Genomic DNA, 112159 nt, shown 5'->3' on the forward strand with positions numbered 1-112159 from the left:
GGGGCGGCTGGCGGCCCACGACATGTCGCGGGTGCGCAGCGTGCTCCAGTTCAAGAGCCGCGCATCCGCGCCGACGAAGTCGCTCGACGACGTCATCGCGACCCGCGCGGAATTTCTGACGGGCTATCAGGACAAGGCCTACTCGGATCGCTATCGCTCGGCGGTTACCAAGGTGCGCAAGGCGGAAACGGCCGCCTCGCCCGCGTCCACGGAGCTGACTGAGGCCGTGGCGAAAAACCTGTTCAAGTTGATGTCCTACAAGGATGAGTACGAGGTCGCGCGTCTCTACACCGACGGTAGCTTTGCCAGGAAAGTCTCGGAGAAGTTCGACGGCGACTTCACGCTGAAGTACCACTTGGCGCCACCGATCTTCGCGAAGCGCGACAAGACGACGGGACATCTTCAGAAGAAGGAGTTCGGCAGTTGGATGATCCACGCGTTCCGCGTGCTGGCCAAGCTGAAATTCCTGCGCGGCGGCGCGCTTGACCCGTTCGGCCGCACCGACGAGCGCCGGACGGAGCGGAAGCTGGTTGAGGATTATCTCGCGATGATCGACCAGCGGACGGCCGCGCTGAAAGCGGAGCAGATTCCGCTGCTGGCGAGGATCGCCCGCGTGCCAGAAACGATCCGTGGCTTCGGCCACGTCAAGGAAGCCAACATCAAGCTGGCGGCGGCGGAGAAGGCGCGGTTGGAAGCGGAGCTGGAGAACAGCCGCTTTGCAGCGGCTGCGGAGTAAGCAGTTCGTCATTGCGAGGAGCGAAGCGACGAAGCAAATCCAGACTGCCATCGCAGACGGATTTCTGGATTGCTTCGCTGCGCTCGCAATGACGGAGGTTGTGGATCCTGCGCCGATGACAATGACGTCGTAGGTCTCGTGCGCCGGCATCATGCGGCAAGGGTCCCGAGGCAAGGCATGACACCGTCATACTCCGCCCGCGGGCTCGCAGCTAGCGCTGCGGCTTGCGCTCGATCGGATCGATATCGACCGCCCGCAGGCGGCCGAGCCGCAGCACGTCCATGGCCAGCCGCCGGCCGATCCGATCGCGGTCGAGCACGCGGATCAGATCGTCGACACCGTTGATGTCGACGCCATCGAGCTTGATCACGACGTCGCCGGGCAACAGCCCCGCCTTCGCCGCTGGTCCATCAGGCTCGATCTGCGCGAGCAGCGCGCCCATCTTGTTCTCGACCCCGGCCAGCACCGCGTGCCGCCGCGGGATGGGCGCAGTCTGTCCGGCAACGCCGATAAAGGCGCGGCGGACGTAGCCGTGGCGGATGATCTCCGACAGCACGAACTGCGCGGTGTTGCTGGCGACCGCGAAGCAGATGCCTTGCGCACCATTGATGATGGCGGTGTTGATGCCGATCACCTCCGCATTCGACGACACCAGCGGCCCGCCGGAATTGCCGGGATTGAGCGCGGCATCGGTCTGGATCACGTCCTCGATGGTGCGCCCGCTAACGGAGCGGATCGAACGCCCGAGCGCCGAGACCACGCCGGCCGTCACGGTCGATTCAAAGCCGAGCGGATTGCCGATCGCGATCACGAGCTGGCCGCGGCGCAGCGTCTTGGAGTTACCGAGCGCGGCATAAGGCAGGTCGCGCACGCCATTGGCGCGCAGCAGTGCCAGATCAGTGTCGGGATCGACGCCGAGCACGCGGGCATCGCCGACATGGCCCTCGACGTCCCGCAGCCGGATCTCCTTGGAGGCGCCGACCACGTGGCTGTTGGTCAACACGAGCCCGTCCGGCGAAATCACGATGCCGGAGCCGAGCCCGCCGCGCTCGCGACCATTCGGCACTTTTGGTCCGGTCTCGACGCGGACAACGGCAGGGCCGACGCGGTCGGTCACGTCGATCACGGCATTGGAATAGGCGTCCAGCAATGCCCGGTCATCGACCGGAACAGGCGCTATCGTTCGCGATGACGATGCGTCATCGACGATATCCGAGGTGAAATCCAACATGGCAAGAGTCCTTGAGGCTCACACAGATGGTGGCCTGTTCCCTCTCGTGCAAGTGGCCCGCCCGGGGAGCAAGGCTGGACTGCCTAGGTGGCTAGGGTGCCCGCCGCAGCGTGCCTGCCCTCGCCTTGACCGGGTCGAGCAACGACCAATCACCGTCCGGGAGTACATAGCCTTTGGGGAACGGCGCGCGCAGCTCGAGCCCGAGCGAGCGCAGCACGCGGTCGTCGCGGTAGTAGCATTGCAGGACCACGCGAACGAGCGTTGCCGCGGCCGCACCGCCGTCCTTACGAAACTCCTGCGCCACAGCATCGCGCCTCGCGGCATCGAGCTCTGCGAGCGGCTGGCCTGCCAGCCGCGCCAGATGGTCCAGCGCCGCCGTCACCAATTTGGTGTCGCGGCCGAGCGTCGCAAGGATATCGGCCTGGATCGCGGCATCGTCGGCGCCGGGCACGTTGTACTCATCGCTGGCGGGCACGATCATGCCGGCAACGGCGCGGAGGTCGTCGCGTTGGGTGCGCGTGAGTTGATTGTCTGCGGACATGGCGGCCTCAGTCGAACAAGTTGGCGAGGCGCTGCTTCATCTGGTCGGCGATGTAGAGCGCGAGGGCCTGGATGGTGGAGGTCGGATTCACGCCGCCCGAAGTGACGAAGATGCTGCCATCGACGATGAAAAGATTCTTCACGTCGTGCGTGCGCCCCCATTCGTTGACGACGGATTTCTTGGGATCGGTACCGATGCGCGCGGTGCCGAGCAGATGCCAGCCGCCCCACGGAATCGGCGAGTTGACGCAGATGTCGGTTGCCCCCGCTGCCTCGAGAATCTCCCGGCCGCGGGCGAGCGCATGGTCCATCATCTTCTGGCTGTTCTCGCTGATCGTGTAATTGATCTTCGGCGCGGGAATGCCGTGGCTGTCCTTCAGCACCGGATCGAGCGTGACCTGGTTGTGCTCCTCCGGCAGGTCTTCGCAGATCGCGGAGAAACCGAGCCGATGGCCGTTGAGCTTGCGGAAGACGCGGTGATGATCCGCGCCCCACGGCAGAATGCCCTTCTGCTCGCTGACGACGGCCTCGAACACCGGCCCTGCCCCGCGCACGAACTGGACGCCGTAGCCGCGCACGAAGCCGCGCGACAGGTCCGTGTCATACCACTCCTTGCTCCACAGGCAGGTCGGCGGCGCGCGGTTGCTGTCGGTCGGCTCCTTCACGTAGCCGTAAATCTGCGCATAAGGGTGGAACATCAAATTCTTGCCGACGAGGCCGGACGAATTGGCGAGGCCGTTCGGGTAGTGGTCAGATTTCGAGTTGAGCAGCAGCCGCGGCGTGCCGACGCCGTTGCAGGCGACGATCACGACATGCGCCGGCTGGACCTGTTCGATGCCGTCCTGGTCGTAATAGACCACGCCCGTGGCCATGCCGTTCTCGTCGGTCGTGATCTCGCGCACCCGGCAATGCGTGCGCAGCTCGACCCCGGCGCGGACCGCATGCGGCCAATAGGTGATGTCGGTCGAGGATTTCGCACCTTGCGCGCAGGCCGGCGTGCAATGGCCGAGATTGATGCAACGCGCGCGGCCCTCATAATCCATGGTCGCGACCGTCGTATCCGACGGCCACCAGTGCCAGCCGAGCTTGTTCATGGTCTTGCCGATGATCGCGCCGGACAGACCGAGCGGCTGTTGCGGCATCGGCGGATGGGTCAGCGGCGAGAGCGGATCGCCCGACAGACCGGACGTGCCCATCATCCGGTCGTTCTCTTCGAAGAACGGCGTCAGCGCGTCGTAATCGATCGGCCAGTCGTCGGCGACGCCGTCGAGCGTCCTGACCTTGAAATCGGAGGGATGCAGCCGCGGCCAATGCGCGGTGTACATCACCGTCGAGCCGCCGACCGCGTTGTAGTTGACGACCTTGATCGGCGAATCGTCATCGTTGATCGGATAATCCTCGGGCCGGCCGCGGACATTGGGGCTCGACGACCACTCGCCGTAGAACTTGGCCTCCCAGTCGCGGCCCGTGCTGGGATATTCCGCCGGGTTCATCCAGCCGCCCTGCTCCAGGCAGAGAATGTGCATCTTGGTCTCGGCCAGCGACCACGCCACCGCGGCGCCCGAAGCGCCGGCGCCGATGATGAGGACGTCCACGGGGTCTTTCATCGAAACGTCTTCCTCCCGCCCTCGCCGCTTCAAGGGCGATTCGGCCTTGCTGCCTTGATCTACAACTCGGAACGATAGGGGCAGACCGGCCGGCGAGTAAAGGCTGGCGCGCGAATGTCGCACTTCGCGCAGCGCAGACCATTGGTCTCGCGACGCCCGGATGCTAGGAACGAGGGGCAAGAGCAATCGATAGCGAGAAGTTATGTCCCTCGAGAATTTATTTGCCGCCGCCCGCGCCTTCGCGCTTGTCTCATTTCTCGCTCTGTCAGGATTTCTGGGGACCTCCAGCCCCGCCACCGCGCTGACCGCGGCTGCGACGGTCCGGGACGCCAATTCGATCCAACTCGGCGACGTCACCTACCGGCTCGACGGCGTCGACGCGCCCGAGCTCGACCAGGTCTGCATCGACGACCACGCCGATCCCTGGACCTGCGGCATCGAGGCCCGCGATCAGCTCACCAAGCTGATCGGCGGAAAGCCCGTGCGCTGCGACGATGTCGGTCCCGAGAAGAACTTTGGCAAGCGCCATCGCGCGATCTGTACGGTCGAGGGCGGCAAGGTCTCGTTGAACGAGCAGCTGCTGAAGCTGGGCTTTGCCATCGCGCGCGAGCCCATCAAGGCCAACGTCAAGGCGGCGGCTGCCGAGGCCAAGACGGCGTCAGCCGGCATATGGAAGGGCTGCTTTGTTGCACCGCAAGAATTCCGCACCGGCAAGAAGGACGGCGCCCTGCTCGGCGCCGCCTGCCGCGCCGACCGCGACAAGGAAATTCGCGCGGTGCTGTTTCCGGAGGAGCTGACGGCGCCGCCGAGCTGCGCCATCAAGGGCAAGCTCGCGGTACGCGCGCGCGTCACCGGCAATATCGGTATCTATCATCTGCGGGGCTGCCCGAGCTACGCCGCGACCACCAAGCCGGACCGCTGGTTCTGCTCGGAGGACGACGCGCAGGCCTCGGGCTTCCGCAAGGCCTACAACTGCCGCCGGCCAAAGTGAACAAATAGTTCACGCAGCCGTGAGTGGTATCCTGAGACGGTATTGACCCGGAATTGAACTCCTATCGCGAGTTGCTGCACCAATATGTGTACGCAAGCGCTTCGCGCGAGCGTTTCCTTGGCGGCGATCCGGCTTCCGTCCGATTGCTTGGCTCGGGCGTTTCCTCCCTAGACTTGGGCCGCTTGTCACCAACAAGCGGCCTTTCTTTTTGGCACAATGCATCGGAATCGATTCCAGCCATTCGGCTGTCGTAACTCAAGCCCGACCGCGGATGAAGCGGAATGCGAGAGCGAACATGACCTCGACAACAACAATGCCGATGATGGCAGTGGAGGCCGCAGTCGACGGATCGACATGACTTTCTCGCAAACCGTAGCCCAGCACGAGAAATGGCGCATTCCAGGCAAGAGCCCCGACGAAGGTCGCCGTCGTAAAGCACGTCAGTGGAATGGCCACGACCCCGGCGGGAAAAGCCATATAGACGCGGACCAGGGGAATGACCTGGGAGCTCACGGTGATCCAGAACTGGTTGCGGTGGTATGAGCCCGTCAACTGGCGATATTTTTCAACCCGAAGGCTCAGATAGCGTCCCGCGCGTTGCACCAATGCCTCACCGCGCTGAGGGCCGAACCACCGCCCCGCGGCGTACCAGATCAGCGAGCCGAGCGTCGACCCGGCCGTAGTTGCCGCGAGGGCCCAGGGCAAAGCGGCAAAATCCGGGACGACGAACATGCCGAGCACGATCAGCACTCCATAGGACGGCACGATCGGAACAAGCTTTTCCGCGGCCGCGCACAACATCAAGCCAAGCAACCCCCAACCGGCCAGATCGGAGACGAAGGCCGGCAAATCAGACAGGCCGGTCATCTTCCGCCCTCGCGCGATGTCAGTCGTTTGCGCCGGACAATCTTGTAGACCTGGGCGGGCGGAAAATTCCGCAGCACCCGGCCATGAAGACTCGCCTTGAGGCCGAGACGGTCGAGCAGGCGGCGCGACACCGGGCAGCGAACGCCATAGGTGAACTGGTAAAGTGCGCCGCCGTTGCGCAGAAGAGAAAACACGCCGATCAGGATGGCCGTGACCTTTCTGGCCGACATGTTCAGCAAGGGCAGTCCGCTGATAGCGCTGCCCAGAGGCGCGCTGCCAAGGAGGCGACAGACGCCGAGCCGCGCCGCATCCATCCGGAGCACGCGAGCTTCGGGGAAGCGCAGTCGGAGAACGCGGGCAAAATCGGAGCCGGATTCGACGAGAGTCAAATCCGTCTGACGGACACCGCGCGCGAGAAGGGCCTCGGTAAAGACCCCTGTGCCGGGACCGAGTTCAAGGACAGGTCCATCCGACGGATCGACCTCCCTCGTGATGAGATCTGCGAGCACCGGCCCCGAGGGAGCGATGGCACCGACCATCAACGGATTGGACGCGAGCGCCCTGAAGAAGAGGAAAGTATTGGACATGGAACTCCATCCGCGCGCGCCGATCGATTCGGCAGCCTCAGCCAATGAGCGTTAAGGTGAGCGGATTGTGAGAACATTGCGCCTCAGCGCCACTTCGCCAGCCGGCGTCTCCAGCGTGCGGATCCGAATTGTCGAACCGGTCCGTGCTCTCGCCGCTTGTCACAGGCTAGAGAGACGACATTCCGGATCGCCGCGGCTTAAATTTCAGCGCCGCATCTGCATAATCTGATCCATCGGCGGCATGTTCTGGTTGAGATGCCCCATGATCCAGACCGTGCCACCGACCACCAGGAAGACAACCAGCAGGCCGAAGGCCAGCGCCAGCACATTGTTGGTGTTGTCAGGCCCCGTGGTGATGTGCAGGAAGAACACCAGGTGCACACCCATCTGCGCGATCGCGAGCACGATCAGCGCAACGGGGATCGAAGGCTGCCAGACCAGATCAGTGCCGGCGATGAAGAACGAGGTCGCGGTGAGCAGCAACGCGAGGACGAGACCGACGACATAGCCGACGATACGCTCGCCCACGCTGTGTTGTTCTTCATCGCCAGGGGCGATGTCGTGCTCGACATGCATGTGGGTCTGATCGCTCATACGCCACTCCCAAGCAAATACACGACGGAAAAGACGCCGACCCAGATGATGTCGAGCGCGTGCCAGAACAGCGCAAAGCACATCATCCGGCGCAGGACGTCGGCGCGAAAGCCTTTTGCGAAGACCTGGGCCATCATGGTGAGCAGCCAGAGCACGCCGGCCGAGACATGCAGGCCATGACATCCGACCAGCGAGAAGAACGCGGTCAGGAAGGCGCTCCGCGAAGGGCCATAGCCGCGGGCGACGAGATCGGCGAATTCCTTGAACTCGATGGCCAGGAAGATCAGCCCGAGTACGCAGGTCACGGCCATGCCGAGATAGAACCAGAACCGGTTGCGCACGTCGGCTGCAATGCTCGCCATGCCGCAGGTAAAACTCGAGAGCAGCAGGCAGACGGTCTCGATCGCGACGTTCCGCTGCTCAAAAATCTCCGAGCCCTTGGGGCCGTCGGCGGTCTGGCTGACCAGCACCGCATAGGCCGCAAAGAAGCAGGAGAACATCACGATGTCGGAGAGCAGGAACACCCAGAATCCGTAGGCGGTCACAGTGCGCTTCGGCGCCGGCCCGGGATGCTCGACGACAAAGCCGATGTGATGGGGATCGGCATGCGCGTGGCCAACGGTCGCGGTCATCGCCATCAGATCGCTCCCGCCAGGCTGACGAGGCTGCGCCGCTCCTCGAGATTGACGCGGTCGATCGCGGCGACCTCCGCGGCGGGAATGACGTATTCGTCATGGTCGCGCCAGGCAAAGACGACGAAGGTCGCGAACGCGCCGATACCGCCCAAAATCACCATCCACCAGATATGCCAGATCAGCGCAAATCCCATGATGGTGGCGAAGAACGCGCAGACGAAGCCGGTCGGCGAGTTCCTGGGCATCTCGATGTCTTGATACTCAGGCACTTCGTGTTCGAGCAGTTGCTGCTTGGCATGGGTCTTCATATCCCAATAGGCATCCTCGCCGCGCACATCGGGATTGAAGGCGAAATTGAACACCGGCGGCGGCGACGACGTCGCCCATTCCAGCGAGCGGCCGTCCCAGGGATCGCCGGTACGATCCCGCAAGGCCTCACGATTGCGGATGCTGACCACGAGCTGCATGATCTGGCAGATGACGCCGATCGACAGCACGGCCATGCCGACAGCCGCCACGATCATCCAGGGCCGCCACGCCGCGACATTATAGTGCTGCAAGCGCCGCGTCATGCCAAGCATGCCGGCGACATAGAGCGGCACGAAGGTGACGTAGAAGCCTGTGAAGGTAAACCAGAACGCCAGCTTCCCCCAGCGCTCGTCGAGGCGGAAACCGAACGCCTTGGGAAACCAGTACTCGAAGCCGGCAAAGGCGCCGAACAGCACACCGCCGATGATGACGTTGTGGAAGTGCGCCACCAGGAACATGCTGTTATGGAGTATGAAATCGGCCGGCGGCACCGCGACCAGCACGCCGGTCAGGCCGCCGATGATGAAGGTGACCATGAAGCCGACCGCCCACAGCATCGGCGTCGCAAAGCGGATGCGCCCGCCATACATCGTGAACAGCCAGTTGTAGATCTTCACGCCTGTCGGCACCGCGATGATCATGCTGGCGATGCCGAAGATGGCATTGACATCAGGGCCCGCCCCCATCGTGAAGAAATGGTGCAGCCAGACCATGAAGGAGATGACGCAGATCGCCATGGTCGCGAGCACCATCGAGCGATAGCCGAACAGCGCCTTGCCGGAGAAGGTCGACACCACTTCGGAGAAGATTCCGAAGGCCGGCAGCACCAGGATATAGACCTCCGGATGCCCCCAGGCCCAGATCAGATTCATGAACATCATGACGTTGCCGCCGGCTTCATTGGTGAAGAAGTGGAAGCCGAGGTAACGGTCGAGCAGCAGCATCGCCAGCGTCGCGGTGAGGATCGGAAACGCCGCGACGATCAGAAGGCTGGAGGCCAGCGTGGTCCAGCAGAACATCGGCATGCGCAGATAGTTCATGCCCTTGGTGCGCAGCTTCAGCACGGTCGTGACGAGATTGATGCCGGCGACGAGCGTGCCGACCCCGGAGATCTGCAGCGACCAGGCGTAATAGTCGACGCCGACGCCGGGCGAATAGGACAGCCCCGACAGCGGCGGAAAGGCGAGCCAGCCGGTGCGCGCGAATTCGCCGATCACGAGCGACAGATTGACCAGCAGCGCGCCTGTCGCAGTCAGCCAGAAGCCGACCGAATTCAGCGTCGGGAAAGCCACGTCGCGCACGCCGAGCTGGAGCGGCACGACCAGATTCATCAGCCCGATCACGAACGGCATCGCCACGAAGAAGATCATGATGGTGCCGTGCGCCGAGAAAATCTGGTTGTAATGTTCCGGCGGAAGATAACCCTGCGACTGATAGGCGATCGCCTGCTGGATGCGCATCATGATGGCGTCGCTGCCGCCGCGCAGCAGCATCACCGAGGCGAGCAGGATGTACATGGCACCGATGCGCTTGTGATCGACGCTGGTGATCCACTCGTGCCAGAGATAAGGCAGATGTCCCTTCACCACGACCCAAGTGAGCACGGCGAGTATGCCGACCAGCACGATCGCTCCGGCGATGAGCGGGATGGGCTGATCGAACGGGATGGCCGACCAGTCGAGCTTACCGAGCATCGTGGCCTCCACTATGGGGACGGCCGGCATCGGAGATCAACTCCGGCCCCGGTCCTGGCGGAATGTGCTGGGTCGCGATCAGGTCGAACAGGCGCGGGTCTTCGAGCCGGTAGGTCGGCCTGCCCGTCTCGATACCCTGCTGCATCAGCTTCTTGTAGCTGTCCTCGTTCAGCACCGCGTCGGTCTTCGCCGTGGTCGCCACCCAATCCGGAAAGGCGAGCGGCGAGATCACGTTGACGTCGAACATCATGTCGGGAAAGCCGTCGCCGGAGAAATGCGCCGACATCCCCTTGAGCTTACCCTCATTGTCGGCGCGCAAGTTCAGCCGCGTCACCATGCCGTTCATGGTGTAGATCATGCTGCCGAGTTGCGGGATGAAGAACGTGTTCATCACGCTTGACGATGTCAGCTGGAAATTCAGCTCGGCACCGGCCGGCACCGTCAGCGTGTTGACGGTGGCGACGCGCTGGTCCGGATAGATGAAGAGCCACTTCCAGTCGAGCGAGACGGCCTGAATCCTCACAGGGCTGCCGGTGCCCGGAACAGGTGCTGCGGGATCGAGCTGGTGCGAGCCGATCCAGGCGACACCGCCGAGCAGGATCACTGTCAGCGCGGGGATCGCCCACACCACCATCTCGACGCGACCGGAATAGACGAAATCGGGCTGAAAGCGGGCCTTCGGATTGGACGCACGAAACCAGAACGCAAAAGCCAGGATCGCGAAAATGGTCGGCACCACGATCGCGAGCATGATGAAGACGGAATCGACCAGGATGGTGCTGTTGGCGGTAGCCACCGGCCCTTGTGGATCGAGCAGATTCATCGGCAAGCCACTGGCGATTGGAAAACCCCGAGGGCAAGCCTAACGCGAAAGTGCCCCTGCCACAAACGCAGTTGCGTGAAGTCGGTTCCGCAACAAGCTTGCTCGCGCCCGGGCCGCACCGCGCGGCGGCATGCAATTCCATGCGATGTCAATGACATCCGCGCGGGACAGCCGGCCTTCTCACCTCTGCGCTCCATTGCTAGTTTGCACGAAAATATCGGGATGAGACGACATGCACGGCCCTGAGGACGGTGCCGGCCTCGCCGGTAAGGAGTGAACTGACATGCGCTTGAAGGACAAGGTTGCGATCGTCGTCGGCGCCGGGCAGAGCCCCGGCGAAGGCATGGGCAATGGCCGCGCCACCGCGCTGACCTTCGCGCGTGAGGGCGCGAAGGTGCTGTGCGTCGATCATCATCTGGAATCGGCGCAGGAGACCGTCGACCTGATCGCGGCGAAGCAAGGCATCGCCGCAGCCTTCAAGGCCGACGTGACCAAGTCTGCCGACATCAAGGCGATGGTCGCCGACGCCAAATCGCGCTGGGGCCGCATCGACGTCCTGCACAACAATGTCGGCGTGAGTCTCTCCGGCGGCGATGCCGAGCTGCTTCAGATCACCGAGGAGGCGTTCGACCGCGTCGTCGCCATCAATTTGAAGAGCTGCATTCTGGCGGCGAAGGAAGTGATCCCGATCATGCGCGCGCAGGAGAGCGGCGCCATCATCAACATCTCCTCGATGGCAGCGATCACCGCCTATCCTTACGTCGCCTACAAGGCGACGAAGTCGGCGATGATCGCCTTCACCGAGCAACTCGCCTACCAGAACGCCGAATACGGCATCCGCGCCAACGTCATCCTGCCCGGCCTGATGAACACGCCGATGGCCGTCGACACCCGCGCCCGCGAATGGCACAAGACCCGCGCCGAGATCGAAGCCGAGCGCGACAGCAAAGTGCCGCTGCGCAAGAAGATGGGCACGGGATGGGACGTCGCCAACGCCGCGCTGTTTTTGGCCTCGGACGAGGCGAATTTTATCACCGGCGTAACGCTGCCGGTGGACGGCGGCGCGAGCGTGCGGCGGGGGTAAGGCCTCTCTCTCCGCAAGCGGGGACAGGGAAAGCCATCAGTGCGTCACCCGCCAGATCGTGCCGCCCGTGTCCTCCGAGATCAGCAGCGATCCATCCTTCGCCACCGCGATTCCGACCGGCCGTCCCCACACCTGGCTGTCGTTGACGACAAAGCCCGTGACGAAATCCTCGTACTCCCCGGTCGGCTTGCCGTCCTTCATCTTGATGCGGATCACCTTGTAGCCGGTGCGCTTCGAGCGGTTCCAGGAGCCGTGCTCGGCGGCGAAGGCGTCGCCCTGGTATTCGGATGGAAACTGCGTGCCCTGGTAGAAGGTCATGCCGAGCGAGGCCGAATGCGGCTGCACCAGCACATCAGGGATCGTCACCTTGTCCTTGAGGTCCGGCCGCGCGCCGGCATGGCGCGGATCTTCGTTGTTGCCGATATAAAACCACGGCCAGCCATAGAAGGCGCCCTCCTTCACGCTGGTGACATAGTCGGGCACGAGATCGTCGCCGAGACCGTCGCGCTCATTGGTCGAGCACCAGGGCAGGCCGGTCTGCGGCTGGATCGCGAGACCGACACAGTTGCGGATGCCGGTGGCGTAGAGCTTGCGGTCCTTGCCTTCGGGGTCGAAGGAGAGCACCGCCGCGCGCTCGGCCTCATAGCCCCAGGACGCGCCGACGGCTTGCGTGCGCGACCAGGCCTCGAGCCCGCCGGGCGGGCTCCCCATGCCCTCGGCGACATTGCTGGCGGAGCCAACCGACACCAGCATGCGCTTGCCGTCAGGCGTGAACACGATGTCGCGGGTAGAATGCCCCGACCTTTGCGCCAGGTCCGCCACCACGATTTCGGCCTTGCCCGACGCCTTCAGGTCGCCGGCGTGATAGGGAAAGCGGACGACGTTGCCGGCATTGGCGACATAAACCCATTGCGGATTCTCACCGCTCGGGAAGAAGGCAATGCCGAAAGGACGGGCGAGCCCGCTGGCAAACACCTCGTTGGTCGCAAGCTTGGCGCCGCCCTCGCCAAGACGCAGCACGCGAATGCGCCCGGGCCCGGTCTCGGCAACGAAAATGTCGCCATTCGGTGCGACCCGCAGCACGCGTGGATCGGACAGGCCGTCAGCCAAAAGCTCGATCTTGAATCCGTCCGGCACGAGCGGCGTCGCGCTACCGCGCGCCGTCACGCGCGTGGGGTTGGCGACCGACCGCGAGGCGCCCGGCTGCGGCAGATCCTGCGGGCGGATCAGCCTGACGGTGCCGGGCTTGTCGGCCTGCCAGCTGCCATAGGCATCCTTGCCTTGCAGCACGGACTCGGCTTCCGCGCCGGCGCAGGCAACCAATAGCCAAGCGGGCACCATCATGTGCGAAACACGAATTGTCACGTCGCCTTCCTCCCGCACTTTTTCTGCCAAATCCCACGTCAGCTCATGCCCGCACGATGTGCATTTGGTGTGACCCACCCTACTGGAAAATGGCGCGGATCGGTGCGACAGATTGTAAGGGCACGGCCGCCGGTTGCGGTCATCAAAGCTGCGGCATCGACGTCGCGATTGATGGGGTGATCATGTGGGGATCGATCGTATCGGAATGGGCGAGCCTGCTGCTGCGCTGGCTGCACGTGGTGGCCGCGATCGCCTGGATCGGCAGCTCCTTCTATTTCATCGCCCTCGACCTCAGCCTCAAGACCAAGAGCGATCTGCCGGAAGGCGTGCTAGGTGAGGCCTGGCAGGTCCATGGCGGTGGCTTCTACCGGATCATGAAATATCTGGTGGCGCCGACCCAGATGCCCGACGAGCTCACCTGGTTCAAATGGGAGGCCTACACCACCTGGCTGTCCGGCTTCGCGCTGATGGTGGTGGTGTACTATCTCGACGCGGATCTGTTCCTGGTCGACAAGTCGATCCTCGACCTCACGCCATTCCAGGCCGGGTTGTTCAGCTTCTGTAGTCTTGCGCTGGCCTGGCTGCTTTACGAGGCCGCGTGTCGCACCGGGCTCGCGCAGCGCGAGATGCCCTTTGCCATCGGCGGCTATCTGTTCCTGGTCGCGCTGACCTACGCCTTCACCCACGTGCTGAGCGGGCGCGGCGCCTTCAACCAGATCGCGGCGATCATCGGCACCATCATGGTCGCCAACGTCTTTGCGGTGATCATTCCGAACCAGAAGAAGATCGTCGCCAGCCTGATCGCGGGTCGGGCGCCCGACCCGAAGCTCGGCAAGACCAGCAAGGCGCGCTCGGTCCACAACAACTATCTGACCCTGCCGGTCGTCGTGCTGATGATCAGCAACCACTATCCCCTGCTCTACGCCACGCGCTTCAACTGGATCATCGTCGCAATCGTGCTGGCGCTGGGGCCGGTGATCCGCCACTTCTTCAACGAGCGTCATGCCGGACGCAAATCGCCGTGGTGGGTGTGGGGCGTCGCAGCATCGGGTGCGATCGCCACCCTCTTCCTGTCCGCGGCCGGCCCGCGCGAGGTCAAGACGGGCGCGCTGTCAGCGCAGCCGACACTCGCCAATGTCGAGGAGATCGTGATGTCCCGCTGCAGCATGTGCCACGCGGCCGAACCGGTGTGGGCCGGCATCGTGACCGCGCCGAAGGGCATTTTGCTCGACGCGCCCGAGCACATCCACCGCAACATCCGCCTGATCGGGCGCGTAGCCGCATGGTCCAATGCGATGCCGCCGGGCAACATCACCGAGATGACCAGCGAGGAGCGCGCCATCCTTGCCGCCTATATCAGCGACCAGGATCGCTGACGCCATAACGCGTCGATGCCGCATTTCGCGGAATGAAATTCCGCTTCTCCCGCCGATTTGAAAATGACTTGCGCCTCCATCCGGCGTAGACAGGGACAGCGGCCGGTCGCGCCGTTCAAAGCCAGTTTTCATTCAGGGAAATTACAGTGGCCCTCAAGAACGTCATCGGTATCGACCACGCCGTGGTCATGGTGCAGGACCTCGACAAGGCCGCCGAAAACTACAGGCAGCTCGGCTTTACCCTCTCGCCGCGCGGCACTCACAGCGCGCATATGGGCACCGGCAACTACACCATCATGTTCGATCCTGACTACATGGAGCTGCTCGGCGTGCTCGCTGCGACCGAGCACAATGCGCCGGCCCGCGCCTTCCTCGACAAGCGCGGCGAAGGCATCGAGCGCATCGCCTTCACCGCGGTCGATGCCGCGGCCGGCGCCGAGGAGATCCGCGCGCGTGGCCTCACGCCGATCGGTCCGACCGATTTCGAACGGCCGGTCACGTTGCCGAACGGCACGGTCTCGGCCGCCAAATTCCGTACCTTCATGTGGCCGACCGCAGAAGCCCCCGGCGGCGTGCGCATCTTCGCCTGCCAGCACAAGACCCGCGAGACGGTGTGGATTCCCGAGCTGATGAGGCACGCCAATGCGGCGAAGCGGATCAGCCAAGTGCTGATCGCAACGCCCGAGCCTGCCAGGGAAGCAGCCCATCTGGCGAAGCTGATCGATCGCGAACAGAAGGCGGAGGCCGACGGCGCGGTGACGGTGACCTCCGGCGGCGACCGCGCCGATTTCGTCTATCTGACGCTCGACCAGCTCCGCAAGCGCTATCCCGGCGTACCGCTCGCAGGCCTCTCCGAGCGCGGCGGCGCGGCGTTGGTACTCGTCAGCGGCGATCTCGCGGCGACCGAGAAGGCCCTCGGCTCGGCAGGTGTCCGCAGCGGTTCTGCGATCGTCGTGCCCCCGGCCAAAGCCAACGGCACCCTGCTCGCCTTCATTCCCGGCTGATTTGAACCAATTCTTTAACGCGTGTTTACCCGGGCGGCTCTAGGATTCCGCGCACTCCAAGCCGCCCGGGACCACGCGCATGTTCAAGAGGGATCGCCGATCGCATACGACGCGCCGGCCGAACTGAAGAAGTGTCGCCGCCTGCACGGAACCTTGCGATGCCATCCAGAAGTGCCGGAATCCTTGCCTATCGAAAACGCCACACATGCGAGGTTCTCCTCGTCCATCCCGGAGGACCTTTCTGGCGCAACAGGGATCTCGGCGCGTGGTCGATTCCGAAGGGCGAATATCCCGACGACGAGGACGCAGAGCTGGCCGCACGACGGGAGTTTGCCGAGGAGCTCGGACTTGAATTGGTGGTCCCGCTGATCGCGCTCGGTCAGGTCAAGCAGCGCGGCGGCAAGATCGTCACCGCGTTCGCGGCCGAGCTCGATATCGAGGCAACCAGCATCCGCAGCAACACCTTCGAGATCGAATGGCCGCCGCGCAGCGGCAAGCGGCAACGGTTCCCGGAGGTCGACCGCGCCGAATGGTTCACACTCGAGCAGGCGGACGAGAAGATCAACGAAGGTCAGCGCCCGCTGCTGGCGCGGCTCGCTCTCCAAATAAAAGCGCGAAAACAACCCCATGCACAGTAGCCGCCCCCGTCAGAACAAGAACCTGCGCGGATACGAATTACGTAATCCCGAAAATTCCTTTTGACACGTCGGGCAAAACAGGAGCATGATGGCATCATCGCGACAATCGCCACTGTCCCCCGATCATGGGCGCCTTGACCTGGCTGCGCGAAACTCCTCATCGATATCTGAAAAATCTCAACCGCCGCGGTAGCAGACGCGCGATCGGCTTCGCTCGCGGCGAGCCCTCGTGCCTGCGCCGGCAAAGGACACCTCGCATGACGACACTCCCGACACATAGCGAAACGATGCCCATCGCAGCGAGCGATTGCGCTCCAATCATCGCAACCCCCAAAGTAAAGCTCCGCCGCAGGCGCATCGTGATCGACTATCCCGATCCGCGCACCGGGGAGAAGCTGCTGGCCGAGGCGCTCGGCGCCGTCGACCGCGAGGCGCTGCACGGCCTGTTGAGCCAGCTCGTCAAGGCTAGCGCGGTTGCACGCAAGCCGGACCAGGGCAATCTCGCTTTCATGGTCTCGATGCTGAAGAGCATCGCACCGAAGGATTCGCTCGAGGCCATGCTGGCAGCGCAGATGGTGGGCATTCACGTCGCATCGATGCGCTGCGCCTGCCGCCTCGCATGCACGGACGACGTGCCGCAGCAGGAAAGCCTCACGCGCGCGCTGACCCGGCTGTCGCGCACCTTCGCAGCCGAGATGGAGGCCTTGAACCGTCATCGCAGCAATGGCGCGTGCGCGATCACGGTGCAGAATTTGTCAGTGCAGGATGGCGGCAAGGCCGTCGTCGGCCATTTCACACAGCACGCGAACCTGATCGCTGCGCAGCCGGATCTGACGGACGCCGTCATCGCATGAGCCACGCCCGCAACACCGGCCCGATGCAGGCGAGCCCACGCTGCGGAGCCCGGACACGCAACGGTGAAACCTGCCGCGCGCCGGCGCTGCGCCAGAAGACGCGGTGCCGGATGCACGGCGGCACGGCGGGATCGGGAGCCCCATTTGGGAACGGCAATGCCGTCAAGCACGGCTTCTTCACCAGCGAGGCCATTGAGGAACGGAAGTTTGTTCGTACCGTGCTGACCGAGGCTGAAAATCTTCTGCGCAAACTGCCGGCGGGGTCGCCGACAATCTGCAACCCCGACGAGAGCGGAACACGGCGCACCGTACCGGGAACAGATTCACCTCCTCCACACTTAACGAATGATAGCAAGTGAGGTGCAACCATGGGCCAATCAAAGCCGATCCGGCCGATCGCAATCGTCGTCGAGGATGACGACATTCAGCGCGAGATGCTGGCGATACTGCTCGAGGACAACAACTTCGACGTGCTCCAGTGCGAGGACGCGGAGACCGCCGCTCTGGCGGTGAAGGCACGGCACCCGTCCCTGATCGTCACCGACATCAGTTTGGTCGGGAAGATGAATGGCGTCGATCTCGCTCACTTTGCCCAACAGCAGAACGCCGATGTGCGGATCATCGTCATTTCAGGGCGTCCGCTGCCCCGGCCTCTGCCGCCCGGGGCAAAATTCTTCACCAAGCCGATCTACCCGACGGCGCTGCTCGCCGAGGCGGCATAATCGCGCGACACGCAGGATGAGCTGAGCTCTTCGCGGAAAACTCATCGTCGCCGAAAGGCACCGATGGGTTTGCTTGACGCATCCTCCGGGATGGGCCGCTCACTCTGTCACGCCACCTGCTCAGTCCGACGCCGTCCTCGCCGAAACATCCTGGCTTGTCCGCGCGCCTTCGCCGGTGTCGAGGCGATAAAGCGCGGCCGCACCGCCGGCGAGGACAAGCACGATGACGGAGATCGCGATGATGTTCGTTGTGCTCACGGGGGCCTCCTCTGATCGAGATCTCGTTCTCAATCGACCGCGGACGAGCCGAGTTCCGTGAAATTTCCATGATGTCGGCACCGCCGCGAACGTCCGGATCGGAAATGCCAGCTGCGCACGGAACTTCCCGCGATCGCATCACTTCTAAACGACAACGGGAGTCCTCGGATGAACGCAGAAACGGAACTCAAATTCCGGCTTTCGCCGCGCAAATTGTCATCCGTCGTGCCCAACGGCACTTCGCGCGGAAGGCGGCGCGACACATCCCGGCAGACGCTTGTGTCGACCTATTTCGACACGCGTAAGCACAAGCTCGAACGACATGGCCTGACGCTTCGGGTCCGCGAGGTCGAGGGCCGCTTTGTGCAAACCGTGAAGGCGGGCGGCTCCGGCAGCGTGACGCGCGGCGAATGGGAAAGCGAGGTCGCCGGCGCGAGGCCTGATCTCGCAAAAGCGAAGAATTCACCGCTCGATGAGCTCGCCTCCAAAAGACTTGCGCGCAAGCTGAAACCGGTTTTTCGGACCGACGTGCATCGCACGGCCCAGGCAAGACGGGTCCGAAACAGCCGGATCGAGCTCGCGGTCGACCACGGCCGGATTGAAGTTGGGCGCCGCACGCGACCCGTTTCCGAGCTGGAGCTGGAATTGAAGTCCGGACAGGTCGCGGATTTGTTCCGTCTGGCGCGGACTCTCGAACGCACCACGGACGCCGAACTCGACCTGCGCTCGAAGGCCGATCGAGGCTTCCAGCTTGCGGCAGGAACCGGCGGAGGCGCGGAGCGTGCCGAGCCAATCGCCCTGAACCATGCACTGTCTCCTCGCAAGGCATTTTCCGTCATCGCGCATTCGACGCTGCGGCAGATCACGGCGAACGCCGATCCGGTGCGCGCGATGGATTCCGAGGGGGTCCACCAGATGCGTGTCGGCTTGCGGCGGTTGCGGGCCGCCATCTCCCTGTTCAAGGATGTGCTGCCGCGCGCGAGCACCGCGCGGATCAAGTCCGAGCTCAAATGGCTTACGAACGAGCTGGCGCCGGCGCGCGAGACCGACGTGTTTCTGAAGGAGAGCATCGAGCCGGTTGCCGGCCAGGGCGTTCCGAAACGGGGCGTCCGCGCGATCCGCAGGAAGTTCGCCAGGCAGAGAGCGGTGGCCTTTGAGCGCGCCCGCAACGCGGCGGCATCGGCCCGGTACCGCCGCATGTTGATCGACGTGATGGAGTGGATCGAAGCCGGACGCCCTCGCGCGGGCGATGACCGATCGATCGGCGCCTATGCGGCCGAGGTGCTTGATCGGCGGATCAGGAAGGCGCGGAAGCAGGGCAAGCAATTGAGCGATCTCGACCCGCGACAGCGCCACAAGCTGCGCATCCGGATCAAGAAAATCCGCTACGCCGTCGATTTCTTCGAGAGCCTCTATCGCGATCGCGATCAGAACAGGCTGGCTTCTCTCTCGGATGGCCTGAAGCGGATCCAATCCGCGCTGGGATCGCTCAACGACTTCATGGCGCATCGCGAGCTGGCGACGGAGGCGGCCCTGGCAGCGCCGCCGGCGAACCGGCGCGCGCAGGCCTTTACGGCAGGCTTCATCGTCGGCCAGGAACGCGAGGCGGCTCGTGGCCTGATGAAGGATGCCGCAAAGGAGCTGCATCGATTGCACCGGCTGCGCATCGCGCCGGGCAGATGACCTCGGAGAACCGGCATGGCATGGGTCGGCACCTGGCGAAATCAATTCGGCTCGATCTTGCGCATCATCAGCGATGCGGAGGGCCGCATCGAGGGCAATTTCGAGACCGCGCTCGAGGACAGCGGCTTTTATGGACAAACGGTGCAGGTCACCGGATTTCACAGGGGCAATTGCATCGGCTTTGTCGCCGTAGGCTCGTCGGTCGCAGGCGACCGCGTCGTGTCCTACGCGGGATTGTTGCGTGATGGGAAAATGGAGACCGCCTGGTTCGTGGTCGCCGACCAGGCGCTGAGCGCCGCCAATGAAGGCGATCCCGCAAAACTCAAGCCGTTGAACTGGTGGCGCGCCGTGACAACCAACGTCGACACTTTCGAACGGGCTTAGAGCTCAACGGACATCCCGCTCCGATCCGCAAACGCCATCGCCGTCCATCTGCCCAACGAGCAATCCATATGTCCGATTTTGCACTGAACGACGCTGGCCTGAACCCACAAGCCACCGCCAAACCCGATCTGCACAAGAAGCCGCATGTGAGCATGGTCGCGGTCTTCCTGCTCTTCCTCGTCAGCGGGATCGGCTATGCCGCCTACGGCATCTTCACCGATACGCACAGCGTCGGCGAACCGCTTGCGATCAGCGCGCTGCTTCTTCTGGGCATCGCCCTCATGATCGCACTCGGCTTCGAATTCGTGAATGGTTTTCATGATACGGCGAACGCCGTGGCGACGGTCATCTACACACACAGCCTTCCGCCGCTGACCGCGGTGATCTGGTCGGGCGTGTTCAATTTCCTCGGCGTGCTCGTGTCCACCGGCGCGGTTGCCTACAGCGTCATCACGCTGCTGCCGGTCGACCTGATCCTGCAGGTCGGCAGCACCGCGGGCTACGCCATGATCTTCGCCCTGCTGATTGCCGCCATCGTCTGGAATCTGGCAACGTGGTCGATGGGCATTCCCAACAGCTCCTCGCACTGCCTGATCGGTTCGATCATGGGCGTCGGGCTCGCCAACCAGCTCGTCGCGCCCGCAGGGCAAGCCACGTCGGGCGTCGACTGGTCCCAGGCGATCAGCGTCGGCAAGGCATTGCTGGTCAGCCCGGCGGTCGGCTTCGTGCTGTCCGCCTTGCTGCTGTTGCTGCTGAAAGTGATCGTTCCCGTGCGCAAGCTCTACGAGGAGCCGAAGGGCAGGACGCCATGGTGGATTCGCAGCATCCTGATCCTGACCTGCACCGGCGTCTCCTTTGCGCATGGCGGCAATGACGGGCAGAAGGGCATGGGCCTGATCATGCTGATCCTGATCGGCGTGGCACCGACCGCTTATGCGCTGAACCGGACCATGCCGGACTCGAGCACGCCGGCATTTATTGAGGTCACCGGCAAGGCCAGGTCCGTCTTCGCAAGCCATGCGCAGGGGGCGTCGCCCGGCAACCCCGACGAAGCACGAAGCCTGATCGGCGACGCGCTCAAGACGCGCAGCCTGAACCGCCCGGAGGTGTTCGCCGCGCTGGCCACGCTGTCCGATGACATCGCGAACGGGGTGAAGAACTATGGCTCGATCAGCCGCATCCCAGCTGCAGCCACGCCGAACATGCGCAACGACATGTATCTGGTGTCCGACGCGGTCCGCCTGCTGCCGGAAGCCGGCGCCAATTTCAACGCGGCGGACGGCGCGATCCTGAAGCAGTATCGCACCGACCTCGAACATGGCACGCGTTTCATTCCCAACTGGGTCAAGGTCTCGGTTGCGATCGCGCTCGGGCTCGGCACCATGGTCGGTTGGCGGCGGATCGTCGTGACGGTCGGCGAGCGCATCGGCAAGCAGCACCTGACCTACGCGCAAGGTGCATCCGCAGAACTGGTGGCGGCCGGGACGATTCTGGGAGCCGAGTTCTATGGGATGCCGGTCTCCACCACGCACATCCTGTCGAGCGCCGTCGCCGGCACCATGGCGGCCAACGGCTCCGGACTGCAGACGGGGACGATCAGGAACATCGTTCTCGCCTGGATCCTGACATTGCCGGCGGCCATGCTGATCGCCGGATGCCTGTACCTGATGTTTCGCGCGGTGATCTAGCGCGGTTGCGAGTCATGTTGAGGACGAGGGCATCTGGCCTGATCGGAATTGTCGAGCCGACCAAGACGTTCCGCAAGGCAGGCTTATTTGCCGCCTGATCCTCGCGCCATTGTTGCCGCCCCTCGAACCGTTTCGATATTGGCACGTTGCAACGTGGCCCGCCTCTCGGCAATGGCGTTGCTCAACAGCTCGAGCACCAGCCCGAATGCCGCGAGCTCCTCTTCCTCGATTGCGCCGTCGTCGTAGCACGCGAGTGTTTCACGGATGATCCCGTCGGCCTCTTGCTGGAGGGTCAGAAGCTGCTGGTTGGACTCCGCGGTCCGCGCACTGGAAACCATGGCCAGGATTCTCTTGCGATGGCTGGTATTTTCCTCCCTTTCGTCGCGGTTCAGATAGCGACGCAACCACGCGGCGGCCGAGCCGACGCCGGAGAGAAGCAGCAGCCCGAACCAGAAGTAATCGCCGTAGCGGTCGAGAAAGGTGCGTTCGTTGCCGTCGATGACGGCCGCCGCTCCTCGATGGACCGGCAGCTCGGTGTCCTTATCGAGGTCCGGCTTGGTGATGTGAGCGGCCCCAGGGACCTGCTTCGCGATCGCCTGACGAACGGCAAAGAGCTGCCGAAAGAAAGCGGCCACGGTCGTTTCGGACAGGGTCTTTCTCGCCACGATGAGGTGGCTGACGCTGACCGTTTCAACCTTGTCATCCGGCCAAGCCGGGTCCGCATTGAAGACGCTGGGCGGGATTTCCTCGGACTCATACCGGGGATGCTTCAAGGCGATCGCTTCCGATGTCTCGACGGCGAGAAACTTCGGCTCGCCACGTAGGCGCGCCGTCGCTGCGATGGCGTCCGATGTGATTTTGCTATCGAGCGGCCCGACCGCCATGAATGCATCGAGGTGGGGGTCGCGCGCCAGCTCCTCGACGTGGTCCGTGCCAAAGTGCGTCACCGTGACCTTGTCTGCCTCCACCCCGGAGGCGCTCAGGATGACCCGCAGCAACGCGGCATTCGCCGGGGTCTTCCCGATGATGCCGACATGACGCCCTGCGAGATCGGCAACCTCCTTTATCTTCGGCGTCTGCTTTCTTTTCGAGGTCCTGGTCGCAAGTCCGGAAGGTGCCCACAGCACAACGAAGTTCTTGCGCACGACCGCGACGGCCTGCGCTTCCGCGGGCATGTCCAGGTCGCCGCGGCCAACGGCCAGGTCGGCCTTGCCAGCTCCAAGCAGGGCAAGGGACTGCACCGCCCCCTCGGTCTTGATCGGCAACAGCCTGACAGTTCGGCTCTCGGTACCAAAGGCATCGGCCATCGCCTGAATGACCTTGTCATCGTCGCTGCCCGTCGGTCCAACCGCGATCCGAAGCGTCTCCGGCCGCAACGCGTAATAGAGCGCACCCGATGCGGCACCAAAAACAAGAAATCCAACCGCGAGAACCAACAACAAGGAATTGCTTCTTCTCCGCTCTCGGCGGGCCGCGTCGCTGGTCGTCTGGCTTGTACTCTCGGACAAAGACATCGCCGCTGCCAATTGTAGATCACTTGCTTCCCGTCATACCACGTTTTCCCGAGAACAACGTCTTGATGGCCGAGCCGGTTCATCGGCCTGAAGCCTGAAATGGGCCAACCTCGGGGGATCCCGGCAGGTCGGCAGTCGTGCGGCTCTCAAGCCCTTGCTGGCGTGATCTGTCCCCAGGTCTGGTCCGCCCTGCGCCAGCGCCTCCCCTCCAGCTGTTGGCACGGGCCGTCCGATCGTGTAACCGCACGAAAAAACCTCGCTGGGGCAGGACGCTGATGAGTGCGGTTGCCAATGATGAAGCGGGACATGGCACCCGTACACTGATCTTTGCGCTGGTGGCGCTGGCCTGCGGGCACATGCTGTCGACCTTGCTGCGCACCATCCCGGCTCTCAGCCTCGATCTGATGGCGGCGGATTTCCACGTGCAGCCGCAGGCGCTGGCAAGTCTCACCTCGGTCTATCATTTCGCCTTCGCCGCCTCGCAGATTCCGGTTGGGGCCGCGATGGATCGCTTTGGCGTGCGGCCGGTGTCGCTGAGCCTGCTTGCAGGAACGATCATCGGCGCGATCGCATCGGGCTTTGCGACGGGGCCTTCGAGCTTTGCCTTGGGGCAATTGCTGCTCGGCATCGCGACATCGGGCATGCTGATGTGCCCGATGACATTGGCGGCCAAGCAATTGTCGGCGGCGCGCTTCGGGCTGTGGTCGGGCGCGATCCTGTCGATCGGCAATATCGGCATGCTGTTGTCGTCGAGTCCGCTTGCGTTTGTGGTCGATCAGTACGGCTGGCGCGCCGGGTTCTGGATCGCAGCAGCCGGCGGCGTCGCGGTCGCGCTCGCCGTGTTCGCGCTGGTGCCGAACCAGCCGGCCGAGCACAAGGACGAATCCTCACCGCTGTCGCAGATGATCGAGGTGCTCAGGCTCGGCCTGGCGCGGCCGCTGCGCGGGCTGATCGCGCTAGCCATGGTGTCGCTGGCGACCTCGCTGGTGCTGCGCGGATTGTGGGGCGGGCCGTGGTTGATGGAAGTCAAGGGCCTGTCGCGGGTCGAGGCCGGCAACCAGCTCGGCGCCTACACGCTGGCGATGATCGCCGGCCCGCTGTGCATCGGCATGATCGACCGGAGAATCGGCCGTCGTCGGGAGCTCGTGGCCGGCACGCACACGCTTGCAGCGCTGCTGGTCGTGCTGATGGCGCTCGGCGCGCCGCATTTTGCCGTTGCATGGCTGTTCTGCGTGCCGGTCATGCCGCCGCAATACGATCTCGTGCTGTTCGTGCTGATTGGGTTTGCGACCTCGGCCCAGCCGCTGCTGTTCGGCATGTGCCGGCAACTGGTCGACGAGCAGGTCGTGGGCAAGGCGCTGGCGGCGGTGAACCTCGCCTTCTTCCTCGGCACGGCCTTGATGCAGTCGATCACCGGCGCGGTCGCAGCCTTCGCGGGGCTACCGGCGGTGCTGCTGTTCATGGCGGCCGCGATGCTCGTGGGGGTGCTGATCTTTTTGACTTACACGTCGCCGCGTTCGTAGGATGGGCGGTTCGAGCATCAAGGGAATTCAGTCCATGCCTGTCGACACCAAAGCCGCCACCGACCGTCTCCTGCGCTTCCTCGCCGTGGAAGGCGTGACAGGACAGGAGGCGGCGATCGGGCGTGAGCTCACCGCCGCCTTGAAGGAGAGCGGCGTGCCGGCCAAGGCGATCCGGCTCGACGACGCCAACACCCGAATTCCAGTGCCGACCGAGACCGGCAACCTGATCGTCGACCTGCCCGGCCGCGGCGCGCTGCACAACCAGCCGCGCATCATGTTCATGACCCACATGGATACCGTGCCGCTCTGCGCCGGCGCCAGGCCGAAGAAATCTGGCCGCAAGATCCTCAACGAGGCCAGGACCGCGCTCGGCGGCGACAATCGCTGCGGCTGCGGCGTGCTGGTGACGCTGGCGGCCGAGCTCGAAAAGCAGAAGCTCGACCATCCGCCGATCACGCTGCTGTTCTGCGTGCGCGAGGAGAGCGGGCTCTACGGCGCGCGCCACGTCAAGCTGGACGAGCTCGGCTCGCCGGTGATGGCCTTCAACTATGACGGCGGCTCGGCCTCCAACGTCGTGATCGGCGCGGTCGGTGCCGATCGCTGGACCGTCGAGATTTTTGGCCGCGCCTCGCATGCCGGCGTGGCGCCGGAGCGCGGCATCTCCTCGACCATGATCATGGCGCTGGCGCTTGCCGACGTGAAGGCCGGCGGCTGGTTCGGCAAGGTGGTGAAGGGCAAGCGGCAAGACAGAAGGGAAGGCACCAGCAATGTCGGCCCCGTCACCGGCGGCGAAGGCCGCCCCGCCGGCGATGCCACCAATGTCGTCACCGACTACGTGCATGTGCGCGGCGAAAGCCGCAGCCATGACGGAAAGTTCTTCAAGGAGATCACCAAGGCCTACAAGGCCGCGTTCGAGAAGGCCGCCAAGAAGGTCACCAACGCGCAAGGCAAGTCCGGCAAGGTTAAGTTCAAGGCCGAGACCGACTATTATCCGTTCCGGATGAAGGAGAACCTGCCAGTCGTCAAACGCGCGATCGAGGCCGTGTCCGCAATCGGCGGCACCCCGAACGTCCGCGCTGCCAATGGCGGCCTCGATGCCAACTGGATGGTCCGCCACGGCGTTCCGACCGTGACCTTCGGTGCGGGACAAAACGAGGCGCACACCATCGACGAGTGGATCAATCTCGACGAATACGACCGCGCCTGCGCGCTTGCCGTGCAGCTCGCGACGATGCGGTGAGCTGCCTTGCGTTGACGTAAGAACAGGCATGCACATCGGGCCTGCTCGAATGCGCGAGCGCGCAATCGATACGCCGCACATTCGATAACCGGAACGAAGGAAATCGCGCGACGTTTGGATGCAACGAAATGGAAAATCAGCAGCCAAATTCAAGGTGCCCGCCGGGCTTTCGGCAGGTTCCGCCTTGATGCTCCGGAGAATCGCGATGGACAGACTGGATATCGGCCGGAGTGCGGTCCGCCTCGCGATCATGGCGACGGTTGTCGTTGCAGCCGGCCTCGGGACCGCATTTGCGCAGCCATCGCCGGACGCACATGACAGCGGCCCTCACGCCACGGCGCTGACACAGAGCGGTCTTCCGGACGGATTTCGCGACGAATTTCACGATCGTTTCGCACAGGTCAACGGGATCCGGCTGCACTACGTCATTGGCGGGCCGGACAATGGTCCGCTCGTGGTCCTGCTGCACGGCTGGCCGCAAACCTGGTACACATGGCGCAAGGTGATGCCGCCGCTGGCGAAGGCGGGTTATCGCACCATTGCGGTCGATTACCGCGGCGCTGGCGATTCCGACAAGCCTGCTGGGGGCTACGACAAGGCGACCATGGCCGCGGATATCCGCGCTCTTATCCATCACCTCGGAGCAAGCCGGCTTCATCTGGTTGGCCGGGACATCGGCGTGATGGTTGCTTTCGCCTACGCCGCACAATGGCCGGACGAGGTTCAGACACTGGCGATGCTCGATGTCCCGATCCCTGCGACAACGGCCTGGAACGATGCCAAATCAAAACCCGATCCGGAACTGTGGCACTTCGGACTGTTCCAGCAACGCGACATTGCCGAGATGCTCGTGAAAGGTCATGAATATGAGCTCATTCGGGACTTCTACAAGAAGCGGGCCTTCCGGCCTGTCTCGGACGATGACATTGCGGTCTACGCCAGCGCCTATGCCGCGCCCGGCGGCCTCCGCGCAGGCTTCGAGCTCTATCGCGCCTTCCCCGAGGACGAGCGCCGTTTTGCAGAATTCGAGAAGCACAAGCTGCCGATGCCAGTGCTGGCGCTCGCAGGCGACAAGAGCAATGGCATGATCGAAATGACGATGGCCAGAGAGATTGCCAGCGATGTTCGCGGCGGCGTCGCGCCGGATACGGGACATTGGCTGCCGGACGAAAATCCTGAGTTCTTGACTGCGCAGCTCCTGACCTTCCTGCGTCAGCCGGGCACGCAAGGTCAATCGAACCGTTGACATGTCTCACTACCATGCATTTGCTCGCGGCCTTGCTGCACGCGAGGCATTCCAAGGGGCTTGATGCAGGGTGCGGATTATCCGCTATGATGGCGGGATCGCCATTACCGGAAAGAGCCGCGCCTTGACCCCCGAGTTGCACCAGAAGCTGACCGCGTGGCGCCGGCATCTGCATGCCTACCCCGAGCTGTCCTTGCAGGAGAAGGCGACCGCCGCTTTCGTGCAGGAGCGGCTCACCGAGCTCGGCATTCCCTTCGAGGCCGGCGTCGGCGGCCACGGAATCGTCGCGACGCTGACGCGCGGGTCGGCGCAAGCGCGCGTGGGCTTGCGCGCCGACATGGACGCGCTGCCGATCACCGAGGATACCGGGCTTGCCTACGCCTCGAAACATTCCGGCGTGATGCATGCCTGCGGCCATGACGGGCACACGACCTCGCTGCTCGGCGCGGCCGCGCTGCTCGCCGCCGACACCGACTGGAGCGGCACCATCGACTTCATCTTTCAGCCGGCCGAGGAAGGTTTTGGCGGTTCGCGCGCGATGGTCGCGGCCGGGCTGTTCGAGCGCTTCCCGATGGATCGGGTGTTCGGCTTCCACAACTGGCCGGGCCTCGAGGCCGGCACCATCGCGGTCCATGACGGCGTGGTCATGGCCTCGGGCGGACGCGTCACCATCACCATCGAGGGCCATGCGGGACACGCCGGCATGCCGCATCTGACCCGCGATCCGGTGATGGCGGCCGGCCATCTGATCGTGGCGTTGCAATCGATCGTGTCGCGCAGCGTCGATCCACTCGACACCGCCGTGCTCTCACTGTGCACGATCGAGGGCGGCACCGCGCCGAACCAGGTCGCCGGCAAGGTCGTGATCCGCGGCACGCTGCGGCATCACCGCAACGACGTGAAGGACATCCTCCTCGTACGGATCGGCGAGATCTGCGCCGGCATCGCCACCAGCTTCGACGTCAAGGTCACGCCTGACATTGTCATGGGCGTCGGCGTGACGATCAACACGCCGGAAGAAGCCGGCTTCGCACGCGTGGCCGCGGACAAAATGCGCGCGCCGGTGCGGCGCGATCTCGCGCCCAGCATGGCCGGTGAGGACTTTGCCTTCTATCTCAAGCAGCGCCCCGGCGCGTTTGTCTGGATCGGCAACGGGCCCTTGCGCGACGGCGCCGAATTGCACGGGCCGCGCTACGATTTCAATGACGCGATCCTCCCCGTGGCATCGACCTGGATGGCCGAAGTCGCCAAGACGGCGCTGTCGGCGGACTGAGGACGGCCCCGTGGCTCCTCCGGATCGGTTGCGCTAGGATAGCAACTCGTTCGAGCCAGCGAGATCCGGATGAATCGACGCGAATTCGTTTCGGGGTTGACGGCGGCAACCGCGTTTGCGGGCGTGGCGTCGACGGCCGCAGCAGCGGACGGCAGGCGGGTCGCGCTCGTCATCGGCAACGGTGCCTACAGGAACGTGCCCGCGCTGCTCAATCCGCCGAACGATGCGCACGACATCGCAGCAGCCCTGAAGCGACTTGGCTTCACGGTCTCCCTGGCGACGAACGCCGGCTTCGATGACATGCGCCGCGGCCTGATCGCATTGGGGCGCGACGCCGCCGGCGCCGACATGGCGGCCGTGTATTTCGCCGGCCATGGCATGGAGATCAATGGCGAGAACTGGCTGATCCCGATCGACGCAGAGCTGAAGCGGGACACGGACGCGGCGAATGAAGCCATCAACCTGCAAAGCGTGATGCTGCAGGTGTCCAACACCACGAGCCTTGGCCTCGTCATCCTCGACGCCTGCCGCAACAATCCGTTTGCCGCCAGGATGAAACGATCGATCGCCACGCGGGCCGCCACCATGAGCGGGCTCGGCCGCATCGAGCCCGTCGGTAACGTTCTCGTCGCCTATGCCGCACGCGACGGCACCACAGCGCTTGACGGCGACGCGCGCAACAGCCCGTTTGCAGCGGCGCTCCTGCGCAACATCGAGGCGCCCGGCGTCGAGGTGACGTTCATGTTCCGCAATGTCCGCGACGACGTGATGGAGGCAACCCGCAACGAACAGCAGCCGTTCGTCTATGGTTCGCTGTCGCGCCAGGCGATCTACCTCGCCGGCCGGCCAGCGGCCGGCGCCGAGGGAGCGGCGCCGCCCAACCCGCTTCCGGCCGTCGTCTCCCCTGCTTCACCGCGCACGATGACGTCGCCAACGATTGATCCCGCGCTGGTCGGCACCTGGGAGATCATGGTGCCGAGCGGCCGTGGGCAGTCGCGCTGGATCTGGCAGATCATGGGTGACGGCACCTACAGGTTCCACACCGAGCCGCAGCGCTCGGCGCGTCCGCACGAAGGCACGATCACTGCGGCGAACGGCCGCTGGACGCTGCACGCAATCAGGGGCCTGTCAGGCTACAGCGACGGCGGCGCATACGAGGTCCACGATGCGCTCGCAGTGATCACAGGCAAGCTGGGCACCGGCGCCTGGAAGCGCAGTGCCGAGTAGATGCGCAGGCGCCTCGTCCTTCGAGACGACCGCTTCGCGGTCTCCTCAGGATGAGGCTAAGAGACATCGGTGCTCGTCCAAACCACGGCCGCACATTCGGTCCTCATCCTGAGGGCCCGCCAACGGCGGGCGTCTCGAAGGATGGCCACAGGGGAATCGCTTCCCATATGCGATTGCCTGCCGCTCTCTGGAACCTGGATTTCCCCAATGCGTGGACGCGTGCGCTTGACGCACCACGCCCGGGCAGGTTTAATGGATTTCAACAACAATTGTTCGCATTCCGAACATTTAGCCGTCGGGCAGAAGCGGGCTCACAACACCGCATTCCGCACCACCAGAGGAAACGTCACCGATGCAAGCCATCCTCACTGGCGAGAGCACGCTCATCGTCGCGATGATTGTCGCCTATATCGCCTTCACGGCCTGGCTCACGCTCAAGCTGCGCAGCAAGACCAGCGATCAGTTCATGACCGCGTCCCGCGCGATGCCGGCCGTCGTCGTCGGCGTGCTGATGATGTCCGAATTCGTCGGCGCCAAATCGACCGTCGGCACCGCGCAGGAAGCGTTCCAGTCCGGCATGGCTGCGGGGTGGGCCGTGCTCGGCGCCTCGATCGGCTTCCTGCTGTTCGGCCTGTTGATGGTGAAGAAGCTCTACAATTCCGGCGAATACACCATCTCGGCCGCGATCGCGCAGAAATACGGCAAGTCGACCATGCTCACGGTCTCGGTGATCATGATCTACGCGCTGCTGCTGGTGAATGTCGGCAATTATGTCAGCGGCGCCGCCGCCATCTCGACCGCGCTGCATGTCAGCCTGCCCGTTGCAATGTGCATTATCGCGGTGGTTTCGACCTTCTACTACGTGTTCGGCGGGTTGAAGGGCGTCGCCTGGGTGACGATCCTTCACAGCGCCTTCAAGGTTGTCGGCATCATCATCATCTTCGCGGTCGCGATGTCGCTGACCGGCGGCATTGCGCCGATCCAGGCCAAGCTGCCGGCCTATTATTTCAGCTGGGACGGCAAGATCGGCTTTGCGACCATCTTTGCCTGGACCTTCGGCACCGTCGGCGCGATCTTCTCGACGCAATTCATCGTCCAGGCGATCTCCTCGACGCCGAGCGCCGACGACGCCCGCAAGGCGACCTACTATGCCGCCGCATTCTGCCTTCCGCTCGGCTTCCTGCTCGCGCTGATCGGGGTCGCCGCAAAATATCTCTACCCTGATATGAACAGCCTCTACGCGCTGCCGGTGTTTCTTGAGAAGATGCCGCCGCTGGCCTCCGCTTTCGTGACGACCTCCCTGGTCGCCTCGATCTTCGTCAGCGTCTGCACCGTCGCGCTCGCGATCGCTTCGCTCGTGGTGCGCGACTTCTACGTCCCCTATTGGAAGCCGACGCCGGAGCGCGAGCTGAAGATGACCCGAATCTTCTCGATCGTGATCGGCATCGCGCCGCTGCTGTTCGTCTTCTTCATTCCAGAGATCCTGAAACTGTCGTTCTTCACGCGCGCGTTGCGGCTGTCGGTGACGATGGTGGCGATGATGGGTTTCTATCTGCCGCTGTTCGCCAGCAATCGCGGCGCCACCGCCGGCCTGATCGGCGCTGCGGTCTCGACCACAGTCTGGTACCTGCTCGGCAATCCCTTCGGCATCGACAACATGTACATCGCGGCCGCCACGCCGCTGGTGGTGATGGCGATCGAGCGCCTGGTGATGGGCCACGCGCCGGCCGCTCCGGCGGCGCAATCCAATGCTTTCGTGGAAAGGACTTCGACATGATGACCGACCTCGAGATCACGGCCGACGGCGCCGTTCGCCAGGCCGCCGGCGATCCCGACCGGTTCGACGCCTTCATTCCCTCGCCTTGCGTGCAGAACCACGCCGCCAATCTGATGCCGCTCGCCAACGGCGATCTCGCCTGCGTCTGGTTCGGCGGCACGCAGGAGGGCATGTCGGATATCTCGGTGTATTTCTCGCGGCTCGTGCGCGGCGCGACGCAATGGTCGGCAGCAGAAAAGCTGTCCGACGATTCCGGCCGCTCGGAACAGAACCCGGTGCTGTTCCCTGCCCCCGATGGCACGCTGTGGCTGATGTGGACGGCGCAACTGGCGGGCAACCAGGACACGGCCATCATCCGCCGCCGCCTCTCGCGCGACAATGGCAAGAGTTGGGGCCCGATCGAGACGCTGTTTCCCGAGCATCGCGGCCGCGGCACTTTCATCCGCCAGCCAGTCGTCGTGCTCGACAATGGCGACTGGCTGCTGCCTGTTTTCTACTGCCACAGCACGCCTGGCCGGAAATGGAACGGTGACGAGGACACCAGCGCGGTGAAGATTTCGTCCGATGCGGGCGCGACCTGGCGCGACATCGACGTGCCCGGCAGCTGCGGCTGCGTCCATATGTGCATCGCGCGCCTCGACGACGGCTCGCTGATAGCGGTGTATCGCAGCCGCTGGGCGGACAACATCTATCAGAGCCGCTCGACCGATCACGGCCGCAGCTGGTCGGCGCCGGTTGCGACCGAGCTGCCGAACAACAATTCATCGATCCAGCTCACGCGGCTCGGCAACGGTCATCTCGCGCTGGTCTTCAACGATTCCAGCGCCAGGGATGCAACGGGCCGACGCCTCTCGCTCTATGACGAGATCAAGGATGATTTGCCACCCGTGATCGCCGACGACGGCCGCAAGGCGGATGGACGCACCGCATTCTGGGGCGCACCACGGGCGCCGATGACGCTAGCGATTTCGGCCGACGGCGGACGCTCGTGGGCCAAGCGCAACGTCGAGACCGGCGACGGTTATTGCATGACCAACAATTCGCGTGACCAGACCAATCGCGAGCTGTCCTACCCCTCCGTCAAGCAGACCGCCGACGGCGCGATCCACACGGCCTTCACCTTCCATCGCCGCGCGATCAAATATGTCCGCGTGACCGAGCCATGGGTGACGCGGGGCTGAGAGCATGGACAAGAGGCCGCACGCGCTCGTCACGGGCGCCAGTTCTGGGATTGGCGCTGCGATCGTCGAGCGCCTGTTGCGCGACGGCTGGCGCGTCACCGGGATAAGCCGCCGCCCCGCAACGTTCGACCACCCGGCGTTCGATCATCTGTCGCTGGATCTCTCCGATGTCGATGCCATTCCGGCCGCCGTCGCTGATCTCACGCCAACCGCGCTGGTTCATGCCGCAGGCCAGCTGAAGGTCGGTTCGCTTGGATCGCTCGACCATAACGAGGGTGCTGCGATGTGGCGGCTGCATGTCGACGTCGCCGAACGTCTCGCCAACGCGCTGGCACCGCGCCTGTCGCAGGGCGGGCGCATCGTCTTCATCGGCAGCCGCACCGCATCGGGCGCCGCCGGTCGCGGACAATATGCGGCGACGAAAGCCGCGCTGGTCGCGCTGGCGCGGTCATGGGCGAGCGAGCTCGCGCCGCGCGGCATCACGGTCAATGTGGTTGCGCCCGCCGCGACCGAGACGCCGATGCTGAAGGACCCGACGCGCGCCAATGTCGCGCCAAAGCTGCCGCCGATCGGCCGCTTCATTCAACCAGAGGAAGTCGCAGCCGCCGTGGCGTTCCTGCTCTCTGCGGACGCCGCCGCCATCACCGGGCAGCAGCTTGTCATCTGCGGCGGCAGCTCGCTCTGAGTACGCTGCTGCGCATTGGCCGGAATTGCCGAGTCCTACTACCCTGCCGACAGCAACGTATCTGCCGCACAGACGTTCATCTTCGGAAAAGCGCGGCCTCGATCTCGCCGCACCAACGGTGATACGAAAAATGGCGCGCGTTCTGATTGGCACCTCCGGCTGGCACTACGCGTCCTGGCGCGGTCCGTTCTTTCCCGAGGGCTTGTCGTTGAAGGAGCAGCTTCGCTACTACGCCGGGCAGTTCGAGACCACGGAGCTCAACGGCGTATTCTACCGCACGCCGACACCGGAGGCGGTGGAAGCGTGGCGAGAGCAGACCGGCCGCGACTTCGTCTTCGCCTGGAAGGCGTCCAAATTCATCACGCATTGGAAGCGTCTGTCCGATCGCTCTGTCAACAGCTTGGAACTCCTGGAGGACCGCATTTCGCTGCTCCGCGGCAAAGTGGGGCCCATCCTGTTTCAGCTGCCTCCGCAATTCGAGGCTGACGCCGATCGACTTGCCGCGTTCTTCAAGCTCCTGTCCAGGAAACGCCGCTACAGTTTCGAATTTCGTCATCCGAGCTGGTATCAGCCCCGCATTCTTCGAATGCTATCCGACCAGAACATTTCGCTCTGCCTGTCCGACCATCACGATGCACCGGCGCCCTGGAAACGCACGGCGGACTTCGTTTATGTCCGCGGACATGGTCCGAGCGGGCGCTATCACGGCCATTATTCGCGGCCGGCGCTCACGCAATGGGCACGGCATATCAAGTCCTGGAAGCGGCAGGGCTGCGACGTCTACGTCTATTTCGACAACGACCAGAAGAGTGCCGCACCGACCGATGCCCGGACGCTGAAGGAACTGCTGTAACGGGCGAGCTACGGCCCGCCGGCGAGCGATCCTGCGATCACCATGACGAGCTCGGCCAGGTCGATCTTGCCGTTCACGATCAGCTCGTCGGCACCCTCGACCTTGAGCGATTGCGGCCGGTTGGCCGCCTGTCGCTTGAGCTCGCCGATGATGGCTTCCTTGAGTTTCTCTTCCAGCATTTGTCCGCTCCTCAGGCCGCCATGGCGCGGCATGATTCGGCGCACGATCTGCACATGGCGACGCATTCGTCCATGCCGCCGACCCGCGCGCAATCCTGCGCGCATTCGGTGCAGATCTCTGCGCATTCGCCACAGATGTGCCGGTGATGTGGCGTGTTGGTCAGCATGAAATGCGCGGCTGTGCGGCAGATCTCCGCACAGGCCATCATCAGGCGAAAATGTTTCGGCTCGACGCACTTGCCGCCGGTCTCGAGGCAGTGATTCATCGCCGTGCCGAGACATGTCTGGTAGCAGCTCATGCAAAGCTCGATGCAGTGGGTCATGTCTTCGGATCGGGCCATCTCGTTCCTCCAGTCAGCGATCCCGCCCCCGCTCCATCCAATCAAAGCAAGGCGACGCGCTTCATTCCCCGTCACTTCGGGTTCGGATCCTCAAGGCCAGCCCCGGGCTCCCGCAAACGCCCGCTCCGCGCGAGCTGTACTGCGTTGCCGAGCGCGCGCGCCGCATTCAACACCTCCTGCTGAAACGCGCGATCTTGATCCAGCTCGCGATGCGAGGTGGCGTATTGCTTCATGTAGCCGACATAGCGGTCGAGCTCGCCAAAGCGGCCAACGGAAATGAGATGCATGTCGGTCAGCCAGTCGGACAAGGTTCTGCGCACGCCCTCGACGCCGACACTGTCGCCGTGAACGACGAGGCCGAAATGGCGTCCGGCGAGATGGCGCGGGTAGGACCAGCCTTTCAACTCGATCGCCTTGGCCTCATCGGCTTTCTTGCCGTGGGTCGACGTCGGATCGGGATTGCCGCCGTCGGCGCAGACCAGCCGGTCCATCATCGCCTTGAGCCCGCCCGGCACGTGATACCAGTTCACCGGCGTCATGATCAGGATGCCATGCGCGGCGACCCAGAGCGGGTAGATCTCGTTCATCCAGTCATCGGTCTGGCCCAGCGAGTAGTTGGGATAGCAGCTACACGGCCAGTGGCAGAGCGGCATCGCGGTGGAGACGCAGGATTTGCACGGATGGATGTTCTTGCCGAACTCCGAGGTGAGGCGCGAGAGATCGAGGATATCGACGGCAAATCCCATCTCGACAAGGATGGGCTCGGCCAGCTTGACCATGCGCCAGGTCTTGGACATCTCGCCGGGACAGGTGTGTTCGCTGCGGGCAGAACCGTTGATGATGAGGATGCGCGGGATCGCGCCAGCATCGTCATGCCGCCGCTGCGCTTCAAGAACGGCCGCGCGCGCAGCGAGCCAATCGGCGGCGAGATCATAATCGGGATCGGCAAAGCCCGGACCCGCCTTGCGCGTCAGCGGCGCTTTGCGCGAATGGCTATAGGCGTCCCAGGCAGCGCCGACGATGGCATCGAGTTCCGGCCCCAGCCGCGCAAAGGCCGGATCGACGAACCGGCTCCTGTAACGGCTCTCGAATGCTTCACGCAATAGCTTGACGGGCGGCATCCCCTTGCGAATGTCCGGTTCCGTCATCTGGTCCTCGGCGAATTGGTGCAATCTGACCAACTCGAGGTGCTGCTTGGGGTTCCTATGCGCGGCGCGTGTCCGGCATCGCCGTCACGCCTCGTCCAGAAGATCGAACACCTCTTCGACCCTGTCGAACGGAGCATCCCGCGTCTCGCTGTGGTAGACGACGCGATCGCCATCACGTTGCAGCGACCGGTCCGTGGATTTCCGCTTGGATTTCCCCTTGGATTTCCGCAACCGTCCCGGCAGGAATGTCGCAGCCACCGCCTCCGTCCCGACGTCAAGGCGGATGATGCCTCTGCGCTTGCAAGCGAGCCTCAGTCTCGCCGCCGCGAAAAAGTCGCGGGCCCCCGACGGCAATGGTCCGAAGCGGCGCGACGTTTCCTCCTCGAGATCGTCGAGATCGTCCTCGCTGGCGCAGCGTGCGGCACGGGCATAGAGCTCAAGCCGCACGGGGGCGGATTGCACATAGCTCGCGGGCAACATGTCCGCGACGGGCAAATTGAGATCGGGCACCCACGCCACGGACATGCCGTCGTCGACCTTCTCCGAGGCCATCTTGAGCAGATGACTATAGAGCACCGGGCCGAAGACCTGGACGTGGCCGGATTGCTGCTCCGAGAACAAATCGCCCGCGCCACGGAGATCGAGGTCGCGCTCGCTGATGGCAAAGCCGGCGCCCGGCCGGCTGAACTCCTCCAGCACGGCGAGCCGCTTCTCGGACTGCCCCGAGGCCGACTCGGTCAACAGGGATGCGAAGGCCCGGATGCCGCCGCGGCCGACGCGCCCGCGCAACTGGTGCAACTGGGCGAGACCGAAATTTTCGGGCCAGCACACCACGATGGTGTTGGCGCGCGGGATGTCGAGACCGCTCTCGACAATGTTGGTGGCAAGCAGCACGTCGGCCCTGCCTTCGACAAAGGTCATCATCCGCTCGTCGATCTCGTCAGCCGGCAATTTGCCATGCAGACAGACGATCTTGAGATCGGGCGCCACCGCCTGCACACGCGCCAGCATGGGCGCCAGCTCCTGGATGCGCGGGCAGATCAGAAAGCTTTGTCCGTGCCGCCGCTGCTCGCGCAGCAAGGCTGAGGCGATGGCCGCATCCGACAGTGGCGCGATCTTGGTCGCGACTGGAAGCCGATGCACCGGGGGCGACGCGATGAGGCTCAGATCCCTGAAGCCGGCAAGACCCGCGGCAAGCGTGCGCGGGATCGGTGTAGCGCTCATCCAGAGCGTATGGACATTCTTGGCGAGCCCGGACAGCTTTGCCTTCTCGGCCGCGCCAAAATGCTGCTCCTCGTCGATGATGACGAGGCCGAGATCGTCGAATTTTACGTCCTTTGAGCTGAGCGCCTGTGTTCCGACCACGACCTTGGTCCGGCCGCTGCGCAAGCCCTCCTTGGTCTCCCGCGTCTCCGCAGCTGAAGTGGCGCGCGACAGGCTTCCGACCTCGATGTCGAACGGCGCAAAACGCTTGCGGAAGGTCGCGACGTGTTGGCGGGCCAATACAGTCGTCGGCACCGCGATCGCCACCTGCTTTCCCGAGAGCACCACGGCGGCCGCCGCGCGCAGCGCCACCTCGGTCTTGCCGAACCCGACGTCGCCGCAGATCACGCGGTCCATGGGATGACCGGATGCGAGATCGTCCAGCACGTCGTGAATGGCCTTGGCCTGGTCGATCGTCGTGAAATAGGGAAAGCGCGCCACGAATTTCTCGTAGGCCGATCCCGGTGGAACCAGCTTTGCCGCCTTGCGCCGGCGGCGCTGACTGATGTGCTTGGCAAGCACCTTGCCGGCGAGCTGGATCTCCTGCTCGGCCCCGGTGCGGCGGGCCCACCACGTGCTGCCATCCGCCTTGTCGAGCGCCAGCTTGCCGCGCTCCGTCGAGTAAGGCCACATCTGCGCCAGATCGGGCGGCGGCACCAGGACCGCGTTGTCGCCGGCGAAGGACAGCCGGACCATCTCGCGCATTGCGCCGCCGCCCGTGTTCACGGTCTGCAGGCCATCGAGCACCGCGAGGCCGCGCTGAAGGTGCACGACCACCGTGCCCTGCTCCGGCACGTCGGCATGATCGAAGGCGGCGCTCCAGCTTCGCGCCATCGGTTGCGGATGATGCGCACGGCTGCCGAGCACATCACTCGCCGTCAGCACGACCGCAGGCTTTTTGCCTGGAATGACGAAGCCGGCGTCGAGATCGGCCAGCAGCGCCACGTCGCGATGGCGCACGCTCCCGGCCTCCTCCCAATCCGCGACGCGTTCCGCGCGCACGCCGCTCATCCGCTCCATTGCGCGCAGATCTTCCTCCTGCGCCGCAACGAAGATCAGGCGCGAACCGCCGCGCCTGATGTCCTCGACGAAGGCGCGGAGGGCCTTCCTTGACGATGTCAGCTTGGAGAATTCCGGCGTCGGCTGGAACGGAGCGCTACGCGGCAGCACTTTCATGCCGCGGGTCGCCTGCTTCCAATCGGCGCGCCCCAGATATTCGCGCTCCCTGTCCGCGCGGCCCGCGGCCTCCTCGATCGTGCTCAGCCAGGCATCGGCATGCACCGACACGCCGGCATCCGCGATCCACTTGGCCTTGCCGCAATAGTCGAACAGCGTCGCGCGCCTGGCCCGCGCGCCGGCGNNGGCGAGCCGCTCCGACATGGGATCGACGAGAAGCTCCCTGGTCTCGAAGATGATGTTGTGCTCTTGCGGATCGAACGCCACGATCCGGCGGATCGCGCGCCCGGAATGCTCCACCCGGAACGGACCCAGCGCGCCTGCGGGAAATATCTCGAAAGTCTGGCCGTGAAACAGGGCGCCTCCCGGATAATCCGGCTCGTCGTCGAGATCATAGCCCAGCTCTTCGAGACGGACGCGAAGCTCGTTCTCGGAGAAATTGCCGCCGACCTTCAACCCCGTGTTCAGGCGCAACAGGCTCGCCGGCGGCGGCAAGCGCTCCATCACGGCTTCCGCCGTCGAGACCAGAAAGATCGGTTGCTTGGATTTTGCCAGGCGCCGCAGCACGGAGGCGCGACGGCCGGCGATCTCGCGCGATGGTTCCAATTGATCGAACGGCAGGGTGTTCAGGCGCGGAAACACCAGCACGTCGCAGGACGGGTCGAGCGCATGAATGATGCTGCCGAGCCGCTCCGCCCTGTTCTCGCTCTCGGCGAGGAACACGAGACCGCTACGGCCGGACTCTTTCCACTGCGCAAGCAAATGCAGCGCCATCATGCCCAGCGGCGATGATGACGCGATCGTGGCGCGCTGCGAACCCTTGCCCGTCTTCGGAGAACTCTTGCTTGGCGCGCGTCTGCTTGTCGAGATCTTCGCCGGCAAGCGCTTCTTTGGCGAACTCTTGACTGACGAGTTCCTGGTTGCTGGCCGCGCTTTTCTGGAATGCCGCACGTTAATCCGTTTCTGGTCGTATACAGGCGTCAAAAGGCGAGCCGGATCCATCGCGATTCGGCTGTGCGCCGTCATGCATATGGGATTTGCCGTGCAAACGCACGTGTCCAGATCTCATATCTCGGTGCCAAACCGCCCATGCGACGTTGATCAAGGCACCGCCCGGTGACAACCGGACGCGACGGACACGATCAACGTGGTACTGGTTTTTCCGGTTTCTGCCCACGACGTCAACTTGTCGGTGCGCTGACATCAACTATTCCCGGCGTGTGCAGCCGCGCGGTGCAACCCCATCGTGCCAGGCACCGCGTCATCGGCCCTCTATTCTTGCCAAAACTCCGTCAGCTCCTCCGCGGTCGCGAGATCGACCTGACCGTGGAATCGGGTGCGGTACATCGTCATGAGCGCGTCGTGGCCGACGTCGGACGAACTGCATAGCGCGTCCTCCACGATCACGACTCTGAAGCCGAGATCGACGGCGCTCAGCACCGTCGAGAGGACGCAGACATCCGTCTCTGCACCGGTGATCACCACCGTGCGGACGCTCTTTTCCATCAGCAGGCCAGCAAGGTTCGGATTGCTGAATGCGGAATAGGCCGGCTTGTCGACGATGCGGCCCGGAGGAACGTAGCGCGCGAGCGCCGGCACCAGCTCGAGAGCGGATGCGGCGAGGTGCTGGCGGGCTGCCTGTTGCCAGCGTCGAAAATAGTCCTGCCACTGTCCGGGACGATCTTCAGGATCCTGCGGCGTGATGAAGCGCGAGAAGATGGTCCTGGCCTGATGGCGCGAAACGATCGAGACGATCGTCGGCAACACCTTCTCCATCCATGGCGTTTCCCAGAGACCGCCGGGCGCAAAGATGTTCTGCATGTCGACGCAGAGGTGAACGCCATCCCTGACCGGAGCGACCTCTGAAGCCCTGTCCCTCATCGTCCTCCACCGTTCGTTGATCGCCGCGCAAGCTCATTCATGCGGCATTGCGAGGGCTTCTTGTCGGGGCGCCAGCGTACGATCTTCGTGCCATGGCGAAACCGGCCACCGGAGACGTGGTCATAGGAGACCTCGACGACATGACAGGGGCGCACCGCCTGCCACTCGGCGGATCGCTTCGTCGACCATCGGCTCGGACCGCCAGGCGCCTTGCCGGTGAAGCTGCTTTCGCTTGCGATGCTCTCGAATTTTTCGGTCAGGCCTGGCCTGTCGGCCGTTTTGATGCCCGATGTGAAGCCGACATGGTGCAGAAGTCCGGATTCGTCGTACAGTCCGAGGAGCAGCGAGCCAATCACCTTTCGGCCGCCCTGCTTCTTCTCGCCATACCTGAAGCCGCCGACCACACAATCGGCCGATCGCATCAGCTTGATCTTCTGCATTCCGTCTCGCGCACCGCTGCGGTAGGCGAGGTCGAGACGTTTTGCGACGACGCCGTCGTGGCCGTCTTTGACCGATTGCAGCCATTTCTTCGCGCCGGCGTGGCTGCGGCTCGCCGGCGACAGCGCGAACACGCGGTGGCCCTTGAAATAGCGCCGGGCGAATTGCTCGAGTGCGGAGCGCCGCCTGTCGAGTGGAAGCGCCGCGAGGTCCCTGTCCGCCGATCGCAGGAGGTCGAAAGCCATGAAACTGGCCGGCGTCTCCTCGGCCAGTCGCTTCACGCGGCTGGCCGCCGGGTGGATGCGCTGAAGCAGGGCGTCGAATGAATATCCGTCGTCGAGCTCAATGATCAGCTCCCCATCGAGGATGAACGAGCGCGCGGATAGCGCAGATGCTGCGCAGGCGATCTCAGGGAAATAGCGCGCGAGATCGCGGCCACCCTTCGACTGCATCCGGACTCGTCCGCCGTCACGAATCAGCAGGCAGCGGAATCCATCCCATTTGGGCTCGTATTGCCATTGCGTCCCGCGGGGAAGCTCGGCGACAGACTCGGCTTCCATCAGCTCCATATTCGACACTCAGCGGGCACCTGAAACGCCAACGCTCGCCGCCTGCATCAGCCCGGCTTGGCGGGATGCGCGGTCCGCGGGTGCCGGTCGTGCAACAGTCGCGCAAGGGCTTCGCGATCGGAGGCATGGCCCTTCATCGCCGTCTCGAACAGTGCCTCCTGGACGTCGCGCGGCATATCGCCCCACACATCCATGGCGGCCCGGCCCAGCAATTCGGCAAAGCGGTCTTCGGCCATGTCGATACTCCCTGTCCGGCCCGAGAATATGAACGGCAAGCGGCCGCCGGTGTTCCATCCCTTTATCTGTAAGAGAAGACGATGGAATGCCTGCTGATCCATGGCCTGCAGGACATCTACTATGCCGAGCAGCAGATCCCGAAAGCTCTTCCGAAGATGATCGACAAGGCCCGCGAAGGCGCGGGCCCACGATTGCTCGGAGCCAAGCGGCGACGCTAAGCCAGGAGAATCGATCACGATTTCAGGGAGGATCCGCTAGATGATGCCGCTCTGCCGAAGCGCTGCAATCGCGGCATTGTCGTAGCCGAGTTCCGCCAGCACCGTATCGGTATGCTCGCCGAGCGTCGGCGGACGTGCGGCGATCTCACCGGGCGTTTCCGACAGCCGGATAGCGGCACGCGCAACCGGTGCCTGTTTCGGCAAGCCGGGATAGTCGATGTCCTGCAAAAAGCCGGCGGCGCGAATGTGCGGATGATCCAGCGCCTGCTGCGGGCTCAAAACGGGCCCGGTCGGAATCATCGCCTTGCCGAGGGTGTCGACCGCCTCCTGCGTGGTACGCTCGGCGCACCAGCGTGCCATCCGCTCGCTGATGATGGGGCCATTGTTGCCGCGGCTGATGTCATCGGCAAAGCGCGGATCGTTCAGCCACTGCTCCTCCTCGCCCATCAGCCTGGCCCAGCGCTTGAACAGCGGATGGCCGGTGACCTGGCACAGCACCCAGCCATCCCTGGTGCGGTAGATGTCGGCGGGCGCCGCAGTCTGGCCGAGATTGCCGGTCGGGACGCGATTGACGTTGATGACGGCCTGCTCGATCAGCGTCGCATTGGTGAAAGACAGCGCGGTCGCAAGCAATGCGCCCTCGACGATCTGCCCGCGCCCGGATTTGCCGCGCTCGATCAGGGCGGCGAGCGTCCCGAACGCGCAGTGCAGAGCGGTGCCGAAATCGACCCAGTTGACTGCTGCGCGATAGGGCGGATTGCCGGCGCCGGTCATGTAGACCGAGCCCGACATGACCTGACCAACGCCGTCGAAGCCGACGCGGTCGGACCACGGCCCCGGCCCGCCAAACGCGGTGGCCGTCGTCAGGATGATGTCGGGCTTGATCGCCTTGAGTGAGTCGTAGTCGAGCTTCATCGCGCGGAGCGTTTGCGGCGGCAGATTGGCGACGACGACGTCTGCGGTCGCCACCAGCCGGCGCATCACCTCCTGCCCCTCCGGCGTCATCGGATCGAGCGTGATGCACTTCTTGTTGCGGTTGACCTGAAGGAACAGCGCGCCCTCGCCGCCTTCGCCAACCGGCGCCACGAAGCGATCCTCGCTGCCGTCGCGCTTTTCGACGCGAATGACCTCGGCACCGAACTCGGCCAACAATGTCGCGCAATACGGCCCCGCGATATAGCGCCCGAAATCGAGGACGCGCACGCCTTCCAGAACTCCCCCCATCGACCTCTTCTTTCCCTCTTACGTTCCGGTCAGATTACAGGGAATGCTTGCCACGGCAAGGTGCAGCGCACCCGGTGCCCTGTCCTCAAGATGCTGCCCTCAAGATGTGATCGGCCAACCGTTTCGGCTGGCGGAAATTCTGCTCTAGTATGGACCCGTCCGTCCCTCCAGCGAGAAGCGCACATCCATGCCGCAACAATTCGATCGATCCGCAGAAGATCTCGGCAACGCCATTCATTTCGAGCACGTCAACATCCAGGTTCCGGACCAGCGCCTTGCCACGCTGTTCTACGTCACCGGCCTTGGGCTGACCCGCGATCCCTATCTAATGGTGTCCGACACCAACATGTGGATCAATGCCGGAAGGAGCCAGTTTCATCTGCCTGATGGCAAGGCGCAGGTGCTGCGCGGCCATACCGGGCTCGTCATCGAAGGCCGCGAGGCGCTGCTGGCGCGACTGGCGTCGGTTGCCAAGAAGCTCGAAGGCACCGCCTTCGCATACGCCGAGCATAGCGACTATGTCGAAGCGACCTGCCCGTGGGGGAACCGCATCCGCGTCCATGAGCCGGACGCGGCGCGCTTCGGGCGCATCACGCTCGGTATCCCCTATGTCGAATTCGAGGTGCCGGCCGGATCGGCGCAAGCCATCTGCGCGTTCTATCCGGAGATCATGGGCATGCCGGCCAGCTTGTACAACGACGACGGCAGGGTTGCCGCAGTGAAGACCGGCCGCGATCAGCATCTGCTGTTCCGCGAGACCGATCGGGCGCAGCCTGACTACGACGGGCACCATGTGCAGATGTACATCGCCGATTTCTCCGGCCCCTACCGCAAGCTGCTCGCGCGCGACCTGATCTCGCGCGAGGACAACCAGTACCAGTATCGCTTCTGCGACATCGTCGAGCTCGACAGCGGCAAGCATCTCTTCACGGTGGAGCACGAGGTGCGCAGCGCAACGCATCCGATGTTCATGCGGCCGATGGTCAATCGCAATCCCGCGGTCAACAACCGCAACTACGCGTATAGCCATGATCAGGCGTCGTGGGCGATGGGCCCGGATCAATATGAGGGATAGGACGCGCGCAACAGCGTGACACGGCGGGGGCGCCCCGCCGCCTCGGTTCAAACACCAGACCTCGCGATTCTCACGGCCCGATTGTATCATCCGCGCATGAGAGAATCCGACACCGTGGAAGGCGACGCAACGCGCGTTCGCAAGATCATCCATATCGACATGGATGCCTTCTACGCGTCGGTGGAACAGCGCGACAATCCGGAACTGCGCGGCAAACCCGTCGCTGTCGGCGGTTCGGCCGAGCGCGGCGTGGTCGCCGCGGCGAGCTATGAAGCGCGCAAATTCGGTGTTCGGTCCGCCATGGCATCGGTCACCGCGAAGCGGCAATGTCCCGACCTGATCTTCGTGAAGCCGCGCTTCGAGGTCTACAAGGCGATCAGCCGGCAGATCCGCGAGATTTTTGCCGAGCACACGGAGATCATCGAGCCCTTGTCCCTCGACGAGGCCTACCTCGACGTGACGGAGAACCTCCAAGGCATCCCGCTCGCGCGCGACGTCGCGCTTAGGATTCGCGAGAAGATCAAGGCCGAGACCGGTCTCAACGCTTCGGCGGGCATTTCCTACAACAAGTTCCTGGCCAAGCTCGCCTCCGATCACCGCAAGCCCAACGGTCAGTTCGTGATCTCCCCCGAGATGGGACCCGCCTTCGTGGAGACGCTGCCCGTCGGCAAGTTCCACGGAATCGGACCGGCGACGGCTGCGAAGATGAATGCACTCGGCCTGTTTACCGGTCTCGACATCCGCAACCAGACACTGGAGTTCATGAACGCGAACTTCGGCAAGTCGGGCGCCTATTACTATTGGATCTCACGCGGCGTCGACGAGCGGCCGGTGCGGGCCAACCGGATCCGCAAGTCGATCGGCGCGGAGACCACGTTCGCGACCGATCTCGCCGATTTCGACGCGCTGGTCGTCGAGCTTCGCCCCCTTGTCGACAAGGTCTGGCGCCATTGCGAGACGACCGGCAGCCGGGGCCGCACCGTCACCTTGAAGATCAAGTTTGCCGACTTCGAGATCATCACGCGCAGCAGATCTCTCCTCGCGCCTGTCGCAGGCCGGGACGAGTTGGAGCGCCTCGCCTGCGGTCTGCTCGAAGTCGAGATGCCGCTGCCCAAACGGATCAGGCTGCTGGGTGTATCGCTGTCGTCCCTCCAGCTCGGAGACGATGCGGAGCCGCAACTGACCTTCGGAATTTGATCCGACCCCCTGAGGTCATTTTTCGCACCGACCGGGATCAGGCCGCAATCTCTTCTGCCCCGCTCCCAGCCTCATCGCGCTTCGCGTTGATCAAATTGAGCAGGTGCGCGGCCGCGCGGGCGTCGCATAGAGCGCGGTGGTGGTCTTTCAGTTCGATATTGTAGGCACGGGTGAGCTTGCCCAGCCCGTAGGACTTGTGACCGGGGTAGTGCCGGCGCATGCCCGCGCAAGTGCAGAGTTTCGGAAAGCGGAAACGGCGTTCGAGGCGCTCGTATTCCCCGGCGATGAAACCATAATCGAAATTGACGTTGTGGGCGACGAAAACGCCGTCGCCCATGAACTGCATGAAGCTGTCCGCGACTTCCACGAATAACGGCGCGTTCCGCACCATCTCGTTGGTGATGCCGGTCAACGCGACGATCTTGGCCGGAATCGACCTCTGGGGATTGAGCAGCGAATGCCACTCCGCCACGACCTCATGATTGCGGATCCTGACGGCGCCGATCTCGGTGATGCGATCCCCACCGGTCCAGCCGCCGGTGGTCTCGATGTCCACGACGACGTAATCCTGATCCGGATCGAAACGGAAATCGGCGCGGCCGATCTCCGATGGAATGCCGGCGTTGCCGAGCTGGCGAAGCCGCGTCAGCTGGTTGCGCCGGATGACGTCGCCCTCGGCCTTCACCTCCATGAACGAGACGGCGCCGTTCGCAACGAGCATGAGATCGGGGAAACCATCGCGCATCGCGCGATAGTCCTCACACATCAGGCGGAGAATCGCGGCGAGGCCGGTCGCACGCGCGCCTGCAAGCAGTGCGCGGAGAGCGTCCATGTCGACATGGTCCCAGGCGAACACGCCGTTCGGCTTCCCCCATTTCGCGGCGACGGTCCGCAGGATCTGGGGGAGCGCAGCGTTCGACGCGACGGCCTCCAGCCTCATTTCGATCTGAGGAGAGAACAATCGCGCAAAGGTTCGGTCCTTCAGGCAGTGCGGCATCCAATCGAAACCGCTGTGCAGCTGTCCGGATTCGAACAGCTCGTCCCAGAACAGCAATCCGAACAGGCAATGCCAGAGCGTGTTTTCGGCATAGAAGACCTCAAGGCCTTGCCGGCGCAAGACGCCCGCAATGCCGGCCTCCGGATTACCGCGCCAGCTGTCGTCAACCAGGAGCGTTCGCCCCGCCCGCAGCAGTTCGGTGCAGAGTCCCGTCCTGCGCCCATCGAATTTCCGGGCATAGAAATCGCTCGCGAAGACGAATTCGTCGTCGCTGGCGGGATCGTCGATCATGCGACGCAGCAGTTCCTCAGAGGCCTCCTTGTCGCCTTCCGCATAAAGCAGACGGGCGAGGCGTTCGTGACAATCGGCCGAGGAGCCGGCACGGTAGAGCCCGATCGCAAGCTCGGCTTCGCCCTTCTTCTCGAAATGAAGACCCGCCTTGTGTGCCGCGCGGCTCCGCAGATCGATGGCGTAGTCCGTGGGGCAGACAGGACCGCCGAGAATTTCGGCAACGGAATTGCGATACACCTCGTCCGATTTGGTCTCGAGGTGGCGCAGCAGGCGGGCGTAGTGGAAGCAGGCCCTCGCCTCATCCGCGTCGGCAAACCGGGCGCTGAAATCCGCCTGGTCGTTCGTGCGCAAGATGCCGAGGTCGCGCAGCGCGAAATTCTTGAGGTTGTCCTCCGTCTTGCCGAAGTAGAGATAGAGCAGAAACTCCAGCGGCTCGGTGTCACCGAGCGCGATGAAGGCCTCACCACCACAGTGCTGGAAAGCAGTGCCGAACGACAGATTGGCGAGACAATATTCCATCAGCTTGCCCTTGGGCCACGAGGCCCGGACATCGCTCATGCCGGCCGCCTTTGCACCGTCGAACAGCACCGGCTTTGCGAGGCATGCCACGAACGCAGCGTAATCCTTTTCGATCAGGGCTCGGACATAACCGGCGGCCGCAAGCTCTCCCAACGCGCCGATGAGGTCGGCGATCTCCGTGTACTTGAACGTGGAGGGATTGAAGACCGTGCCGTTCCGGTTGACCATCCTGATGAACAGGCACTGGGCGTCTTTGGACAGCGACGAGAAGCGCGCGACGAACGCGTGATGCCCCTCGGTCAGCACCGGACCGTAGGTCTCGCAAACGAAGCTCAGCATCTCCGTGAAATGGTCGTGGTAGTAGTAGACCGGCAGGACAGGCAGCGTCATCCGTGCTTCGCCCTCGACGCGGCGCGGAATCCCGGTCTGGTCAGATTTGCACGGGCGGCGGAGACACCGCCCGCCCCTGGGTGATGGACGGTCATGTTCGACTTCTGTTCTTTTCGTCCGGCAGTGTCAAGCGTCGAACGAAGAGAGCTCGTCGGTCATGCGAACGAGCAAGGAGGCTCCTCCCTCTTCCAGATTGGAAGATTCGCGCATCACAGCAACAGCAATTTCAGGGAGGCAGGCAATCTGGCTGGGGCGGGAGGGATCGAACCTCCGAATGGCGGAATCAAAATCTGTTTGATTGTTCAACTATTTCAATCCGCATTTGGAACAAGCGGCGTGGGGCGCCCCGCCCTTTTCTCGCCGCCATCATCATTCAGGAACGCGCAGGGGGCGGGCTCCTCCCAGGGGGCAGTTCCTGAAGGTTCTGCGTGATCGTTCGACGTTTAGTGCAACACGAAGTCATTGCGTCCCGCCGTGCACTCCTTGGCGGGCTTGCGTCCTCAGCCTGCGTTGTCGCGCTGGGCGGATGCGCCAGCATGGGTGCGACCGGCGCACGCTACGACGCTTCGTCGCTCTCGGTGGACCCTACGTTGCTCGTCGCAACCACGCGCAAGCCAGTGAACGGCGGCCGGGCGAAGCCGTGGTTCGGGCCAGAGCGGGCTTCTACGATGACCGTCGCGCGAGCGAAGCTTGTGCCGCCTGGTGACAGCCGTTTCTCTCTGGCTGCAGCCGGACTTGGCGATTGGCGTCTTGATGGGATCGAGCCGGTATCGGGCGAGGTCAGCAGTCTTGTCGCGCAGGCCGGCGGCGGACCAGACCTCCTGATCTACGTGCACGGCTTCAAACAGACATTCGAGACAGCGGCGCTCGATGCCGCGCATCTCTCCGATGGCATCAGGTTCCGCGGCCAGACGATGGTATTCTCCTGGCCCTCGAAGGCTGGACTGTTCGACTACGCCTATGACCGCGACAGCGCAATGTGGTCCCGCGATGGCTTCGAACGCGTGCTAGGGTCTGTCGTTACGACCTCGAGCGCCGGTCGCGTCCACATCGTCGCACACAGCATGGGAACCATGCTGACGCTCGAAAGCCTGCGCCAGCTCTATGCGCGATATGGTGACACCGTTGCGGGTAAGATCGGGGCCGTGGTGTTCGCCGCGCCGGACATCGACATGGACGTGTTCTCGTCGTCGATCAACCGCATCGGTCCGCTTTCGCGCAAGATCACCGTCATCGCCGCAACGAACGACCGCGCGCTGGCGTTGTCGGGGCAAATCGCTGGTGGGATGACACGGGTCGGCGCTGCCGAGAAGACCGCCATCGAAGGGCTCGGGGTGCGCGTGGTCGATGCTTCCGAGGCAGGCTGGGGCGTTATCAATCACGACTTGTTCCTGTCGAATGCGGAGGTGCGCCAGGTGATACGCCGCTCGATTGATACCGTGGCCGCGTGAATCCGGCGTGGCGGAAAACGATATCGCCGATGCAGAGGAATCTTCGGGCTAGCTCTGACATCCCGTTGACAGGTTCAATGCTTTGAACAGGCCATCGAATACACCGGACCGGCAGGGCTTGACCTCAGCGACTGGTTTGGCGCGCTTGGCATTCGCAATTGCCTTGGACGTTCCCTGCCCGGGCCGAGGTCTGGGCAGCATGACCGCGGATTTTCTCCTGCTTGCGGAGCGCTGGTGTGGCTCGATGATCTTCAAAGGCTCTTGCGCAACAGTCGCTGTTTGATCCGGCGGAGGCATCGGTTCGCTCGAGGAGACCGGCTGCGGAGGCGCTTCAAATTGCATGTGCGGGGTTTCGAGCCGGTCTGCCGTCGTCAGCGTATCGCGTGAGGCGCGCAACCCGACGGTCGCCTGAACGGGCGGCTCGTTCACAGGCTTCGTCATGCGCGGCGATGTCTCAAACTCCATCACCGCGAGCGTACCGAAGCCAACGAGGATGAGAGCCGCTTTCATCTGATTTCACGCTTTCCGAACGAGAACCTCGTTCAAAGCCTGCCGAAAATAAGCTCCCGAAATCGAAGACCAATTGCAGACATCCAATGAGGCGGCTTGGCGGCAGAAGTGAACCAGCCGGCGCGGCTACGGGACAAGATCAGAGACAGGGTTAACGCGGGTCATGCGAACTGGCCTGTGCTTGAGCAAAGCCCCCTCTTGAGCTTGCAATATGCTAGTTTGAGCAGGCACTCAGCCCGGACGTTGCATTGTGACCCATGGTCGTCACCCGGCATGGACCGAGGAAAGCCGCTTCCGCGGTGCCCTCGACGATGTGATTATCGTCCCACTTGTTGTTGTCACGCTCGCTGCAAACAAGATCCTGCGTTTCGTTCTTTCGATCTTGATGCGGATGCTTGACTACGCCTTCCCTTTGGCAATGCAGATTGTCTGGCTTCCGCTCTTCGTGGCCAAGGTTCTCGGCGATGTCATCGTCACCGTCATAGACGGCGCGGTGCGCTTGCTTCCCCTGTCCGAGGCGAAGCGTCGACAATGGAGCAGATCGATTCGCCGGCACTGGTTGTGGCTCCGGCGGAAGATCAGCTATCGGGCGTTCGAACAAGCTGTCCATGATGCCTTTGAAGGCGGCATGGCATGGGTGTTCAGAAGATGCCGGCACCTCACGCCGAACACCGCATTGCTCGTGATCCTGTGCGCGGTACTTTGGCTACCGATCTCTTTCGGGGCTGCAACGGCGATGCACGCGGTATTGCTTGCCAAAGTCACGTCCTTGCCAGCCTGGATGCAACTGTTGCATCCGCTCGCAACGGTCATCGCGAAGAGCAAGCTTTTGGTGCTACCGGTCTATCCGGCAGCCTGGCCGCAGGCCAAAAAACATCCACTCGTTCAGATCGTCTTCAAGGGCTGCGAAATCATCAAGCGCGTATATGTGATCCGAAAAGTCGGCCTTCGCTATCGGCAGGCAGAGATCGCCGGGACCGCGGCGATTGAGAGGCTCGAGCGCACCGCCGGCCTCACATCGGCGGTGAGGTGGTTGCGCGAGGCGCATGTCGCAGAACATCTCGGCGTCGAGAAGCCCACTCAGGAATTGCGTTCGTTCTTCGCGCGATGGTCCATCAAATTCTCAGCTGAATATTACGAAGCGAAGGAACGGCAAGCCTCAGGCGGCCCGTCATCAGACAGCGGCAAGCTGCGAACGCCGAGTTGATCATCAATCGCCAACGGCCTCACCGTGCCGCCATGGCTGCCCGATCGCTCTTCAACAGGCAGTGGACTGCGCCATTTCCAAATAAAGCAACGGAGAAGGCGATTTGACGAGCAATATCAGCTGGCTGGGGCGGGAGGGATCGAACCTCCGAATGGCGGAATCAAAATCAGTTTGATTATTCAATGATTTCAATGTGCGTTTGGAAGAAATGCGAAAAATGGGCTGTTAGTAGTTTCAATAGCTTGGCTGCCGTTTCCAAATGAAAACAGCACTTTCAGGCATATGCCCTGAGACGGTGCCGCATCTGCGCCGACGTTGCAAAGCGTCTTGCTATCCGAGTGCGACACTCGAAAAGCCAAGACTCTCGCGAATGCCCGTCTGCCAAGCCGCCAGAAGTCTATCTCCGATCTCGCGATGAGCAGAATTCTCGCCGAAATACTTCGTCATCTCCGGTGCCAACTTCGCCAGAACATCAGCAGCTTGCTCAATGACCTTGTTGATCGCCGGCAGGGAGAGATCGCAGCGGGTTTGACCAAGACGCACCAACGCTTTGCGGTCTGGCCATTTGGTCGAGCCATTCAATGTAAGCGCCATGCCGTCCTTCGGCAAATAGGGCACCGTGCTGACGAGATCAAACACCGGCGCAAGACGTGCGGGACCAGTGACATCTTCATAGATGACGCCGAAGTTCTTCAGATGTGCGTCACCATTGCGAAGAGCGCAATTGAGGACGAACAGCTTGAACATATCCTCTAGCGCGTTGCGCTGTCCGGCCGGATCAATGAAATCGCGGGCGCGCTTGAATAAGCGTGTTTCGTAGCCACCGTTATATTTCTCGGTAGTGGGTACACCGTTGAGGACGCAAAAGTCCTCGTAGCCCAGATAAGTGCCATCAAGCCGCAGATCGAAACGCTTCAAAACGATGGCGGTACCGTTGTCTGAGAGCTGGAAATCCGGAACGGTCAATCCCACGGCCCTTGCGGCCGACAGGCAGAAATATTCGTTGGCAGCCAGTTCGGGATATTCGTTCGGGTCCCAGAACTTTACGATGTGCGTAGCGCCGCGGAAGCTCTGGGATTGGCGATCACCTGCACCTGTTCCCGCGTCCTCGACAGCGCGGATCATTACCTTCGGCTGGATGCCCGAAAGCCCTGAATGGACCGCGAACTTCTCAAGAAGATAGGCGAACAGCTCGCCACCGCGCTTTGCACTGAGGATCTCGTCGATGGATTGGAATGGAACGTCCTCATTTAGCTCGGCATCGAGATCAGAGTAACGGATGCGCCCGATCTGGCTTCGTCCAACAACCGCCAGCAAATCGAAATCATCAAACGTTCCGGTCGCCTTGGCAAAACTGCGCACAAGGTACGCCCGGAGCGCCCCCTCCGGGAGATTCATGTCGAATATCGGCGCAAGACTGTGTTGCATATTCCAAGATGCCGTCCGCACTGGCATCGTGATCGAGACTGCACGTTCGGCTGCCACTTTCGGCTCGTAGACGAAAGCTGTCCCTCGCGGTCCATGGCGGTCCAAATGTCCAGCGGACTGCTGATCTGTCCAGACCCGGAGCATTAGCGAGCCTCCTCTGCTGCCAGATCCTCAAGTGTCGGGCGACCGCGATTAAGCTGCGTCAACCTCAGGTCGAGATCCAACGCATTCAAGATACGAAGCAGATTTTTGATGCCCATTTCCGCAAGGCGTGCATTCTCAAGCGCCTCCAGGCGTGCGCGACTGATGCCCGCAGTTTGCGCCAGCTTGGTCTGCGACCATCCCTTGGATTTACGGGCCGCCTTAACACGCTCACCGAGTTCGATAAGGTCCATATTGCAGCCTATAATACTCATCTCTCCGATTTCGAGCACATTTGCCTATTATAATTGTCATAACGAGCCCGACGCAATGCCTTGTATAGAAGTTAGTTTATCAAATATTGGCAGGAACGTCTCTTTAAGTAGGCAGATCTGGAGCCCCTCGTTATTGGCGCTCCTGTTCGGCAGATTCGAAAGTGGCCTTCTACGATGATCACCGAAATGATCCGGGCGTTTTCGTCGGGTAGTCACAAATTTGTAGAACTCACCCCGATCACCGGCGCGATTCGGCAGTGCCAGTGTCGTGGCAATCCCGCACGCCTGCTGATGAGGAAACCTTTCATTGAACTACTCTGCGTAACGCCGCGGCCACCAAACGATTGCTCGGACACGCGATCACTCGCTTGTCCGAGCTGCTTTTTGAACTCGGTACGGCACTTGGTACTGAATGTGCGCTGGCGATCTTGCTTCACCGAGCCACACCATCACTGTGGACACGACAGGTTGTCCGATTTGTGCGCCATAATGCGCTATTCTACGATGAGCGCATCACGGACCTGTCGGCGTGGCCTCCCCGCGGTATATGTTGCGGATGAAAGCCACGGAGATAAGCCAATATGGTCGATGTGATGCACGACGCCGCCTAGTTCGATTCTGGACCGAGCATTGGACGTTTCATTTCCAACGGAGCCGGTTAGATAGCGAACTCAACAGCCTAAGTGCTGGCTGGGGCGGGAGGGATCGAACCTCCGAATGGCGGAATCAAAATCCGCTGCCTTACCGCTTGGCTACGCCCCAACAGGCGACGAGGGGTACGGCGGAAGAACTGGTACCCGCAGATTCCCTCTGGTCGCAGCCGGTCTATAGGGAGCGGCGCGGCATTTCAACCGCCCGAAGAGGCAAAATACCACAGGTCCGGGGCCGGCTGGGCCACACTCTATTATAGGCGCGATCCCCGCCCCTTCCCGTCCCTCCCGCCCATTGAGACCTCCCGCGTTTCATGGGAATACGGCGCCAAACCTGTCCTCGGGAGTGAGCCATGACCTACCGCGCGCCGATCTCTGACATGCTGCTGTCGCTCAACCATGGCGCCGGCCTCAGGGCCGCCGTGGAAGCCGGCCATTACGGCGATTTCGACGCCGACATCGTGTCCGCCGTGCTGGAGCAAGCCGGCAAGTTCGCAACCGACGTGCTGGCGCCGCTCAACAAGGTCGGCGACGAGCACGGCATCAAGCTCGATGACGGCAAGGTCACGACCGCGCCGGGCTGGCCGGATGCCTACAAGCGCTGGACCGAAGGCGGCTGGAACGCGGTCTCGGGGCCTGAGGATTTCGGCGGCCAGGGCCTGCCGCTGGCGATCAACGCAGCCTGCACCGAGATCTGGAGCGCCTCCAACGTCGCCTTCGGCCTCTGCCCGCTGCTGACGGCGTCAGCGATGGAGGCGCTCGATGCGCATGGCAGCGACGAGCTCAAGACGATCTATCTCGAAAAGCTCGTCTCCGGCGAATGGACCGGCACGATGCAGCTCACCGAGCCGCAGGCCGGCTCCGATGTCGGCGCGCTGCGCACCCGCGCCGAAAAGCAGGCGAACGGCACCTATCGCATCAAGGGGACGAAGATCTTCATCACCTATGGCGAGCACGACATGACCGACAACATCGTGCATTTCGTGCTGGCCCGTCTGCCTGACGCGCCTGTTGGCACCAAGGGAATCTCGCTCTTCCTCGTGCCGAAGTTCATGGTCAACGCCGACGGCTCACTGGGGGCGCGCAACGACATTTTTGCCTCGGGCGTCGAACACAAGCTCGGCATGCACGCCTCGCCGACCTGCACCATGACCATGGGCGATCATGGCGGCGCGATCGGTTTCCTGATCGGCGAAGAGAACCAGGGCATGCGCTGCATGTTCACGATGATGAACCAGGCCCGTCTCGGCGTCGGCCTCGAGGGCGTCGGCGTCGCCGATCGCGCCTATCAGCAGGCGCTGGCCTATGCGCAGGAGCGCAAGCAGGGCCGCGCAATCGGCAAGAAGGGCGACGGGTCGGATGCAATCTTCGTGCATCCCGACGTCAAGCGTATGCTGATGCGGATGCGGGCACAGACCGCGGCCGCGCGCACAATCTGCTATGCGACCGCTGTCGCGCTCGACGTCTCCTTGCGCGCCAAGGACCCGAAGGTGCGCGCCGATGCCGCCGCGCGCGCGGCGCTGCTGACGCCGATGGCAAAAGGCTATTCCACCGATATCGGCAACGAGGTCGCCTATCTCGGCGTGCAGGTGCATGGCGGCATGGGCTTCATCGAGGAGACCGGCGCCGCGCAGCATTATCGCGACGCCCGCATCACCGCGATCTACGAGGGAACCAACGGCATCCAGGCGATCGACCTCGTCACGCGCAAGCTCGCAGCCGATGGAGGCGCTGCGGTCTGGACGCTGCTCGACGAACTCGGCGCCACCGTGAAGCGGGTCGAGGCCTCCAACGATCCCGCCTTCGGCACCACGGGCGTGAAGTTGCGCGAGGCGCTCGATGCGCTGACACGCACCAGCAAGTGGCTCCTGGAGCGCGTCACCTCTGCACCGAACGAGGCACTCGCGGGCGCGACGCCTTATCTGCAGCAGTTCGGCGCCACGCTCGGCGGCTGCATGCTGGCCTCCGAGGCGCTCGCCGCCAAGGCCGACGGCAACACCGACGCCGCGCGCTACGTCTCGCTCGCGCGTTTCTTCGCCGAGAACATCACCGTGCAGGCCGGCGCGCTCGAGCGCACCGTGACGGAAAGCGCGGAATCGGTCGCGGCGGCGGATGCGGTGCTGTTGGGGTAATTTGGGAGCACTGCCGGCTACAAATTTGGTGTCGTCCCGGCGAAGGCCGGGACCCATAACCCCAGGAAGTAGTTTGGCGAAGACTGGTAGTTGAGCAGTCCTCCCGCGGTACTGTGATCCGCGCTTCATCGACGGATCACGCGGGGGTCCCGGCCTTCGCCGGGACGACATTGAATATTTGGATCCATCCGGGCTACGAAGCTGCGACCTCAGCCCTTCTCCCCGGCCGCCACAACACGATGCCGGCCGCGACGACGTCCAGCACCACGCACATCGCAAACGCCATGGTGTAGTCACCGCTCGCGCTGCGCACGAGGCCGACGATGCCGGGGCCGAAGGCGCTGACGATGCCGCTGATCGAAGTCCCCAGCCCCATCGCGGCCGCGAAAGCCGTGCTGCCGATCTCACGCTGGATGATCAAAGGCGGAAACGTGATCATGTTGCCGATCGAGAAGCCATAGACCGCGCAGCACATGAGCAGCACCGTCGGGCTCTGGCTTTGCAGGAGAACGAGCAGCGCTGCCGCCTGGCTCGTCATCGACGCCGCGCAGGCAAGCCGCGGATCGAGCCGATCGACGAACAGGCCGAGCGACAGCCGCCCGACCACGGCCATCGCCGCCATGATGGTAACCGCGAGGCCTGCACTGGCGCGACCGATCAGCGGCTCGAGAAACGACACCTGGTGGATGATGAAGCCCATCTGCGCCAACAGCGCGACCGCGATCGGCAGCACCATGGTCCAGAATGACGCGTTGGTGAGCAGCTCCTTCCGCGAATGACGCGCGGATTTGTCGCCAGAGACACCTGCCGCTGCATTGGACGACGCCTCGACCGGCCAGCTGGTGAAGACGACGACCACCGGCAGCACCAGCACCACCATCACGATAGTGGCTGCCAGCATGGCGGAGCGGAAACCGATGCTGCTGCTCAGCGCCAGCAAAACCGGAACCAGGATGATGCCGCCGAAGGTGGCGCCGTTGAAGGCAAGGCTAAGCGCGAGCCCGCGACGCCGCGCGAACCACGCGTTCAGCACGGTCGCGATCACCACCGAGCCCATGCCGGTCCAGCCGACCGACATCAGCGCATAGGCAAGATAGAGCTGCCAGGGCGCCTGCATCAGTCCCAGCAGCGCCGTCGATGCGCCAAGCGCCGTCAGCCCGCTCAGGATCAGCGCCCGCAGCCCGATGCGGGCGAGCAGATCGTCGGTGAAGATGACGAGGACGGAGGTCAACAGGAACGAGAAAGTGCTGGCCGCGGACACCAGCGTGCCCGGCCAGCCATGGGCGCGCTGGAGCTCGGCGAGATAGACGCCCTGGCCGTAGAGGCCGAAGCCGAACATGAAGAAGGCCATCAGGAAACAGGCCGACACCACGCGCCAGCCGCGGTAATGCAGCGAGGATTCGTCAGCGCCCGTTGCGGCAATCATCGATCAAGCATCGGCCTCATGGAACGAGACGGCTGATCGTGCCGCACAACCACCGGTTTTTCAATTGAAACATTGTAGCCGATTGTTGCAATGCGCAAAACGCCGCAGGACGTGTGATGCAGCTTCCGCGAGGTTCCCGGCGAATGCCACCATCGGACGGGTGTCATGCAACCGCTCACGGGTATCACCGTCGAAATGGTTGAGCCGCAGGATTGGCACGCCTGCCGGATCATGTAGGCTCAGCATTGCAAGACTCGCCGATGGCAGGAGCCACAGCGGGCGCAGGGAGTGCTCATGCCGAACGGCAACATCATCGTCACGGAGGAGCGCGCCACCCGCGTGATCACCCTGCGCCGCCCGGGCAAGAAGAATGCGATCACGCAGGACATGTACCGCGAGATGAGCCGCGCGATCGACACCGCGCAGAACCATCCCGACATCCGCTGCATGATCATCACCGGCGGCTCCGGCGTGTTCACGGCCGGTGACGACATCGACGATTTCATGAAAGCCGACGCATCGCGCCCCGAAACGCTGTCGGATGGCGTCAGATTCCTCTATTCGCTGGCGCTGAACGTCAAGCCGATCATCGCAGCCGTGGACGGCGCCTCGATCGGCATGGGCACAGTGATGCTGTTTCACTGCGACTACGTGCTGGCCTCGACCGCCGCGACCTTCTCGGCGCCTTACATCAATCTCGGGCTCGTTCCGGTCGGCGCCGCCAGCCTCTTGATGCCGAACACGATGGGTTACCAGCGCGCCTTCGCGATGCTGGTAATGGGCCGGACCTTCACCGCATCCGAGGCCCATGCCGCCGGCTTCGTCAACACCGTGGTGTCGCCGGGACATACCGAGGTCGAAGCCCGCAAGGTGGCGCGAGAGATCTGCCGGCTGCCGGCCGAGGCGGTCGCAACCTCGCGCAAGCTGCTGCGCGCAGCACCCGAGGAGCTCACCCGCCGCATCGACCAGGAAGGCCATCTGTTCGGCGAGAAGTTGAAATCCGACGAAGCGATTGCAGCGTTCAATGCGTTTGCGAACAGGAAGAGGCGGTAGGAGCCGTCATTCCGGGGCGCGACGAAGTCGCGAGCCCGGAATCCATTCATCCGCCAACCCTGTGGCCCAATGGATTCCAAGGCGCTACGTGCGCCCCGGGAATGACGGCAAGAAGCTTCGTGAAATCTTCGCCTGGAACGTCTAGTCTGGTTCCATGCGATACCAATCCATCCTTGCTACGCTTTCGTTCGCGCTCTGCGCCCTGCCCGCCGCGGCCCAAACCGCAGCGCCGGTTGAACTGCGCATTCTTGCGATCAACGATTTCCACGGCAATCTCCGCCCTCCGCCGGGCGGCATCCGCATCAACGATCCCGAGGACAAGAGCAAGAAGGTGATGGTGGCCGCGGGCGGCGCCGAGTACATGGCGACGCTGGTCAAGCAATTGCGCGAGGGGCACAAGAACACCATCTTCGTCGCCGCCGGCGACCTGATCGGGGCGAGCCCGTTCTTGTCAGCGATGTTTCACGACGAGCCGTCGGTCGAGGCGCTCTCGATGATGGGGCTTGCGATCAGTTCGGTCGGCAATCACGAATTCGACGAAGGCAAGGCCGAGCTGCTCAGGATGCAGAACGGCGGCTGCCATCCGGAGGATGGATGTCAGGGACCGCGTCCCTTCACCGGCGCGAAATTTCACTATCTCGCGGCCTCCACCATCGAGACCGCGACCGGCAAGAGCGTTTTGCCGCCTTACGAGATCAGGGAGTTCGAGGGCATCCCGGTCGCCTTCATCGGGCTGACCTTGAAGGAGACCGCCGGCATCGTCTCGCCCAAGGGCATCACGGGACTCGAATTCCGCGACGAGGCCGAGACGGTGAACGCGCTGGTGCCGCAACTGAAAGCGCAGGGCGTCGAGGCGATCGTGGTACTGATCCACCAGGGCGGCGAGCCAACCGGCGACTACAACGAATGCCCTGATATCACGGGGCCGATCGTCGACATCGTCAAGAAATTCGACCGCGCCGTCGACGTCGTGGTCAGCGGCCACACGCATCGTGCCTATGTTTGCCAAATCGACGGCCGGCTCGTCACCAGCGGCGACAAATACGGCACGCTGGTCACCGCGATCGACCTCAAGCTCGATCCGGCAACACGAGACATCGTCAGCGCCAGGGGTGAGAACATCATCGTCGCCAACGCCTCGCTCGCCAAGGATCCCGAGCAGACCGCGCTGATCGACGCTTATGACAAGCTCTCGGCACCGATTGCCAACCGGCCGGCCGGATCGGTGACGCAGACGCTGTCGCGCGTCCCGAACGAAGCCGGCGAAAGCGCACTCGGTGACGTCATCGCCGATGCACAGCTCGCCGCAACCAGGGACGCCAAGGATGGCAGCGCTGTCATCGCGCTCACCAATCCCGGTGGCATCCGCACCGACATCATCCCGAAGGAGAACGGCGCGGTGTCCTACGGCGAACTGTTCGCGAGCCAGCCGTTCCGCAACCGCCTCGTCACCATGACGTTCACCGGCAGCCAGCTCAAGGACATGCTGGAGCAGCAATGGCTCGATCCGAAGCGACCGCGGATCCTCCAGGTGTCGATCGGATTCGCCTACAGCTGGGACGCATCAAGGCCGTTTGGCGAGCGCGTGATGGCCGACAAGATGACGCTCAACGGCAAGCCGATCGAGCCGGGCACGGGCTACCGCGTCACCATCAACGATTACCTCGCCGTCGGCGGCGACGGTTTTACAGTCGCGAAACAGGGCGCTTCGCCGCAATATGGCGGCTATGACGCCGATGCGCTGTTCGCCTTTTTCAAGGCGCATGGTCCGATCGGTCCGCTGCCGCCGACCCGCATCCTGCGCGTGAATTGATCCGGATCAAACCGAGGCAGAGCGGGACAGCCCTTTGCCATTCGCGGCGGAACGCATAGATTGGATTTGCATTGCGTTTTGGCGCCGGATGCGCCAAGCGACGTCGAGAGTTCGTTCCCTGTGAGGCCGACCTGATGAGCACGCTTCTCCTTTCCCACAAGGCCTGCCTCGACCACGTCACGCCGCCGGGACACCCTGAAAGACCCGACCGCCTGCGCGCGGTGGAGGAAGCGCTGTCGGTTGAGCGCTTCCAATTCCTGGCGCGCGACCTCGCGCCGGAAGGCGATCTCGATCTCGTCACGCTGTGCCACAACGAGGATTACGTCACCGAGCTGCGCCACATCGCGCCGACCAGCGGCCAGGTCTATATCGATGGCGACACGTCGATGTCCCCGGGCACGTGGGAAGCGGTGATGCGCGGCGTCGGCGGCGCGGTGGCTGCGACCGAAGCGGTGATGAACGGCGAACACCGCAACGCCTTCGTCGCGGTACGCCCGCCCGGCCATCACGCCGAGATCGGCAAGCCCATGGGCTTCTGCTTCTTCGACAATGTCGCGATCGCCGCGCGCCATGCGCAGCGCAAATACGGCATCAAGCGCGCCGCCATCGTCGATTTCGACGTGCACCACGGCAACGGCACCCAGGACATCTTCTGGTCGGACCCGACCGTGATGTACTGCTCGACGCATCAGATGCCGCTGTTTCCGGGCACCGGCGCCAAGAGCGAGCGCGGCGATCACGACACCATCGTCAACGCGCCGCTCGCCTCCGAAGACGGCGGGCCCGAATTCCGCAGTGCGTTCGAGAATCTGATCCTGCCGCAGCTCGAAAAATTCAGCCCCGAACTTGTCATCATCTCGGCGGGCTTCGACGCGCATTACCGCGATCCGCTGGCCTCGCTGAATTTGCACGCGGAGGACTACACCTGGGTCACGCGCAAGCTGATGGACCTTGCAGACAAGTCCGCCGGAGGCCGCGTTGTTTCTGTGCTCGAAGGCGGCTACGATCTGCAAGGACTGAAAGAATCTGTTACGGCGCATGTCGGCGCCCTGATGGGCGCTTGACCCACCCGCCACATTAAGCCCGCAAAACTCTGCTGTTTTACACGAGAAGCGAATCGGGCAATCGGAAACGGATATGGCCGAAAATACCCAAGTCGACGTCTCCCGGCTCACCTTCGAGCGCGCGATCGAGGAACTCGAAACGATCGTGAAGCGGCTCGAAGACGGCAAGGTGCCGCTCGAGGAATCCGTCACGATCTACGAGCGCGGCGAAGCCCTGAAGCGGCGCTGCGAGGAGCTGTTGCGGCAGGCCGAGGCGCGCGTCGACAAGATCACCACCGATGCCAGCGGCCAAGCCACCGGCACCGCCCCGCTCGACGTGCAGTAAAGGGCGCCGCCCCAAAGCTGCGCGCTTCAAGCATCGCCCGTCTGCATTTTTTCAAGATCGCACGCCGCAGTCTCCGCTCACGGGATCGGGTGGCGGGGCACCAGAATTGAAGAATATCCTCGCCCGCGCCCTTCGGCCCGGCGAAACCTGCCAAAATCCCAGTGCTTTTCGCCCGGAATCCTGCCAAGGAACCGGGCACGATTGGAACCTCCCCTCCGGCGCCGCGATTAACCAAATTGGCCCGCCGGTTGCACCTGCATACCCGTAATCGGCCGGGCGGGTTGGCTTTGGCCCAAGCTTTGGTGTAAAGCTGCGCGGAGTGTGGCTTTTTGTTAGCTTTGACGTGGGGACCGATTTCCGATGCCAAGCGCTTCAAATCGCTAATGAATTGGCTGGGACGGACGAAGCCGATCTACGTGACAGGGATCACAGAGACTGAACCGGAGCGCACTTAAGCTCACCTAAGCTTGAAGACGGGGCTTTGCCCCATGCAGGTGGCTCCGACGGTTTAAGGACTCGCGCTGCGCCGATATTGTGCAAACCCATCGCGCACCGGAACAATCTTCCGGTGCTGACAAATTGGAAATCGCCGTGAACGCATACAGTAAAACGCCGCTTCTCGACACCATCCGGACGCCGGACGACCTGCGCAAGCTCAAGGTCGAGCAGGTTCGCCAGGTCGCCGACGAGCTGCGTCAGGAGACCATCGATGCCGTCTCGGTGACTGGCGGTCACTTCGGCGCGGGTCTCGGCGTGGTCGAGCTCACCACCGCGATCCACTACGTTTTCGACACGCCGCGCGACCGGCTGATCTGGGACGTCGGCCATCAGGCCTATCCGCACAAGATTCTCACCGGACGCCGCGACCGCATCCGCACGCTGCGCACCGGCGGCGGCCTGTCCGGCTTCACCAAGCGCAGCGAGAGCGATTACGATCCGTTCGGCGCCGCGCATTCCTCGACCTCGATCTCTGCCGGCCTCGGCATGGCGGTCGCGCGCGACCTCGCCGGCGGCAAGAACAACGTTATTGCAGTGATCGGTGACGGTGCGATGTCGGCGGGCATGGCCTATGAGGCCATGAACAATGCGGGCGCCATGAACTCGCGCCTGATCGTCATCCTCAACGACAACGACATGTCAATCGCCCCGCCGGTCGGCGCCATGAGCGCCTATCTGTCGCGCCTCTACTCCGGCAAGACCTATCGCACGCTGCGCGATGCGGCCAAGCAGATCAACAAGCGCCTGCCGAAGATCCTCGCGAACCGCGCCAACCGCGTCGAGGAATATTCCCGTGGCTTCATGATGGACGGCGGCACGCTGTTCGAGGAGCTCGGCTTCTATTACGTCGGCCCGATCGACGGCCATAACCTCGACCATCTCCTGCCCGTGCTGAAGAACGTGCGCGACATGGAAACCGGCCCGATCCTGGTCCACGTCGTGACACAGAAGGGCAAGGGCTACGGCCCGGCGGAAGCTTCGGCCGACAAGTACCATGCCGTCGTCAAGTTCGACGTCGCGACGGGCACCCAGGCGAAGGCCAAGCCGAACGCGCCGGCCTACCAGAACGTGTTCGGCCAGAGCCTGGTCAAGGAAGCCGAGAAGGACGACAAGATCGTCGCCATCACCGCGGCGATGCCGTCGGGCACCGGCGTCGACATCTTCAATAAGGCGTTCCCCGACCGCACCTTCGACGTCGGCATCGCCGAGCAGCACGCGGTCACCTTCGCCGCCGGTCTTGCGACCGAAGGCTACAAGCCGTTCTGCGCGATCTACTCCACCTTCCTGCAGCGCGGCTACGACCAGATCGTCCATGACGTCGCGATCCAGAACCTGCCCGTCCGCTTCGCCATCGACCGCGCCGGCCTCGTCGGCGCCGACGGCGCGACGCATGCCGGCTCGTTCGACAATGCCTATCTCGGCTGTCTGCCGAACATGGTGATCATGGCGGCGGCGGATGAGGCTGAGCTCGTGCACATGGTGGCGACCCAGGTCGCGATCAACGACCGTCCGAGCTCGCTGCGCTATCCGCGCGGCGAAGGTCGCGGCATCGAGATGCCCGACGTCGGCGTTCCCCTCGAGATCGGCAAGGGCCGCATGATCCGCCAGGGCAACAAGATCGCCCTGCTCTCCTTCGGCACGCGTCTGGCCGAATGCGAGAAGGCGGCCGACGAGCTCGCCGCCCACGGCCTCTCCACCTCGATCGCGGATGCGCGCTTCATGAAGCCGCTCGACACCGAGCTGGTGCTGAAGCTCGCCCGTGACCACGACGTCGTGATCACGGTGGAGGAAGGCTCGGTCGGCGGCTTCGGCTCGCATGTCGCGCAATTCCTGACCGATCAGGGCGTGCTCGACACCGGCATGGTCAAGTTCCGCACGATGGTGCTGCCGGACGTGTTCCTGGATCACGACACGCCGAACGCGATGTACGCCCGCGCCGGTCTCGACGCCAAGGGCATCGTCGCCAAGGTGTTCGAAGCGCTCGGCAAGGACGTCAAGACCGAGACGGTCAAGCTCGCCTGAGGCTGGTTCACCTCTCCCGCTTGCGGGAGAGGTCGACGCGAAGCGTCGGGTGAGGGCTCTATCCTCTAGGGGATTGTCCCGTTGCGGAGACACCCTCTCCCCAACCCTCCCCCGCAGGCGGGGAGGGAGCGCAGTTTTCGCCGCGGTTCTTAACTCGCCTGATTTCTCCTGGGCAGTCCCGATGAAAATCTATCTGGCAGGTCCCGACGTGTTCCTGCCGGACGCGGTTGAGATCGGCCGGCGTAAAGCCGCGATCTGTGCTGCTCACGGCCTCACCGGCCTCTATCCCCTCGACAACACGGTCGACCTCACCGCGCCTGACGCGTCGCGGCAGATCTTTTTCGGCAACGAGGCCATGATGGACGAGGCCGACGCCATCATCGCCAATCTCACACCGTTCCGCGGCGCCGGTGCGGATCCCGGCACCGTCTACGAGCTCGGCTACGTGGCCGGCCGCCGCAAGTTTTGCCTGGCCTATTCCAACGATCCCGCCGCCTACGCCGACCGCGTCACGCGCTTCATGAACGTGACGTCCGAGGACGGGCGGCTGGTCGATGCGCAGGGGCTGACGGTCGAGGATTTTGGCCTCGTCGACAATCTCATGATGATCCATGCGCTGGAGCTGCATGGTTGCCCGCTGGTGACACCGGCCGAGCAGCCAGCCGACGTCTGGCACGATCTCGCCGCGTTCGAGACTTGCGTCCGGATGGCAGCCGCGCGATTGATCGCTACATAGACGTTTCAATCGTCTTCGGAGAATTCATGTCCCCTGCCCGCAAGCGCGCGGATGTTCTGCTGGTCGAGCGCGGCCTGTTCGAGAGCCGGGCGCGGGCGCGCGCGGCCATCGAGGCCGGCCTCGTCACGGCCGACGACAAGCAGGTCGCAAAGCCGTCGGAGACGATCGCCGAGGACGCGGTGATTCAGGCCGAGCCGGCGCATCCCTACGTCTCGCGCGGCGGCGTCAAGCTCGCCGGCGCGCTGGAGCGCTACCCGATCGAGGTCGAGGACCATGTCTGCCTCGATGTCGGTGCGTCTACCGGCGGCTTTACCGAGGTGCTGCTGGCGAACGGCGCGAGCCTGGTGTTTGCCATCGACGTCGGCACCAGCCAGCTGCATGCCTCGCTGCGTGGTCATCCCAAGATCGTGTCGATGGAGGAGACCGATATTCGCAGCTACGAGGGCAAGCGACTGCCGGCGCGGCCCGATATCGTCGTCATCGACGTCAGCTTCATCTCGCTGAAGGCCGTGCTGCCGGTGGCGCTGTCACTCGCAGCTGCGCCCATGAGTCTGCTCGCGCTGATCAAGCCGCAATTCGAGGCCGATCGGAAGCACAACAAGAAGGGCATCATCCGCGACGCCGCGGTGCATCGGGAGATCTGCGACGACATCGCAGCCTTTGCCGCATCGCTCGGCTGCACCGGCATCGAGGTGTTTCCCTCCTCGATTGCCGGCGGCGACGGCAATATCGAATTCTTCCTGGGAGCGCGCCGTGGTTGAACGCGTCACGATCGATCATGTCGGCCATCGCGGCGATGGCGTCTCGCTGACGACGGGCGATGCGATCTACGTGCCCTATACGCTCGGCGGCGAGACCGTCGAGGTCGATCAGGTCGCGGGCCACCATCCCGACCGCCGCAAGCTGCTGGCGGTCGACGTCGCAAGCCCCGAGCGCATCGAGCCGTTCTGCCCGCATTTCGGCATCTGCGGCGGCTGCGCAATCCAGCAATGGGCCGCCGAGCCGTATCAGGCCTGGAAGCGCAGCATCGTGGTCGAGACTCTGGCGCAGGCCGGCATCGATTGCGAGGTGGCGCCACTGGTCGATGCCCATGGCGCGGGCCGTCGGCGCGTCACGCTGCACGGAAGGTTCGGCACGCATGACGTGCTGAAGGTCGGCTTCGCGGCGGCGAGCTCGCACGACGTGATCCCGATCCATCGCTGCCCGATCCTCGATCCCGCGCTCGACGGCGCGCTCGATGCCGCCTGGGCGCTCGCGGAGCCGCTGACCTCGAAAATGCCGATGACGAAGCCGCTCGATATCCAGGTCACCGCAACCGCCAACGGCCTCGATGTCGACGTGCGCGGCTCCGGTCCGCTGCCGACGCCACTGGTTACGGCGCTGTCGCGCGTCGCCGAGCAGCATCGCCTGGCACGGCTGACGCGGCATGGCGAGCTGGTGCTGCAACGCCTGCCGCCGACGATCAGGCTGGGCCGCGCTGAAGTGACGCTGCCGCCGGGCTCGTTCCTGCAGGCAACAGTGGCGGGGGAAGAGACGCTCGCTGCACTCGTTGCCGAGCGCGTCGGCAAGGCGAAGGACGTTCTCGATCTCTTCTGCGGCGTCGGCCCGTTTGCATTGCGGCTGGCAGAGAAAGCCCGCGTCACCGCCTATGACAACGACGCCGGCGCGATTGCCGCGCTGGCGAAGGCGGCGCGCACGCCGGGCCTGAAGCCGATCAAGGCCGAGCCGCGCGACCTGTTCCGCCGTCCGCTGGTTCCGCCGGAGCTACGCGACTTCGATGCCGTGGTGTTCGATCCGCCGCGCCAGGGCGCACAGGCGCAGGCACTGAAGCTCGCCGCGAGCAAGGTGCCTGTGCTGGTCGCCGTCTCCTGCAACGTTGCCACCTTCGCGCGCGACGCGCGGCTGCTCATCGATGGCGGTTACAAGATTGACGCGGTCGTGCCCGTGGACCAATTCCGCCACACGCCGCATGTGGAATTGGTGGCGCGGTTTACGCGCTAGCGTCGTAGCGCCCCGAGCGCCGCTGACTCGCCGGGCAGCATGTTCGACCTGATATCGCTGTCCATGCGGCCGGAATCCCGCTGAGTGAACCCGGCCCCGAACGACAGGCTGAGGTTCGACGTCGGCTTGAACTCGACGCCCGCGAATGCGCCGTAGCCGGGTGCGGCGCCGGAGGTCAGCGGCGCAACCGAGCTGCCGATGCCGTTGCCATATTTCAGCGTGTCGAAGCCGGCAAAGAACGTCACGGGCATGCCGCCGGTCTTGGTGTTGTAGCCGAACTGCGAGCTATCGTAGGACAGCGCGCTGAAATTGCCGGCTGGTCCGGTCTGGTTGAGGCCGCTCCAATTGAGGTTGCCGCGTTGGCTGCCGACAAAGAAGCCGTTGGCAAAATTGGTGCGCCCGCTGGCATCGAAGCTCGGAAAATTGCCGTAGGTATCTGAGCTCTGGCCGGCACTGCCGCCAAAACCGAAAGCTCCGCCCGGTACCCAATAGCTCAGCGGCGCAACTTGCGCATGAACCGGTGCTCCACCGAGGCAAAGCGCGGCGAGGAGAGCTGCGAGACCGCAAGAACCTGCAAGGCTGGACATTCGTGCTTCCGTCGAAAAGTGCCCAAATGATACCCCCCGGACAGCGCGAATGCCAGTGGAGGGACGCCGGTGAACGCTTCATCAAGTTCCAGGATGACGTTGTCCTGACGCTTTGAACCTCCTCCGTGGCGGATTGACCCATTGAGAGGACACGCAAGTTCAGGCCACAGCTCTGACCGCGAGGCCTGGCGCAGTCCCGCAGCGCGCAATTGCGCAGACCCCTTGTAAATGCCCAACGCTTGTATGGAGACTGTCATGGAGGTCAATTCCGACAGGTTGAATGCCTTTATGGGCAAGATGATCACCGAAGTTGGGGCCGCGATGAACGCATCACTGGTCCTGCTCGGCGACAAGCTCGGCCTCTACCGCGCCCTCGCCGCCAAAGGGCCGATGAACCCCGCCGAGCTCGCGAGCGCCACCGGAACGAAGGAGCGCTACGTCCGCGAGTGGCTGGCGAGCCAGGCGGCGTCCGGCTACGTCGAATACGATTCCGCGTCGGGCAAATTCTCGATGCTGCCGGAACAGGTGATGGCACTGGCCGACGAAGACAGCCCGGTGTTCTTCGGCGCGGTCGGCAATCTCATTGCCGCGGCGTTTCTCGACGAGCCGAAGATTACGGACGCATTCAAGAGCGGCAAGGGGGTCGGCTGGAACCGGCGCAGCGAGTGCCTGTTCTGCGGCACCGCCCGCTTCTTCCGCACCGGTTACATGCATCATCTGGTGCAGGAATGGCTGCCCGCGCTCGACGGCGTCGTGGACAAGTTGAAGCGCGGCGCCAAGGTTGCCGATGTCGGTTGCGGACACGGCGTCTCGACGCGACTCATGGCGGAGGCCTTTCCCAATTCGCGCTTCTACGGCTTCGACTATCACGAGGGCTCGATCGAGGCGGCGCGCAAGGCGGCGGCCGAGGCGAAGCTCGGCGATCGGATGAATTTCGCGGTTCACTCGGCCAAGACCTATCCGGCCGAAGGCTACGATCTCGTCTGCTTCTTCGATTGCCTGCACGACATGGGCGATCCCGTCGGCGCCATCAGCCACGTGCGTCAAACCATGGCGAAGGACGGCACCTGCATGCTGGTCGAGCCGTTCGCGGGCGACCGCCTCGAAGACAATCTCAATCCGGTCGGGCGCGTCTACTATGCAGCGTCGACCATGATCTGCACGCCGGCCTCGCTCGATCAGGAGGTGGGCCTCGCACTCGGCGCGCAAGCCGGCGAGGCAAGGCTGCGCAAGGTCGCCAGCGAAGGCGGCCTGTCGCGTTTCCGCCGCGCCGCAGAGACGCCCTTCAACCTGATCCTGGAGGCACGGATCTGATCTTCACCGGGCGCCGCGGCCGGCCATGTCAGGTCGCGGCGTCCGTCCAAATTCTGCCTCTGGCAAGCGAGATCGTTCCGCGGCATCATGGATATCATCGGCCTGATCGGCTATTAAGACCTGGTCTTGATGACATTGATCGCGAAGCAGGCTGAAGCACCGGACGAGGGCGTGGCGCCGCGGCCGCCGCTTGCGGCAAAATGAAAACAGCAGACGCCGTTCATGCCGCACGATCCTTTGCTCACGCGCTTGACATCCGCTCTTGCCGCGGTGCCGGGCATCGCAGCCATCGTGCTCGGCGGCTCGCGTGCGCGGAGCAGCGCGCATCCGGCGTCCGACTACGATATCGGTCTCTATTTCAGGTCGGCGATCCCGCTGGATACGGAACGATTGCTGGCAGCCGTGAAAGCGATCGCCGACAGCCCCGCAGCCACTTCGGTGACGCCAATCGGCGAATGGGGGCCGTGGATCGTCGGCGGTGCGTGGCTCGCGGTCGAGGGACACAAGGTCGATCTGCTTTACCGCAATGCCGACGCCGTCGAAGCGGTGATGGACTCCTGCCGAGCCGGCGTCGTCACCATGGACTACCAGCCCGGCCATCCGCACGGCTTCTGCTCTGCGATCTGGATGGGCGAGATTGCCTATTGCCAGCCGCTGCACGATCCGCGGGCCCTGATCGCCCAGCTGAAATCGATCGCACAGCCCTATCCGCGACCACTGCGCGATGCCTTGATCCGGCGCTTTCAGTGGGAGGTGTCATTCGGCATCGACAACGCCGAGCTTGCCGTCGCGCGCGGCGAGCAGACCCACGTCGCCGGGTGCATCTACCGATCGCTTGCCTGCGTCGCACAGGTCCTGTTCGCGCTGAACGAGCGCTATCTCATCAATGAAAAGGGGGCGCTGCTGGAAGCGGCGCACTTGCCGCTGACGATTCCGCATCTGGCCGAACAGGCAAAGGAGGTCTGGCGGCTGATTGGCGAAGGCGCCCTTGCGCCCGCCTGCGACGTGTCGCGAGAGATCGATCGGCAATTGCAGACGCTGACGCAGTCGAGCGGGAAGCAACCGTGAGCGGCTACGCCGTGCGGTCGACCGAGGACGATGAATCGGCCGGTGGATATTTCGTCACCGGCACCATGAAGGACTTGTTGCCGACCTGGTAGATGATCTTGCCATTCTTGCCGTCGTCGGTTGCGATCTGCGACTGCCCGAACATGATGACGTTCTTGTAGACAATGCCGGTGCCCTGGCGGGTGATGCCGTCGGTGGTGACGCTGACCTGCGCTTCATTGCCGTTGACGGCGAGCACGCGAAAGCTCGCGCTCTTGCCGTTGTCGCTGGAATAGCCGCCCCAGCTTCCCATGAGACGGCTGTCCGAGGCCGGCGGCGCCTGCTTCTCGAGCGAAGCGGTCTGCTTGCCGGCACTGCCCGCGGAAAACAAAAGCACGAGGTTCTTGCCGTCCTTGGTACCGACGGTGACAGAGCCGAAGGTGATGAGCGAGCCGCTGATCTGGGCAAAGCCACGCTCGGTGTGCCCATTATGGGTGTACTCGACCTGAGCGCGGCTGCCGCGGATATTGACGACCTTGAAGCCGACCGGCTGGTTGTTGCCCGCCCAATTGCCCTTCCACTCACCGAGCAGAGCGCTCTGGTGATACATCCGCTCATTGGCGGGCGAAATCTGGCTGGTGCTTTGCGTGACGATGGCCATGGATCTGCTCGGAAGCAGCGTCAGAAATATTCTGAAACAAATGGATTAGGACCACGCCACAATTAACGAGCGGTTAATTTCAAGCGCCCGTCGCGATGAAGCAAACGGTCTCATCGGAACCGACGTTCAGCGGCCCCAGCGATCCGACCAGATCTTCTCGCCGATCAGGCAGTTCACGCGCGGCTCCTTGTCCTTCTCCGCGACGTGCACGACCGGGCGGTCTGGCGTACGACCGGCGACTTCCATCAGCAGCTTGGTGCGGATCGCTTCCTTGAACTTTTCGCGATCCTTGATCGAGATAACGAAGGAGCCGGGACCGCCGATGACGCAATCCTCGTAGTAGTAATCGAGGTTGTCGATATCCATGGTGGAATAGGACGGCTCCTTCACCATGATCGGGAGGCCGTTGATGACGATGCCTTTCTCGAGCGCGGCATCGCGCGCCACGGTGACCGGGCCGCCATTGTTGTTGGGGCCGTCGCCGGAGATGTCGATGACGCGGCGAATTCCGTGATAGGGATCCTCATCGAACAGCGGCATCGCAAATCCGATTGCGCCGGAGATCGAGGTGCGCGAGGCGCGCCGGATTGGCGTCTTCATGATCTCCCCCGCGACCGCGTCCGCCGACTCCGGTCCGTCGATGAGGCGCCACGGGATGATGATCTTTTGGTCGGAGGATGCAGCCCATTCGAAATAGGTCACCGCGATCCTGCCATTTGGGCCGACCTTCAACGCCTGCAAAAACTCCTTGGACTGGATCGCCTGCGCATAACCCTCGCGCTGGATCGCGAGTTCGTCCATGTCCATGGAATAGGAGACGTCGACCGCGAGGATCAGCTCGACATCGACCGACTGCGCATCACCGTCGGCCGCCTGCCGCTGCGGTTGATGCAATTTCGGCCCCGGTGCCGCGATGCCCGCGACGTCCCCTCCGGCAAGCACGCCGGCCACCAGCACAGCCCCGATCGAGAACAGCAATCGCATCGCGGTCTCCCGTCGTATGACGCGATGGTGACATGCAAACGCCTTGCCGCAAAGCGCGAAGATCGCTTGCGCTTCACATTCAGGTTAGAGATTTGCAGGTTAGAGATTTGCAGGTTAGAGATTTGCAGGTTAGAGATTTGCAGGTTAGAGATCTGCGAGTTGGGGTTTTTGTGCATTGCGCGAAACCGCCGTCATGTCGCCACGCTTGCGCCGCCACGCGTTCGAGCCAAAGACACAGAGCGCCCCGCCCATTTGTCCGGCGCGATTTCCATGCTAGGCTGACGACACGGATGGGGATGGAGTCCCCCGACAACCGCCCGGCGGCCGAACGACCGTAGTGGGCTGATGACTCCTGCTCGAGGTGGGGCAATGAGCCTCCGCCTTTGGCGGGAGCATGGACAAACCCGCCGATGGCGGGTTTTTTGTTGCCTGAAAGCGAAGGCCGGGACGTGACAACGACCACACCGAATGCTGCGCGCACCAGGCTACCCAGGGAAATCTGGCTGCTCGGCTTCGTCTCGATGCTGATGGACGTCTCCTCCGAGATGATCCACGCGTTGCTACCGGTCTACCTCGTCACCGTGCTGGGCGCTTCCACGCTGACCGTCGGCTTCATCGAGGGCATCGCGGAGGCGACAGCCTCGATCACGAAGATCTTTTCCGGCGCATTGTCGGACTGGCTCGGCCGGCGCAAGCTCCTCGCCGCCCTCGGCTATGGCCTGGCCGCCCTGACCAAACCGCTGTTCCCGCTCGCCCCCAGCGTCGGCTGGCTGATTGCGGCGCGCTTCATCGACCGCGTCGGCAAGGGCATTCGGGGCGCGCCGCGCGATGCGCTGATCGCCGATATCTCGCCCGCCGGCCTGCGCGGCGCCAGCTTCGGCCTGCGGCAGTCGCTCGACACGGTCGGCGCCTTCGTCGGCCCGCTCGCCGCGATCGCCCTGATGTGGTGGACGGCGGACCATTTTGCCGCCGTGTTCTGGGTCGCCGTGGTGCCGGCGTTTTTGTCCTTTGGCCTGATTGCATTCGCGGTGAACGAGCCGGAGCCGGACGCGAGCAGGGAGCCTGCGAAAAACCCGCTCAACACCGCCGCCATGCGGCAGCTTGGAGCGGTGTACTGGCGCGTCGTCGCGGTCGGCGTCGTCTTCACGCTCGCCCGTTTCAGCGAAGCCTTTCTGATCCTGCGCGCCCAAAACATCGGCCTCAATGCGATGTGGGTGCCGGCGGTACTGGTGCTCATGAACATCACTTACGCCCTCTCGGCCTATCCGGCCGGCGTGCTGTCGGACCGGATCAACCGGACCGCCCTGCTCGCGCTCGGCCTCGTGTTTCTCGCCGGCGCCGACCTCGCACTGGCGCTGCTGCCTAGTCTGTCCGGCCTCGCGCTCGGCGTCGTGCTGTGGGGGCTGCATATGGGATTGACGCAAGGCTTGCTCTCGGCCCTCGTCGCCGATACTGCACCCCCGAGCTTGCGCGGCACCGCATTCGGCTATTTCAACCTGTTCACGGGCCTTGCCTTGCTGGCTGCGAGCGTGATCGCCGGCGCGCTGTGGGACGCTTACGGCCCGGCCGGCACGTTCCTCGCAGGGCTCGGCTTTGCGCTGGCCGCCCTGGCGGGACTGCTTGCCGTCGGCCACGGCCTGAGGACGGAGACCAGGGAATGACGAGGGGCTGTTCATCGTGCTGAGCGGAGTGATCGCAATCGTGGTCGGCAGCGTGCTGGGCGGCTGCGCCCGCTATTTCGTCTCCGGCGTGATCGCGCGGCGGCTGGGCGAGACCTTTCCCTGGGGCACCATGACGATTAACGTCACCGGCGCGTTCCTGATCGGCATCTTCAGTGCGCTCGCGACCCATCCCGGCTCGGTGCTTGCCGCGCCCAATCCGTGGCTGTTCGCCGTGACGGGCTTCCTCGGCTGCTACACCACGGTGTCCTCGTTCAGCCTGCAAACGCTGACACTCGCCCGTAACGGTGAGCCGGCGCACGCACTCGGCAATCTCGTGTTCTCGGTCGGACTGTGCCTCGCGGCTGTGAGCTGCGGCTTCCTCCTTGCGGACAGCCTGGGAGGCTAGAGGCAGTGAATTCCTCCTCTGCCCACCGCTGGCGCACGGCGATGCTCTATGCCTGGGTTTCTGCCGGCAGCATCGTCGGTGGGCTGACCCGCTATCTGGTCGGACTGACCCTCGACACCGGCCCCGGCTTTCCCTTCGCGACGCTGTTCATCAACGCGACGGGCTCGCTCATCATCGGCTTCTACGCGACGCTGACCGGCCCCGACGGCCGCATGCTGGCGCGACCTGAGCACCGGCAGTTCGTCATGACCGGCTTCTGCGGCGGCTACACCACCTTCTCGACTTTCAGCCTGGAGACTTTCCGCCTGTTTCACGGCGGCATGAAATACACGGCACTCGCCTATGTCACGGCGTCCGTCCTCTGCTGGCTAGTGTCGGTATGGGCTGGGCATATGATGGCGAGCCGCTACAACCGCTTGACCAGGAGTTGACCATGCAGATCCCCAATCAGGCTGTTTCACTCCGCATCTTCATTGGCGAGAGCGACCATTTCGACGGCAAGCCGCTCTATGAAGCGATCGTGATGACGGCGCGCGAGCGCCACCTTGCAGGTGCCACCGTGCTGCGCGGCCCGATGGGGTTCGGCAAGTCGAGCCGGCTGCACACCTCGAAAATCCTGCGGCTTTCGGAAGACCTGCCGCTGTTGATCGAGATCGTCGACAGCGAGGACAACATCAACGCATTCCTGCCCATCCTGGACGGCATGATGTCGAGCGGCCTGATCACCTTGGAGAAGGTGCAGGTCCTACAATATGGTACGAAAGCCGCGAGCTGATCGCTCCGGCTGGGAACCCGAGCCCGCCGTGTCCAGGAGGCGGAATGAACGACACCGTTACCAAACCGAAAACGCGCATCAGGACCAAGGTCGAGCGGCCGAAGCTGCACAAGGTCATCCTGATCAACGACGACTACACGCCGCGTGAGTTCGTCACGATGATCCTCAAGGCCGAATTCCGCATGACCGAGGATCAGGCCTACAAGGTCATGATCACCGCGCACAAGCTCGGCGCCTGCGTCGTCGCCGTCTTCACCAGGGACGTCGCGGAGACCAAGGCCACCCGCGCCACCGACGCCGGCCGCGCCAAGGGCTACCCGCTGCTGTTCACGACCGAGCCGGAGGAGTAGGAGGCACCGACTCAAGCTCATCCTTGAGGCGCGCCATGATGATTTCGTCGTGATAGGTGCCGTCGACCAGGATCGCCATCCGCTTGATGCCCTCCTCGACGAACCCGACCTTGCGATAAAGGGCGGCCGCGGCAATGTTGGTCGCGAAGACGCCGAGCTCGATACGCCGGAAGCCGAATACATCCGCGGCCTGAACAGCGTGCCGCAACAGCCTTTCGCCAAAGCCTTGGCCACGGAACTCCGGTACAAGCCCCATGAAGAGATCGCCGACATGCGCCGAGACGGCGCGGCTGGCCGGCGGAACGTTGCACCATCCGACCACGGCGCCGTCGACGACGGCAACGATCTGCGGATAGCCGCGCTCAACATTGCGCGCGACGAAGGCGCGGACCTGCTCGACTGGCGGCGCTTCCACCAGCGCGATGTATTTGCGTTCGCGGGCGACCGTATCGACGGCGGCACGAAACGCGTCAGTGTCAGCGATCTCGATCTGACGGAATGCGACGGTCATGGGCGGCCCGCCTGCTTCACGCCATCACCACCGGCGTCTCCTCGGCGAGCCCGTAGACGCGCTGCGCCTTGGAAAATCCGGCGATCGGAAAATCGCCGAGATCGCGCCAATCATGATGGCAGACGTTTGCGAAGACCTCCGAGGCCACGACGGTCCGCCCCAACCTCCCGGCGATCTTCTCCATCCGGGCCGCAAGATTAACGGCGGGGCCGATGCAGGTGAAGTCGAGCCGGTTGCCGCCGCCGATATTGCCGTAAAGGATGTTGCCGACATGCAGCGCAACACCGAAGCGGAAGCGCTCGACCACGTTGCCGACCGGGTGAGTGAGCGCGTCGACGCTAGCGCGGGATTCGCGTGCGGCCTCCAGCACACGCGTGCAGACATGGGTGGCATCGCCGACATATTCATCGATCGGAAATACCGCGAGCAGGCCGTCGCCCATGAATTTCAGGACCTCGCCGCCATGGGCGCGGATCGCGGTCACCTGGCAGTCGAAATAGCGATTGAGGATATCGACCACCGTTTCAGCCGGCAGCCGGTCTGACAGCGCCGTGAAGCCGCGCAGATCCGACAGCCAGATCGCGGCCTGCATAGTGTCGTTGTGGCCGCGGCGGATCTGGCCGCCGAGGATGCGCGCGCCGGCGCGGTTGCCGACATAGGTGTCGAGCAGCATCTCGGCGGTGCGGCGCAGGCTGACGATCTCGCTGACCCGCGATAGCGGCGCCATGATCATTCGGATCACCGCGATGTCGTCATCGCTGAAGCCGCCGGGTTGGCGCGTGACCCAGCTCGTGGCATGGATCGAGCCATCGAGAAACGGCATCGGCACCGCGATATAATCGGTCACGCCTTCGGCGCGCATGTCGTTGATGATCGGAAACCGCGCGCTGTCGGGATCGTCGATGCGTCCCCTGACCTCCACGCCCTGCTCGAACACGATCCGAAGCGGGCTCTGGGCGAATTCGGGTGAATCCAGGATATCAAAATCGACGGTGCCCATTTCGACCTTCTGGCCCTGCCGCCAAATGAAGTTACGGCCGAAGATTTCCGGATGCAGCGTGCGGATGAAGATGCCGAAGCGCCACAGCGGCAGCCCGGCGTCGACGAGACGTTCGCAGACGGCGGCGATCATATCGGCCGAAGTCCCCGAGGACCTCGCGCCGTCGATCAGCCAGTTCAGGACACGCTGGAGCCCGGAGTTTTCCATGCCCACATTTGCGGACGAAGTTGTGGAATCGTCAAGCTGCGCGGTGGGCTGGTACCGCGACACAAAGCTTCAGGCACGGCGCTTCAACGCCCCATCTGTCCGCGATCCCGGATGAAATGATCCGCCAGCACGCAGGCCATCATGGCTTCGCCGACCGGGACGGCGCGGATGCCGACGCAGGGGTCGTGACGGCCTTTCGTCATGATCTCGGTATCGGCGCCCTGGCGATCGACCGTAAGACGCGGCTGCAGGATGGACGAGGTCGGCTTCACCGCGAAACGTACCACAATCGGCTGTCCCGTGGAGATACCGCCCAGAACGCCGCCGGCATGGTTGGACAGGAAGCGCGTGCCGTCATTGCCGGTGCGCATCTCGTCGGCGTTCTCCTCGCCGGTCAATTCGGCGGCGCCAAAGCCGGCGCCGATCTCGACGCCCTTCACGGCGTTGATGGTCATCATCGCGCCCGCCAGATCGGAATCGAGTTTTGCGTAGATCGGCGCGCCAAGACCTGCCGGCACACCCTCGGCAACGATCTCGAGCACCGCGCCGATCGAGGAGCCGCTCTTGCGGATGCCGTCGAGATAGGTCTCGAAGAACGCGGCCTTGTCCTTGTCCGGACAGAAGAACGGATTTTTGGCGATCTCGTCCCAGTCCCACTTCGCGCGGTCGATCTTGTGCGGGCCCATCTGCACCAGCGCGCCACGCACCTTGACGTCGGGCAGCACTTTTCGCGCGATCGCACCGGCGGCGACGCGCATCGCGGTCTCGCGCGCCGAGGAGCGGCCGCCGCCGCGATAGTCGCGCAGGCCGTACTTCGCCTCGTAGGTGAAGTCGGCGTGGCCCGGACGAAACTTGTCCTTGATCTCCGAATAGTCCTTCGAGCGCTGGTCGGTGTTCTCGATCAGGAGCCCGATCGGCGTGCCCGTGGTGACCTGCACGCCAGTTTCCGGATGCGCCATCACGCCGGACAGGATCTTCACCTGGTCCGGCTCCTGGCGCTGGGTGGTGAAGCGCGACTGGCCCGGCTTGCGACGATCGAGGTCCTGCTGGATGTCGGCCTCGGTCAGCGGGATCATCGGCGGACAGCCATCAACCACGCAGCCGATCGCCACCCCATGGCTCTCGCCGAAGGTGGTGACGCGGAACATGTGGCCGAAAGTGTTGAAGGACATCGCTGCTCGCTGGCTCGGTTCCGGCGTGTGGTAACGCGCGGTGGGCCGGGGGTCAAACCCCGCTGCCGCGCCGAAAGGACTCAAGCTTTAACTATACTTGTCCAGCCGCCCGTCGCGGAACACGTAGACGGAGCCCTGCTCGATATAGAGTTCGGCGGCGCTGGCCGGCGTCTCCAAGCCAAGCGAAACCATCAGGGCCCGGCAGGTGCCGCCATGGGCGACCGCGACGGTGTCGGTCCGAAGTTCGTCGTACCATGCACGCACGCGGACCTGCACATCCGCGTAGGTTTCGCCGCCCACGGGCCCCACGGTCCATTTGTCGGCGAGGCGCCTGGCATAGATGTCGGGATCTTTCGCCTCGCTCTCGGCCAGCGTCAGCCCTTCCCAGGCGCCGTAACCGATCTCGCGCAGGCGATCGTCCAGGGCATAGTCCGCGATCGGCAATTCGAGCTTGCCGCGCGCCAGTTCCATGGTCTGGCGCGCACGGCCGAGCGGGCTCGACACATAGGGCAGCGCCGCCTTGTCCTTGCCATCGCGCTGGAGGAGGTCGCCCAGGATGAGGCCTGCCTGCACGGCCTGACTGCGGCCGCGCGCGTTCAGCGGAATGTCCTTGATGCCTTGGAGCCTGCCGAGCGCATTCCACTCGGTTTCGCCGTGGCGAAGGTAATAGATCGTGGGCACGGGCATTCCGCGTAGCGATTAGTCCTTCGGCGCCGCACCGGATGCCTCGGGCCGGCTCATGCCCAGCACGTTGTAACCGGAATCGACGTGATGGATTTCGCCGGTGACGCCGCGCGACATGTCCGACAAGAAATAGACCGCGCTGTCGCCGACCTCCTCGATCGTCACGTTGCGCCGCAGCGGCGCGTTGACCTCGTTGTATTTCAGCAGCAGGCGGGAATCCGAGATGCCGGCGAAGGCAAGCGTCTTGATCGGCCCTGCAGAAATCGCATTGACGCGGATCGCCTTCTCGCCGAGGTCGGCGGCGAGATATCGCACGCTCGCTTCGAGTGCCGCCTTCGCCACGCCCATCACGTTGTAACGCGGCATCCACTTCTCGGCGCCGTAATAGCTGAGCGTGAGGATCGAGCCGCCGGCGGTCATCAGCTTCTCTGCGCGCTGCGCGAGCGCGGTGAGCGAGTAGCAGGAGATCAGCATCGATTTGGAGAAGTTTTCCGGCGTGGTGTCGACGTAGCGGCCGTCGAGCTGTTCGCCATAAGCGATCGCGTGCACGACAAAGTCGATCTTGCCCCACTTTTCCTTGAGGCCTTCGAAGGCCGCATCGATCGTCGCGGCGTCGGTGACGTCGCAATGGCCGAGCACAAGTGCACCGACTTCGGCAGCCAGTGGCTCGACGCGCTTCTTCAACGCATCGCCCTGATAGGTGAAGGCGAGCTCGGCGCCGGCCGCCTGGCATGCCTTGGCGATGCCCCAGGCGATCGAGCGGTTGTTGGCAACGCCGAGGATCACCCCGCGCTTGCCTTGCATCAGTCCTTGCATCGGACCTGAATTCTGCGCCATTTGCTAACGTCCTGTAGCTCTCGTTAAGGTCTGGAGGTACACCAGCCCTCCCCTGCGGTACAGTCCTAATACGCGGCGTTAACGCTGTTTCCAGCGCCGGAATAGCTGTTCCGTTCGGGTGTTATGATCATTGAGGCGCTCGCGCCGAACGTGAAGGACGTCCAGACGGCATGAGTGCGTTTCGCCAGAGCGTGGAAGCCATGATCCCGGCGTTGCGTCGCTACGCCCGCGCGCTCACGCGCGATGCGGATGCGGCCGACGATCTGGTGCAGGACACGCTGGTGCGTGCGTTGCGTTCGGAGCGATTGTTTCTCGGAGGCGACGTCAGGAGCTGGCTCTATACGATCCTGACCAACCTCAACAAGAACCGGCGGCGCTCGCTGGCAAGGCGGCCGCAATTCATGCAGCTGACGGAGAACAACCCGGATGCCAGCGGGACGGAGGCCGAAGGACGCGACATCGAACGGGCACTCTCGACGCTCGTCGAGGAGCAACGCTCGGTGCTGCTGCTGGTGATGCTGGAAGGCATGAGCTACCGCGAGGTCGCCGACATCCAGGGCGTGCCGATCGGCACCGTCATGTCCCGCCTGGCGCGCGCCCGCGCCCACGTTAAAGCATCGCTGGAGGGTGAGCGCCCGTCGCTCAGGCGGGTGAAATGATGGCAGGATTGATGCATCGCGCAGGCCGCGTCTCCTGCACGGAGAGAGAAGCAGCGCAGTTGAACCGCGTAAGATTTTTTGGGCCGCAGAGCCAGAGACGACCGATATGAACGACCGCAATATTCCCGTGACCGAAGACGAACTGCACGCCTTTGTCGATGGCGAGCTGCCGCCCGAGCGCCGCACCGACGTCGAGGCCTGGCTTGCCGCCCATCCCGATGATGCCGAGCGGGTGCAGTCCTGGCGCGCCATGGCCGAGATGCTGCACGCGCGCTACGACAGCGTCGCCCAGGAACAGGTGCCGGCCCGGCTTGAGCTCGAACGGCTGGAGCGCCGTCCGCGGCAATGGCTCTACGGCGCCGTTGCGGCCACGCTGGTTGCCTTCTTTGCCGGCGGCACGGCCGGCTGGGTGGCGCATGGCGCAGCCAACGCGCCCTCGACCTTCCAGAGCTTTACGGCGGATGCGCTCGATGCCCACCGCCTCTATGTCGTCGAGGTCCGCCATCCCGTCGAGGTCGGCGGCAACGAGCGCGACCACCTCCAGGCCTGGCTGACCCGGCGCTGCGGCTGGACCGTGTTCGCGCCCAATCTCGAGGCGAGCGGGTTGAAGCTCGTCGGCGGCCGGCTGCTGCCGGGGCCGAATGGACCCGCGTCCTTCCTGATGTATGAGGGCGCCTCGGGCGAGCGCTATACGATCTACACCGCCAAGACCGAGAATGGTGCGACGCAGATGCGCTACGCCAAGGCGGACAAGGACGGGGCGTTGTTCTGGGCCGAGCGCGGCGTCGGCTACGTCGTCAGCGGCGGCGGCGCCGACCGCGACCGGCTGACCAAGGTGGCGCAGGCGGTCTACGACCAAGCCGAGAAAACCGGCGGCTAACAACCGCGCAAACACCGTGCCTCGATTCCGACATTGAAAATTTGGAATCAAGACATGTGTGCGTCTCATTATCGTACCGGGTGCTCACGCGAATATGAGCGGCGTTCGATCCGCCGATCGACGCGGGCGGCCTCGATTGGGGTTTTTGGTACCGCGCTGGTCCCCCTCTCGAGGCCGCACCTTTTTATCGGCTGCTTTTTCGGCTGCCCCGCCGGACATCCGACACGTCGAACATACGAGCCGAGAAGCGCTACCACGCCTCGGACATATGACGAGCATCATCCGTAAGGAGAATGCTCTCAGTCTTTAGGAGAACCCCTTCAGTTCGATCTCGCCCTAACCAAGCCCGCTACGTGGATTGTAGGGGTGTTGGTCCCGCCACTTTTCCATCAATGCTTCAAGCTCGGCGTCGTTCCCGTCCGGTAGCATAATCCTGATGGTGACGAAGAGATCCCCGGTTCCTCCAGATCTCGGCAAGCCCTTACCTTTGAGGCGGAAGGTCCGGCCGCTGGAGGTGTTTTTCGGGACTGACAGTTCCACCGCATTGCCGAGCGTGGGCACGCGGACCTTGCCGCCGAGCACAGCCTCGTAGAGCGTGACCGGCAGGTCGATGCGCAGATCGGCGCCCTCGATCTTGAAGAAAGGGTGCGGCGCGATGCTGATGGTGATCAGGAGATCGCCGGGTGGATGGCCCTGCGCGCTCTCGCCCTGTCCCCGCAGCCGGATCTGCTGGCCCTCGACGACGCCGGCCGGAATCTTGACGTTGAGTTCCTTGCCATTCGGCAGTCGGACGCGCTTCTCGCCACCCTTGACCGATTCTTCCAGCGAGACGGACATGGCGACGTTGACGTCGAGATCGAGCCCGATCCCGCCAGTGTCGAATTCGAACTGAGCGCCGCCGCCGGCCCCGGGCCGCGCACCCCGCACCCCGCCGCCGAACATGCTGTTGAGGATGTCCTCGAACGCGCCGGCGCCCTGGCCGGGGCCTGCCCCGCCGCTTCGGAACGTATAACTCTCGAAGCCGCCGGGACCTGCGCCTGGCCGCCCGCGCGGTCCGCCGCCGCCCGGAAAACCCTGGAAGCGCGGCTTGCCCTCGGCGTCGATCTCGCCGCGGTCGAACTGCTTGCGCTTGTCCTCGTCGCCGATGATCTCGTTGGCCGAATTGATCTCGGAGAAGCGCTCGGCGGCTTTGGGATCATCCTTGTTGCTGTCAGGATGGTGCTTCTTGGCCAGCTTGCGATAGGCGCTCTTGATCGCGGCAGCGCTAGCGCTCCGCGGCACCCCCAAGACCTCATAGGGGTCGCGCATCCGTCACGTCTCCTGTTGGGAAATCCAATCCCGGGAAATCCAAATGTTCAAAGGGCTCCCCACCCCGCCTGAGCCTCATGTGGGGGGCGAGTGGTATTTTTGCAACTAGTCGACCAGCCTGATTCCTAGCTCCGCCACGGCTTTAGCGTATGAATCTCCCAACGGCCACGGCTGCTTTGGCAGCCGGCGCCCTGGAGCCAGCTTTCGGTCGTCCCGTTGACGTAGCTCGCCAGGAAATCGCGGCACCTGCGACCATCCTCGGCGGCGTAGGATTGCGCGATCGGTGTCACCGAGCCGCGCGCGCCGGTTTCCGGATTCTCCCAGTGCTGGCTGGCATCCTTGTCGCCCTTGCTCAGCACGTCGGAGGCGGCGTTGCGGGCGAAGGCAAGATCGGTCTCGGTCGGAGGGGCGTCCTTCGCCGGTCGCGCGATCGAACCGGTGAGGTCGTTGTCGTCGGCCTTGGCGTAGGCATTGGTGTCAGTGCGGGACAGACTGCAGCCGCCGGCGCCCAGCCCGATCAAAATCATCGTTATCGCAAGGCCCGACGGCCGCATCGCCGATAGGCCAACGCGTTCCCATGCCCTATATAGGGCAGTAGCAGACAACAGCGCGCTTTGGGCCGCGAGACGCAATTCGGACTCCAGACATGACCGACACGACCTCGATGAAACACCAGACACCCTTAACATCCGGTGATTTCACCGCCGCCGACGAGCCTTTTGCACTGTTCGAGGCCTGGCTGAACGAGGCGATCAAGAGCGAGCCGAACGATCCCAACGCCATGGCGCTCGCGACCGTCGATCCCGACGGCCTGCCCGACGTGCGCATGGTGCTGATGAAGGGCTTCGATACCGAGGGTTTTGTCTTCTACAGCCACATCGCAAGCCAAAAGGGCCGCGAACTCGCCGCAAATCCTAAGGCGGCTTTACTTTTTCACTGGAAGTCGCTGCGCCGTCAGGTCCGCATCCGCGGCAACGTGACGCCGGTGACCGATGCCGAGGCCGACGCCTATTTCGCGACGCGGCCGAAGCAGGCGCAGATCGGCGCGTGGGCCAGCAAGCAGTCGCAAGAGCTCGAGAGCCGCTTCGCCTTCGAGCAGGCGATCGCAAAGGTCGCGGCCAAACATGTCATCGGCGAAGTACCGCGGCCGCCGGGCTGGAGTGGCTGGCGCATCACGCCTTCGCGCATCGAGTTCTGGCACGACCGCCCATTCCGTCTGCACGACCGCATCGAATTTCGTCGTGACGCGGCCGGCCAGCCATGGTCCAAGACGCGGATGTATCCTTGAGCCTAGTCTCGAATCTTGCCTCGAATCTTGGGCCGACCTGAAAGATGTCCATGCCGCATTCGTCCAATGCGCCGCGCCGCACGCTGCTCCTCACCGGAGCGAGCCGCGGCATCGGCCACGCCACGGTGATCCGCTTCTCGTCGGCGGGTTGGCGCGTCATTACCTGCTCGCGGCATCCCTTCCCCGAAGATTGTCCGTGGGACGCCGGTCCTGAAGATCACATCCAGGTCGACCTCGGCAATCCCACAGACACCGCACGCGCGATTACCGATATCCGCGACCGCCTCGAAGGCGGCATGCTGCACGCGCTGGTCAACAACGCCGCGATCTCGCCGAAAGGTCCCGGCGGCTCGAGGCTCGGCTCGGTCGACACCGATCTCGACACCTGGACGCATGTCTTCCACGTCAACTTCTTCGCGCCGATCATGATCGCGCGCGGCTTGATCGAGGAATTGAAGGCGGCCAAGGGCTCGGTCGTGAACGTCACCTCGATCGCGGGCTCACGCGTGCATCCATTCGCGGGCGCCGCCTATGCGACCTCCAAGGCCGCGCTTGCATCGCTCACGCGCGAGATGGCCTCGGACTTCGGCCGCGTCGGCGTGCGCGTCAACGCGATCGCGCCGGGCGAGATCGACACCTCGATCCTGTCGCCGGGCACCGAGAAGATCGTCGAGCAGCAGATCCCGATGCATCGCCTCGGTACGCCGGACGAGGTCGCCAAGATCATCTACGTGCTGTGCACGGACACCAGCTCTTACGTCAACGGCGCCGAGATCCACATCAACGGCGGCCAGCATGTCTAGGCCAGGCGACGCATGGGCCGGTTTGCAAGCACGGCTTCGCTCTACGAACATTTGCGCCCGCCCTACCCGCGGGAATTTTTCCGCACCGTCACACACAAGCTCGGCCTCACCAAAGAGAGCAGCCTGATCGATCTCGGCACCGGACCCGGCCTGCTGGCGCTCGGCTTCGGCCCTTATGTCGGCCGTGTCGTCGGTGTCGACCCGGAGCCTGCGATGCTTGACGCCGCCCGGCTCGCCGCTTCGGGCGCGGGGCGACATCTCACGCTGATCGAAGGCAAGGCAGAGACGCTCCCCTTAGACATTGGTACGTTCGACATCGTCACGATCGGCCGAGCGCTGCATTGGATGGATCGCGAGGCGACGCTTGCGCGGCTCGAGGAACTGGTCGCCTGCGACGGCACCATTCTGATCTGCGCTTCGTTCTCCGTCACCGACGGCCGCAACCCGTGGCTTGACGGCTACAATGAAATCCGCCGCCGCTGGTCACCCGCAAAGCTCTGGGAGGAAGCCGGCAAGGGCACGCGGACCCATCGCGACTTGCCAGCGTTCTTGCGCGGCAGCGCCTTTGCGCCCGCCGAGCTCGTCACGGTCGAGACCAGCCACACGGTCAGCATGCAGGACCTGGCGCAACGCACCCTCACCTACTCGTCGTCCTCACCGGAAGCGTTGGGCGACAATGTCGAGGCGATGTTGCGGGACGTCGAAAGCCATCTGACATCGTTCAGCCGCGATGGCTTGATCGCCGAGACCATCGTCTCGACGGCGCAGATCGTGAAGCGTTAGATGATTTGCCGCGAAAGGCGGGAAGCTAGGCGATCCAGACAACGCCGCCGCAAGACTGGATCGCCTGCCCTTCCTTCCACTCCTCAATCGACGCGAATCCGACGCGACCGTTCGCGCAGTCTCGAAGCTGCAGCATTTGGAGCGGCAGCGTTGAATGCAGTCGAGCAATCGTCATCGTTCTCGCCGTCGAGCAGCGGAGCACCACAGTGCCGGCACATGCGTGCAGACAACGACGGCGCCTTGCCGCTCGCCAGGACCTGACGATAGCTCGTCAGGTCGATGACGTTGCGGGGCGTCGTTATGTGTTTTTCAACCATGGCTGTTCCTCGCGGCTAACCCGTTGCTTATCGCAGACAAGTTTCGCGCAAACGTTCAGCCCACTGCTCAAATTTTACCGGAGGAATTGGGGCACGGCACACGCATCACGGCGCAGCCGCAATGACGATCTATTCTGCGACACCATCAGCCCTGTCTCTGCGGCCGGCGTAAGGTCTCGGTAGCTATTAGAGCCACTTCTTCCACTTGAAGATCCAGTACGGCACGATCGCCGCGATCAACATCAGAACCAGCGCGAACGGATACCCGTGCGCCCATTCGAGTTCCGGCATCGACTTGAAGTTCATGCCGTAGATCGAGGCGATCAGCGTCGGCGGCATCAGGACAACGGCCATGACCGAAAACAGCTTGATGATGTTGTTCTGCTCGAGATTGACGACGCCGAGCATGGCGTCGAGCACGAAGGTGATCTTGCTGGAGAGATAGGAGGCGTGGTCGGTCAGAGAGACGACGTCGCGCTGCATGGTCTTGAGCTGCTCGCGCATGTCCTTCGACCATTTCACGCCTTCCACCACCGCGGAGAGGAAGGTGACGACGCGGCCGATCGAGACCAGGCTCTCCCGAACCTTGGAGGTTAGGTCGCCCTTGCGACCGATTGAGATCAGGATCTGGGAGTATTGCTTGGCGTGGCCGTGGCGCTCGCTCTCAGGTTCGAAGATGTCATGGGACACCTGGTCGATGTCGGCGCCGCATCGCTCCAGAATGTCGGCGCAACGATCGATCACGGCATCGAGCAGTTCCACCAGCACCATCTCGCCGGTGATCGCGGGGGTGCAGGACCGCGCCAGCTTGGCCTCGACCAGGGCGAACGGCTTGGGCTGGTCGTAGCGCACCGTGACCAGGCGGTGGTCGCCAAGGATGAAGGTCACCGCCGTGGTCCGGGGCATATCGGTGTCGGAGTGGCACATGAGCGTCGCGGTCATGTAGCGCGCGCTGTTCTCGATATAGAGGCGGCTGGAGATCTCGATCTCCTGCATGTCCTCCCGGGTCGGGATCGCGATCCCCGATAGCCGTTCCACCGCCTTGTCCTCTGCCGCAGTTGGGTTGAACAGGTCAATCCACACTGCGTGCTCCGGTACCGTGGCGAGATCGTCGACAACAGCCTTCTTCAGGGAGGAGTCGGTGGGAACGAACACAGAAAACATGAACAACTCCAGGAGGGCCTGCGACAGAATGACAGCCCTTAGCGCGATTCTGACAAGTTCATGATGACAAGCACATTAACGGAGCGTTTGCATTTGTGGCGGCAACACGGCCAAACTGTGGCATGGAAACGACAGTTCGGCATTTTTCGCCCAAAAACCAGCCCATTGTCGCAAAACTTGCGGCCAAAAAGCCACAGGTTGGGTCTCGCAGCGCGGGATAAGCCCCTAAACGCTGGAATTGTGGCAGATTTCAACCATAATGAAATCAACGGAGTCGAAGGCCTTGGGTGCTACGCTCAGGACCTGCGCGGTATTGTTGTAATTGGAACCAAACCATGTCGTCGCTTAAAGTTATGTTGGGAATTTTGGCTGCCGGCTTCATGCTGTCGGGCTGCATGCAGGCCACGCATTTCGAAGCCACCAACACCCAGAATTTCAAGCCGAAGGACAAGGAACTTCTTGCCAAGATCCGGTACGAGAATACGCCGGTGGCGGAGCCGTTCCGTCGCGCCATCGTCGACTATCACCGCAAGGAGTCGCCGGGCTCGATCGTGGTCGATTCCGACAACCACTACCTCTACTACGTGATGGATGGCGGCAAGGCGATCCGCTACGGCATCACCGTCGGCGAAGAGGCCATGGCCTGGTCCGGCATTGCCAAAGTCGGCAGCATGACCGAATGGCCGGCCTGGCATCCCACCCCGGGCGAAATCTCGCGCCTTGGCGTCCCGACCTACGTCGCCCCCGGTCCGGACAATCCGATGGGCTCGCGCGCGATGTACCTGTACTCGGGCGGCAAGGACACGCTGTTCCGCATTCACGGCACCAACCAGCCGGAATATATCGGCGCTTCGATCTCGTCGGGCTGCATCCGCCTGACGAATGAGGACGCAATCGACCTCTACAGCCGCGTCAAGGTCGGCACCATCGTCGTGGTGCTCGAGCCGAAGCACGGCGACTCGCCCTACAATTCGCGCCTCGCGCTCCAGGGCGGCGGCAACACCGCTTCCTACTAAGCGGGCCCAATCTACTGAACAGGCCTTGCCTGAGCCTTTTGAAAAGCGCCGGTCTCACCGGCGCTTTTTTGTTGCCGGCTTGTTCGTGCCAGAGCCGGCCGCCGGCTTGTCCGGCGCCGCGGCAGGTTTCGCGCTCTCCTGCTCGTCAGCGCCATCCTTAGCCCCATCCTTGGCGCCATCCTTGGCGCCCTCCGACTTGGCTGCGACCTCGCGGGGCGGCGCCTCCTCGGGGCGCTCGGCCGGCAGCAGGGGCGCGACCTGGGGCAAGGGGTCCCAGACGTTCCACTGGCAGATCCGGTAGTCGTTGCGCCGCTGCGCCAGATCAAGGTGGATGTGGTCCTCATGGTACCAGTCCGAGCCCGGACCGAGCACTGTGGAAAAGCGCGAACAGACCGAATGCAGCACGCGCTCGCGCACGTCGCGCGACAGCGTGCGGTCGGTCAGGCCGATCGACTGCCCGTTGGCAAGCTTGAGCGAGCGCACGTCGAGCGCGTTGGCCTTGGCGTGCTCGGACAGCATCCCGCCGACAATGCGATTGCGGCCGCGGCACTCAAAACTGTCGAAATTGTCGAGGTCGGTGATGGTCGAGCCGAGGCTCGTGGCCAGCGGCACCATGTCGGTGCGCACCCAATCGGCGATCGCTGACGCCATGGTGCAGCGAAGGATCGCCGCCGGCTTGACCGCGACCTTGCGCTTGTCCGGCAGCACGATGGCCTCCAGCCGCACCAGATCCTCGCCGCCGCAGGCGCCGGGACCGTGGATATCGGGAATGGATGGCGCGACGGCGATCTCCTGGGTCAGCGCGATGCGGCAGGCCGAGAGCTGCTTCTCGGGAGGCGGCACAGCCTCGGCCGGCTTGTTCGCGGCGGGCTTATCCGGGGAAGGCTTGCCGTCGGCCTCCGGCGCGGCCTCGTCCGCTGCCTTGGGGGCGTCCTCGGGGCGAGGCTTTGGTAGCGGTATCCTGGTGGAATGAGCACTTCCGCGCGGCCGTGGTGTACCAAGACCAAAGATATCGAGCGGCGCAGCATAGTTTCGCGCCTCCGCCCGATCCCCGAGCACAACCGTTAGTCCGAGCACAGCGGTAACCATTGCCGCGCGGGCAGACATATTGCCGCGACAAGACCATTTGCGGCGAAAGTCCGGCAGGCTAAAACTCATCACAATTCTTTGGCCCTGCGCTGAGAGCGATAACGCGCCCAGCGACCACTCGGAGGAACGTCTGAATGCTCGGTTTGATGCAAGATTGGCCCCTGCTCTGCCACCGGATCATCGAACACGCCGCCAAGATTCATGGCAAGCAGGAGGTTGTCACGCGGTCGGTCGAGGGACCGATCCATCGCACCACCTACGCCGAAATCCACAGGCGTGCGCTCAAGGTCTCGCAGATGCTGGAGCGCGACGGCATCAAGCTCGGCGACCGCGTCGCAACGATCGCCTGGAACACATGGCGTCATCTCGAAGTCTGGTACGGCATCATGGGCATCGGCGCCATCTGCCATACCGTCAATCCCCGCCTTTTCCCCGAGCAGATCGCCTGGATCATCAACCATGCGCAGGATCGCATCGTGATGGTCGACCTGACCTTCGTGCCCGTGCTGGAAAAGCTCGCCGACAGGCTGCCAAGCGTCGAACGGTACGTCATCCTCACCGACAAGGCGCATATGCCCGAGACCACGTTGAATAACGTCGTGGCCTACGAGGACTGGATCGCCGAGGCCGACGGCAAATTCGAATGGAAGGACTTTGACGAGAACACGGCGGCCGCGATGTGCTACACGTCCGGCACCACGGGCGACCCGAAGGGTGTGCTGTATTCGCATCGCTCCAACGTGCTGCACGCGCTGATGGCCAATAATGTCGACGCGCTCGGCACCAGCGCCTCGGAGACGATGCTGCCGGTGGTTCCGCTGTTCCATGCCAACAGCTGGGGCATCGCCTTCTCCGCGCCCTCGCAGGGCACCAAGCTTGTGATGCCAGGTCCCAAGCTCGACGGCGCCTCGGTCTACGAGCTGCTCTCCACCGAGAAAGTGACGCACACCGCCGGCGTGCCGACGGTGTGGCTGATGCTGCTTCAGCACATGACCGCCAATAATCTGAAGCTGCCCGACCTGAAGATGGTGATCTGCGGCGGCTCGGCGATGCCGCGCTCCATGATCAAGGCCTTCCTCGACATGGGCTCGAACGTCCGCCACGCCTGGGGCATGACCGAGATGAGCCCGATCGGCAGCGTCTCGGCACTCAAGCCGCCGTTCCAGAACGCGACCGGCGATGCGCGCCTCGACGTCCTGCAGATGCAGGGCTATGCGCCCTTCGCAGTCGAGATGAAGATCACCGACGATGCCGGCAAGGAACTGCCCTGGGACGGCAAGACCTTTGGCCGCCTCAAGGTCTCCGGCCCCGCCGTCGCCAGGGCCTACTTCCACATCGACGCGAGCATCCTCGATGAGGAGGGATTCTTCGACACCGGCGACGTCGCGACCATCGACGAAGACGGCTACATGCGGATCACCGACCGCTCCAAGGACGTGATCAAGTCCGGCGGCGAGTGGATCTCCTCGATCGACCTCGAGAACCTAGCGGTCGGCCATCCGGCCGTGGCGGAGGCCGCCGTGATCGGCGTCTTCCATCCCAAATGGGATGAGCGGCCGCTGCTGATCGTGCAGCTCAAGCAGGGCCAGCAAGCCACGCGCGACGACATCCTGAAGTACATGGACGGCAAGATCGCCAAATGGTGGATGCCCGACGACGTCGCCTTCGTCGACGGCATCCCGCATACCGCGACCGGCAAGATCCTGAAGACCGCGCTGCGCGACCAGTTCAAGGAGTATCGCTTCCCGAACGCGGCAGCCTAGCTGCCTCACACATCGTTCCGGGGGCGGTGCCAACGGCGTCGCCCCTGGAAATGACGGGCAGTAACAACCCGGACTCCCTTGAATTTGCCTCCGGACCGTGGTCTCAACGGCTCATCGTCGCGCCAAATCGGCCGGCACCGCCCCAAAGATCCCGGCAGAGCTCACCCGATGGCCCGCAGGTTTTCCGCTCCCTATCAGTCGGAGCCCGTGTCCAGCCTCGCGAGCTGGGCGCGCAACCTGGCCGTGTTCGCGGTGGTGGCGGTGGTGGTATCGATCATCATCGTCCGCTTCGACTTCCTGGAGATGAAGCCGGCGCTGGCGACCTTCTTTGGCGGCCTCGGGATCGCGGCGCTCTCGATCCTGTTCGGGCTCGCCGGCTTTGCCGCGATCTGGCAGAACGGCTCGCGAGGCATGGCGCGCATCCTGCTCGCTTTCCTGATCGACGGGGCGATCCTCGCCTATCCGGCTTATCAAGGCCTGCAATATCGCAAGTTGCCGGCGATCCACGACATCACCACCGACCCGATCGACCCGCCGCGCTTCGACGCGCTGTCGCGCCTGCGCACCGGCGACGGCACCAACACCGCTGTTTATGCCGGCCTCTATTCGGCCGAGCAGCAGCGCCAGTTCTATCCCGACATCGAGCCGATCGAGCTTGAGATCCCGGTCGACCGCGCCTATGCAATCGCGCGCCAGCTCGTCATCAAACGCAAATGGACCGTCATCGACGAACGCGAGCCGCAACCGCCGCGCCGCATGGGCCGCATCGAGGCAGTCGCGCGCACGCCGATCATGGGCTTTCGCGAGGACATCTCGATCAGGGTCGTGCCTGACGGCGACGATTCCCGCGTCGATATCCGCTCCGCCTCGCGCTATTTCGAGAGCGATCTCGGCAGCAACGCCGCGCGCGTGACGAAATTCATCGACGAGCTCAACACCGCAGCCGACGCGGATGCGCTGAAGCCAGTGAAGAAGACCCCGGTGGCGCCGCCGAAGGCGCCGGCGAAGACAGTGAAGAAATAGCACTCTGTCATTCCGGGGCGCGCGTCAGCGCGAGCTATGATGCGCAATTGCGCATCTGAGAATCCATCAAGCCGCTGAGTTGGTGGATCAATGGATTCCGGGTTCGCCGCTTGGCGGCGCCCCGGAATGACGAGCTACGCCATCCGGTACGTCCCGCCAATCACGGGATCGCCGTCCGTCGCGACGACACCGCGTGCGACGAGGTCTTCCAGATGCGCCAGCACGGAGTAGCCCGCAGCCGTCGTCAGCCGCGGATCGATGCCGATATAGATCGCGCGCACCATGGTCGGGATATCCGTCTCGCCCTTGGCGAGGCGGTGCAGGATCGAGGCCTCGCGCGCCTTGCGGTGGCGGATCAGGAAACGCACGAAACGCTGGCCTTCCGGGATCTCCGGGCCGTGGCCGGAGAAATACAGATCCTCTTCGCGCGCATCGAGCCGGTCGAGCGATTCCATGTAGTCGATCATCGAGCCGTCGGGCGGCGCCACGATCGAGGTCGACCAGCCCATGACGTGATCGCCGACGAAGTTGAACTTTCGCTCGGGCCAGGCGAAAGCAAGATGGTTGGCGGTGTGGCCTGGCGTGGCCACGGCCTCGAGCCGCCAGCCGGCGCCCTCGACGACGTCGCCATGGGCAATCCTGACGTCGGGCGCGAAGTCGCGGTCGGCGCCTGATTCCGGATTGTGCTTCTCGCTCTCGAAGCGCGGGCGCGAGGCGCGGTGCGGGCCCTCGGCATAAACAAGCGCGCCGGTCGCCTGCTTGATGCGCGGCGTATTGGGCGAGTGGTCGCGGTGGGTGTGGGTGACGAAGATATGGCTCACCGTCTCGCCGCGCACGGCGTCGAGCAGTGCTGCCGCATGGGCCTCATCGTCCGGACCGGGATCGATGATCGCGACGCTGCCGGTACCTACGATATAGCTGACGGTACCAGTGAAGGTGAACGGGCTCGGATTGTTACAGAGCACCCGCCGCACGCCGGGGCGGACTTCCTCGACGACGCCAGCTTTGAGCGGAAAATTGCGGTTGAACGGGACGTCGTCGTTGTCGGACATGGCACTTCCCTGCGTACTGCTACCCCCAACCCTCGCCGTCATACCCCGCGAAAGCGGGGTATCCAGTACGCCGTGGCGGCGATGGCGAAGGCGAGGTCTCTGGAATACTGGATCGCCCGCCCCAGTGCGCAATTGCGCACAAGGCGGGCGATGACAGCTGAACCCTCAGAAGAACGCCTGAATGCCCGTGATCGCGCGGCCCAGGATCAGGGCGTGGACGTCGTGGGTGCCCTCGTAGGTGTTGACCGTCTCGAGGTTATGGACGTGGCGCATGACGTGGTACTCGGCCGAGATGCCGTTGCCGCCGTGCATGTCGCGCGCGACGCGGGCGATGTCGAGCGCCTTGCCGCAATTGTTGCGCTTCATGATCGAGATCATCTCGGGCGCAAACTTGCCCTCGTCCATCAGGCGGCCGACGCGCAACGAGCCCTGGAGGCCGAGCGCGATCTCGGTTTCCATGTCGGCCAGCTTCTTCTGCACCAGCTGGGTCGCGGCGAGCGGCTTGCCGAACTGCTTGCGGTCGAGCGTGTACTGGCGGGCGCGATGCATGCAGTCCTCGGCAGCGCCGAGCGCACCCCAGGAGATGCCGTAGCGGGCGCGGTTGAGGCAGCCGAACGGGCCCTTGAGGCCGGAGACGTTGGGCAGCAGCGCGCTTTCCGGCACTACGACACCGTCCATCACGACCTCGCCGGTGATCGAGGCGCGAAGCGAGAGCTTGCCACCGATCTTCGGCGCGGAGAGGCCCTTCATGCCCTTCTCCAGCACGAAGCCGCGGATCTGGTTGTCGTGCTCGGCCGATTTGGCCCAGACCACGAATACGTCAGCGATCGGCGCGTTCGAAATCCACATCTTGCTGCCGGTCAGGCGATAGCCGTCGGAGACCTTCTCGGCACGGGTCTTCATGCCGGCCGGGTCGGAGCCGGCGTCGGGCTCGGTCAGGCCGAAGCAGCCGACCCACTCGCCGCTGGCGAGCTTCGGCAGATATTTCTTGCGCTGGTTCTCGTCGCCATAGGCGTAGATCGGGTACATCACCAGCGAGGACTGCACCGAGTTCATCGAACGATAGCCGGAATCGACCCGCTCGATCTCGCGCGCGACCAGGCCGTAAGCCACGTAGCTCGCATTGGCGCAGCCATATTCCTCCGGCAGCGTGATGCCGATGAGGCCGAGCTCGCCCATCTCGTTGAAGATCTCGCGATCGGTATTCTCTTCCAGATAGGCCTTGGTGACACGCGGCATCAGCTTGTCCTGGGCGTAGGCGCGCGCCGTGTCGCGCACCATGCGCTCGTCTTCGGTCAGCTGCTCATCGAGCAGGAACGGATCGTCCCACTGGAAGGAAGCCGCAGCCGGCTTGTCCTTGGTCTGAGGGCGCACGCTCATGAAACGTCCTTTCGGGTCTGGTTCCGTCTAAAAATTGCCCGACAAATTAATGCGCCGCGGCAACAAGTGCAAATGCGTTGCAGATGTACGGGTCTGCGTGAATCCCGGGGATGCGCATCGCGCGTCCCGGAATGACAGCGCTAGCTTTCGAGCTGCTCGTTGGCGACGATCTCGATCCCGAAGCCCGAGAGGCCCTTGTAGTCATGCACCGACGAGGTGAGATGGCGGATCGAGGTGACGCCGAGATCGCGCAGGATCTGCGCACCGACGCCGACTTCGCGCCACTGGCGGTTGCGGTCGGCTTCCGTCGCGCTCTCATCAGGCAGCGGGGCGACAGGGACACCGGCCGCGCCATCGCGCAGATAGACCAGCACGCCGCGACCGGACTTCTTGAAGTGCTCGAGCACGGCCGCCATGCGCTTGTGGCCGGTAAAGGTGTCCTTGACGATGTTCGGCTTGTGGAAGCGCGTCAGCACGTTCTTGCCGTCGCCGACGCCATTGTAGACGAAGGCGACATGGGCGATGGAATCGAACGGAGAACGGTAGGCATAGCCCTGGAGCGGCCCGATCGGACTTTCGGTGGTGAAGGTCGAGACCCGCTCGATCAGCTTTTCGCGCGCCTGGCGATAGGCGATCATGTCGGCGATGGTGACATGCTTGAGCTTGTGCTTGACGGCGAACTGGGCGACCTGCTCACCCTTCATCACGCTGCCGTCGTCGTTCATCAACTCGCTGATGACGCCGACCGGCGGCAGGCCGGAGAGCTTGCATAGATCGACCGCGGCCTCCGTATGGCCGGAGCGCAGGAGCACGCCGCCGTCCTTGGCGATCAGCGGGAAGATGTGGCCCGGCCGGGCGAAGTCGTTGGCGCCGGCATTGGGGTTGGACAGCGCGCGGCAGCAGGAGGCGCGCTCCTCGGCCGAGATGCCGGTGCCGCCGTCGGGCTTGTAGTCGATCGAGACCGTGAAGGCTGTGGTGTGGGCGGAATCATTGTGGGCGACCATCGGATCGAGCCGCAGCCGGCGCGCGTCCTCGGCGGTAACAGGCGCGCAGACGATGCCTGAGGTGTGGCGGATGATGAAGGCCATCTTTTCCGCCGTGCAGAATGAGGCGGCGACGATCAGATCGCCCTCGCCCTCGCGATCTTCGTCGTCGGTCACGACGACGAGCTCGCCTCGGGCAAAGGCCTGCAAGACTTCCTGAACGGTATCGGGCATTTCCCAATCTCTATCGGTTATGAGCCTGAGGCTTAGCGGACGCCTTAGCCGGACGCCTTAGCTGGACTTGGGCCCAAGCGCTAGTGTCCTGGATGCAACCGCATATTCCGGGTAGCGGGCCCGTTGAGGGCTTTCCGGCTTGCACCGAAGATACCAGCGATATAAGCGTGCCCGGCCCGGACGGAAGACGGCCGACAGCTGTCAGGGCAGCACTTCGCGCCGCTCACCGAGCCGAGCATCGAGCTCGGCACGCTTGTCGGCCAACAGGCCGGCCTGGGCGGCCTCGATCGCCGTAAACAATTCATGGGCGTCGCTGAGCCGGGTCACGGTGACGTAGCTGGCGCCGGCCGCATAGAGCTCGGCGACGTCGGACAGGAGATCGGCCGTAGCGACGATCAGGGCGTTGGGGTTGAGGGTGCGGACGTGGCGGATCAGCTTCTCGTTGCTGGCGCCTTTCAACAGCGCGTCCGGCACGCTGAGGATGATCATCTCGGACTTGCCGATTCCGGCATGGAGCAGCGTGTCGGCGCTGCTGATGTCGCCATAGATCACGTGCAGGCCACGCGAAAGCAGGGTCCGGTACACATTGGGGTTGAAGTCGATGACCGTGATCTGCTCCAGCAGCACCGGGGCCTGCCGTTCGATCTCGGCCAGCAGCGCGCTCGCCGCGCGGAAAAAGCCGAGGATGACGATGCGGCGCGCCTCGCCGTGGCCGCCCTCGTGCCCCTCCTCGGCGTGGCCGTGATCGAGATCGCGCAAGCCGATCCGCTTGAGGGGGCCGATGGCCCAGCGGGTGATCTCGTCGCTACGCGTCATGACGAAGGTCGAGAGCACGGCCAGCACCACGAAGGCGAAGGATGCAGCATTCGCCGTCTCGGCCGCGATGTGGTGATCGGCGACGCCGGTCTGGATCACCACCAGCGAGAACTCGGAAATCTGCGCCAGATTGATCGCGGGCAGCAGGCTCGCGCGCAGGCCCTGCTTCATCAGATAGAGCGGCGCGAAGGTCGTGACGAGGCGGCTGACAACGGTAAAGGCGGCGATCATCAGCGCCAGCCCAATCACTGAGAGGCCGGGCACGGGAATGGTCATACCCAGCGCGACGAAGAACAGCGTGATGAAGAAGTCGCGGAGCGTCGTGACCTTGGCCGTGACATCGAGCGCGTAAGGGAAGGTCGAGAGCGAGACGCCTGCGATCAGGGCGCCCATCTCGCGGGAGAGCGAGAGCTGCTCCGCGGTCTCGGCGACGAGAAAGCACCAAGCCAGCGCGCCGAGCAGGATCAGCTCGGGTCGACGGGCGATCTGGTGGAACAGCCGCGGCAACACATAGCGGCTGACCAGCAGCGCGGCCGCCACCAGCACCGCGACGCGACCGATCGAGAGCAGGATAACGCCGATCTGCAGGTTGGCGAGACTCGGCTGCACCGCGAGGAACAGGATGGCAAAGATGTCCTGGAGCACCAGCACGCCGAGCGTGATGCGGCCGGGCAAGGTGTCGAGCTCGCGCTTCTCGTAGAGCACCTTGACGATGATCACGGTGCTGGAGAGCGCGCAGGCGATGCAGAGATAGAGCGCATCAAAATGGCCGCCGCCGAGCGACAAGCCTAGCGCAGCGAAGAACAGGATTCCGAGCAGGCAACCGCCGAGCAGCTGGCCGCCGGCCGCGAACAGGATCACCTTGCCCGCCCGCACGATCTTCTTCAGGTCGATCTCGAGCCCGATCATGAACAGCATGAAGATCAGGCCGAGCTCGGAGATGACGCTGATCGACTCCTGCGACTTGACCCAGCCGGCGCCGAATGGACCTATGCAGAAGCCAGCGATAAGGTAAGCCAGGATCAGCGGTTGCCGGGAGAAATGGGCGAGCAGGCCCAGCATCCAGGCAAACAGGATACAGAGAGTGATGTCGCGAATGAGCTCGTGCATGCCAGATGGGCCCGTTTCGTCGCACCCTAGAGACCGAGTGCAGCGCGGCAAGCGAGCAATTCGTCACATGCGGGAGGGCCTTGCCGCTGCAATGCTGCTATGCCCACTCGCTTTCGCCGGACCGGCGGCCGCGCAGCCCAAAGTAAACCTTGAACAGACCGTCGCCGATTCGCTCACGGCGCTGCCCAAGGAGGAACTCGCCGTCTCCGGCGGCTTCTACGTGCCGGCCTATTCCAGCGTGGCAATGAGCCAGGGCAAGCTGCGGGTCGATTTTTCGGTCACGCTGAGCGTCCACAACGCTTCTGAGACCCAACCGCTGGTGGTTCGGCGCATCGCCTATTTCGACACCGCGGGCAAGCAGGTCGAGAGCTATCTGAAGGCACCGGTTGCCGTGAAGCCGCTCGCCACCATCTCGATCTTCATTCCGACCGACGATGTGCGCGGCGGGACTGGCGCCAATTTCATCGTCGACTGGGCCGCCACGGGCGAGATCGCCGAGCCGGTGGTCGAGGCCTTGATGGTTGGCGGCGTTGCCAATGCGCACTACGCTTTCATCAGCCAGGGCCGTCCGACCAGGACGGCCGGAAAAAGATAAGGCCGTCCGACCGGGACGGCCGGCAAGAAGTAAGGCAGGCCGGTACCAAGCCGGCCGCTCAACAAAAACAACGAGGAACGCTCCCATGACGTCCAGCTTCGATTTCGCGCCCCTGTTTCCCGCAGGGCTGCCGGCCCCCTCTGCGCGCTGGACGGGCCTCGCCAAATACAGCTTTGTCGGCGGCAACAACGATTCCGAGCAGGTGCCGCTCGACGAGTTGATCGAGGCCGCCAATCAGGCGCTGCAGCGCGAGGGCCGGTCGCTTGCCACCTACGGGCTGGCGCACGGCCCCCAAGGTTACTTGCCGCTGCGCGAATTCCTGGTGACAAAACTGGAGCGCGATGCCGGCATCAGCTGCACGGTCGACGATCTCATGATCGTCTCCGGCTCGCTCCAGGCGCTCGACCTCGTCAACAACACGCTGCTGGCGCGCGGCGATACCGTGATCGTCGAGCAGGAGACGTATCAGGGATCGCTGCAGCGGCTGACGCGGCTGGGCGTCAACACCATCGGCATTCCACTCGACGACGACGGCATGCGCATGGACGCGCTGGCCTCGACGCTGGCCGACCTGAAGAGCCGCGGCATCCGGCCGAAATACATCTACACCATCCCGACCGTGCAGAATCCGACCGGCAGCATCATGCCGGAGACACGCCGTGTCGAATTGCTGCGGCTGTCGGCCGAATATGGCGTGCCCGTCTTCGAGGACGATTGCTATGCCGATCTCGTTTGGTCGGGGCAACGGCCGCCCGCGATCCACGCCTTGAGCAAAAATGGTGGCGTGATCCATATCGGCTCGTTCTCGAAGTCGATCGCACCGGCGCTGCGCGTCGGCTTCATCGTCGCGCCCTGGGATGTGATGTCGCGGATGCTGGCGCTGAAGACGGATGCGGGCTCCGGCGCACTGGAGCAGATGGTGCTCGCGACCTTTTGCCGGCCGCATTTCGCAAGCCATGTGCCAGCCCTGACGAAAACACTGCGCACCAAGCTCGACACGCTGATGGAGGCCCTCAACGAGCAGTTCGGGACCGCGGCCGAATTCGAGGAGCCCAAGGGCGGCATCTTCCTCTGGGTGAAGCTGCCCGACCAGGTCGATACGCTGAAGCTCTATCAGGCTGCGCTCGCCGCCGGTGTCTCGATCAATCCCGGACCGGAATGGTCGACGAACAAAGGCCAGTCAGGCTCGCGCCTGCGGCTGTGCTTTGCGAGCCCTTCGCATCAGCAGATCCGCGAAGGCGTCGCCGTGCTGGCCGAGGTCTGCCGCAAGGAGTTCGGCGTGCCGGCCCGCAGCGCCAATGTGGAGAAGCGCGCTTGAAGTTCGGTTAGGCCGCCTGGGGTTGGCTGCCGTGGATTGCGGAGGCCAGCCGCAGCAACAGGACGATCGAGACGTTGCCCTTGCCGGCCTCGATCTGGGCGATGTAGCGCTCCGAAATCCCGGAGCGGCGGGCCAGCTCCCGGCGCGACAGTTCGCAACGCGCGCGCGAGGACCGCAGGCGCTCGCCCAGCTCGGCCAGAAACGCGCTCTCGGAATAAGGCGGCACGGCACAGCTCCCCGGCAGCACCTCGCCCGCGAAATCCATGACTTGATTCAGCATTGCTCTCACCAATTTCGCCTTCGGGAGCGCCATCCTACGCCCGAAACAGGCGGCCTCATTGACGCGGATCAAATTCGCGCGCGAATGGCCGCCGCCGTGGATGATCGCGCGCGGGATGCTACACTTTGGAATTGTTCGAGGCGGGGCTTTTCAAGACATGACGCGTTGTTTGAGCCGCTGGATGACGGCGGCGGTGCTGTGGATTGCGTTGACGTCCCTGGCGCGGGCCGAGACGCTCGCGGCGACCGTCGAGCAATGGGGTTTGCTCGGCTCGTGGGCGGTCGATTGCGCGGTTCGGCCCGACCGCGACAAGGGCGCATTGCTGACTTACGAAATCCGGAAGGACGGCCGGGTGATCTACCGGCGCAATTTCGGCGAGGCTAAGGACGAGAATGAGGTGGTGTCCGCCACGGTCAACGCCGAAGGCCTGCTCAATGTGATGGTGTACTTCCCGTCGCTGCAGCAGACGCGCGAGTTCGGCCTGCTGCTCTCAGAGCAAGGGAGCCTGCGCGCCATGTACAATCGCAGCGAGCGCGGCGAGTACACGATCAGGGACGGCAAATACGTCAAGACCGGCGCGCCGACACCTCCGCAGCAACGCTGCGATTAGCGATCGTTCTGATCCTGAATATCCATTCAGAATTCTCTTCTCCCTTCCTCCGGAACGTTCGCGCGTATGCGCCGTTCTCAATTGCATTACGTTGGAGGAGGACATCATGAAGAAGCTCGGTTATGTCGTTGCCGCTCTGGGTGCGCTCGCAGTTGCGGCGCCGACGCTGGCAAGTGCTGAGACTGTGGTGATCAAGCACGGTCATCACGGCCCGTACGGCGCCCGCGCCGAATTCCGCGAGCACCGCGACAATGGCTGGCATCGCGGCTGGCACCATCACGACCGCGTCGTTGTGGTCAAGCGCGGTCATCGTCATATGGACTACTAATGCGCAACGCAACATGGAGATGGCCCCTCGCGGGGCCATTGCTCTGCGTTCTTTCTTCGCCTAGTCCCAAGCCGGTGCAAAGCCCGGATTGACGCAACGCCTGTCTCTCGGCAGCGCTGCGATCTTCTTGCGGTCGGCATCATCCAACTTGATCTTCAGCGCGTCCAGATTGGCTTGCTGGCTCTCGCGACGTGATGCTTTCGGGATCGCGGCGACACCATCCTGGTCGAGCAGCCATTTCAGCGCCACTTGCGCGGCACTCGCGTTGTGCTTCGCGCCGATCTCGGCGAGCACCGGATCCGAGGCAATACGCCCCTGGGCGAGCGGGCAATAGGCGACAAGCGGGATCGATTTTGCGTTGAGATAGGCCAGCACCTTCGATTGATCCAGCATCGCGTGATATTCGATCTGATTGCAGGCGATCGGTGCCTTGACGTCCTCGACTGCGATCTTGAGCAACACCGTGGTAAAATTGGCAACGCCGATCGCCCGCGTGCGCCCCTCTTCCTTCAGCTTCATCAGGGTCTCGAACACCGCGCCCCAGTTCGCCGACTTCGACGGCCAGTGCACGAGGTAGAGATCGACGTGGTCGAGCCTCAGCTTCTCCAGACTGGCATCGAAGGCGCGGCGGATCGCGTCCGGCGCAAGATTTTCGTGCCAGACCTTTGTCGTGACGTGCAGCTCACCACGCGGAACGGAAGCGGCCGTGAGCGCAGCGCCGATGGCCTCCTCGTTGGCATACATTTCGGCGGTATCGATGTGGCGATAACCGATCGACAGCGCGCTCTCGACCGCGGCGCGGCAGGCATCGCCCTGCATGCGGAAGGTGCCGAGGCCGAGCTTGGGCATGCTGATGCCCTGTGTTTTCAGATTGTCCATTGAACAGGCTCCTGAGTATTTCAGCCGCCGAACACGCGGTGGGGCCGCGAGGACAGACTCTTCGGTGATGGAAAAGAGGTGGCGGGAACGAGCACTATAGCGCGGGAGACGCGAGGCGGCCAATCAAGATCGGGTTAGGTGCTTCCTCATCGTCATGCCCGGGCTTGTCCCGCCTGCGCGGCCGAAGCCGCTTCGGCGCGGCGAAGGCCCGGGCATCCCCGTTCTTCAGAGCGCGGGGAAAGGCGTGGATGGCCGGGTCAAGCCAAGCAGGGCGCGCAGGTTGGCAACGCTAATCGAGAAGTGGCAACGGGCGTGCGATCGGCACGACATCGCGGTTATGGCGTCGACCAAGCGAGCAATTGAAGCGTTCGGGTCGAGCCGGCATTGCCGCAATGCGGCAAAGAAGGCAACTAGTGGGGGATAACGGGCCTATACACGTTTGCGTGCTTGGGTAGCGAAACGTCCCAACTCATACTCTGGCGTTAACAAACCATGGCTTACGCACCCGTTCCATCTGCTGAACAAATAGTCGACCTCTACGGCACGGGAGAGTTAGCCGCGGAGCTTGCCCGCTATCACGAGGACAGCGAAGAGCTGTTTATTCAGCGATGCGTCGAACTACATAACGAGAAGAAAATCAATCTCGTTGAACTTCCCCCGCAACCCGGTTTCAAAAAAATTACCGGCCACGACTTTTTCACAGCTCAACACTTTTACTGTGAAGCCATACCAAAGCTCGATGCCGATGTCGTCGCACTCATGGAGTGCTGCCAATCGCTAATCGAACAGGCAGGCGCGGACGGTGCTGCGGGTCAGCCGAATGAAGCATTTCGGCTATGGTGCCAAAATAATCCCGCGGAAGGCGCGCGAGTGATTAGCAAGGCCCGCGAAGGCGATAACCTAGCGAAACGATTTGTCACATTTGCCCTGCAAGCCTCGGCAAATATGGAGACCGCGGCAGATTTTGTGCAGTCGTATGACGATGAGCGTCGACTGTTCGGGATGGCAGCATTGGGACGTATGCCCATGGCTGACGCATCCAAAGCACACCAAGCGACACAAGTACTGGAGCCTTTTCTGGTTGCGGTAGACGATGACAATCTCCGCGCAAACGCACTGTTCGCCGCGTTTGATGTGCTCAAGAAGTATAATGATGTTGACAAGGCGAGCAACTTTATCGAAGCCGCAACGGATAAGCCGGGGCCCGCAACGTTGCATGCGTTAGCTCAAATCATTTGGCTCCACCACAAGCTGATGACTTCACAGACGATCGAGAAGGCGCTGACTGCGTTACAGGCGATCCAATCTGATCACAAAGGCACGCTTCGAGCGCTTGATATCGGACTGAACCAGTTGCTTGCTGGTGGTAATCGCGCTGCTGTCATAGATTTTCTGACGACAACGCTTCGCAACGACAAAATAACACTAGAAGATTTTCCGACGACGACTGGCGAGCTAAAGCGAAGTGATCGTCGTCGCCTCTACGAAATCATCGTGCGATGGTTCCTCTCTGGCAGTCATGCACTGTGTGACAACGTTGGGAATCTCATAGAGTTTGAGGATAAGAACACGTTTGACGCCAGCATCGTCGTCCCCTCTGAATTGACGGCAGCGCATCAAGCCTTCTTGTGTCGTAAAGCGATTGGCATTCTATTCACGCGCCCTGTAACCTGCTGCTCGATCCTTGTTTCCGTGCTTCGAGGTGGTGATAAAGAGGTCATAGAAGAGGTTGTCGACTTGCTATTCGAGCCCATGCTCGTGAACTATAGCGGCAAAGCACTTGACTACCTCAAGACGATAGCAGTCGAGGACCCAGCTTACGCCAGCGTCCAGACTGCTTTAGATCGTCATCGGGCGTACCTTGCCGGCCTTGAAAAGCCAGGATTAATCAAAGAGCTACACCCTTCCGATTATCAACGCGACGTCGTGCGGCAACGTACATACGATGAAATGCGTGCCGCGCAGAAATCGGCTGAGCAAGAGTCCGTGCTGCTTAGCGTCGTACATCGATCTACCTTGCTTTATGGCAAGCGATCACTCACCTATGTCTTTGACGACGATGGCGGCCGTCGAGCAGTATCGCTCGATCTACATTCTGTCGGCGTGTCATTCGAAATGCCCCGCCAAGACGTGCTCGATCCGGTAGGCCTGGATTTCATGCTCCGCGTTTTTCGCGTGGAGAAGATACAATGAAATTGTTGTTTCGCAGTTACTTGGCTTCTTTGAGGGAGCGCGGCGAGCTAGACGCAATCCTGCCGGACTTGCTCAGCGAGCTTGGATACCACGTTTATTCTAGACCGCAGCGCGGGACCGCGCAGGCAGGGGTAGACATTGCCGCCGTGGGATTAGATGACGACGGTAAGAAGAAGGTCTTTCTATTCTCCGTAAAGCAGGGCGACTTGACTCGGCAGTCGTGGAATGACGGCAGCGCTCAAGCGCTTCGTCCGTCTCTCGATGAGATACTGGATAATTACATTCCAAACAGAATTCCCAAGAGGTACCAGAAGCTCAAAATCGTTATCTGTTTGGTCTTTGGCGGCGACATGCAAGAGCAGGTGCGGGGTACTGTCAACGGATACACAAGGCGAAACTCAAACAAGAAGGTCTCGTTCGATGAATGGAACGGGGACAAGCTAGCCGGCCTTCTACTTCAGGGGGTGCTGCGTGAAGAGATAATGCCCAAAGCCCTTCGATCGCACTTTCAGAAGTCGGTTGCCCTTGTGGACGAGCCAGACATTGCATACCGTCATTTCTCGCGCTTGGTGCGCGAGCTGACCGGCCTAGCCAATAGCGACAAAGCAAAGATAAGGATTGCTCGACAGCTCTACATTGCTACTTGGGTTTTGTTCGTTTGGGCGCGCGACATCGGGAACGTCGAAGCCGCATATCAGGCCAGTGAACTTCTTCTGTTGACCCTTTGGGACTTGGTTCGGCCCTTCATAGGTAAGAAGCGCAGCGCCGCTGGCAAAGCCATAACGTTGGTCCTGCACTACGCAATACAGATGCATCTCGCGATAGCGTCGGAGTTGGTTGAGCGGAAGATATTGCCCCATGTTGGAATACAAGATGGGATCGCAATGGCAGTCCAAGGCCGATCATCCGCCGACATAAACCTCAAGCTGTTTGATACTCTCGGCCGCATCGCCTTGACAGGACTGTGGGTTCATTGGCTTGTCGAACGATACACAGACGAGAACGCACGCGCAGAGGCCAGACTGAAAATAGCTCAATTTACCGAAATGGGCTTTAAACTAATCAATAATAACAGGACGCTTTTTCTTCCCCTGCAAGATCAACACGGGGTTGAAGTGGCGATGTTTTTGCTTTTTGTCACGGCAGTCAACGGTAATCGGCACGATGCCCATGCTTGGCTACGCGAGATGGTCAACCGCCTTTCGTACAGCATCCGAACGCACGGGAAGTATCCCTGTGTTTTTCTTGATTACCGCGCTCTCGTCGCTCACCCGAGGGAAAGGACGGAAGAATATCGTAAAGAAGCAACCGCGGGATCGATCCTGATCCCCATCTTGGAGGCCTTCCTATCAGCATTGGAAAGCAAAGAGGCACTGGAAAAGCTGCTTGATCTGAAGGCGAAAGAACTGGCGCACTGCACACTTCAAGTATGGCTGCCCGACGCTTCCAGCGAGGAAAATCTGTACAACGGAAAGCACGACCACGGTCTTACATTGACTGATTTGCCACTGTCCTCAACAGGTAACGAGCTCGTCAGCTTGATAAAGAATGCGTGCGATCAGACAGAGGGATATGGCTCCCTGTCTGCTATTGTGACTGGGTATTGGCCTATCATCATCACTGCCTGTCGCCACCGCAGAATGCCCATACCGCCGCAGATGCGGATTGATATGGTCTACGATCCGTCGATCGAGACCGAGAATAAAGGATAATTCCGGTTCGCGGTGTTCTCACCTGCGCAAGCACGGCATTTAGACTAGGACAATCCCGTTATTGACAGTTTTGTCCACTTGCTGTGGCTCGCTACCGGGAGTCGACGGTCTCAAGCCCGGCCATCACGAAAGCGAGACTGTCTATCTCTCACGAATGTTGCGCGACCATAGCCGAGCGCGCCTGCGGCTGCGGCACGATATCGACGGACCAGAGATCGCGGTTATCGAGGTCTTTCAAGGTCACCGTCATCACGCCGCTGGTGCCGTCAATGTCGACGCGACCGAAGAACTGCAGGCCGAAGCAGGGCGCGAGGTTCTCGCCCTGGGCTTCGCTGCAGCCATTCCGGTACGTCGGCACGGGGCCAAAGGTGTTGTCGAGCTCGCCGGGGCCCCAGGTGCCGGCATGCAGGGGGCCCGAGACGAACTCCCAGAACGGCTCGAAATCACTGAACTGCGCCTTGTTCGGATCGTAGTAGTGCGCGGCGGTGTAGTGCATGTCGGCAGTGAGCCAGACAATGTTGCGGACACCCGCGCGCTTGATTGAGGCCAGCAGATCGGCGATCTCGTGCTCGCGCCGGTCAGGTGGGCCGTCGCCGAGCGCGACGGCATCGAGGCTGATCAGGCCGATCGGCAGGTCGGCCGCGATCACCTTCCAGGTCGCGCGCGAAGCGGCGAGCTCCCTCTTCAACCACGCGAGCTGCTCGGCGCCAAGAATCCAGCCGCGATGGTCGACGCCCTTGTTCCAGGTCTCGTCGCGATAGCTGCGCATGTCGATCATGAAGACGTCGAGCAGCGGGCCGTAGGCGATCTTGCGATAGACCCGGCCCTGCCGCGCGCCGACATCCCGGATCGGCATGAAATCGAAAAAGGCGCGACGGGCGCGCGCGACCAGGCGCGGCGTGCCGTCGTCCTCGTAGCCGGCGTCGTCATAGCTGCCGGTCGGCGACCAGTCATTGGTGACCTCGTGATCGTCCCACTGCGCGAACATCGGCACCTCGGCGTGAAAGGCGCGGAAGTTCTCGTCGAGATGGTTGTATTTGTAGTTGCCGCGGAATTGCGCCAGAGTGTGCGCGACTTCCGCCTTTTCCTCGGTCACCAGATTGCGCCAGAGATCGCCATCCGGCAGCTTCTGCTCGGACGGGATGGTGCAGTCGGCATAGATATGGTCGCCGGAATGGATGAAGAAGTCCGGACGGTTGTCGAGCATGGTGCGATAGCTGCGATAGCCGCCGCGGGAGATGTCGATGCCCCAGCCCTGTCCCGCGACGTCGCCTGACCACAGGAACGAGATCGACTGGCCTGCGGCCGGCGCGGTGCGGAAATGGCCGACGCGGCTTTCGCCGGCGATGCCGGTGGCGATGTCGTCGAAGCGCACGCGATAGAAGATGTCCTGCCCGGGCGGCAGATCGTCGAGCTGCAGCTTTGCAGTGAAGTCTGCGTCCGGCAGCGCGTCACGCGAAGCTGAGGCAATGATCGTTCTGAAGCTCTCGACGGTCGAGTATTCCACCTGCATCCGCGCGGGCCGGTCGGCGCGCGCCCAGATCACGGCCGAGCCATCCGAGACGTCACCGGACTGGATGCCGCCCGCGATCTGCGGGCGATCGGCGGCACGGCTGATGCGAGGCTTTGCAAGCGAGGCGATGGCGAGAGAGGACGTGGAGCGAACCAGGAACTGCCGCCGGGTCCATGCGCGCGAAGCGCGGAGCGTTGCCATTCAAGAGACTTTCGTCGAATCGCGACGAAAGGTGCCTGCGCTCGTTGACTCCCAGCTTACGGTTTTTTGACTCCACGCCTACGGTTTTGCGACGCGGAGGTGACGGTCTCGGACCGGGTCAGTGCTTCCAGTTGCAGATGCCGCCGGAACGACACGGCCAGGTCTGGATGCGAGTGTCCATCGCCTGCGCGTTCAGCGGATTGCCATGACGATGCGCGAGCTTGGTGCGGGCTGCGCCCCGCGGCTGCGCACTCTTCGTGTGAGCGACCTTCGGCTCGGCGACGTGTACGCGTTCGGCCGCGACCTTCTTCGGCACGTCGATGGGCTCAGCACGAACTCGCGCCTCGTTGCCGCCCTTCGCCTCCAGCGCGACCGGCGCGAATTGCGTCTCGGGCCCGAGCCGCTTCGGCGACAGTACGGCCTTGGAGAGATCGAGACCGAGATATTCGTCAGGCTTGTAGTCGTCAGCGCGTGCGATGCCGCCCCACGCGAGCACGAGGGCAACAGCAACTCCAAAAGGAACGCTTTTCAGGACCACGGACGCCTCCTGAAATTGATGAGTTAAGGAGTAATTTACTCCTATCTAATAGGCGTCGCGCGCATTTCCAGCCGTCAAATACGGCCGTGGTTAAGAAGTTTGGCAGTGTCAGGCGACCTTTCGCGTCGCACCCGTCCCATCCAGGAACCCCATCAGCCGGCTGCGGATGATTTGTTCCGCCTCGGTCATGATACGATCGACGAGTTCCTTGCAGGAGGGGATGTCGTGGATGAGCCCTGCAACCATGCCGCAGCTCCAGGCGCCGGCATCCATCTGCCCGTCCAGCATGATCTTGGGATAGACGCCCGCAACCTGATCATGGATGTCGTCGATGGCCAGCTTGGCGCCCTTCTCGCGCTCGATCTCGAGCAGGCGGTCGACATTGGCGTTCTTCAGGACGCGCTCGGTGTTGCGCAGGGCACGCATGATCAGACGGGTGTCGAGCTCGGTCGCTGCGACCAGCGCGTTCTTCACGTTCTGATGGACAGGTGCTTCCTTGGTCGCGATGAAACGCGTGCCCATGTTCATGCCCGCCGCGCCCAGCGACAGGGCCGCGACGAGGCTGCGCCCATCGGCCATGCCGCCGGAGGCCACGAACGGGATCTTCAATTCCTCCGCCGCGCGCGGCAGCAGGATCATGTTGGGGATGTCATCCTCGCCGGGATGGCCGCCGCACTCAAAGCCGTCGACGCTGACGGCGTCGCAGCCGATCCGCTCGGCCTTCAGCGAATGACGCACCGAGGTGCATTTGTGGATCACCTTGATGCCGGCCGCCTTCAGCGCAGACATGTATGCTTCCGGGCTGCGGCCCGCCGTCTCCACCGCCTTGATGCCGCCCTCGACGATGGCTGCGATGTATTCCGGATAAGGCGGCGCCGCGAAGGTCGGCAGGAAGGTGAGGTTCACGCCGAACGGCTTGTCGGTCATGTCACGGCAATGCGCGATTTCCTTGGCCAACAGCTCCGGTGTCTTCTGCGTGAGACCGGTGATGATGCCGAGCCCGCCGGCATTGGAGACGGCAGCCGCCAGCTCGGCAAAGCCGACGAAATGCATGCCGCCCTGGACGATGGGGTGCTCGATGCCGAACAGTTCGGTGATCGCGGTCTTCACTCAAGTACCTCCCGGAATTTTTGCCTGGTGTCGGATTCAGTCTAGCTGGACTTTTTTCGCGACGGTCACCATTTCTCGCCGAACGGGCGGATCTCCATCTCGAAGGTCCAGGCGCTCTTCGGCTGCTGGTAGAGCTGCCAGTAGGAATCGGCGACAGCCGAAGGCGGCATCAGAAGATCGGGATTGTCGAGCGCATTCGACCCGAGCGCCTCGAGCCGGCGTTGCCGCACCCATTCAGTGTCGACGCCGGAATCGATGATGAGATGGGCGACGTGGATGTTCTTCGGCCCGAGCTCGCGCGCCATCGCCTGCGCCACCGCACGCAGCCCGAACTTGGCGCTGGCAAAGGCCGCAAAGCCGCTGCCGCCGCGCAAGGACGCCGTCGCGCCGGTGAAGAAGATCTTGCCGCCACCGCGCAGCAGCATCAGCCTCGCCGCCTCGCGTCCTGCGAGGAAGCCGGAATAGCAGGCCATCTCCCAGACCTTGCGAAACACGCGCTCGGTGGTGTCGAGGATCGGGAAATTGACGTTGGCGCCGACGTTGAAGATGCAGACCTCCAGTGGCGCATGCTTGTCGGCATCGTTGAGGAAGGAGACGATCTCCTCCTCCTTCCGCGCGTCGAGCGAGCGGGCGTGGATCTCGCCGCCCGCGGCTTCGATGTCCTTCACCAGCGGCGCGAGCTTGTCGCCGTTGCGGCGGCCCGCATAGATCGAAAAGCCTTCGGCGGCGAATTTCCTGGCAATCTCGGAGCCGATGAAATCGCCAGCCCCGATCACGGCGGCGGTCGCGTTTCGTTTGGGCAAGGTCGCCTCCTCAGGTGAGAGCATGTGATTGGGCCTGAGGCTATAGTTCTAAAATAGAACTGTCAAATTGAGGGAACGAATGCTAGGCTGCGCTACAAATTGCACTGATCATTCAAGTCAGTTCCTTTTTCTGACGGACTAAGCCTGAGCCGGAGACCAAACCATGAAGTGGGACACGCTGGACGAGGAGCCCTGCTCGCTCTCCCGCACCGTCGCCGTCGTAGGCGACCGCTGGACGCTCTTGATCCTGCGCGAATGTTTTCTGCGCGTGCGCCGCTTCGAGGCGTTTCAGTCCTCGCTCCAGATCACGCGACATCTGCTCTCGGAGCGTCTGAAGAAGCTGGTCCGCTTCGGCATCCTGCGCCGCGTCCCCTATTCCGAGGCGCCGAAGCGCTACGAATACATTCTCACGCAAAAGGGGCTCGACCTCTATCCGATCATCATGGCGATGGTGCATTGGGGCGATACCCACATGGGCGACGAGCGCGGCCGCCCGCTGCTGCACGAGCACAAGAATTGCGGCAAGCTGTTCGATCCGGTGATGGTGTGCTCGGAATGCGGCGAGCCCCTGCATCCGAAGCAGGTGCATGTGCATGTAGGCCCGGGACGGCCCAAGGCGATAGCTGCGGGGTAAGCGACGAAGGCTGCGCCCTCAATGCCCCCGCGCCGGCGCGTGCAAGTCGACTGGCCGCAGCACGGCAGCGATCGGGATCAACAGCATGGCGACGATCGCAAGCGTCCAGAACACGTCGATATAGGCGAGGAAGGTGACCTGCTGCTGCAACGTTTGGCCGACCCAGGCCGTTGCCTGGGAAGCCGCGTCCGTCGCGTTGGAGCCCTGGGCCTCAAAGAAGCGCGTCATCGCGTCGATGCTCTGCTGGTAGCCGAGATCGGACGGCGCGACATGCTCGATCAGCCGGCTCTGATGGAATTGCTGGCGTTGTGCCAACATCGTCTGCGACAGCGCCACCCCCATCGAGCCGCCGATATTGCGTCCGACATTGATCAGGGCGGAGGCTTGGTTGGTTTGCTCGGGCGGCACGCCGTCATAGGACGCCGTCGTCACCGGCAGAAACAGGAAGGGAAGACCGATCGCGAGATAGATGCGCGAGAGCGCGGCGTAGCCATAGGAAATGTCTCCGGTCAGGCCGGTCAGATGCCACATGGAAAGTCCAGCGACCGCGGCGCCGAACATGATGAGGTATTTCGGTTGCACGATCCCGACCAACTGTCCCACGACCGGCATCAACATCATTGTCGCGATGCCGCCGGGCGATAGCGCGAGGCCGGCGAGCATTGCGGTGTAGCCGAGCTCTGTCTGCAACAACTGCGGCAACAACTGAGTTGTCGCGATCAGCACCGCAAAGGTGCCGAGCATCACCAGAAAGCATGAGCCGAATTGGCGCTTGCCGAGCAGGCGGATATCGACGATGGGATCATCGCGCGACAATTCCCACGGGATCAACGCGAGCAGGCAGAAGGCAGCCAGCAACGCAAAGCACAGGATCATATTGGACCCGAACCAGTCGTTGCGCTGGCCTTCATCGAGCACGAATTCGAGCGAGCCGAGCCCGACCGCAATCAGGATGAACCCGACATAGTCGACACGAAGGCCCCTGCTGAGCAGCTTTTCCCTTTCCTCTTCGGCACCTGACGGCTCCTTCACCAGGGTGCCGACGAGAAGCAGCGAGAGCAGTCCCATCGGCACGTTGATCAGGAACACCCAGTGCCAGGAATAGGTATCGGTGATCCAGCCGCCCAGCGTCGGGCCGATCACCGGGGCGACCACCACGGCCACACCGTAGATGGCGAACGCTTGACCCCGCTTCTGCGGCGGAAAGGAGTCCGCCAAAATCGCCTGCTCGCTGGTCGCCATGCCACCACCGCCGAGACCTTGCAGGATGCGGAACAGCACCAACGATTGCAAACTCCAGGCAAGACCGCACAACAGCGAAGCGAGCGAGAAGGTCGCCACGCACATCATGTAGAAGCGCTTGCGGCCGAGCACGGTCGACAGCCAGCCCGAGATCGACAGCACGACGGCATTGGCGACGAGATAGCTCGTGATGACATAAGTGCTCTCGTCGATGCCGACGGCGAGCCCGCCGGCGATGTGGCGCAGCGCGACATTGGCGATGGTGGTGTCGAGTACCTCCATGAAGGTCGCGATCGAGACCACGAAGGCGATGAGGTAGGGATTATGCCCGCCGGCTGCCGAACGCTCCGGCGACCAGCCTCCGGCAGATGCGCCGCCTTGCGCGACGTCCGTCATCGCACTTTGGTCCAGGGCACGACCGACATCCCGGGACCAACAGGCAGATCAGCCGGCCAATTGTCGACCACGATCTTCACCGGCACGCGCTGCACCACCTTGACGTAGTTGCCAGTGGCATTCTCCGCCGGCAGCAGGCTGAAGGCGGTGCCGGAGCCCGGCTGCACGGAATCGACGTGGCCGGTCAGCTTGCGTCCGGGATAAGCATCGATGCGAATCTCGACCGGCTGGCCCGGCCGCATATCGTTCAGTTGCGTTTCCTTGTAGTTGGCGACGATCCAGACATCGTCGGGTACGAACATCATCAGGCTCTGCCCCGCGGTCACGAACGTGCCCTTGGCACCCGAGAGCTTGACGACGCGGCCCGACTGCGCAGCAACGACGCTGGTGTATTGCAGGTTCAGCCTGGCCTGATCGAGTTGCGCCTGCGACTGCTCCAGTTGCGCCTTGGCACCCTCGAGCTGGGCCTGCAGCGTCTTGATGCCGACCTGCGCGGCTATCACCGCGGTCTTGGCGCGCTCGGTGTTGGCCTGCTGGGCCTGAAGATCGGAGCGGGTCTGCTGCTGGCGCTGCACAGTGCCGGCGCCCTTCTCGACAAGATCTTCCGCGCGATTGAACTCTTCCTGCGAGAATTGGAGTTGCGCCTGTGCCTGATCGAGCTGCGCCTGCGCCTGCTTGATCTGCTCCTGCTGGGAGACGATCTGCGCCTCGACATTTGCGATGTTGGCCTTGGAGACCTCGACCTGCGCCGCGGCCTGATCGACGGCGATGCGATAGTCGCGCTCGTCGATCTTGGCGAGGAGATCACCGGCGTTGACATGCTGGTTATCCGTGACCGGGACATCAGTCACGTAGCCGCCGACTTTCGAGGCCACGGAAAAGCTGCGCGCCGCGACGAAGGCGTCGTCGGTGGATTCATAGTGGCGGACCTCGAGCCAATAGAGCAGACCGCCGACCAGCGCTGCGATCAGCACGACGACGCCGACGGTCGCGAGCAGCCAGTGCTCGGCGAGCCGCTCGCGCAGCGACGGCGCCGGCTTCTTCGATTGGTCCTTGGCTTCGCCGGTCTGATCAGGAGAAGTCTTTGGAGCTTCCTTCGCCCTCTGCGGTTGCTCCGCAGACGGCTCACGCTCCCGTGTCTGAGCATCCACAGTGAATACCTTTCTCGGCACGAAATCGGCAGCAGAGCCGGCACCGGTGCCGCGAGCCCAACCGCGTCGCCAAAGCATGGTTCCGGATTCTGGAGAGCACCGCTGCTATTCGTGATTGCATTGCCCAAAAACGAAGCGCGGCACTTGACGTGCCGCGCTCGTCTCAATCGACGCACCTAGTGCGTCTTGGTCTCGTGCCACTTCTCCAGGTCAGGTTTTTTGTCGCCGGACTTCTGCTCCTTCTCCGGATTGCCCTTCCAGGGCTTGTCCGTCTGGGCGTGCGATCCCCAGTCATTCTGGTGCCGGGGATCGTCGTTAGGCTTTTCCCGGCTCATCGGATCTCCCTCAGTCTCTGTCCGCGAAGCGGCTAGGCGAAGGGAACACCGTAATAGGCGTTGATGCTGCGCGTGGCGGCGTCATCACCCCAGTTCCAATCGCTGCGCTCGCCGTATTTCGGCGCGCCTTCGAGCGCCTTGGCGGTGATCCCGGTGACATAGCCACCGAGCTCGGTGTCGTATTTCAGCGACTGCCAGGGCAAGGGATAGTGATCGTTGCCGAGCCCCAAAAATCCGCCGAAGCCAAGCACGGCGTAAGATACCTTGCCGCTGACCTTGTCGATCATCACGCGTTCGATCGAACCAATTCGGCTGCGATCGGAACCGTAGACCGATGTTCCCTCCACCTTGTCGCTGCCGATCAGCCGGCCGATCTCGCTGCGGTCCAGTTCG

At 63.4% G+C, this 112159-nt stretch carries 110 protein-coding genes, 1 tRNA gene, 1 pseudogene and 1 riboswitch (2 of these 113 running past the window's edge); of the genes and pseudogenes, 58 read left to right on the forward strand and 54 right to left on the reverse strand.

The window, feature by feature from the left end; translation table 11 throughout:
• Positions 1-736: the final stretch of an indolepyruvate ferredoxin oxidoreductase family protein gene (locus tag YUA_RS0101045; protein WP_027528967.1), read on the forward strand. The gene continues 2741 nt to the left of window position 1, outside the view; the window shows 736 of its 3477 coding nt (coding positions 2742-3477); the start codon falls outside the window, past its left edge; its stop codon occupies positions 734-736.
• A 211-nt stretch (positions 737-947) separates the two neighbouring features.
• Here the strand turns inward: YUA_RS0101045 and YUA_RS0101055 are convergent, their stop codons facing one another.
• The 3 genes from YUA_RS0101055 to YUA_RS0101065 all read right to left on the reverse strand — a co-directional run bounded on the left by YUA_RS0101055 (position 948) and on the right by YUA_RS0101065 (position 4114).
• Positions 948-1967: a S1C family serine protease gene (locus tag YUA_RS0101055; RefSeq protein ID WP_027528968.1), complete on the reverse strand. Its 1020-nt coding sequence runs from the start codon at positions 1965-1967 to the stop codon at positions 948-950.
• A 91-nt stretch (positions 1968-2058) separates the two neighbouring features.
• Entirely contained in the window at positions 2059-2508 is a 450-nt protein-coding gene (locus tag YUA_RS0101060) for a hypothetical protein (protein ID WP_027528969.1), read from the reverse strand.
• A 7-nt stretch (positions 2509-2515) separates the two neighbouring features.
• On the reverse strand, positions 2516-4114 hold the full coding sequence (locus tag YUA_RS0101065) for a GMC family oxidoreductase (RefSeq protein ID WP_027528970.1): 1599 nt from the start codon (positions 4112-4114) through the stop codon (positions 2516-2518).
• 202 nt (positions 4115-4316) lie between these two features.
• Between YUA_RS0101065 and YUA_RS0101070 the strand changes: the two genes are divergently transcribed.
• The gene (locus YUA_RS0101070) at positions 4317-5105 is read left to right on the forward strand and encodes a thermonuclease family protein (protein ID WP_027528971.1); all 789 of its coding nucleotides are present in this window, start codon (positions 4317-4319) and stop codon (positions 5103-5105) included.
• Positions 5106-5360: 255 nt separating this feature from the next.
• Here the strand turns inward: YUA_RS0101070 and YUA_RS0101075 are convergent, their stop codons facing one another.
• From YUA_RS0101075 to YUA_RS0101100, 6 genes are all read right to left on the reverse strand, one after another.
• Entirely contained in the window at positions 5361-5972 is a 612-nt protein-coding gene (locus YUA_RS0101075; protein WP_035970288.1) for a DedA family protein, read from the reverse strand.
• A complete protein-coding gene (locus YUA_RS43305; RefSeq protein ID WP_035970360.1) occupies positions 5969-6559 on the reverse strand; it encodes a class I SAM-dependent methyltransferase in 591 nt (196 codons plus the stop codon). The genes YUA_RS0101075 and YUA_RS43305 overlap by 4 nt, the downstream gene beginning before the upstream one ends.
• 204 nt (positions 6560-6763) lie before the next feature.
• On the reverse strand, positions 6764-7153 hold the full coding sequence (gene cyoD / locus YUA_RS0101085) for a cytochrome o ubiquinol oxidase subunit IV (RefSeq protein ID WP_027528973.1): 390 nt from the start codon (positions 7151-7153) through the stop codon (positions 6764-6766).
• Positions 7150-7791 (reverse strand): cytochrome (ubi)quinol oxidase subunit III, encoded by a 642-nt coding sequence (locus YUA_RS0101090; protein WP_027528974.1) that lies wholly within the window; start codon positions 7789-7791, stop codon positions 7150-7152. The genes cyoD and YUA_RS0101090 overlap by 4 nt, the downstream gene beginning before the upstream one ends.
• On the reverse strand, positions 7791-9791 hold the full coding sequence (gene cyoB, locus YUA_RS0101095; RefSeq protein WP_027528975.1) for a cytochrome o ubiquinol oxidase subunit I: 2001 nt from the start codon (positions 9789-9791) through the stop codon (positions 7791-7793). The genes YUA_RS0101090 and cyoB overlap by 1 nt, the downstream gene beginning before the upstream one ends.
• Entirely contained in the window at positions 9781-10614 is an 834-nt protein-coding gene (locus YUA_RS0101100) for a ubiquinol oxidase subunit II (RefSeq protein WP_027528976.1), read from the reverse strand. Before YUA_RS0101100 ends, cyoB begins: the two co-directional genes overlap by 11 nt.
• A 283-nt stretch (positions 10615-10897) precedes the next feature.
• Between YUA_RS0101100 and YUA_RS0101105 the strand changes: the two genes are divergently transcribed.
• Positions 10898-11698 carry an SDR family NAD(P)-dependent oxidoreductase gene (locus YUA_RS0101105; RefSeq protein ID WP_027528977.1) on the forward strand — a complete coding sequence of 267 codons (801 nt, stop codon included), beginning with the start codon at positions 10898-10900 and terminating at the stop codon, positions 11696-11698.
• Positions 11699-11734: 36 nt separating this feature from the next.
• Here YUA_RS0101105 and YUA_RS0101110 read toward each other — a convergent pair whose 3' ends face one another.
• A complete protein-coding gene (locus YUA_RS0101110; RefSeq protein ID WP_198029367.1) occupies positions 11735-13039 on the reverse strand; it encodes a sorbosone dehydrogenase family protein in 1305 nt (434 codons plus the stop codon).
• A 206-nt stretch (positions 13040-13245) separates the two neighbouring features.
• Between YUA_RS0101110 and YUA_RS0101115 the strand changes: the two genes are divergently transcribed.
• From YUA_RS0101115 to YUA_RS0101135, 6 genes are all read left to right on the forward strand, one after another.
• Positions 13246-14439, forward strand: coding sequence for a urate hydroxylase PuuD (locus YUA_RS0101115; RefSeq protein WP_027528979.1), 1194 nt, complete (start codon positions 13246-13248; stop codon positions 14437-14439).
• A gap of 146 nt (positions 14440-14585) precedes the next feature.
• Positions 14586-15443 carry a VOC family protein gene (locus tag YUA_RS0101120; protein WP_027528980.1) on the forward strand — a complete coding sequence of 286 codons (858 nt, stop codon included), beginning with the start codon at positions 14586-14588 and terminating at the stop codon, positions 15441-15443.
• A gap of 158 nt (positions 15444-15601) precedes the next feature.
• Positions 15602-16081 carry an NUDIX domain-containing protein gene (locus YUA_RS0101125; RefSeq protein WP_027528981.1) on the forward strand — a complete coding sequence of 160 codons (480 nt, stop codon included), beginning with the start codon at positions 15602-15604 and terminating at the stop codon, positions 16079-16081.
• 257 nt (positions 16082-16338) lie between these two features.
• The gene (locus YUA_RS0101130) at positions 16339-16935 is read left to right on the forward strand and encodes a hypothetical protein (protein ID WP_027528982.1); all 597 of its coding nucleotides are present in this window, start codon (positions 16339-16341) and stop codon (positions 16933-16935) included.
• A complete protein-coding gene (locus tag YUA_RS47615; RefSeq protein WP_245285082.1) occupies positions 16932-17294 on the forward strand; it encodes an HGGxSTG domain-containing protein in 363 nt (120 codons plus the stop codon). The genes YUA_RS0101130 and YUA_RS47615 overlap by 4 nt, the downstream gene beginning before the upstream one ends.
• Before the next feature lie 9 nt (positions 17295-17303).
• Positions 17304-17657, forward strand: coding sequence for a response regulator (locus YUA_RS0101135; RefSeq protein WP_027528983.1), 354 nt, complete (start codon positions 17304-17306; stop codon positions 17655-17657).
• Between the two features lie 120 nt (positions 17658-17777).
• Here the strand turns inward: YUA_RS0101135 and YUA_RS49725 are convergent, their stop codons facing one another.
• On the reverse strand, positions 17778-17915 hold the full coding sequence (locus tag YUA_RS49725) for a hypothetical protein (protein ID WP_156947029.1): 138 nt from the start codon (positions 17913-17915) through the stop codon (positions 17778-17780).
• 168 nt (positions 17916-18083) lie between these two features.
• Between YUA_RS49725 and YUA_RS0101145 the strand changes: the two genes are divergently transcribed.
• From YUA_RS0101145 to YUA_RS0101155, 3 genes are all read left to right on the forward strand, one after another.
• Positions 18084-19598, forward strand: a complete 1515-nt coding sequence (locus YUA_RS0101145) for a CYTH and CHAD domain-containing protein (protein ID WP_027528984.1) — start codon at positions 18084-18086, stop codon at positions 19596-19598.
• A 15-nt stretch (positions 19599-19613) separates the two neighbouring features.
• Positions 19614-19982 carry an avidin/streptavidin family protein gene (locus YUA_RS0101150; RefSeq protein ID WP_027528985.1) on the forward strand — a complete coding sequence of 123 codons (369 nt, stop codon included), beginning with the start codon at positions 19614-19616 and terminating at the stop codon, positions 19980-19982.
• A 68-nt stretch (positions 19983-20050) separates the two neighbouring features.
• Positions 20051-21670 carry an inorganic phosphate transporter gene (locus YUA_RS0101155; RefSeq protein ID WP_027528986.1) on the forward strand — a complete coding sequence of 540 codons (1620 nt, stop codon included), beginning with the start codon at positions 20051-20053 and terminating at the stop codon, positions 21668-21670.
• A gap of 83 nt (positions 21671-21753) precedes the next feature.
• Here the strand turns inward: YUA_RS0101155 and YUA_RS0101160 are convergent, their stop codons facing one another.
• Positions 21754-23184 (reverse strand): TAXI family TRAP transporter solute-binding subunit, encoded by a 1431-nt coding sequence (locus YUA_RS0101160; RefSeq protein WP_027528987.1) that lies wholly within the window; start codon positions 23182-23184, stop codon positions 21754-21756.
• Between the two features lie 275 nt (positions 23185-23459).
• Between YUA_RS0101160 and YUA_RS0101165 the strand changes: the two genes are divergently transcribed.
• The 9 genes from YUA_RS0101165 to YUA_RS0101205 all read left to right on the forward strand — a co-directional run bounded on the left by YUA_RS0101165 (position 23460) and on the right by YUA_RS0101205 (position 34189).
• Positions 23460-24707 (forward strand): MFS transporter, encoded by a 1248-nt coding sequence (locus YUA_RS0101165; protein ID WP_027528988.1) that lies wholly within the window; start codon positions 23460-23462, stop codon positions 24705-24707.
• A gap of 34 nt (positions 24708-24741) precedes the next feature.
• A complete protein-coding gene (locus YUA_RS0101170; RefSeq protein WP_027528989.1) occupies positions 24742-25947 on the forward strand; it encodes a M20/M25/M40 family metallo-hydrolase in 1206 nt (401 codons plus the stop codon).
• 205 nt (positions 25948-26152) lie between these two features.
• Positions 26153-27193: an alpha/beta fold hydrolase gene (locus YUA_RS0101175; RefSeq protein WP_198029359.1), complete on the forward strand. Its 1041-nt coding sequence runs from the start codon at positions 26153-26155 to the stop codon at positions 27191-27193.
• Between the two features lie 124 nt (positions 27194-27317).
• Positions 27318-28466, forward strand: coding sequence for an amidohydrolase (locus tag YUA_RS0101180; protein ID WP_027528991.1), 1149 nt, complete (start codon positions 27318-27320; stop codon positions 28464-28466).
• A 69-nt stretch (positions 28467-28535) separates the two neighbouring features.
• Positions 28536-29693 (forward strand): caspase family protein, encoded by a 1158-nt coding sequence (locus YUA_RS43310; RefSeq protein WP_051383073.1) that lies wholly within the window; start codon positions 28536-28538, stop codon positions 29691-29693.
• A 352-nt stretch (positions 29694-30045) separates the two neighbouring features.
• On the forward strand, positions 30046-31470 hold the full coding sequence (locus tag YUA_RS0101190; RefSeq protein WP_027528992.1) for a sodium:solute symporter family protein: 1425 nt from the start codon (positions 30046-30048) through the stop codon (positions 31468-31470).
• Entirely contained in the window at positions 31467-32651 is a 1185-nt protein-coding gene (locus YUA_RS0101195; protein WP_198029360.1) for an exo-alpha-sialidase, read from the forward strand. The genes YUA_RS0101190 and YUA_RS0101195 overlap by 4 nt, the downstream gene beginning before the upstream one ends.
• A gap of 4 nt (positions 32652-32655) precedes the next feature.
• Complete coding sequence (locus YUA_RS0101200) at positions 32656-33336, forward strand: SDR family NAD(P)-dependent oxidoreductase (protein WP_027528994.1); 681 nt, start codon at positions 32656-32658, stop codon at positions 33334-33336.
• A 130-nt stretch (positions 33337-33466) separates the two neighbouring features.
• Positions 33467-34189 carry a DUF72 domain-containing protein gene (locus YUA_RS0101205; protein ID WP_027528995.1) on the forward strand — a complete coding sequence of 241 codons (723 nt, stop codon included), beginning with the start codon at positions 33467-33469 and terminating at the stop codon, positions 34187-34189.
• 8 nt (positions 34190-34197) lie between these two features.
• Here the strand turns inward: YUA_RS0101205 and YUA_RS50835 are convergent, their stop codons facing one another.
• From YUA_RS50835 to YUA_RS0101225, 4 genes are all read right to left on the reverse strand, one after another.
• The gene (locus YUA_RS50835; RefSeq protein WP_198029361.1) at positions 34198-34368 is read right to left on the reverse strand and encodes a hypothetical protein; all 171 of its coding nucleotides are present in this window, start codon (positions 34366-34368) and stop codon (positions 34198-34200) included.
• Between the two features lie 11 nt (positions 34369-34379).
• Positions 34380-34709 carry a four-helix bundle copper-binding protein gene (locus YUA_RS0101215; RefSeq protein ID WP_027528996.1) on the reverse strand — a complete coding sequence of 110 codons (330 nt, stop codon included), beginning with the start codon at positions 34707-34709 and terminating at the stop codon, positions 34380-34382.
• Positions 34710-34780: 71 nt separating this feature from the next.
• Positions 34781-35857, reverse strand: coding sequence for a flavodoxin family protein (locus YUA_RS0101220; protein WP_027528997.1), 1077 nt, complete (start codon positions 35855-35857; stop codon positions 34781-34783).
• Between the two features lie 84 nt (positions 35858-35941).
• Entirely contained in the window at positions 35942-39073 is a 3132-nt protein-coding gene (locus tag YUA_RS0101225) for a DEAD/DEAH box helicase (protein WP_027528998.1), read from the reverse strand.
• Between YUA_RS0101225 and YUA_RS50840 the strand changes: the two genes are divergently transcribed.
• Positions 39072-39416, forward strand: a complete 345-nt coding sequence (locus YUA_RS50840) for a hypothetical protein (RefSeq protein WP_027528999.1) — start codon at positions 39072-39074, stop codon at positions 39414-39416. The two genes, YUA_RS0101225 and YUA_RS50840, sit on opposite strands and share 2 nt — an antisense overlap.
• Positions 39417-39568: 152 nt before the next feature.
• Here YUA_RS50840 and YUA_RS0101235 read toward each other — a convergent pair whose 3' ends face one another.
• The 3 genes from YUA_RS0101235 to YUA_RS0101245 are packed head-to-tail and all read right to left on the reverse strand — an operon-like array spanning position 39569 to position 41420.
• Entirely contained in the window at positions 39569-40177 is a 609-nt protein-coding gene (locus YUA_RS0101235) for a cysteine hydrolase family protein (RefSeq protein ID WP_027529000.1), read from the reverse strand.
• On the reverse strand, positions 40174-41175 hold the full coding sequence (locus YUA_RS0101240; RefSeq protein ID WP_027529001.1) for an ATP-dependent DNA ligase: 1002 nt from the start codon (positions 41173-41175) through the stop codon (positions 40174-40176). The genes YUA_RS0101235 and YUA_RS0101240 overlap by 4 nt, the downstream gene beginning before the upstream one ends.
• Before the next feature lie 56 nt (positions 41176-41231).
• Positions 41232-41420, reverse strand: coding sequence for a hypothetical protein (locus tag YUA_RS0101245; RefSeq protein ID WP_027529002.1), 189 nt, complete (start codon positions 41418-41420; stop codon positions 41232-41234).
• 81 nt (positions 41421-41501) lie between these two features.
• Here YUA_RS0101245 and YUA_RS47620 point away from each other — a divergent pair.
• Positions 41502-41591 (forward strand): annotated as a pseudogene (locus tag YUA_RS47620) (DUF892 family protein); the annotation flags it as partial.
• Positions 41592-41675: 84 nt separating this feature from the next.
• Here the strand turns inward: YUA_RS47620 and YUA_RS0101255 are convergent.
• Positions 41676-42863: a CaiB/BaiF CoA-transferase family protein gene (locus tag YUA_RS0101255; RefSeq protein ID WP_027529003.1), complete on the reverse strand. Its 1188-nt coding sequence runs from the start codon at positions 42861-42863 to the stop codon at positions 41676-41678.
• 187 nt (positions 42864-43050) lie between these two features.
• Between YUA_RS0101255 and YUA_RS0101260 the strand changes: the two genes are divergently transcribed.
• Positions 43051-43938 (forward strand): VOC family protein, encoded by an 888-nt coding sequence (locus YUA_RS0101260; protein WP_027529004.1) that lies wholly within the window; start codon positions 43051-43053, stop codon positions 43936-43938.
• 96 nt (positions 43939-44034) lie between these two features.
• Complete coding sequence (gene dinB, locus YUA_RS0101265; protein ID WP_027529005.1) at positions 44035-45135, forward strand: DNA polymerase IV; 1101 nt, start codon at positions 44035-44037, stop codon at positions 45133-45135.
• A gap of 37 nt (positions 45136-45172) precedes the next feature.
• Here dinB and YUA_RS0101270 read toward each other — a convergent pair whose 3' ends face one another.
• Positions 45173-47332 carry an exonuclease domain-containing protein gene (locus YUA_RS0101270; protein ID WP_027529006.1) on the reverse strand — a complete coding sequence of 720 codons (2160 nt, stop codon included), beginning with the start codon at positions 47330-47332 and terminating at the stop codon, positions 45173-45175.
• 126 nt (positions 47333-47458) lie between these two features.
• Positions 47459-47638 (reverse strand): hypothetical protein, encoded by a 180-nt coding sequence (locus YUA_RS49730; RefSeq protein WP_156947030.1) that lies wholly within the window; start codon positions 47636-47638, stop codon positions 47459-47461.
• A 122-nt stretch (positions 47639-47760) separates the two neighbouring features.
• Here YUA_RS49730 and YUA_RS0101280 point away from each other — a divergent pair, with 122 nt between their 5' ends.
• Positions 47761-48783 (forward strand): alpha/beta hydrolase, encoded by a 1023-nt coding sequence (locus YUA_RS0101280; RefSeq protein ID WP_051383074.1) that lies wholly within the window; start codon positions 47761-47763, stop codon positions 48781-48783.
• A 48-nt stretch (positions 48784-48831) separates the two neighbouring features.
• Here the strand turns inward: YUA_RS0101280 and YUA_RS0101285 are convergent, their stop codons facing one another.
• Positions 48832-49293, reverse strand: a complete 462-nt coding sequence (locus YUA_RS0101285) for a hypothetical protein (protein WP_027529008.1) — start codon at positions 49291-49293, stop codon at positions 48832-48834.
• 250 nt (positions 49294-49543) lie between these two features.
• On the opposite strand from YUA_RS0101285, the gene YUA_RS0101290 reads away from it, so the two are divergent.
• Entirely contained in the window at positions 49544-50500 is a 957-nt protein-coding gene (locus YUA_RS0101290; protein WP_027529009.1) for a hypothetical protein, read from the forward strand.
• A 330-nt stretch (positions 50501-50830) separates the two neighbouring features.
• Here the strand turns inward: YUA_RS0101290 and YUA_RS0101295 are convergent, their stop codons facing one another.
• The 3 genes from YUA_RS0101295 to YUA_RS0101305 all read right to left on the reverse strand — a co-directional run bounded on the left by YUA_RS0101295 (position 50831) and on the right by YUA_RS0101305 (position 53106).
• Positions 50831-52072, reverse strand: a complete 1242-nt coding sequence (locus YUA_RS0101295) for a type II toxin-antitoxin system HipA family toxin (protein WP_027529010.1) — start codon at positions 52070-52072, stop codon at positions 50831-50833.
• Positions 52072-52323: a helix-turn-helix domain-containing protein gene (locus YUA_RS0101300; RefSeq protein ID WP_027529011.1), complete on the reverse strand. Its 252-nt coding sequence runs from the start codon at positions 52321-52323 to the stop codon at positions 52072-52074. The genes YUA_RS0101295 and YUA_RS0101300 overlap by 1 nt, the downstream gene beginning before the upstream one ends.
• 708 nt (positions 52324-53031) lie before the next feature.
• A tRNA-Gln gene (locus YUA_RS0101305) sits at positions 53032-53106 on the reverse strand.
• A 241-nt stretch (positions 53107-53347) separates the two neighbouring features.
• Here YUA_RS0101305 and YUA_RS0101310 point away from each other — a divergent pair.
• Positions 53348-55126 (forward strand): acyl-CoA dehydrogenase, encoded by a 1779-nt coding sequence (locus YUA_RS0101310; RefSeq protein ID WP_027529012.1) that lies wholly within the window; start codon positions 53348-53350, stop codon positions 55124-55126.
• Between the two features lie 193 nt (positions 55127-55319).
• Here YUA_RS0101310 and YUA_RS0101315 read toward each other — a convergent pair whose 3' ends face one another.
• On the reverse strand, positions 55320-56552 hold the full coding sequence (locus YUA_RS0101315) for an MFS transporter (protein WP_027529013.1): 1233 nt from the start codon (positions 56550-56552) through the stop codon (positions 55320-55322).
• 294 nt (positions 56553-56846) lie between these two features.
• On the opposite strand from YUA_RS0101315, the gene YUA_RS0101320 reads away from it, so the two are divergent.
• From YUA_RS0101320 to YUA_RS0101355, 8 genes are all read left to right on the forward strand, one after another.
• Positions 56847-57605, forward strand: a complete 759-nt coding sequence (locus YUA_RS0101320) for an enoyl-CoA hydratase-related protein (protein ID WP_027529014.1) — start codon at positions 56847-56849, stop codon at positions 57603-57605.
• Between the two features lie 154 nt (positions 57606-57759).
• Entirely contained in the window at positions 57760-59418 is a 1659-nt protein-coding gene (locus YUA_RS0101325) for a bifunctional UDP-sugar hydrolase/5'-nucleotidase (RefSeq protein WP_027529015.1), read from the forward strand.
• Positions 59419-59552: 134 nt separating this feature from the next.
• On the forward strand, positions 59553-60482 hold the full coding sequence (locus YUA_RS0101330; RefSeq protein ID WP_027529016.1) for a histone deacetylase family protein: 930 nt from the start codon (positions 59553-59555) through the stop codon (positions 60480-60482).
• Positions 60483-60555: 73 nt separating this feature from the next.
• On the forward strand, positions 60556-60807 hold the full coding sequence (locus tag YUA_RS0101335) for an exodeoxyribonuclease VII small subunit (protein ID WP_008132970.1): 252 nt from the start codon (positions 60556-60558) through the stop codon (positions 60805-60807).
• A gap of 591 nt (positions 60808-61398) precedes the next feature.
• On the forward strand, positions 61399-63327 hold the full coding sequence (dxs, locus tag YUA_RS0101340; RefSeq protein WP_027529017.1) for a 1-deoxy-D-xylulose-5-phosphate synthase: 1929 nt from the start codon (positions 61399-61401) through the stop codon (positions 63325-63327).
• 181 nt (positions 63328-63508) lie between these two features.
• Positions 63509-64063, forward strand: a complete 555-nt coding sequence (locus YUA_RS0101345; protein ID WP_027529018.1) for a nucleoside 2-deoxyribosyltransferase — start codon at positions 63509-63511, stop codon at positions 64061-64063.
• Positions 64064-64089: 26 nt separating this feature from the next.
• Positions 64090-64824, forward strand: a complete 735-nt coding sequence (locus YUA_RS0101350; protein ID WP_027529019.1) for a TlyA family RNA methyltransferase — start codon at positions 64090-64092, stop codon at positions 64822-64824.
• The gene (locus tag YUA_RS0101355) at positions 64817-66064 is read left to right on the forward strand and encodes a class I SAM-dependent RNA methyltransferase (RefSeq protein ID WP_027529020.1); all 1248 of its coding nucleotides are present in this window, start codon (positions 64817-64819) and stop codon (positions 66062-66064) included. The genes YUA_RS0101350 and YUA_RS0101355 overlap by 8 nt, the downstream gene beginning before the upstream one ends.
• Here the strand turns inward: YUA_RS0101355 and YUA_RS0101360 are convergent.
• The gene (locus YUA_RS0101360; protein WP_027529021.1) at positions 66061-66651 is read right to left on the reverse strand and encodes a hypothetical protein; all 591 of its coding nucleotides are present in this window, start codon (positions 66649-66651) and stop codon (positions 66061-66063) included. The genes YUA_RS0101355 and YUA_RS0101360 overlap by 4 nt on opposite strands.
• Positions 66652-66906: 255 nt before the next feature.
• On the opposite strand from YUA_RS0101360, the gene YUA_RS0101365 reads away from it, so the two are divergent.
• Positions 66907-67965, forward strand: a complete 1059-nt coding sequence (locus YUA_RS0101365; RefSeq protein WP_027529022.1) for a methyltransferase domain-containing protein — start codon at positions 66907-66909, stop codon at positions 67963-67965.
• 222 nt (positions 67966-68187) lie between these two features.
• Entirely contained in the window at positions 68188-69033 is an 846-nt protein-coding gene (locus YUA_RS0101375) for a nucleotidyltransferase domain-containing protein (RefSeq protein WP_027529023.1), read from the forward strand.
• Positions 69034-69037: 4 nt separating this feature from the next.
• Here YUA_RS0101375 and YUA_RS0101380 read toward each other — a convergent pair whose 3' ends face one another.
• Together YUA_RS0101380 and YUA_RS0101385 are read right to left on the reverse strand one after the other, a co-directional pair.
• Complete coding sequence (locus tag YUA_RS0101380) at positions 69038-69673, reverse strand: hypothetical protein (protein WP_027529024.1); 636 nt, start codon at positions 69671-69673, stop codon at positions 69038-69040.
• 126 nt (positions 69674-69799) lie between these two features.
• A complete protein-coding gene (locus YUA_RS0101385; protein WP_027529025.1) occupies positions 69800-70657 on the reverse strand; it encodes a DUF1194 domain-containing protein in 858 nt (285 codons plus the stop codon).
• Positions 70658-70940: 283 nt separating this feature from the next.
• Positions 70941-71019: riboswitch (Fluoride riboswitch) on the forward strand.
• Positions 71020-71067: 48 nt separating this feature from the next.
• On the opposite strand from YUA_RS0101385, the gene YUA_RS0101390 reads away from it, so the two are divergent.
• Genes YUA_RS0101390 through clpS form a run of 5 tightly spaced genes read left to right on the forward strand, consistent with a single transcriptional unit; the run spans position 71068 to position 73849 of the window.
• Positions 71068-72318: an MFS transporter gene (locus YUA_RS0101390; RefSeq protein ID WP_027529026.1), complete on the forward strand. Its 1251-nt coding sequence runs from the start codon at positions 71068-71070 to the stop codon at positions 72316-72318.
• 16 nt (positions 72319-72334) lie between these two features.
• Positions 72335-72724, forward strand: a complete 390-nt coding sequence (gene crcB, locus YUA_RS0101395) for a fluoride efflux transporter CrcB (protein WP_027529027.1) — start codon at positions 72335-72337, stop codon at positions 72722-72724.
• 41 nt (positions 72725-72765) lie between these two features.
• Positions 72766-73155 (forward strand): fluoride efflux transporter CrcB, encoded by a 390-nt coding sequence (crcB, locus tag YUA_RS0101400; protein WP_051383075.1) that lies wholly within the window; start codon positions 72766-72768, stop codon positions 73153-73155.
• A 2-nt stretch (positions 73156-73157) separates the two neighbouring features.
• Complete coding sequence (locus YUA_RS0101405; protein WP_027529029.1) at positions 73158-73499, forward strand: DUF190 domain-containing protein; 342 nt, start codon at positions 73158-73160, stop codon at positions 73497-73499.
• A 44-nt stretch (positions 73500-73543) separates the two neighbouring features.
• Positions 73544-73849 (forward strand): ATP-dependent Clp protease adapter ClpS, encoded by a 306-nt coding sequence (gene clpS, locus YUA_RS0101410; protein WP_027529030.1) that lies wholly within the window; start codon positions 73544-73546, stop codon positions 73847-73849.
• Here the strand turns inward: clpS and YUA_RS43320 are convergent.
• The 5 genes from YUA_RS43320 to fabI all read right to left on the reverse strand — a co-directional run bounded on the left by YUA_RS43320 (position 73827) and on the right by fabI (position 78260).
• Complete coding sequence (locus tag YUA_RS43320; RefSeq protein WP_051383076.1) at positions 73827-74360, reverse strand: GNAT family N-acetyltransferase; 534 nt, start codon at positions 74358-74360, stop codon at positions 73827-73829. The genes clpS and YUA_RS43320 overlap by 23 nt on opposite strands.
• Positions 74361-74376: 16 nt before the next feature.
• Positions 74377-75567 carry an adenylate/guanylate cyclase domain-containing protein gene (locus tag YUA_RS0101420; RefSeq protein ID WP_027529031.1) on the reverse strand — a complete coding sequence of 397 codons (1191 nt, stop codon included), beginning with the start codon at positions 75565-75567 and terminating at the stop codon, positions 74377-74379.
• Positions 75568-75650: 83 nt separating this feature from the next.
• Complete coding sequence (gene aroC / locus YUA_RS0101425; protein ID WP_027529032.1) at positions 75651-76739, reverse strand: chorismate synthase; 1089 nt, start codon at positions 76737-76739, stop codon at positions 75651-75653.
• A gap of 87 nt (positions 76740-76826) precedes the next feature.
• Positions 76827-77426, reverse strand: a complete 600-nt coding sequence (locus tag YUA_RS0101430) for a histidine phosphatase family protein (RefSeq protein ID WP_027529033.1) — start codon at positions 77424-77426, stop codon at positions 76827-76829.
• Between the two features lie 12 nt (positions 77427-77438).
• A complete protein-coding gene (gene fabI / locus YUA_RS0101435; RefSeq protein ID WP_027529034.1) occupies positions 77439-78260 on the reverse strand; it encodes an enoyl-ACP reductase FabI in 822 nt (273 codons plus the stop codon).
• 170 nt (positions 78261-78430) lie between these two features.
• Between fabI and YUA_RS0101440 the strand changes: the two genes are divergently transcribed.
• Together YUA_RS0101440 and YUA_RS0101445 are read left to right on the forward strand one after the other, a co-directional pair.
• Positions 78431-78919, forward strand: coding sequence for an RNA polymerase sigma factor (locus YUA_RS0101440; RefSeq protein WP_027529035.1), 489 nt, complete (start codon positions 78431-78433; stop codon positions 78917-78919).
• Positions 78920-79025: 106 nt separating this feature from the next.
• Entirely contained in the window at positions 79026-79799 is a 774-nt protein-coding gene (locus YUA_RS0101445; protein WP_027529036.1) for an anti-sigma factor, read from the forward strand.
• Positions 79800-80135: 336 nt separating this feature from the next.
• Here YUA_RS0101445 and YUA_RS0101450 read toward each other — a convergent pair whose 3' ends face one another.
• Together YUA_RS0101450 and YUA_RS0101455 are read right to left on the reverse strand one after the other, a co-directional pair.
• A complete protein-coding gene (locus tag YUA_RS0101450; RefSeq protein ID WP_027529037.1) occupies positions 80136-81107 on the reverse strand; it encodes a DnaJ C-terminal domain-containing protein in 972 nt (323 codons plus the stop codon).
• Positions 81108-81232: 125 nt separating this feature from the next.
• The gene (locus YUA_RS0101455; protein WP_371259861.1) at positions 81233-81634 is read right to left on the reverse strand and encodes an RT0821/Lpp0805 family surface protein; all 402 of its coding nucleotides are present in this window, start codon (positions 81632-81634) and stop codon (positions 81233-81235) included.
• Between the two features lie 119 nt (positions 81635-81753).
• On the opposite strand from YUA_RS0101455, the gene pdxH reads away from it, so the two are divergent.
• Genes pdxH through YUA_RS0101470 form a run of 3 tightly spaced genes read left to right on the forward strand, consistent with a single transcriptional unit; the run spans position 81754 to position 83981 of the window.
• Positions 81754-82395, forward strand: coding sequence for a pyridoxamine 5'-phosphate oxidase (gene pdxH / locus YUA_RS0101460; RefSeq protein ID WP_008141501.1), 642 nt, complete (start codon positions 81754-81756; stop codon positions 82393-82395).
• A 50-nt stretch (positions 82396-82445) separates the two neighbouring features.
• Positions 82446-83198, forward strand: coding sequence for an SDR family NAD(P)-dependent oxidoreductase (locus YUA_RS0101465; protein ID WP_027529039.1), 753 nt, complete (start codon positions 82446-82448; stop codon positions 83196-83198).
• A gap of 12 nt (positions 83199-83210) precedes the next feature.
• Complete coding sequence (locus tag YUA_RS0101470) at positions 83211-83981, forward strand: class I SAM-dependent methyltransferase (RefSeq protein WP_027529040.1); 771 nt, start codon at positions 83211-83213, stop codon at positions 83979-83981.
• A gap of 83 nt (positions 83982-84064) precedes the next feature.
• On the opposite strand, the gene YUA_RS47635 is transcribed toward YUA_RS0101470, so the two are convergent.
• Both YUA_RS47635 and YUA_RS0101480 read right to left on the reverse strand, forming a co-directional pair.
• Positions 84065-84298, reverse strand: coding sequence for a hypothetical protein (locus YUA_RS47635; RefSeq protein ID WP_084291926.1), 234 nt, complete (start codon positions 84296-84298; stop codon positions 84065-84067).
• 186 nt (positions 84299-84484) lie between these two features.
• Entirely contained in the window at positions 84485-85462 is a 978-nt protein-coding gene (locus YUA_RS0101480; protein ID WP_027529041.1) for a magnesium transporter CorA family protein, read from the reverse strand.
• Between the two features lie 335 nt (positions 85463-85797).
• Here YUA_RS0101480 and YUA_RS0101485 point away from each other — a divergent pair, with 335 nt between their 5' ends.
• A complete protein-coding gene (locus tag YUA_RS0101485) occupies positions 85798-86478 on the forward strand; it encodes a L,D-transpeptidase (RefSeq protein ID WP_027529042.1) in 681 nt (226 codons plus the stop codon).
• A gap of 54 nt (positions 86479-86532) precedes the next feature.
• Here the strand turns inward: YUA_RS0101485 and YUA_RS0101490 are convergent, their stop codons facing one another.
• Positions 86533-87636, reverse strand: coding sequence for an extensin family protein (locus YUA_RS0101490; protein WP_027529043.1), 1104 nt, complete (start codon positions 87634-87636; stop codon positions 86533-86535).
• Positions 87637-87701: 65 nt separating this feature from the next.
• Between YUA_RS0101490 and YUA_RS0101495 the strand changes: the two genes are divergently transcribed.
• Together YUA_RS0101495 and YUA_RS0101500 are read left to right on the forward strand one after the other, a co-directional pair.
• Positions 87702-89330: a fatty-acid--CoA ligase gene (locus tag YUA_RS0101495; RefSeq protein WP_027529044.1), complete on the forward strand. Its 1629-nt coding sequence runs from the start codon at positions 87702-87704 to the stop codon at positions 89328-89330.
• Between the two features lie 168 nt (positions 89331-89498).
• Entirely contained in the window at positions 89499-90353 is an 855-nt protein-coding gene (locus YUA_RS0101500) for a DUF1499 domain-containing protein (protein ID WP_027529045.1), read from the forward strand.
• Positions 90354-90487: 134 nt separating this feature from the next.
• Here the strand turns inward: YUA_RS0101500 and YUA_RS0101505 are convergent, their stop codons facing one another.
• From YUA_RS0101505 to YUA_RS0101520, 4 genes are all read right to left on the reverse strand, one after another.
• On the reverse strand, positions 90488-91405 hold the full coding sequence (locus YUA_RS0101505; protein ID WP_027529046.1) for an MBL fold metallo-hydrolase: 918 nt from the start codon (positions 91403-91405) through the stop codon (positions 90488-90490).
• 165 nt (positions 91406-91570) lie between these two features.
• Positions 91571-92785 carry an acyl-CoA dehydrogenase gene (locus tag YUA_RS0101510; protein WP_027529047.1) on the reverse strand — a complete coding sequence of 405 codons (1215 nt, stop codon included), beginning with the start codon at positions 92783-92785 and terminating at the stop codon, positions 91571-91573.
• 140 nt (positions 92786-92925) lie between these two features.
• Positions 92926-94002, reverse strand: a complete 1077-nt coding sequence (gene ribB, locus YUA_RS0101515; protein WP_027529048.1) for a 3,4-dihydroxy-2-butanone-4-phosphate synthase — start codon at positions 94000-94002, stop codon at positions 92926-92928.
• A 201-nt stretch (positions 94003-94203) separates the two neighbouring features.
• On the reverse strand, positions 94204-95928 hold the full coding sequence (locus tag YUA_RS0101520) for a cation:proton antiporter (RefSeq protein WP_027529049.1): 1725 nt from the start codon (positions 95926-95928) through the stop codon (positions 94204-94206).
• Between the two features lie 67 nt (positions 95929-95995).
• On the opposite strand from YUA_RS0101520, the gene YUA_RS0101525 reads away from it, so the two are divergent.
• The gene (locus tag YUA_RS0101525; protein WP_027529050.1) at positions 95996-96523 is read left to right on the forward strand and encodes a DUF3124 domain-containing protein; all 528 of its coding nucleotides are present in this window, start codon (positions 95996-95998) and stop codon (positions 96521-96523) included.
• A gap of 85 nt (positions 96524-96608) precedes the next feature.
• Positions 96609-97841, forward strand: coding sequence for a PLP-dependent aminotransferase family protein (locus YUA_RS0101530; protein WP_027529051.1), 1233 nt, complete (start codon positions 96609-96611; stop codon positions 97839-97841).
• A 7-nt stretch (positions 97842-97848) separates the two neighbouring features.
• On the opposite strand, the gene YUA_RS0101535 is transcribed toward YUA_RS0101530, so the two are convergent.
• Entirely contained in the window at positions 97849-98121 is a 273-nt protein-coding gene (locus tag YUA_RS0101535) for a helix-turn-helix domain-containing protein (RefSeq protein ID WP_027529052.1), read from the reverse strand.
• Positions 98122-98278: 157 nt separating this feature from the next.
• On the opposite strand from YUA_RS0101535, the gene YUA_RS0101540 reads away from it, so the two are divergent.
• Positions 98279-98731 carry a hypothetical protein gene (locus tag YUA_RS0101540; protein WP_035970299.1) on the forward strand — a complete coding sequence of 151 codons (453 nt, stop codon included), beginning with the start codon at positions 98279-98281 and terminating at the stop codon, positions 98729-98731.
• Between the two features lie 106 nt (positions 98732-98837).
• Positions 98838-99059 (forward strand): hypothetical protein, encoded by a 222-nt coding sequence (locus tag YUA_RS0101545; RefSeq protein ID WP_027529054.1) that lies wholly within the window; start codon positions 98838-98840, stop codon positions 99057-99059.
• Between the two features lie 60 nt (positions 99060-99119).
• Here YUA_RS0101545 and YUA_RS0101550 read toward each other — a convergent pair whose 3' ends face one another.
• A complete protein-coding gene (locus tag YUA_RS0101550) occupies positions 99120-99938 on the reverse strand; it encodes an aldo/keto reductase (protein WP_027529055.1) in 819 nt (272 codons plus the stop codon).
• A gap of 492 nt (positions 99939-100430) precedes the next feature.
• Here YUA_RS0101550 and YUA_RS0101555 point away from each other — a divergent pair, with 492 nt between their 5' ends.
• Together YUA_RS0101555 and YUA_RS0101560 are read left to right on the forward strand one after the other, a co-directional pair.
• Complete coding sequence (locus YUA_RS0101555) at positions 100431-102131, forward strand: hypothetical protein (RefSeq protein WP_027529056.1); 1701 nt, start codon at positions 100431-100433, stop codon at positions 102129-102131.
• On the forward strand, positions 102128-103843 hold the full coding sequence (locus YUA_RS0101560) for a hypothetical protein (RefSeq protein WP_027529057.1): 1716 nt from the start codon (positions 102128-102130) through the stop codon (positions 103841-103843). The genes YUA_RS0101555 and YUA_RS0101560 overlap by 4 nt, the downstream gene beginning before the upstream one ends.
• A 148-nt stretch (positions 103844-103991) precedes the next feature.
• Here YUA_RS0101560 and YUA_RS0101565 read toward each other — a convergent pair whose 3' ends face one another.
• The 4 genes from YUA_RS0101565 to YUA_RS0101580 form a co-directional block, all read right to left on the reverse strand.
• A complete protein-coding gene (locus YUA_RS0101565) occupies positions 103992-105557 on the reverse strand; it encodes an alkaline phosphatase (protein ID WP_027529058.1) in 1566 nt (521 codons plus the stop codon).
• 118 nt (positions 105558-105675) lie between these two features.
• On the reverse strand, positions 105676-106095 hold the full coding sequence (locus tag YUA_RS0101570; protein WP_027529059.1) for a hypothetical protein: 420 nt from the start codon (positions 106093-106095) through the stop codon (positions 105676-105678).
• A 108-nt stretch (positions 106096-106203) separates the two neighbouring features.
• Positions 106204-107205 carry a nitronate monooxygenase family protein gene (locus YUA_RS0101575; protein ID WP_027529060.1) on the reverse strand — a complete coding sequence of 334 codons (1002 nt, stop codon included), beginning with the start codon at positions 107203-107205 and terminating at the stop codon, positions 106204-106206.
• A 65-nt stretch (positions 107206-107270) separates the two neighbouring features.
• Positions 107271-108008: an SDR family oxidoreductase gene (locus YUA_RS0101580; protein ID WP_027529061.1), complete on the reverse strand. Its 738-nt coding sequence runs from the start codon at positions 108006-108008 to the stop codon at positions 107271-107273.
• A 163-nt stretch (positions 108009-108171) separates the two neighbouring features.
• Between YUA_RS0101580 and YUA_RS0101585 the strand changes: the two genes are divergently transcribed.
• Complete coding sequence (locus YUA_RS0101585; RefSeq protein ID WP_027529062.1) at positions 108172-108642, forward strand: helix-turn-helix domain-containing protein; 471 nt, start codon at positions 108172-108174, stop codon at positions 108640-108642.
• Positions 108643-108660: 18 nt separating this feature from the next.
• On the opposite strand, the gene YUA_RS0101590 is transcribed toward YUA_RS0101585, so the two are convergent.
• The 4 genes from YUA_RS0101590 to YUA_RS0101605 form a co-directional block, all read right to left on the reverse strand.
• Complete coding sequence (locus tag YUA_RS0101590) at positions 108661-110280, reverse strand: DHA2 family efflux MFS transporter permease subunit (protein ID WP_027529063.1); 1620 nt, start codon at positions 110278-110280, stop codon at positions 108661-108663.
• Positions 110277-111431: an HlyD family secretion protein gene (locus tag YUA_RS0101595; RefSeq protein WP_027529064.1), complete on the reverse strand. Its 1155-nt coding sequence runs from the start codon at positions 111429-111431 to the stop codon at positions 110277-110279. The genes YUA_RS0101590 and YUA_RS0101595 overlap by 4 nt, the downstream gene beginning before the upstream one ends.
• 176 nt (positions 111432-111607) lie before the next feature.
• Positions 111608-111766: a hypothetical protein gene (locus tag YUA_RS50845; RefSeq protein WP_198029362.1), complete on the reverse strand. Its 159-nt coding sequence runs from the start codon at positions 111764-111766 to the stop codon at positions 111608-111610.
• A 32-nt stretch (positions 111767-111798) separates the two neighbouring features.
• Positions 111799-112159 carry the 3' portion of a PRC-barrel domain-containing protein gene (locus YUA_RS0101605; protein ID WP_027529065.1) on the reverse strand. It continues 14 nt past the right edge of the window, so 361 of the gene's 375 nt are visible here — the last part of the coding sequence; its start codon lies off the right edge, out of view — the gene reads right to left on this strand; it ends in the stop codon at positions 111799-111801.

Source organism: Bradyrhizobium sp. WSM3983 (genome assembly GCF_000473045.1).
GTDB lineage: Bacteria > Pseudomonadota > Alphaproteobacteria > Rhizobiales > Xanthobacteraceae > Bradyrhizobium.

Excerpts from the sequence above, each read along its gene's own strand:
- YUA_RS0101055 (WP_027528968.1), bottom strand. The coding sequence starts at position 1,967 with ATGTTGGATTTCACCTCGGATATCGTCGATGACGCATCGTCATCGCGA.
- YUA_RS0101060 (WP_027528969.1), bottom strand. The coding sequence starts at position 2,508 with ATGTCCGCAGACAATCAACTCACGCGCACCCAACGCGACGACCTCCGC.
- YUA_RS0101065 (WP_027528970.1), bottom strand. The coding sequence starts at position 4,114 with ATGAAAGACCCCGTGGACGTCCTCATCATCGGCGCCGGCGCTTCGGGC.
- YUA_RS0101070 (WP_027528971.1), top strand. The coding sequence starts at position 4,317 with ATGTCCCTCGAGAATTTATTTGCCGCCGCCCGCGCCTTCGCGCTTGTC.
- YUA_RS0101075 (WP_035970288.1), bottom strand. The coding sequence starts at position 5,972 with ATGACCGGCCTGTCTGATTTGCCGGCCTTCGTCTCCGATCTGGCCGGT.
- YUA_RS43305 (WP_035970360.1), bottom strand. The coding sequence starts at position 6,559 with ATGTCCAATACTTTCCTCTTCTTCAGGGCGCTCGCGTCCAATCCGTTG.
- cyoD (WP_027528973.1), bottom strand. The coding sequence starts at position 7,153 with ATGAGCGATCAGACCCACATGCATGTCGAGCACGACATCGCCCCTGGC.
- YUA_RS0101090 (WP_027528974.1), bottom strand. The coding sequence starts at position 7,791 with ATGGCGATGACCGCGACCGTTGGCCACGCGCATGCCGATCCCCATCAC.
- cyoB (WP_027528975.1), bottom strand. The coding sequence starts at position 9,791 with ATGCTCGGTAAGCTCGACTGGTCGGCCATCCCGTTCGATCAGCCCATC.
- YUA_RS0101100 (WP_027528976.1), bottom strand. The coding sequence starts at position 10,614 with ATGAATCTGCTCGATCCACAAGGGCCGGTGGCTACCGCCAACAGCACC.
- YUA_RS0101105 (WP_027528977.1), top strand. The coding sequence starts at position 10,898 with ATGCGCTTGAAGGACAAGGTTGCGATCGTCGTCGGCGCCGGGCAGAGC.
- YUA_RS0101110 (WP_198029367.1), bottom strand. The coding sequence starts at position 13,039 with ATGGTGCCCGCTTGGCTATTGGTTGCCTGCGCCGGCGCGGAAGCCGAG.
- YUA_RS0101115 (WP_027528979.1), top strand. The coding sequence starts at position 13,246 with ATGTGGGGATCGATCGTATCGGAATGGGCGAGCCTGCTGCTGCGCTGG.
- YUA_RS0101125 (WP_027528981.1), top strand. The coding sequence starts at position 15,602 with ATGCCATCCAGAAGTGCCGGAATCCTTGCCTATCGAAAACGCCACACA.
- YUA_RS0101130 (WP_027528982.1), top strand. The coding sequence starts at position 16,339 with ATGACGACACTCCCGACACATAGCGAAACGATGCCCATCGCAGCGAGC.
- YUA_RS47615 (WP_245285082.1), top strand. The coding sequence starts at position 16,932 with ATGAGCCACGCCCGCAACACCGGCCCGATGCAGGCGAGCCCACGCTGC.
- YUA_RS0101135 (WP_027528983.1), top strand. The coding sequence starts at position 17,304 with ATGGGCCAATCAAAGCCGATCCGGCCGATCGCAATCGTCGTCGAGGAT.
- YUA_RS0101145 (WP_027528984.1), top strand. The coding sequence starts at position 18,084 with ATGAACGCAGAAACGGAACTCAAATTCCGGCTTTCGCCGCGCAAATTG.
- YUA_RS0101150 (WP_027528985.1), top strand. The coding sequence starts at position 19,614 with ATGGCATGGGTCGGCACCTGGCGAAATCAATTCGGCTCGATCTTGCGC.
- YUA_RS0101155 (WP_027528986.1), top strand. The coding sequence starts at position 20,051 with ATGTCCGATTTTGCACTGAACGACGCTGGCCTGAACCCACAAGCCACC.
- YUA_RS0101160 (WP_027528987.1), bottom strand. The coding sequence starts at position 23,184 with ATGTCTTTGTCCGAGAGTACAAGCCAGACGACCAGCGACGCGGCCCGC.
- YUA_RS0101165 (WP_027528988.1), top strand. The coding sequence starts at position 23,460 with ATGAGTGCGGTTGCCAATGATGAAGCGGGACATGGCACCCGTACACTG.
- YUA_RS0101170 (WP_027528989.1), top strand. The coding sequence starts at position 24,742 with ATGCCTGTCGACACCAAAGCCGCCACCGACCGTCTCCTGCGCTTCCTC.
- YUA_RS0101175 (WP_198029359.1), top strand. The coding sequence starts at position 26,153 with ATGGACAGACTGGATATCGGCCGGAGTGCGGTCCGCCTCGCGATCATG.
- YUA_RS43310 (WP_051383073.1), top strand. The coding sequence starts at position 28,536 with ATGAATCGACGCGAATTCGTTTCGGGGTTGACGGCGGCAACCGCGTTT.
- YUA_RS0101190 (WP_027528992.1), top strand. The coding sequence starts at position 30,046 with ATGCAAGCCATCCTCACTGGCGAGAGCACGCTCATCGTCGCGATGATT.
- YUA_RS0101195 (WP_198029360.1), top strand. The coding sequence starts at position 31,467 with ATGATGACCGACCTCGAGATCACGGCCGACGGCGCCGTTCGCCAGGCC.
- YUA_RS0101200 (WP_027528994.1), top strand. The coding sequence starts at position 32,656 with ATGGACAAGAGGCCGCACGCGCTCGTCACGGGCGCCAGTTCTGGGATT.
- YUA_RS0101205 (WP_027528995.1), top strand. The coding sequence starts at position 33,467 with ATGGCGCGCGTTCTGATTGGCACCTCCGGCTGGCACTACGCGTCCTGG.
- YUA_RS50835 (WP_198029361.1), bottom strand. The coding sequence starts at position 34,368 with ATGCTGGAAGAGAAACTCAAGGAAGCCATCATCGGCGAGCTCAAGCGA.
- YUA_RS0101215 (WP_027528996.1), bottom strand. The coding sequence starts at position 34,709 with ATGGCCCGATCCGAAGACATGACCCACTGCATCGAGCTTTGCATGAGC.
- YUA_RS0101220 (WP_027528997.1), bottom strand. The coding sequence starts at position 35,857 with ATGACGGAACCGGACATTCGCAAGGGGATGCCGCCCGTCAAGCTATTG.
- YUA_RS50840 (WP_027528999.1), top strand. The coding sequence starts at position 39,072 with ATGCCCAGCGGCGATGATGACGCGATCGTGGCGCGCTGCGAACCCTTG.
- YUA_RS0101235 (WP_027529000.1), bottom strand. The coding sequence starts at position 40,177 with ATGAGGGACAGGGCTTCAGAGGTCGCTCCGGTCAGGGATGGCGTTCAC.
- YUA_RS0101240 (WP_027529001.1), bottom strand. The coding sequence starts at position 41,175 with ATGGAAGCCGAGTCTGTCGCCGAGCTTCCCCGCGGGACGCAATGGCAA.
- YUA_RS0101245 (WP_027529002.1), bottom strand. The coding sequence starts at position 41,420 with ATGGCCGAAGACCGCTTTGCCGAATTGCTGGGCCGGGCCGCCATGGAT.
- YUA_RS0101255 (WP_027529003.1), bottom strand. The coding sequence starts at position 42,863 with ATGGGGGGAGTTCTGGAAGGCGTGCGCGTCCTCGATTTCGGGCGCTAT.
- YUA_RS0101260 (WP_027529004.1), top strand. The coding sequence starts at position 43,051 with ATGCCGCAACAATTCGATCGATCCGCAGAAGATCTCGGCAACGCCATT.
- dinB (WP_027529005.1), top strand. The coding sequence starts at position 44,035 with ATGAGAGAATCCGACACCGTGGAAGGCGACGCAACGCGCGTTCGCAAG.
- YUA_RS0101270 (WP_027529006.1), bottom strand. The coding sequence starts at position 47,332 with ATGACGCTGCCTGTCCTGCCGGTCTACTACTACCACGACCATTTCACG.
- YUA_RS0101285 (WP_027529008.1), bottom strand. The coding sequence starts at position 49,293 with ATGAAAGCGGCTCTCATCCTCGTTGGCTTCGGTACGCTCGCGGTGATG.
- YUA_RS0101295 (WP_027529010.1), bottom strand. The coding sequence starts at position 52,072 with ATGCTCCGGGTCTGGACAGATCAGCAGTCCGCTGGACATTTGGACCGC.
- YUA_RS0101300 (WP_027529011.1), bottom strand. The coding sequence starts at position 52,323 with ATGGACCTTATCGAACTCGGTGAGCGTGTTAAGGCGGCCCGTAAATCC.
- YUA_RS0101310 (WP_027529012.1), top strand. The coding sequence starts at position 53,348 with ATGACCTACCGCGCGCCGATCTCTGACATGCTGCTGTCGCTCAACCAT.
- YUA_RS0101315 (WP_027529013.1), bottom strand. The coding sequence starts at position 56,552 with ATGATTGCCGCAACGGGCGCTGACGAATCCTCGCTGCATTACCGCGGC.
- YUA_RS0101320 (WP_027529014.1), top strand. The coding sequence starts at position 56,847 with ATGCCGAACGGCAACATCATCGTCACGGAGGAGCGCGCCACCCGCGTG.
- YUA_RS0101325 (WP_027529015.1), top strand. The coding sequence starts at position 57,760 with ATGCGATACCAATCCATCCTTGCTACGCTTTCGTTCGCGCTCTGCGCC.
- YUA_RS0101330 (WP_027529016.1), top strand. The coding sequence starts at position 59,553 with ATGAGCACGCTTCTCCTTTCCCACAAGGCCTGCCTCGACCACGTCACG.
- YUA_RS0101335 (WP_008132970.1), top strand. The coding sequence starts at position 60,556 with ATGGCCGAAAATACCCAAGTCGACGTCTCCCGGCTCACCTTCGAGCGC.
- YUA_RS0101345 (WP_027529018.1), top strand. The coding sequence starts at position 63,509 with ATGAAAATCTATCTGGCAGGTCCCGACGTGTTCCTGCCGGACGCGGTT.
- YUA_RS0101350 (WP_027529019.1), top strand. The coding sequence starts at position 64,090 with ATGTCCCCTGCCCGCAAGCGCGCGGATGTTCTGCTGGTCGAGCGCGGC.
- YUA_RS0101360 (WP_027529021.1), bottom strand. The coding sequence starts at position 66,651 with ATGTCCAGCCTTGCAGGTTCTTGCGGTCTCGCAGCTCTCCTCGCCGCG.
- YUA_RS0101365 (WP_027529022.1), top strand. The coding sequence starts at position 66,907 with ATGGAGGTCAATTCCGACAGGTTGAATGCCTTTATGGGCAAGATGATC.
- YUA_RS0101375 (WP_027529023.1), top strand. The coding sequence starts at position 68,188 with ATGCCGCACGATCCTTTGCTCACGCGCTTGACATCCGCTCTTGCCGCG.
- YUA_RS0101380 (WP_027529024.1), bottom strand. The coding sequence starts at position 69,673 with ATGGCCATCGTCACGCAAAGCACCAGCCAGATTTCGCCCGCCAATGAG.
- YUA_RS0101385 (WP_027529025.1), bottom strand. The coding sequence starts at position 70,657 with ATGCGATTGCTGTTCTCGATCGGGGCTGTGCTGGTGGCCGGCGTGCTT.
- YUA_RS0101390 (WP_027529026.1), top strand. The coding sequence starts at position 71,068 with ATGGCGGGTTTTTTGTTGCCTGAAAGCGAAGGCCGGGACGTGACAACG.
- crcB (WP_051383075.1), top strand. The coding sequence starts at position 72,766 with ATGCTCTATGCCTGGGTTTCTGCCGGCAGCATCGTCGGTGGGCTGACC.
- YUA_RS0101405 (WP_027529029.1), top strand. The coding sequence starts at position 73,158 with ATGCAGATCCCCAATCAGGCTGTTTCACTCCGCATCTTCATTGGCGAG.
- clpS (WP_027529030.1), top strand. The coding sequence starts at position 73,544 with ATGAACGACACCGTTACCAAACCGAAAACGCGCATCAGGACCAAGGTC.
- YUA_RS43320 (WP_051383076.1), bottom strand. The coding sequence starts at position 74,360 with ATGACCGTCGCATTCCGTCAGATCGAGATCGCTGACACTGACGCGTTT.
- YUA_RS0101420 (WP_027529031.1), bottom strand. The coding sequence starts at position 75,567 with ATGGAAAACTCCGGGCTCCAGCGTGTCCTGAACTGGCTGATCGACGGC.
- aroC (WP_027529032.1), bottom strand. The coding sequence starts at position 76,739 with ATGTCCTTCAACACTTTCGGCCACATGTTCCGCGTCACCACCTTCGGC.
- YUA_RS0101430 (WP_027529033.1), bottom strand. The coding sequence starts at position 77,426 with ATGCCCGTGCCCACGATCTATTACCTTCGCCACGGCGAAACCGAGTGG.
- fabI (WP_027529034.1), bottom strand. The coding sequence starts at position 78,260 with ATGGCGCAGAATTCAGGTCCGATGCAAGGACTGATGCAAGGCAAGCGC.
- YUA_RS0101440 (WP_027529035.1), top strand. The coding sequence starts at position 78,431 with ATGAGTGCGTTTCGCCAGAGCGTGGAAGCCATGATCCCGGCGTTGCGT.
- YUA_RS0101445 (WP_027529036.1), top strand. The coding sequence starts at position 79,026 with ATGAACGACCGCAATATTCCCGTGACCGAAGACGAACTGCACGCCTTT.
- YUA_RS0101450 (WP_027529037.1), bottom strand. The coding sequence starts at position 81,107 with ATGCGCGACCCCTATGAGGTCTTGGGGGTGCCGCGGAGCGCTAGCGCT.
- YUA_RS0101455 (WP_371259861.1), bottom strand. The coding sequence starts at position 81,634 with ATGATTTTGATCGGGCTGGGCGCCGGCGGCTGCAGTCTGTCCCGCACT.
- pdxH (WP_008141501.1), top strand. The coding sequence starts at position 81,754 with ATGACCGACACGACCTCGATGAAACACCAGACACCCTTAACATCCGGT.
- YUA_RS0101465 (WP_027529039.1), top strand. The coding sequence starts at position 82,446 with ATGCCGCATTCGTCCAATGCGCCGCGCCGCACGCTGCTCCTCACCGGA.
- YUA_RS0101470 (WP_027529040.1), top strand. The coding sequence starts at position 83,211 with ATGGGCCGGTTTGCAAGCACGGCTTCGCTCTACGAACATTTGCGCCCG.
- YUA_RS47635 (WP_084291926.1), bottom strand. The coding sequence starts at position 84,298 with ATGGTTGAAAAACACATAACGACGCCCCGCAACGTCATCGACCTGACG.
- YUA_RS0101480 (WP_027529041.1), bottom strand. The coding sequence starts at position 85,462 with ATGTTTTCTGTGTTCGTTCCCACCGACTCCTCCCTGAAGAAGGCTGTT.
- YUA_RS0101485 (WP_027529042.1), top strand. The coding sequence starts at position 85,798 with ATGTCGTCGCTTAAAGTTATGTTGGGAATTTTGGCTGCCGGCTTCATG.
- YUA_RS0101490 (WP_027529043.1), bottom strand. The coding sequence starts at position 87,636 with ATGAGTTTTAGCCTGCCGGACTTTCGCCGCAAATGGTCTTGTCGCGGC.
- YUA_RS0101495 (WP_027529044.1), top strand. The coding sequence starts at position 87,702 with ATGCTCGGTTTGATGCAAGATTGGCCCCTGCTCTGCCACCGGATCATC.
- YUA_RS0101500 (WP_027529045.1), top strand. The coding sequence starts at position 89,499 with ATGGCCCGCAGGTTTTCCGCTCCCTATCAGTCGGAGCCCGTGTCCAGC.
- YUA_RS0101505 (WP_027529046.1), bottom strand. The coding sequence starts at position 91,405 with ATGTCCGACAACGACGACGTCCCGTTCAACCGCAATTTTCCGCTCAAA.
- YUA_RS0101510 (WP_027529047.1), bottom strand. The coding sequence starts at position 92,785 with ATGAGCGTGCGCCCTCAGACCAAGGACAAGCCGGCTGCGGCTTCCTTC.
- ribB (WP_027529048.1), bottom strand. The coding sequence starts at position 94,002 with ATGCCCGATACCGTTCAGGAAGTCTTGCAGGCCTTTGCCCGAGGCGAG.
- YUA_RS0101520 (WP_027529049.1), bottom strand. The coding sequence starts at position 95,928 with ATGCACGAGCTCATTCGCGACATCACTCTCTGTATCCTGTTTGCCTGG.
- YUA_RS0101525 (WP_027529050.1), top strand. The coding sequence starts at position 95,996 with ATGCGGGAGGGCCTTGCCGCTGCAATGCTGCTATGCCCACTCGCTTTC.
- YUA_RS0101530 (WP_027529051.1), top strand. The coding sequence starts at position 96,609 with ATGACGTCCAGCTTCGATTTCGCGCCCCTGTTTCCCGCAGGGCTGCCG.
- YUA_RS0101535 (WP_027529052.1), bottom strand. The coding sequence starts at position 98,121 with ATGCTGAATCAAGTCATGGATTTCGCGGGCGAGGTGCTGCCGGGGAGC.
- YUA_RS0101540 (WP_035970299.1), top strand. The coding sequence starts at position 98,279 with ATGACGCGTTGTTTGAGCCGCTGGATGACGGCGGCGGTGCTGTGGATT.
- YUA_RS0101545 (WP_027529054.1), top strand. The coding sequence starts at position 98,838 with ATGAAGAAGCTCGGTTATGTCGTTGCCGCTCTGGGTGCGCTCGCAGTT.
- YUA_RS0101550 (WP_027529055.1), bottom strand. The coding sequence starts at position 99,938 with ATGGACAATCTGAAAACACAGGGCATCAGCATGCCCAAGCTCGGCCTC.
- YUA_RS0101555 (WP_027529056.1), top strand. The coding sequence starts at position 100,431 with ATGGCTTACGCACCCGTTCCATCTGCTGAACAAATAGTCGACCTCTAC.
- YUA_RS0101560 (WP_027529057.1), top strand. The coding sequence starts at position 102,128 with ATGAAATTGTTGTTTCGCAGTTACTTGGCTTCTTTGAGGGAGCGCGGC.
- YUA_RS0101565 (WP_027529058.1), bottom strand. The coding sequence starts at position 105,557 with ATGGCAACGCTCCGCGCTTCGCGCGCATGGACCCGGCGGCAGTTCCTG.
- YUA_RS0101585 (WP_027529062.1), top strand. The coding sequence starts at position 108,172 with ATGAAGTGGGACACGCTGGACGAGGAGCCCTGCTCGCTCTCCCGCACC.
- YUA_RS0101590 (WP_027529063.1), bottom strand. The coding sequence starts at position 110,280 with ATGACGGACGTCGCGCAAGGCGGCGCATCTGCCGGAGGCTGGTCGCCG.
- YUA_RS50845 (WP_198029362.1), bottom strand. The coding sequence starts at position 111,766 with ATGAGCCGGGAAAAGCCTAACGACGATCCCCGGCACCAGAATGACTGG.